The organism is Synechococcus sp. PCC 7335, from assembly GCF_000155595.1.
Lineage (GTDB): Bacteria > Cyanobacteriota > Cyanobacteriia > Phormidesmidales > Phormidesmidaceae > Phormidesmis.
In genome coordinates this window covers 4,205,658-4,321,000 of record NZ_DS989904.1, presented here as the reverse complement: position 1 = coordinate 4,321,000, position 115,343 = coordinate 4,205,658, and the positions used below count along the sequence as shown (strand labels likewise).

Here is a 115,343-nt window from a genome sequence, read left to right as displayed (position 1 = left end):
GTCAGCGGTAGGCAACAACAGCGATCGCTCTGCTGATGTAGAAGCCTCGACTGATAGCGACTTAGATAGTGGAGTAGAAGGTGGAGTAGCGCCAACCATCGAAGACAATTCGCCTGCAACGAATGACTCAGCAGTCACAGAAAACTTGATAGAAGACACAGTAGAAACTGACAGCAATACCAGCAGTAGTGCTGACGAACTCAATGGTAACCTCACTGGTGACTTAGACAGCAGTGTAAGTACAGACACTAGTCCAGAATCGGTTGATAGTCTCAACGCTGTTCCGACTACTGAGGATTCGACACTCCCTACCACTGATATAGAAAATCCGACAGTAGATAGTCCGGATACTATCGCACCAGATGCAGTCACGCCGGCACCTATCAATATCATAGACATAACGCCTGCCGCTGAAGAACCGCCGATTGAGATACTGTCACCGACAGACCAAATTGAGATTATCGTACCCGTCATGGACCCAGGTGTTCCTGTAGAGCCACCCGTTCCTGTAGAGCCGCCTGTAGAGCCGCCCGCGCCTATTGAACCACCCGTTCCTATTGAACCACCCGTTCCTATTGAACCACCGACTCCTGTAGAGCCACCTGTTGAACCACCCGCACCTGTAGAGCCACCTGTTCCTGTAGAGCCACCTGTTGAACCACCCGCACCTGTAGAGCCACCTGTTCCTGTAGAGCCACCTGTAGAGCCACCTGTTCCTGTAGAGCCACCTGTTGAACCACCTGTAGAGCCACCTGTTCCTGTTGAACCACCTGTTCCTGTTGAACCACCCGTTCCTGTTGAACCACCCGTAGAGCCACCTGGTCCTGTTGAACCACCCGTAGAGCCACCTGTTCCTGTTGAACTACCCGTAGAGCCACCTGGTCCTGTGGAGCCACCAACTCCTGTTGAACCACCTGTTGAACCACCTGGTCCTGTGGAGCCACCGACTCCTGTTGAACCACCTGTTCCTGTGGAGCCACCTGTTCCCTCGGGTCCGGGTGAGCAGATGAGCAATGGCGTGGTGAATCCGTCACCGTAAATTAGTTTGAGGTGAGCTAGCCCAAGCGTTATATCAGCGTTATATCTCGGTATCTTCTGGCTTCGTTTCAGTATTGTTGAGCCAATCTTCGGGAAGAATCTGAGTTTCGTCTAGCTCTGAGCTGAGAGCGATCGCGCCAGGTTGACTGCCCTGCCCATAAATAGACTCGGATGCTTGTCCAAAGTCGCTTTCGTTGATAACAACATCATCTACAAGCTGATCCATATTCAGCTGATTGAGGTCAGCTAGACACTGATCGCTAGATTCGTAGCGTTTGTTGAAGTCATAGCGCACCATTCGATTGATAATCCTACATACTTCTGGTGAAATGTCGTTTACAGTATGCGACCAGATGACTTCGCCATCTTCACTGCGTTTTAGCGCATTGGGGGGGTGCCCAGTTAGCGCTTCGATTGCTGTGATGCCGAGCGCATAAAGATCGCTACGGACAGTAGGCATTCCAGCTGACTGTTCGCTAGGCATATAGCCTTGAGTACCGATGCCAACAGTCGAAGTCGCACTAGTCTTATCTTCAGAAATCCTATTAGAGATCGTTTTGACCGCGCCAAAGTCAATTAAGACATAGCGTTTGTCACTATGGCGGCGGATGATATTAGACGGTTTGATATCACGATGGATGACACCTTGCGAATGTACAAAGCTAATAATAGATAAGAGATCACGTAGCATAGTAACGACGGCTCTTTGAGGGAACGGACGTCGGCTAGAGAGGAGATCGCGTAAGAGTTTGCCCTCTATCATTTCTTGAACAAGATAAAAGACCTGATTGACTTCAAAATAGGCAAGTAGCCGAGGAATTTGACTGTGTGTACCGAGACGTTCTAGAACTGAGGCTTCGGCGGCGAATAGACGGCTAGCAAGCTGATGAGCTTTGGGGTTATCACTGACAATCTTTAGCTGTTTGACAACGCAGACCGGATAGCCAGGGCGTAGGGTATCTTGAGCTAGATAAGTCTCCCCGAAGCCACCCGATCCAAGCACAGCTGAGATGCTGTAGCGATTGCACAATAAGGTACCGATTAATTCTGTATGGACATCAGCGAGTAGATCTTGAAGATCGTCCTGTTCACTAATGATCTCTTGTACCAGTGGAGACGTAGCATATCGAGCAAGCGTTGTACGCAGCTTGTTACGCTTAAATCGATCTCCGGTAAAGCCAATACCAAAGTTGACAAGGCCCATCGAAGCGATCGCCACTATGGGCGTACCCGTCATCAGTATCACCTGAGCACCTGTGAAGGCGGCATAGCTGATTCCACCCCATACAGCTATACTACCTATCGTCACTAACGCTCGCTGAGAGTGACGTTTGGTCTGATGAAAGAGCATACCCACACCCATGCCTAAAGCAAGTACTGCCAAGGCGTTCGCAGTAGAGCTTTTGACTAGTCGGGTGGGTGAGAGCGTCTGGTCTAAGGTCGCAACAGTATTTGCTAAAATCTCTACCCCAGCCATCTCAGTCGGGTATAGCAGACTTCCCGCAAAAGGGGCCTTGTGAAAGTCTCGGCGCTCAGGAGCGGTAGTTCCAATGATGACCATCTTATTTTTAAAGTAATCACCCGAGTCTAGATAGCTGCGCCAGAGATTGCTATCCAAGACATACCAAAAGGGGATCTGCTCAAATGTCTTGCCTGGACCGTAGAAGAAAATATTTTCTTGCTGTCTTTTTTTCTGCTCGCTTGCTAAGTAACTATTGGAGTGATTATCGGGCTTGCTTACTTGCGTTTGGGCGTAAGGTCTTCTAGCAGCAGCTAGCGTTGCCTGGGCAAAACTTAATGGCTGAGGTTCAAAAAAATCATCGAAGGTCGCAGAAGAAATCTCTTTAAAAGCGCTTTCAGTGTTTTCTAGGGCCTGCGCTGCCAAAAAGGCTTGACCTAACTGGTGAATTTGATCGTTGGGCTCTTTAGGAAAGTTGATAGACCCTAGACGGATACCTGCGTTTCGAAACTGCTGAAGGGGTAGCGCTGCACTATAAATAGTCCCTTGGTCAAGATAGGTCCTGCTGTAGTCAGCAGCTAGAACGATGCGATCGCCATAGCGTTTTAGCGCGTTCGTGAATACATCGTCGTCGGTCTTACCATAGCTACTTGGGGTTGTAAACAATATATCCAAAGATACGGACAAGGCCCCCGCTTCCATCAGCCGTGAAATCACCTTTGCGTAGGCCTCACGTCGCCACGGCCAAGACTCAATCACACTCAACTCTTCATACCGCTCGGGGTTAACTCGGTAGTGCTGTCCTTGAGATAGAGACTCTTTATCAATTGCTAGGATTACGATATCTTCAGGTGCCTCTATGGGGCCCCGCAGCTCAAAAAAGAGACTTTGAACCTGCCTTTCCCATAGATTGACAATGCCTAGATTCAGTCCAATTGCCCCTGCCGCGATCGCTGTAAGTAGCGCAGAAGCCCCCAGTCGCCAGTGCTTTTCCGTCAACTGATGTGGCCAGGTAATTAGCCGCTCCTGGATGGTTAAAGTAGCTGTGGGCCGATCAGTTGATAGCGATCGCCTCGCTTTCCTCGAAGACTTTTGAGCAGACTTTAAACGCTCAGAGTTTGAAACGGGTTTGGGCATAGCCGATCATATATTTCTATCGTTTCATAAGGTGTGAAGAAAAGCCCCAATCAGCATCGTTACACACTCAGTATGAGAAAGTATATGTTTGTATAAAAACGTTGATTGTTGAAGAAAACGCCTATAATAGTTAACCCTAGGGCAATATAACAACGCAACACATACTTTATAGTTTTTGACTGTCAAGATTAACGATGAGCTCTAGCCTATACTCTATCGCTTAACAAGGTTATCGCTTAAAAAGTTAATGCTTAGAAGTGCTTTTAGAGAGTATGTAAGTCAGTCTTCAGTCGTTCTATGCGAACAGGCCGTCTTTCCGAGTTATTCCTTAAACAAAGGCTTTATTGTTCTTATAGTAATCCCTATAAACAAATGGGTAGCAGTTGTGATATGACTTCGCCTTGCTACTATTCTGATCTTCTATATCCCCATGCTATCTAATTCCTATGGCTGCACGTATGCTGAACCGGCTATCTATTTTTATAGATGGAAACAACATGTTCTATGCCCAGCAAAAGAACGGCTGGTTTTTTGATCCGAAGCGAGTATTAGAATACTTCCTTAAAGAGATAGAAGGTAATGTCCTGGGAAATGCTTTTTGGTATACGGGCTTAAAAGATCCACAGGATCAAAGAGCCTTTCGAGATGCATTGATTAGCCTGGGCTACACCGTCCGGACAAAGATCTTAAAGGAATATTATGACGATGCCTCTGGCCGATATTCTCAAAAGGCAAACTTAGACATTGAGATCGTTGTCGATATGTTTAATACAGTCGATCAATATGATCGAGTCGTTTTGTTTAGCGGTGATGGTGATTTTGAAAGGGCAATTGAATTACTACGCTCCAAAAGTACACATATTACGGTTGTTTCGACAGAAGGTATGATTGCTCGCGAGCTACGGAATGTTACTGATCGCTACATCGACCTCAACTCAATTCGTCGGCGTATAGAAAAAGTAGATAGTTAGTTCAGCCTGCTAGTAAATTAGTCAGACGATAGAAGAAAAAAACTAATTGATTTGTTAGCTCGACCTTAGACTTTTCCTACTTTATTTATGAGAATCTACCTACAAATAAATGGTCTAAAAAACGCTCTGCCAGCCAAAGTTTTTAAAAAGTACAAACAATGGTAAAGAGAGCGTAAAGTGCTCGTAGATACGTACTTCTATTTTCTACAATAATAAAATCTATTAATTAGAGGTTGATGTTGATAGATAGCGGCTCGCGCCTGCTAATCTCACTCCAAACGCACCCCACTCCAAACGCAAAGGGTAGGCGAACCTGAACAGATAGGTTTAGCGTTCTATACTTAGCTCTCTTGTCGAACTGAATACTTTTAGAGAGGACATTTGCTATACAAGCTGTTGTTAGAGATGTATAGAATAAAGGATATTAGCTAGTGAAAAAGATGGGTGGTTAGAGTTAGGTTCTATACTCAGTTTGACACGATAGCTGCTCCGCTTGTAGTACAACAAATGGTACGGAATAAGTTCCAAGATGTACTGGTTGAGGGATGTAACTTTATCTATCTGTCAATCTACCTTGATGATGACTCGCCTACTGAAATTTCTACACCCAGAGCTGTACCCTGAAAGAGTGAGCTGTTATCAACATTTTTTCTTACGCTTTCTATTAATTCGTACCTATGCAATACCTGGCAAAGGTTCATTCTAATCGGTCTTCTAGTAAAACACAGCTGCAGCTCCTGGCGAGGAACTCATCTGGGAATCAGTGGGAGGTACTAGTATCTCAGAGCGTGATTTCGACTTCTAAAGACGTTCCCTTTGGCGAGCAGATGCTATTGATAGCCGAGATAGAGGGCGATGACCAAGTAGTTAACGTAGCAGACGCGACGGAATGGGTGTTGGGCTTGGTTAAGGACTATTTAAGTTTGGGTTTAACGCCAGAGGAACTAAAAAGCGAAATTGAGCGGGCAGAACAGTGGCGGCAGTCACTGACGCTACAGACTCAGGAAGTACGGCGTCGAACCCTTGAAATGGCTGCTCGACGTGACGAAATTCAGAATTTGGAAAAACGTTTAAAGCTAGCTCGCGAGACCTCAGAGCGAAAAGACTGACCCTAGAGCGAATAGACTTAATCCTTTAAAAGTTAGATTGAACCTTAGACTTAAAACAGGCCGGAGCTACACTTTCTATAGCTTTTCTGAAGTACTCCACACTCATATATAGGGAGTAAAGTCCTTTAGACATCAGGCACTCTGAGGAAGCACATCTTGTAGTAATGGTGCTAGTTCATCCTTGAGTTGTCCTGCCCGGATGAATTCAGCGTAAGTGTCAGATTCAATAGCGAGCAGCTCATCGCGGATCTGCTCGGCGGCGTAGGTAAGCAGATCCGGGTTTGATCGCTGTAGCTCTACTAAGTCATCTTTCAGTTCTTCTAACTGGCCTTCTACCAAAGCAATTTGATATTTTGCAAATTCTTCATCAACTTCCTGACGGTCAATCAGCTCTTTCAGTCGATCCAAAACCCGGTTTAGGGCAACTCTATGGGCAACCAGTTGGGTATATCTTTGCCGGGTAGGCTGATCGCCTAGTAGATTTAACCAGGACAGTAGCGGCTGCGTTGTCAACCCCTGCACTAACAGTGTAAATAGCATCACGCCAAAGACAACAGCAATGATTTCTTCTCTTTGGGCCAGCGACTCTGGCACACTTAATGCCAGTGCTACCGATACCGACCCACGTAGGCCACCCCACCATAGGATAGTTTGTCCAGACATGGAAATATTTTCGCCTTTAGTTACCCAATTACTAAAAGCACCTAGCCCAAAAACGCTGACTGCTCTAGCGATGATAATAATCAAAATAGCTACAAAAATAGTCTCTGAATAATCGATCAAGGCTTGAAAGCGCACTTGGTCACCAATCAGCAGAAATACGATGGAATTGACAAAAAAGGCTAGAAATTCCCAGAACTCAGAGACCACTAAACGAGTGCGAGGGTTCATCCCAATTCGAGAGCCAAAGTTACCTAGAATTAGCCCAGTAGTGACTACAGCGATGACGCCTGATCCACCCACTTCCTCGGCAATAATGTAGGTGCCATAGGCCGAGACTAAGGTCAAAGACTGCTCTACTAGCGGGATGTCAAATCGCTGAGTCAAGAAAGAAATTCCAAAGCCAATAAGTCCACCCAGACTGATACCAAGACCAACAAATATGCCAAACCGGGCCAGCGTTACAGAAACGTCGAACTGCTCTATCCCGATGGCAATGCCCAGTAGAAGATTGAAGGCAACAACTGCAACTCCATCGTTGAATAGACTCTCGCCTTCCATCAGTGTCGTTAGTCTTTTATCGACCCCCAACTCTCTAAACAAGGCTGTCACAGAGACAGGATCGGTTGCCGATAGACTCGCACCTACCAAAAGAGCAGTGGCTAGCGAAGCCCCAGCAAGCTGCTGAAGACCAAAGACTAAGCCCAATATGCAGATAACAACGCCCAATATGGCATAGAGCAAGATTGGAAAGAAATCGCTTTTGAGACGACTCCATTTAATATTCCAGGCAGCCTCAAACAGCAGGGGCGGTAGGAAGATGAATAAAATTAGCTCTGGCGAAAGATTGACTAAGCGAACATCGACAACAGCTAACCCTAAGCCTACAAGTAGCAGCAGTAGCGTGTAGGGAATGTTGCGAAGAACGCTGAATACACGAGATAGCGTAGCGACACCTAGTGAAACGGAAAGCACTAGTAAAAACTGACGCAGGTTTGATTCGATAGCTGGATCTTCGAGGACGGGCTTTATAGCTGCAACTATCCAAGGCATATTTTTTGAATAAATCTAACTATGTCAACAGAAATATTAGCTTTGCCAATATCCACCTCACTATAAGCGTTAGGGAAGCGTTAGGGACACGAATTACCCTGCCTTTCGGATTGTTTCGGCTTGGGCTAACAAAGAGTCGGCAAATGCGATCGCCTCACTATGAGAGCGGCCTCCGGCTAGCTGAGCTAATTCATCTCGTCGTGCTTCGGTGTTGCCAAGCGGTGTGACTCTGACAATGGTACGCTCGCCTGCATCGGTACGCGCCTTGGCTTCCTTGGTCTTGCCTTTAGTTTGATCTTGAGATCGACCTTTAGCGTGCCTTCTAGTTTGAGCGGCAATCTTCTCAAGCGCTTTGGCTTCTTCTTTGGTAGGAGCTTTGGTAGGAACAGCTTCTAGCAGCTGAGTTTGCGCGGACTTTGATTTGGGCTTCTGGCTGTGCTTAGAGGCAGGCTCTGTAGCAGAGGCAATCACATGTTTGCCAACGTGATAGTGAGCATCGGCCATAGCAGCCACTAAAGGTTGATGAGTAACACATAGCACCTGGTGCTCACGGCTAAGCTGGTGGAGTTTCTCGGCGATCGCCTGGGCCACTCGCCCCGAAACACCCACGTCAATCTCATCAAAGACCATGGTGCTGATTGGATCGACCTTAGAAAAGCAGGCTTTAAGCGCCAGTAAGAACCGGCTCATTTCTCCTCCAGAAGCAATGTCGGCTAGCGGCTGAAGCGGTTCGCCAGGATTGGGACTAAAGAGGAAGGCGATCGCATCTCCTCCGTGTATAGTCGGCACTTGAGACTGGATATCTACCTTAAACTTTACTCTCTCCATTGCTAGCGGCTTGAGCTGAGTGACAAGATCCGCCTCGAGTTTCTTAGCTGCTGCCTGGCGTAGCTTAGTGAGCCGATCGCAACTTTCTAACAGCTTTGCTTGCTTATGCTGATAGGCTTTTTCTAATTCTTCGATTGACTGCCCAGCTTCTCCCATTGAAGCTAACGAAGCTTGGATGGTCTGATAATGCTCAATCAGCTCGGGTAAGTCGCGATTGTACTTCCGACAAAGCTGCTTTAGCTGAGAGATCCTAGCTTCAATCTGATCTAGTCGCTCTGGGTCGGTTTCGATATTCTCTCCATAGGCATTGATCTGCTGTCCGGCTTCTTGCACCTGAGCTAGGGCCTCTGCCACCATCTCAATGATCGGGTTGATATCAGGATCAAAACGCAGCATATCCGTCAGGACAGTCTCAGCATCACCTAATAAATCAGAGCAAGCTGAGCCATCGTCGTTTTCGTACAGCATCTGATAGACCTGATAGCTCTGCTGCTGTAGCTCGACGCTGTGACTTAGTCGCTGATGTTCTATCTGTAAATCTTCTAGCTCATTGGGATCTTCTAATGCCGCTTCGCTAAATTCTTTATTTTGAAACTGAAGCATCTCTATTTGTTCGGCGCGTTGCCGGTCGGCTTGGCGGCGCGCATCTAATATCTTCTTAGCTGAACTAGCAGCGGCATAGTTAGCAGCAACTTGGCCCTTTTGCTCGAGCAGTTTCTGATCGCCAAATCCATCCAACCAATCTCTCTGTAAGTCATGATCGCCTAGCTGTAGCGTTTGACCCTGAGCGGTGATCTCAATTAGGAGCTGCCGCAAAGCATCCATTTGTGGTTTCTTGACCGGTATGCCGTTGAGCCTAGATTTGCTACGAACCGAATTTTTACCCGCTGTGAGATCACGTCGGCAGGTGATAATAGCGCCTCCATCCGGTATCGCTTGCTCGCTCAACCAGCCGGATAGTCGGGTATCGACTTGAAAAGTCGCTTCCACAAGTGCCTTCTCAGTACCCGTTCTAACCCATCTACCGCTAGCTTTGCCTCCTAAAACAGCATCAATCGCATCTAATATGATCGACTTACCTGCACCAGTTTCTCCGGTTAGTACATTTAGACCAGGCTTAAGTTCTAGTTCAAGCTGATCGATGAGGGCAAAATTCTCGATTTTCAAAGACACCAACATAAGGATCAGCAATTAAATGGAAAAATGACGTGAAAAGAAGGGCATCTAGCATCTATAAAGGTAGCTATTTTGATGCAATAGTCACCGCAAACAGTTTACATGGTTGTACTAGTAGTCGTACTATTTGCAATTTCAATAGAACTTATGGCCTTAGATGGAAGATGTTTCTCGACGAGTTGATACAATAGTTTACAGAACGAAATCTAGTCATTTTGAACTTTGGCTTAGTGCGTTCAGTCGAGCACAAATTGTTTGCTCTTATTCTACAGCGCCTCTTCTTCGGAACACCTCTACTTAGAGCGTCCACTTTCTCAGTGACTTCGCTCTGTAATGGCATTGGCGCTGGCAGCTAAGAGATTTTTGCCAGACGAGACACAATATTCCTAAAAATTTCTTATGAGTGCAGCCTCGCCTGAACTATTTAACGGCTTTTCTGAGTCTTCTACCCCGCCTGGGCCAGTAGCTACGCCCGCGACCAAAACAGCAGCACCACAAACCGTAACTGTCCCCGCGATGCCTGTTGCAGGCACAATGCCACCGCGATCGCTAGAAGATATCTTGACCTACGATCCTGAAGCGATCGCTGCTTACTATTCCAGGCGTCCTTTCCAGATATTGTTTCGCTTGATCAATATTTTTTGGATTGCTTCTGGCTATGTGCTTGGGCTGCTGTGGGATAAGGTTACGGGCCGTCAGAAAGTAAATGAGCAAAAGCGAGCTGAAGGGTTGCGGGTTATGCTTACCCGTCTAGGTCCTGCCTACATCAAAGTTGGGCAAGCCCTCTCGACTCGACCTGATTTGATTTCGCCAGCGGCTATGGCAGAGATGGTGAAGCTACAAGATCAGCTTCCCCCTTTCTCCAATGAAATAGCATTTAGATTTATCGAAGAGGAAATTGGTCAGCCGCCAGAAGCTGTTTATTCTTATCTATCTGATTCACCGATTGCAGCGGCTTCTCTTGGTCAAGTGTATAGAGGCAGATTGAAAACCGGGGAAGATGTTGCAGTCAAGGTTCAGCGTCCTGGACTGGCTGATCAAATCACTAAAGATATCTACGTTATTAGGATCCTAGCCACTTGGGCTACTAAATATATCAAACAAATTCGTAGCGATCTTGTCAGCATTGTCGATGAGTTCGGTGATCGCATCTTCGAAGAAATGGACTACAACCACGAAGGTGCCAACGCCCAACGCTTTGCCGATCTGTATGGCTACCTACCAGAAATTGTCGTTCCGACTATTTATACACAATATACTGGCCGTCGTGTGCTGACGATGGAGTGGATAGATGGTGTCAAACTTACAGAACTAGAGGAGCTAGATAGACGTGGTATCGATCCAACCCATGTGATCGAAGTAGGCGTTCAGTGTTCTTTGCGTCAGCTACTAGAGCATGGGTTTTTCCACGCGGACCCGCATCCTGGGAATCTACTGGTGATGGCAGATGGAAAGCTAGCCTATCTTGATTTTGGCATGATGTGTCAGGTGGAAGCTTACCAACGATATGGACTAATTGAAGCAATTGTTCATATGGTCAACCGAGACTTCGAAGGACTCGCACAGGACTATGTGAATTTAGAATTTCTGACGCCAGAAACCGACCTTAGTCCTATTGTTCCAGCGCTAGCAGGTGTGTTCAACAATGCACTAGGTGCCAGCGTTGCCGAGCTAAATTTGAAAAGCATCACCGATGAGTTCTCGGCGCTGATGTACGAGTATCCTTTCCGAGTACCTGCCTACTATGCCTTGATTATTCGTTCGCTCGTAACGCTTGATGGCATTGCTATTACAGTTGATCCGAGCTTCAAAGTACTGAGCAAAGCCTATCCTTACGTCGCCCGGCGATTGCTGACAGATCCAGCGCCGCAGCTACGAACTTCACTACAAGAGCTGCTATTTAGAGATGGCAGTTTTCGCTGGAATCGATTGGAAAATCTTCTTAGAAACGCGAAAGATAGCACCGACTACGATCTCGATAAGGTGCTAAGTCAAACACTGGAGTTTTTGTTCTCCGAGCGGGGTGAGTACCTTCGAGTGCGTATTGCTGATGAGCTAGCCAAAGAAATTGACAAAATGGGCTACAGTCTATTGCGGCAAATCACTAAAGCCTTGCGTCTACCCCTAGGGCAAGAAACACCAATGGCTGCGCAGACAACAGCCTACCAGTCTCCCCAAGCCACTTGGGAACATGCGATCAGAATCCTCAAGATTTTACGCGATACACCAGGATTTAATCCGACTACCGTAGCTACGGTTATCCCAAAACTAATTTCGGAGCCAGAAGCTAGAGGATTAGGTCGTCGGGTTGTGAGCGGTGTCGTACAAAGAGGTGTCGCTCGGCTGATTCGGGAATTCTTAGTGACAGAAAAGCGGCCTCCTGTCCCCGCATTGCCACCTGTTCGTGCCGCTTAATCTTGCGCTACTAGGTTGTATCTCTTGGAAGGTTGATCAGCCTTCTCGTAGAATACGCTCATAGAATACGAAAGAGTCTTTGATTTTTCAGGTAACTCTATGAGCGCCTTACGCAGTATTGAATGGAAAGATGACCAATTAAGACTGCTAGATCAAAGAAAGCTACCAGCCCAAACAGTTTATGAAAGTTATTCGGATTATCGGTCAGTGGCCAAGGCTATTCAGACCATGGTGGTCCGAGGAGCACCAGCGATTGGGGTGACGGCTGCTTTTGGAGTGGCGATCGCTGCTAGACAGTTTCAACTCAGTTCGACAGAAAGCTTTTTAGCGGACCTTCACAGCGCTGGTCAGTATCTAATCCAGGCTAGACCTACAGCCGTAAATTTGGCCTGGGCTGTCAATCAGCTGCTAGCGATCGCTACGACACAAGCTAATCAAGGCAGTTCACCGGCCAATATCGCTGCCAACCTACTTAAAGAAGCCCAGTTGCTCTATCAAGCCGATATCGCTGCTTGCAAGCAGCTTGGCACTTACGCTCAAGCGCTTATTCCTAATCCGGTAAGGGTGATTCACCACTGTAACACCGGATCTCTAGCCGCAGTGGACTATGGTACGGCGCTCGGCGTGATTCGCATAGCTCATGAACAGGGGAAACAAATTCACGTTTTTCTAGACGAAACCAGGCCTCGCCTTCAGGGAGCTAGCCTATCTGCTTACGAGATGAAGGCAGCTGGCATTTCGCATACGGTGATTGTCGATGGGGCATCCGGCTATGTGATGAGCACGCAGAAGATTGATGCCTGTATTGTGGGATGCGATCGCGTTGCTGCCAATGGAGATGTTGCCAACAAAATTGGTACCTATAATCTTGCACTTATTGCTCATGCTCATCAGGTTCCTTTCTACGTCGCCTGTCCCACTAGCACGCTAGATCTGAGCCTAGCTAGCGGCGCAATAATCAATATTGAAGAGCGGGTCAGTACTGAAATTACCCATATCAACGCTCAGCAAATAACTCCTGACGACACACCTGTTTTCAACCCTGCCTTTGACATTACTCCTTCTAAATACATCACAGCTCTGATCACAGAGAAGGGAATTGTGTATCCACCCTTCGAAGAAAATTTAGCCAAGCTCATGGGAAACCCATCGAAGATCAGTGATGTTGTTCATTCCCCTTAGATGACGAAATAATCTCTTAGGCTGGTGTAAAGTTCAGAGAAACACCATTCATGCAATAACGCTTTCTAGTAGGGGCAGGCCCATCGTTAAAAACGTGTCCTAAATGTCCACCACAGCGACGACAGTGTACCTCGGTGCGCTCCATTAAGAAAGAGCGATCAATGCGGGTTTCTACTGCATTGTCTAGTGATGCGTAGAAGCTAGGCCAGCCTGTACCACTGTCGAATTTAGCTTCAGAAGAGAATAGCGTCAATCCACAACCAGCACAGCTATAGGTTCCGGCAGTAGAAAGTTTATCGAGTGGACTACTGAAGGGACGTTCGGTTTTTTCTTGTCTTAGTACCGCGAACTCTTCAGGTGTAAGGATCTTTCGCCAGTCTGCTTCTGTTTTAGTGATCTCAAAATCAGTTTTCGAATCAGTTGTATCTGCATTGTTTTTTTCAGCTATCAGCGTGTTTCCTTTTGTTTTTGACTTCGCAAAAAAAGGTACATAGCGAGACAGCGTAATCGTTCCGACCCCAATAACTCCCATTTTCAAAAAATCACGCTTTCTCATCGTTTCAAGCTTCTGTTTATCCAAGAAACAGTCCTCTAATTCCTACTATCTAATAGTAAGTAAGCGGACTAGAACTTGCCTGAGTCTAGAGTAGTAGGCTACTGAATTTACGCTGAGCGCCGATCTGTAGATAGTTCTAGATAAGAATTAAATTAGAAACAAAGTAGTTTTAATTTGAAACTTCATTAGCTTGCACTTTATTTGGGTTTAGTCTGAGGCTTCTTATGGACAATGTGAGGCACTATGGAGCACCCAGATACTCATCCTGATACGCTATACAGAACAGCAGTGGCTACTATGGAGAGGAGAGATAGAGAAACGAATATGACCTTACAGCAGCCTAGGCTCGTGCTTCTATTAATTAGTCTAGCTAGTATCGTGCTTATCGTCTCAGGGCTTAGAGCGCTATCTGGGCTACTCACGCCCATCTTGCTGTCTTTGTTTTTAGTACTGGTAACCGCGCCACTTTTGAGCTGGCTTAGGAAAAAGGGACTACCTAGATGGCTCTCTTATCTAGTTATTCTACTGGGCGTTGGCATTGTTGGATTGTTCTTTACTTTTTTTCTAACAACCTCGCTCAATCAACTTCTAGATGTGCTACCTACCTATATCAACCAGATTGAATCCCAGGTAGAAGAGCTGTGGGAGTGGTTAGGAACAAGAGGTATCGATTCAGAAGATATTCAAGAATTAACTTGGTTTCAGCCAGAGAGAATTCTGCGTGTGTCAGTCACCGTAACAACGACTGTCTTGGGCTTGTTCTCTAATGTGGGGCTTACTCTAATTATCTTCATCTACATGCTGGCAACAGCACCTAGCTTCTCTGCTCGTTTACGCAAAGGGCTCAGAAAAAACCCATCTGCACTTCAAAGATTGCAAGCGTTTGCGCAAAGCACTAGTGCTTATCTGTTGATCAAAGGGTGGTTAGGCGCGCTAACGGCACTGGTTCAGATCTTCTTGATGCTAATTTTGGGTTTGGATTTTGCGGTGCTCTGGGGAGTTCTCTCTTTCTTGTTGAACTTTGTACCCAATATTGGATTCTACATCGCGTTAATTCCACCGCTGCTGCTGTCGCTCATCGAATTAGGCTGGCTAAAGGCAGTTCTGTTTGCGATCGCCTATGTTGCTATCAACAATTTCTTTGATCTAGTGATCGCTCCAAAATATCTCTCTGAAGGTCTTGATCTTTCAGCACTAGTCACGTTTTTGGCCGTTATTATCTGGACCTGGATACTTGGCCCTATTGGCGCTTTTCTAGCACTACCTTTGACTGTCATGGTTAAGAAACTATTACTAGAACCTTTCCCCCAGACTCAGCTAATTGCTGAACTATTAGGGGCTGGAGGAGAAGAAGACGAGTCAATTTGAGTAACTACGTTCTAGAGTCTGGATTCTCTTGAGCTTCAGATATTGTGGCTCTCTGTGATATCCCGTCGTTAGAAGAGACGATACTGCCGTTGCCTTGCTTTAGCTCTTCAGGTACATCTTTTAGTAGCAGTGTATAGATTTCTGTAGGCATCTCTATATCGTACTCTTGCAAGGCTTCTTTTACCTTCTGAGCTACGATCGAAGTAGTCTCTAGAAAGCCAGCACGACGGGAATCTACCCAAAAGCGCACCTCAAGGTTAACTGTACTAGCTGCCAGCTCGCTAACTAAGACTTCAGGGATAGGCTCTGGCTGTACTTTATCTAGGGTCGAGATAGCTCTGACGATAACTTCTCTAGCTTCAATGATATCGGCCTCATAATCTATGCCAACAAAAACAGAACTGCGTAGATATTTAGAGGCTGTATTGTTAGTAATGCTGGCGCTGAAAACTTCCTGATTAGGAATGTAGATCATGCGGCCATTATAGGTTTTGATAGTAGTCGACCTAAGCTGCACTTGGGTGATAGTGCCTTCATAGCCGTCAATCACGACTTGATCACCAATGTGAAAAGGACGAGCTGCTAGCAAGATCACACCTGAAATATAGTTGCTTAGAACATCCTTCAAACTAAAACCGATGGCTACACTAGTTAAGCCTAGCGCGCTTAGCATAGTGGCAAAATCGATTCCCCAGACGCCTAATGCTACAACTGCGCCTGCTACCCAAACAGCGCCATAGCCTAGCCTACCGATTAAAATCTCTGTACTGCGATCGCCCTCTGTCCGCTGCGCCCATTGGAAAGCACTAAAACGAACGCCTTTGGCAATGAGCCACGTGAAGAATATAACAATCAACACCCCAATCAGCGCTGGAATACTGTTGATAGCATCTCGACTAAGCTGACGAACCGTGGCGTTTAGCCGCTGCACAACATCAATAGCAACAGGTGGTTTATCAAAGCTGCGCTCAAGCTCATCAGTCCAGTCTTCTACAACAACATCTAGAGGCAGTCGTAAGTCTTGCGCATCCTGCTCAGTGACGGTCATCAAAATCCGACCGTTTGCTTCTATATTGATGACATCGGCAATATCAGCAGGTGCAGCAGTAACCACTACTGCACCTTGAGTTCGATCCAACAAACTAGCGATGCGGCGGCTGATTCCTGCAGCTCTTTGACTGGCAGAAACACCTTCCAAACTACCCACTTGGAAAACGCTTTGACCTCGAACCATAACGTCGGCGAAGTAAACGCCGTCATCGGGGGGGACTGCTGCTTCTGTCTGATCCGTTTCTATTTCAACAGGTAGCATTTCCTCTATGCTGCCCTCTTGTATACCTTCATCTTGCGCCCAGACTGGAGCAACCGATAAAGCAATCGTTAAAGCCGCAAGGCAAACTCCAAAGCGAACTTTTCTCACAGTCTTCTTCATTGACGAAACATTCTACTGGCCACCAATTATGAGCGGTTTCATGGTTCTTTCGTCTACTTTCAAAAGGCATAGGTCAAAAGGCATAAGAACGTAGGTAAATGTGGTAGAGCATACATGTGCATCAATGCAAGTGATGCTAGCCAACAGGTTCGCCCCAACGGGTCAGGGTTGGATCTTCAGGATCTTTTAGCGGACAAGCTTCTGTTGCCATTAGTACTTTTTTGGCAGCCACACAGCCGCAAGCGGCGCAGATTCGCTGATCGCTGCCTGCAAAGACCTGTTGGGCTACTTGATATGGAAATGAGTTGGGCGAGTCTACTAACTGATCGCAGTTTAGACAGGCAGCTCTTCGCTTCTTTGCTGTGACCGGATCTGTCTTCTTAAAGCCGGCGGCCCCCCAGCGCAATAGGGCCACACTACTCTTTTTAACGAGTGCCACTGTGGATGCAACCGGGCGAGCATTTCCTTGATCTTCGCCTGGCTGATCCATAGGCTCGAATGCTGCATTAGTTGGATCGGCGAGGATTTGGTCGCGCCACTGAGGAAACTTGCGAACTGCGACAAGCTTCTCAGCGAAGGAAGAATCAGCTAGCACACGGAGGGTAACTGATGTCGCAGCCGGACCGTCTATTTCTAAGACTTTACCGAGCCTATCTCTAGCTTCTCCAATTGTCTCTGCTGCGTACGTTGATTCGAGCAGCGTTTGAATAGATGAGTGCATGATCTGATCTACCTCTTGCACAGTGCAGTGTCTGCTTGGTTGAGACTTGAAGCTTTCGTAGCGTTGTTTAGGCCATACTCATCGGCTTAAACCGCTATAGAGCAACAGACAACTCTACCTACAAAGACTTTACCCACAAAGTAAGAATGCATCCTTCCTTTGCTATACCTATGCTTACAGCCTAGTTAGTGCTCTGTTTTAAGACGTGCTATGGCGATAAATCTTCATATGTTGTTCATATTCTGTGAAAGGATGCGAAGTACAAAGCCAAAAAAATTATTCGCTCCGATTGCGGCCAAAGGTCAAGTTATCTAAGCTTTGACCAGGGGGTAGATCGATAAAAACGCGATCGCCGACATCGAGTCCCTCGACAACCTGAATTCGATCCCCTGCTTGAGTCCCTAGAACAACGGGTACAAACTGCGTACTATCTGAGCTATCCGGCACTAGCACACCTGTTTCACCTGCTTGGGTAATGACAGCAACAGCTGGAATAACTATCGCATCATCTAACCTGTTTCCAATGAAAGAAACAGTCGTATTCATGTTTGATCGCAATTGATCTGTACCAGTGAGTATGCTGACTTTCACCTGAAAAACTGTTACGTTCCGCCTCTCAATCGCCTCTGGTGCGATGAGTTTGACTTCACCCTCAAAAATCTCTCCTAGAAAGGCATCTGCTTGAATCTCAACAGGTTGACCAACCTGAATACGGCCAATATCTGCTTCAGGCACTTCGGCAATGACTTCTAAACCGCTGGCAATGGCTACAATCGCGGTCGATGTCGCCGAAGTTACTTCTGAAGCTGTTGCTGTCGGTGTCACAAAAGCCCCTTCTGAAGCAAATCTCTGAGTGACAATGCCTGCGAACGGTGCTCGAATGTTAGTATCCGCTAGCTGAGATTGCATTCCCTGCAACTGTCCTTGTGCTCTGAGTAACCGAGCTTCAGCTTGAGCAATGGCTTCTGCGTCGCTACCATTTTGCTGATCGATTAGTCGTTGCTCGGCTTCGTTGACCCGAGCAGCCAGTTGCTCTACAGTCGCTGCCGCACTTCGGCTCTCACTGACATCTAAGTCTAGAGCACTTCTCGAAACGGCCCCTCGTTCGAACAAACTTTGAGTGCGATCGCGATCTTCTTCTGCCAATTCTAATCGCGCTTGAGCCTCTCGTAGCTGAGCCCGGGCCGACTCTAGTGCCGCTTCTGCTTGGGCAATATCGGTATCCGAGGCACCGTTGAGTGCATCTTCAAGCTGGGCTCTAGCTTCGGCTACACCAGCCTGGTTCTGAATCATCTGAGCCTCGACTTGTTCGCGATCCATTTGGGCAATTAACTGACCTGCCGTGACGCGATCGCCCTGTTCAACAAAGAGCTTTTCTACAATACCTGCCGACTTTGGACTGACGTTCACCGTTCGTATGGGCTCTACGCTACCACTAGCCGTAATCCGCACCGTGAGCTCGCTAGCTACGACTGGTACCGTCAGTGCCTCAACATCGTAGCTAGGCCCTCGCCTGGCTACAGAAAATGCCACTACGCCTGCCCCTATCAAGCCAACTAATCCTAGCCCCATTAACCAAGGCAGCGGACGTTTCATCGGACGAGAAAGGGACAGGCGCATGAATGTAGAGAAAGTAGATATCTCTAAATAGAAGTCTCTCTACAGGATAGTGAATTTTAGCGGCTAGTGAGGGTGGCCGTGCACGGTTGCTCTCCCCGCAGACGCTACTTCAGGATCGGGGTTGACGTTTTCACTGTGCGAGCCATGTTCGTGGTTATGGCTGTCATGATTGTGACTATGGTTATGTTCATTGGAACTGTGGTCATGACGTTGGTGGCTATGGTGCCCGTGGCTGTGATGTCCGTGGCTGTGGTGACTATGACCGTGATGGGTATGCTCAGCACTTTCCTGCTTGAGAGCTGGATTGACGCTTAGCGGCGCAGCTTCTAGCAGAGCCTGAATCTCTGAATCCGCCCAATCTGCGACCATCTGCAAAAACTCAGGGTGGTCATTAACTCAGTCCATCTGAACATAGGTAACCTGAGGATTTTTGCGGCGCAGGCTATGGATGATATGGTCTACATCTAGAAGCGTCTCATGGTTTTCGGTTGCAAAACCAATTGGCATCATCACTAAAGCTGTGGCACCTAAGTCAATAATGTTTTGACCTGCCGTTGCCATATTAGGTTGGGTCCAATCGATCAGGGGAGTGTCGTGGTTCATCCAACCAATTGAGATCAGAGGATACTTGCGTATTAGCTTTTCACGAACGGCCTCGTAAAGCTTTTGGCTTTCATCAATCCCAGAGGTGAAGCCCTTCGCCTTGTGAGGACAGCCGTGATTGAGCAAGATAATACCTGTTTGAGAAGGCAGGTGGGCGACTGCTAGCTCTTTCTCAATTTTTTCTTCGACCAGGTTTGCAAGCAGGTTAATGTAGCGCTCTTCGTTGTAGAAAGAGGGAATGTAGCGAGTTCCTTTTAACCAGTGCTCACCTGTTCCTGCTAGCTTAGTCAGTGCGTCGTTAACCTGTTCTACCGCAATACCACTGGTAAAGATAGAATCTACAACTAACAATGGATAGATCAGCAGTTTTGTGAAGCCTTCTGCCTTGACGGTTGCCAACACTTGCTCAGGTAAGTGAGGCGCACAGAAGTTGAACGCTTTGAAGACTTTGACGCGATCGCCCCAGCGATTTTGTAAGCAGGTTTCGATCCCGGTTCTTTGCTGTTCAAAAATAGCGTTGTGAGGAGAGACAAAGTTGCCGTGCTGATGGCTCCACTCATGCAGGTCGAAGATAGCTAATAGCTTAGCCAAAGGGGGGTAAATCCAGGTTGGAACAGGCGCAAATTTGGCCGTTAATAGGTTAAGGGCTTGTTCGTTGTAGTTAGCAAAGTCTTCGTAGCTTTCGACTTCGCCATAACCCATCAGCAGTACGGCTACTCGGTCATCGGTTTGGGTACCGTTACCAGAGAGGTACTGTTCTTGAGTGAAGGTCATATGGTTTCTAAATCCTATGGGACGATGGTCTGCTTTTTTGTCTGTTGTGATTGCTGATGGAACGCTTGTAGCAGTCACTTATAAAAAATCGTTGCTATCTTTTTGTCACATAGTTTTCTATATTCTGTCTGTCTTAAAAGCTGATCTTAAAGGCTGATGAAGCTGGATATGTAGCTCTGTATCAGCGCAAGCTTTTAGCTTCCTTTATACTAACGATTAGATCTATTTGTACCGCTTAACAAAGAGAAGAAAATCTATAGCTTACACAGACAAGCATCTCAATCTCAACAAAAGAATTCGATGGTAAAACTAACGTATCTTTTTTATCGCTTATAGTTGGCCGTATGCTAGTAGAGTCCTATCACTTGGACTATATTTTAGGCCTCTAAAAAACTCCCTCAGACAAAGAGTAGACAAAATTGTATTCTTTAATTCCGTATTCTCTAATTTCTAGTTATGAAACCTATCGTTTGCGGGTGTTTGCGGGTGTAACTAGGAACAGCAAGCAAGATAAGTAGTATTCTCCATCTATTGGGTATAAACTATCTCCTTTTGTTGTCTAAGTTTACGTAGCTCTGTTGATTTCTCATTTGTCATTCTTCCCAAAGGCGACGGCGGTGCTTTTTGGCCAGCCGCCGGTGCGTGTCTCTTAGGAGGTCGGGAATATTGAGCTGTTCTGGGCAGCGAGGCAAACAATCTCCGCAGTCTGTACAGCGATCGCCTCGTCGACCTGGAAACCAGTGACCTGCGTTTTCAAACATGCCGTACCGATATTGCCCAAAGCCTTGCATATCATAGGCCACTGCTAGGTTTCGTAGCCGCAAGGCCTCTGGAATATTGATACTTTCTGGGCAAGGCAAGCAGGCATGGCACTGAGCGCAGCGATCAGATCCTAACCTGGTCTCTAGAGCTACTTCTAACTGCTCAATTACCTGCTGCTCTCTCGTATCGAGCGGCCCGTCTAGATCTCGAACTTGCAGCGGCCAGTCTAATTCCTCTGGAACTGCAGGACCTATGCTAAGCGTAGTGATACGAGGGTCACTCAGTAGCCACCGGTAGTTGAGCAATAGGGGATCAAACGGAGCGCAAAGTGCCTTGAGTCGTTCGGGTGGGGTATAGAGCAGTCCAGCTTTGTCGGCTGGCGAAATGATGAAAATCCCCATATTCTGCCGATGGGCCTGAGCAATTGCAGCCTGATTGCGCTGAAAAAAGAAGCTGTAGTGCAAATTTATAAAGCTGAAGGCGCCAGTAGCGATCGCCTCTTGAATAATATCTAGCGGCGCATGGGTCGAAAACCCTAAGTACCGAATGAGTCCCTTCTGTTGTATGGGAGGGATCGCAGCGAGTACTTCGGCTCGTACCGCGTCTAAACGTGGCTGGGTATTGATGCCATGAATGGCGAGGCAGTCTAAGTAGTCGATGTTCAGCCGAGCTAGAGACGCTTTTACAGTAGACTCAACGTCTACTTGCTTTACGGTGGGCGCGATCTTACTGGTAATTGTGAGCTGATTGCGACTGACCACCCCTCTGGCAAAAAGACGCTTTAGGGCTTTGCCGACATAGCGTTCACTTTGGCCATAGGCTGGAGCCGTTTCTATATGGTTAATACCCTGCTTGATAGCAGCCGTGATGACTGCTTCGGCCGCATCCGCAGACTCGAACCGCATGGTACCAAGAGAGAATATCGATAGCCGACGTTGGGTCTTGCCAAAGAGGCGATCGCGCATTACCTTGACCAGACTCTATTGATCTAGTTTTATTGAATCTAAACTGCGCTCATCCGAAATCTGAGCCATATGCTCGCACCAAACTTTGAAGCATAAGCTCCGAAGCGCTAGACAGAACGGCCGCGCTCAGCAAAGTCTGCTGGACTAATATCTGAGACAAACGCTCTAAATGCCTTCGACTCAGCAGCATCAGCAGCCTGGTCAACAGGCATCGCCGCATCTAGAATGACCTCTTCCATGACCCAAATCGGTGCATTTACCCTAAGGGCAACTGCGATCGCATCACTAGGACGTGCATCAATTTCCTTTTTCTTCTTTCCCCGTCCGACCGTCATCACCGCATAGAACGTGCTATCCCTCAGCGAATGAATGACCACTCGCTGCAAATCTACCTCCCATGCATTCATCAGATTCACAATTAAATCATGAGTCATGGGTCGAGCAGTTTTTTCGCCCTCTAAAACTGAGCGAATTGTTCGAGATTGCTCAGCGGATATAAAAATCGGTAGCTGCCGTCTTTGAGACGCATCACGTAGCAAAATTACTGGATTTCGAGTGCCTCCGTCAATGGCAATCCCCGCAACCATCATCTCAATCATCGCTTAGTTCCTTAGGCTTGCCAGGTAAAACATCTTCTAAACTAAAAAGCAACTTTGTTATGTCCCTCTAGGCTAAAGCGATTTCTGTAAAAACTCAGCTAAAGATAAAAAAACTTTATCGAAGCTATTAGGAACTTGAGGCTGTGATATCGCTGTGCCACGGCGAGTGAGGCGATTGCGTTAGAGTAAATCGAACTTCCTCTAGTTTCAAGTGTTAGCCGTAGAATTATCTTCACAAGAGTTATGTTTACAGGTTTAGTCCAAAGCGTTGGTCAACTACAACACCTCAGCCAGTACCAGCTAAAAATCACCTGTCCTACGATCCAAGATCCTGTACTAGCAGGGATAGAACTAGGTGATAGCATCGCTGTTGACGGCGTTTGCCTTACCGTCGAGCAAATCCTGACTAGAGGGTTTATCGCCGCCGCTTCTCCAGAAACCCTAGCCAAATCTACCTTGGGTAAAGTGTCGGAAAATGGCAAAGTAAACTTGGAAACTTCGCTGCGAGTGGGCAGCAAAATTGGTGGTCATTTTGTTACAGGTCACGTAGATGGAACTGGTCAGCTAGAAAGCGCTGAACAAACTGGCGATGCCTGGGAAATTTGCTTTCGAGGAATTAGTCCGAAAGTGGCTCGCTATATTGTTCATAAAGGCAGCATTGCCGTCAATGGGATCAGTCTTACTGTGGCAGATTGCAGCAATACAGGCGATTGGTTTCAATCAGCCGTTATTCCGCTCACCTATGCCGAAACAAATTTGCACTGCCTTCAGCCGGGCGATCTTGTGAATTTAGAAGGCGATGTACTAGGTAAGTATGTAGAGAAGTTTACTCGATATGGCCTCAATACTGATGCTAATGCCGCGGCTGAGACTACTATGGAGATCCTTGGCAGGGAGAGAACAAATGTCAAAGATGAGGTTGATATAGACCCATCTTTGACATTCCTAGCAGAGCATGGTTACTTGTAGTGACTACCTTATGTGCTAATTCCAACGGCCCCTGGGGACGGTGGAGAAGGGAATCAAGGGCAGTATAGTGTCTCTTTCGTCTTTCTACCCGTAGTAGGGTTAGTTCCAGTCGCAATCTCACACAGTTTGTCGTTGTCTTTAGGATCTAGTAGAACATCAGTAAAGTCCGCCCCTTCTATATCGATTCCGCGAAAGTCAATATTGATGGCGTAGGCACCTTCTAAAACAGCATCCTTGAGGTTTGCTCCCACTAGACTCGCACCGTCCAAAGTAGCGCCAGTTAAATTAGCCCCTTCTAGGTTTGCTCGGTTGAGCCGAGTGGTAAATAGTCGCACCCGCTCTAGATTAGTATGGCTAAGATCCGCCTCGGTTAGATCGGCCCTGGTATAGTCATTGTCAGTAAGGTCTTGACCAGAAAAATCCTGCTGGCGAAGATTCATCCGATCAAAGTTGTCGGCATAGGCAGAGCTATTGAAAAGCATGCAGCTTAGCAGAGTAACTATGAGGACTAGTCTCAAAGTTGGCAGTATTAGCTTGCCAAACTGTATGCCTAAGTGAGGAACTAGGCGAGGAAGTCGATAGTTGGTAGGATTCCCAGTTAGGATAAGATGTTGATTTTTGGCCACTGCTAGCGTTAATCCTCTTAATGCTACGGTTGAATACCTACGCTTAGAAGCGATCGCAGCTAGAAGCTACGACTTCTTTCTATCAGCATTCGTTTCTTCAAGTTTACCTGACTAATTTACCCGACTAACGAACCTCGTCTATTTGAGCGGTAACTTTGCCATTGCTAAGGGTACGACCACTAGGTAGCTGACGCGGTCCGCTAATAGGTTGAATCTGATGAAATCGATTGAAGTCGATCTGGCGGCGACCTTGAGCATTGGTCAGGAGGATATCGGCAAAGCGGTGGTTCCAGTAGATATCTTGAGCTTGAAAAGTGTGACGAGCATGGATTGTCTGAGCTAACGTTTCGTCTAGTCCTGTGAGCGTAACAATAATTTCGGCGCGATCACGCTCCAAGCTTTCTACGGTATCGCCATCGAGCAGGCCACCGGGCAAAATTTGATGCATGGCGGTCCAAGAAAGACTGAAAATTGGAGTATGCGATCGCACTAGGGGGACATCGTGAAAGCGTCGCATAAAATCACCCTCATCGCTATACTCATCGCGTACTAGCGTTACCCACAGTTGGGCCTCTAAAATATAGTTCTTTCGTTTGTTCGCTGTCCGAAACATCAGCGTTGGTACACCGTTGAATGGAGCAATGACTGCTACAGAGCTAAATAGAATTCGCGCCGTCGGCAAAGAAAAGCGAGCGTAGACCAATCCCGTTGTCATCGCAATAAAAAATAAACCAACCAGTGACTCAATCACCACAAGCCAATGAGCATATAGGCTATTAGGGTACATAGCCCCATAGCCGATCGAAGCCATTGTCTGCACACTAAAAAAGAACAGATCAAATAGCTGCTCTGGTTCAGAATTACTGACTTTAGCTACCCCATTACCTAGGCTATAGGCGAGGGCAAACAGCGCATTAACTAACAGATATAAAATGCTAGTAAGGCCAATAAATGTTGGCCAGGGCATTGTCAATAATAGGTGATAGATGTCTCCCCAATAAGAGTGCGGATCGCCGATACGTTCAATTTCTGGGTAGGTGCTATTGCCAACAAAGAACTTCTTTGAAGCACGTCGAATTTGAGGCCGAAGCATGGTCTCTCCTATAGCAGCTGCGAACTTAAACGGATAGATGAATATGACTCTAAGCGAGGCTGACTTTGTTTCTATGTCAGAATCTATGCCCTATTTTGACTTGGGCATAGGGCTCTAAGTCAATCTACACAATAGCAACTATACTCAGTGGGTTGCAGGCTCTAGTGGGCTGCGTAAGTGCAGCCGAAGAAGTTAGGCACTACGCCATATCCTTACCAGATTACTACCGGATCACTGCCTGTATGCGTTGCTTTATGCATGAATGGGTCATAATATCTCATCAAAACCACCCTTAATACATTGTGGAGTCTTTTTTGTTGACCATGAAGCAGCTCACTATCCGCGCTATAGGCTGGGGAGTCCTGACAATGACTTTCGTTCAGTTACCCGTTTTGGCAATGACTGAGCCCGCATATCGGATCGTTAGACACTCTGCTATTACCACATTCGATGACCCGCATCTGCTGGCAGTCGGACTAACTCGCAGGGCATTGCGCCGTGGTGATATAGGAGAAGATGTTCGCGCTCTGCAGCTATATCTCAGTCAAAATGGTCTTTTCCCTTATCAAGCAGATGGAATCTATGGCCAGGAGACAGTAGATGGCGTTGTAACCTACCAGAGAATTCGCGACCTTCCGGCAACTGGCATTGCCGATGAAGAAACTCTACGCGATATGGATTTTGAGTTCTTACCAGCCGATGAGGTCTCATTACCCCCTGCGGACTTTAGTTCAGAGGAGTTTGGTTCAGAGGACTTCGGTTCAGAAGACTTTAGTTCAGAGGAGTTTGGTTCAGAGGACTTCGGTTCAGAAGACTTTAGTTCAGAGGAGTTTGGTTCAGAGGAGTTTGGTTCAGAGGAGTTTGGTTCAGAAGACTTTAATTACGACGGTTCTATGACAAGTGACACGCTAGCACCGGGTAGTACGGGTTCTAGTGTGATTGCCCTTCAGGAGCGTTTAAACAACTTCGGTATCCCGGTGTTTGTCGATGGTACTTATGGATTTGAAACCCAGCAAGGTGTTCGTACTTATCAGAGGCTGCAGCGATTACCTGTAACTGGCACTGCCGATCGCAGAACACTTTCAAGTATGGGTTTTTCAGTTTCTAGTAAACCTATCCGACCATACATATCAGCAGTGATTGCCGATGAGTCAGCGTTAGATAGCATTCGCGAACTTTTCCCAGAAGCATACGTCGATCGAGAGCGGGGCGGACGGTTTATCAATATTGGTAGCTTTGAATCTCGCTCTCCGGCTGAAGCCAGAGTCGATACCGCTGCAGCCCAGGGCTATAACGCACGGGTAATCTATCGACGCAGAGGGTTCTTCCTCTAGTGTTAGGCAGACTAGGGCTAAGCATGATAGTGCGGCACACTACCACACGCTATCTTTTCAAGTCTGGCGCTGCACTAGTTTAAGCAAAGCATCCTAAGCGCTGAAATTGACTTAAACTGTCTCAGCGCTAATCTGATGCGAGCACAGCGTTTGTATCTAGTGCTAGGGCCCAACCTAGTCTGACTAATAAGGTCCGGTGACTGGAAGTTTGATGGGTGGAGGCTGGTTGATTAGTGGCGATCACGTCACTCTCATATTGATTGAGATAGTCGTAGTAAAGCTCTTGAACCCGGTAGAGTGCTAATCCTAGATCGAGCTTTTGGCCTAGCTTAATTAATCGCTCTATTCCTTCGATTGCTGCTTCTAGCTCTATGTATTGCTCTAGGTTAGCTACTTGTAGCGTCTGCGATAGACCTTGGTAGATTAGGCGTTCAAGCACGGGTTTAGCATCTGGTATCTTCAAACGGGTACAAAAGTGATGGGCTTCTATAGCAATGCCTTCTAGCTCGGCAACTCGACCTACCGTAATTTTGAGCAGGTCGCCATTAGGTTCAGTGATGTCTTGTTCTAAGGTGCGAATGACTGCCAAAGCTCTTTGGCTAAGGGTGATATCGGCAGCGACTTGCAGCGACTGAGGAACAGCAATGCAATCACGGTGAAACGCCATTAATACGCTATAGTTCTCTCGATAAACCTGCTCGTATAGTTTATCGAGCCGCTGCAAGGTCTCTTGGTTGAGCTGCTGCATAATCTGCTGTCGCTCTTCTTGCGAAAGATCTTTGAGTGTGTAGGTCTGACTAAACTGCTTGTCGATCGCCAAAATACTTTGAGCGATACTAGCCGTACTAAATGCTTCAGTGACTACTTTTTTAGCCTGTGTGTAATGGCCTCTATTTGGAAAGGCTTGAATACCGCATTGGAAATCCCAGCCGCCCAAGTGCAGCACCGCAAATGAGAGTATCTGAGTCTCTTGAGTCATAGCTGTGGTCACCTCAACTCGGCCAACGGCTAGCGTTAGCGCTCCTAAAGGCTGCTGATAGTAATCTTGCCTTCGCAAGGTGTAGCAGTAAAGCTGTTCCTCCGGCCTGAACGAATTGAATAGAGAACTGATAGCGTAGTGTGCCACTATTCGCTCTAGGCTAGTCTGGCTAGGTTTGACTTGCTTTTGGTAGACGCCAGCACCTGTTTTAAAGTAATCGACGTTACTCGGTGCTTGTGCCAACTGCTCTACAAATTCACCTTCAAGCAGTTTGCCAGAAACTGCCTCTGCTAGCTCGATAGCCCTAGCTGCGTAGCGTAGAATCTGCGTACCTTCTGGTCGCGAAATTTCATCAAAGAACCAGCCGCAACTGGTGTACATCAGCATGGCGTGTCGCTGCATTTCTAATAAACGTAGCGCCTCTGTCCGTTCACCACGAGTAAGTGGATGAGTTTGATGCGACACAAAAAATTGTTCTAGCGCCTGCTCGGACGAACGGTTCAATACGTTGATGTAATCGTTACGAGCGGCCCAAGGGTTGCTTAACAGAGCTGTTCCCAGCTTTTCATAGATGACAATGAGATGATCGCGTAGCCAGTCTAGTGCCTGTCGCAAAGGTGCCCGCCACTGCTGCTGCCAATGCCCACCGCCACCACAGCCACACTCATGCTGCCAGCGATCAACCCCGTGAGAGCAGCTCCAGGCTGTAACCGGCTTTAGCTGCACCTCCCAAGTAGGCGGGCACAAACTTAGGTAGTGAGCATAGCTAATAATCTGCCTGTCTCTGGCAGGTAGTTCGTTGATAACGGTGTGAGCTAGCGTTTTTTCAGCGCCGCCCCGGTGATGACCAAAGGTTTCACCGTCAGTAGCGACTGAAATTAATTGCGATCGCCGCCGGAATCTTTCCGATGCGATCCAGTCTAGCGATTCATTTTCTGACTCAAAGGATCTAACTGCCTGTTCTAGTCGGTCCGCAAACTGTTGAGAAGATTGAAGCGTATCGTCAAAACCCATATCCCCGGAGATAGGCCCGTCGTAGAAGAAAATATCGATGTAGTTTCGTCCATTCGGCTGGGTAGGAATGAAACAGCGATAGGGCTGAGTGGGATCAATATCTCCTGCTTCTACGCTTTGCCACTCGTCATAGCCATGGGGTAAGCCGAAACGCCGACAGCGGGAGGCTTGCGACGGGGCTAGAATAATAAACCGAATTCCTTCATTGACTAAGACCGCTAGCGTATCGTTATCGACAGCAGTTTCAGCCAGCCACATTCCTTCGGGATCGCGCCTAAACCGATGCTGAAAGTCGGCAATACCCCAGCGAATCTGTGTGACCTTGTCACGGTAGTTCGCCAGCGGCAAAATGATGTGATTGTAGGCCTGAGCGATCGCATTACCATGGCCTTGATTGCGATCACAGCTGATCTTGTCTGCAGCTAAGATTCGTCGATATGTCTCTAAATCATGACGCTCTAGCCAGCTCATCAGAGTCGGGCCAATGTTGAAGCTAATGTACTCATAGTTGTTAACAATGCGCACCACCTCACCTGCGCCATTCAAGATCCGCGCAAAGGCATTCGGTCGATAAGACTCGTACAGAATTCGCTCATTCCAGTCGTGAAAAGGAGCTGCACTGGGCTGCTTACTCACTACGCCACGGGAAGGATCTTCACGGGGCGGCTGATAGAAATGTCCGTGAATGCAGACGTATACCCCATCCGCGATCTCAGGTGAATTTTGAGAAGACCTGTAGAGATTTTGGGGATCAAACGAAGAGATCCTCTCTCCAGCAGAAATTGGTTGAGGCTGGCTCATAGATTTTAGAAATATAATGCAAGCAGTGGAATTCGAGAAACGAAATTCGAAAGTGTTCCGGTAACTTGTTCTTCTGATAAAACGCCAGTTTTAAGGCGGCGGCGTTTCTACCACAAAGCTAAATATCTTTCAGTGAGGCGTTCCCTCTTGAAACGCTAGTGTATCTTCATCTTGAGAGGGTTGAACAAAAGATTCACACAAATTTTGTTCTTAGTACTTCTATTCTCGGTACTTTTTTCTGGGTACTTCTATCTCTAATCACACTGGTCACCAGGTTGGGGCTGCGATAGGTGCAAGTGAAGCGTTCGAGCAAGTGATTAGTGATCGCTAAATGTGTCTAGCGATTGCTATATCCACTGTCATGTGGGGATCAGTGGTGAACGCTCTAATGACCAAGAGACTAAAACTAACTCTCTTCAAGACACTGCGACTTTAGAACGTTTGCTACCTCATTTCTGAAAGGGGATCACCTGTAACAGTAAGGTCATCCGCTCAGCTTCTGCTGGCGAACTTATAATGAAGGAAGTCCCCTCTTTTGCCTCGACCTATGTCTCAGTTTGAGTTACCTATGATCTCGCAGCTTGAACTTGATACTCTCTCTGCGCGGCTAGAAGCAGATAGTTTAGTTGAACGTAAGCTGGCATTGGCAGCGCTTCGCAATGTCCCAGCCGAGCAAGCAGTTCCTTTGATCAAAAAGGTGCTAGACGATCAAAATGATCAGGTTCGCTCTATGGCAATTTTTGCTCTTGGACTAAAGCCGACCAAGGAGTGCTACGCCTTGCTAGTTGATATTCTTGAAGGCGATCCCGACTATGGAATTCGAGCAGATGCGGCAGGCGCCTTGGGCTATCTAGAAGATCCACGAGCATTTGATCCCCTCGTTCGTGCTTTTTATGAAGATGTAGATTGGCTAGTTCGTTTCAGCGCAGCCGTTTCTTTGGGCAATCTGAAAAACCCTAAAGCGCACGATGTGTTAGTCGCTGCTTTGGACAGTCCAGAAGTTGTGATTCAGCAAGCTGCGATCGCCGCTCTAGGCGAAATCCGCGATACCGAGGCCGTTGATAACATTCTCAACTTCGCTCAGGCCGAAGACTGGTTAGTGCGTCAACGCCTCGCCGAAGCGCTTGGTAATCTTCCTACGCCAAAGAGTATTTCTGCTCTTCGTTATCTTGTCAAAGACGACCATTCTCAAGTTTCAGAAGCCGCTCTGATCTCTCTTAAGCGACTAGAATCCGCGCTTCCGGTGAGCTAGTGATGAGCTAATTGATTTATCCTTCTCAAGCCCAAAAGATCTCATAGAACTAGTCACTATCGTTGTATAGAAGCTGTCAATCTATATGTAGCAAGACATAGCAAGTAACCTAATGCATCAGGTCGCTTGCTATGTCTCTACCGCCATCTCTACCGCTACGGAGCAGTCAGGAAAGAGAGCTTTAGCCCTATGTAGCTGATTCAGGCCACTCAGTGTGGAAGATACCCTCTTTATCTGTGCGCTGATAGGTATGTGCGCCAAAGTAGTCGCGCTGTGCCTGGGTTAGGTTTTGAGGCAGACGGCCACGACGATAGCTATCGAAATAGTCTAGCGACGCGCTAAAAGCGGGTACAGGAATACCAACTTTGGCCGCGGTAGCGACGACTTCTCGCCACGCGTCTTGCCGATCTAAAATGGTCTGTTTGAATTCTGGAGCGAGCAATAGGTTAGGAAGCTTAGCATCTTGGTCATAAGCAGCTTTGATCTTGTTCAAGAAGGCAGCGCGGATGATACAGCCTCCTTTCCAGATACGGGCAGTTTCACCTAAGTCCAAGTTGTAGTCGTTGAGCGCTGAGGCTTTGCTGAGCAGATCCATTCCTTGAGCATAAGAGCAGATTTTGGAGCAGTACAGCGCATCACGAATCTTGTTGACAAAAGCTTTTTTATCACCCTCAAAGCTAGCGGTTGGACCCGTTAGCTGTTCTGCTGCGATCATTCGCTCTTCTTTGATAGCGGACATGATTCGAGCATTCACAGCGGCGGTAATTGTAGGAATGCTGACGCCGATCTCTAAAGCGCTCATGACAGTCCAGCGACCAGTTCCTTTTTGCCCTGCTTTGTCCATAATGAGCTCGACAAGGGGCTTACCCGTTTCTTCATCCATTTTGGTGAAGATATCGGCGGTAATTTCAATGAGAAAAGAATCTAGCTCTTCTGTTTTATTCCACTCAGCAAAAATCTCATGAAGCTCTTTGTGACCCAGACCTAGCGTATTTTTTAGCAGGTCGTAGGCTTCTGCAATCAGCTGCATGTCGCCGTATTCAATGCCGTTGTGTACCATCTTGACGAAGTGACCAGAGCCACCTTGGCCAATGTAGGTAACGCAAGGGCCATCGTCTACTTGAGCTGCAATCTTGGTAACGATCGGCTCAATCGAATCATAGGCAGCTTTACTACCTCCAGGCATTAGGCTAGGACCATTAAGTGCGCCTTCTTCACCGCCGCTAACGCCCATGCCAATAAAGTTAAACCCAGCCGATTCAAGGTCTTTGACGCGGCGTTCGGTATCTTCGTAGAGGGAGTTGCCACCGTCGATGATCATATCCTCTGGATCGAGTAGGGGCTTGAGGCTCTCAATGACCATATCGACTGGCTTACCCGCTTGAACCATCAGCAGAATGCGACGAGGACGCTCTAAAGCGCCGACGAATTCTTCTAGAGAGAAGGTAGGGACAACGTTTTTTCCTCCTGCTCGGTTCTCCATAAAGGCGTCAGTTTTCGACCGAGAACGGTTATAAACCGCAATTGGAAAACCGTTGCGTTCTACGTTGAGGGCAATATTCTCACCCATGACCGCTAGGCCAATCACACCAAAACTCTGTGCCATAAAATTTTCCTTGGTTATCCCTTGTTGCAGCGTACAGCTATAAGACTTTAAACAACGCTGTTGACTTTTTCCATTAAGGAGAGGGGAAATTTTCGTGAGAACACGGGATCTTCTCTCCTTTGATTGATTTTAGATGAGTATTTCTACCTAGCAACCGGATGGATGGCCTGATTTGGAAAGAGTTCTGTCAGGGCTTGCTGACGCTGTGAGGGCGTGCCTTCGTTGCTGAGGTTCCACAGTGTTTCATAGAAAAAGAAGGAGACACCTGCAAAACCGCGATCGCGCACTGCTTCCACCTGTTCCTCGATCAAAGGCATCGGCACCGAACGCCCCTTGAGCCCGCTCAGCACCCCCACGGCTGTCGGAATATGCTCTCGAGCATACTCAGCCGCCTCCTGTCCCATCTCCCAAACAAACCGTCCGAGATCCGTTCGATAAAGCTGAATAATTAGCTCTTCAACGTACCCTCGCTTTACCCACGTATCCCAGTCTTGCAGGTAGTATTCGTAGGCAAAGATATGCGGGTTTGGCGATACGGACATTATCGCTTGCGGGCGCTGCGCTTTAACAGTGGTGAAGACTTGATCCATAAAGTCAGTGATCTTATCAGCTCGCCAGCGAGTCCATTCGGGATCTTTGGGATCAGCAGGCGGACTTTTGCCATCGTGTTCTTGCTGGTAGAGGTTAATCGTGTAGGGATCGTAGCCGTAGGCGAAGGGCAAGCCCATATGGTCGTCCACCTGAAAGCCGTCGATGTCGTAATTTGCTGACAGTTCGGAGATTAGCTGCAATAAAAAGGTCTGAACTTCTAGGTGGAATGGATTGAGCCAAACGCGCTCGTGCTCTCCTTCAAGCGTAGTGAGCGTACCGTCTGCTTTTTGAGTGAGCCAGTCAGGATGGCGGCGGGCTAGCTCAGAGTCAGCCGGGGCCATGAAGCCGAACTCAAACCACGGCATTACTTTGAGATTGCGGCTGTGAGCAAGTTCAATGATTTCTTGAAGCATGTCGCGATCGCCCTGAGCTGCTTCTAGTTCGACTTTCCGTCCAGTTCTATCTAGATCGGGGTACAGCCCTTGCTTGTAGCCAATTGTCCTTTCTGCCACAGCGCTAGGATAGAGCGTCGTTCCCCAATTCCAGACAGTGGGATAGACAACGTTGAAATTAAGCTTCGACAATGTCTCTAGTGCCTGTTCGAGAGCCGATCGAGAGAATAAAACGTCGCTGTCAATATTGGTCATCCAGACACCCCGTAGCTCCGTCGTGGGCGTGGCGACAGTTGGCAGACTAGGTGGGAAAACAATGCGATCGCTGGGGACTGTCGCCACGGTATTAGGGCTTAGACTGGCTCTACAGATGATTGCTGCACTGTCAGCAACGGTTGTGCGAAGGCGGGGAAACAGTAGCGTTCGATCATTGTTAGCGTCCCCTCTACTCTGAAAGCCTGATAGTTCCTTTTTGACGAGATAGCCAGCAGCTAACGCAGCAGCCGTACCTTCTCTAGCACTCCCTTGAATCGATTTAGCATCTAGAAACGTTGCTGCTAGAAGCTGGTTCGCTCTAGATTGATGGGGCGTTGCCGAGCCTGAGGTCAAAATGGCTAATGCTTCGTCACGGGCGACAAACCGTTGCGAACGAGCGTCTGCGCCCAGGGCTGAGATCAGTAAGGCTTCCGCTTCGGAATCCGCTTCAAAGGTAAGTCCTAAATACTCGTTATTAGCTGCGAAGACACCGGGAAACGCCTTCAGAACCGCGGTGGCAAATTCTATTTGGGTAATCGCATCGAGAGGATAGCGATTTTCTAGCACACTGGGCTCAAAGATACCTTGAAGTGTCAGCGAAGTCATACAGGGCACGGCCCAGTGGCCTGACCAATAATCAGCCACGTTAATCGGAGCAGAAGCGTACGCCTGGTTGAGTCTAGCTTGCCCGGTGATACCTAGCAGCGCCGAGCACAAAAGGCTGATAATGAAAGCCAAGCTGAGCTGTCTAAACCGGGAAAGTTGCTTGGGTCTATCATGCGATCGCGTTCTGTAATCCCTATCGCGGCTCATGTTCTAGCTACCTCCGCTAATCTTGGCTTTATAGCCTTTTTCTGTTAGTAAGGAGAGTAGTTTGGGTGCATGTTCTCCTTGAATTTCGATCGTGTCTGCTTTGACTGTACCGCCTGAGCCACAGCTAGCCTTTAGGCTTTTGGCCAGAGTGCCAAGTGTCTTAGCATCGTGAACAAAGCCGCTGGCAATAGTGACACTTTTACCTTTACGGCCTTTACGAGAGACCTGGACACGAATGTTCTGCTGATCGGGCGGTAGATCTAGTTCAGGGCGAGCGATGGCTTCGGGTGCACCAAACTCTGAATAAACTTTTCGATCGGTCGCTTTGTTTTGATTGCCTTTTCGGTTTGCCATCCGGGTTGCTATGAAGTGAGCGTAGTTGGTCTGCCTCTCAAAAGAGAGAGAGTCAATGGAATGGAATCTAGTAAATTTACATGAAAAGAGCCCTCCTTTGCGGACTTGCTCACTGGTCTATCCTTGGTTCCGTTAGGCTGTCTGCAAGGCCGTCCATATATTAGCCGCCCATTCGCTGGAGATATTTATTGTGGTTCCTATCCGTGACGATAATCCAATCACCACGACGCCCTACGTTACGTACGGACTGATTGCCCTCAACCTGCTGGTGTTTTTATACGAAGCCTCGCTCAGCGGACCTAATCTAGAGGCTTTGTTCAATACATTTGCGGTGGTGCCGCGAGATTTGAGCACAAGTTTTAACACGGGACTTGGCTATCCCCATGTGAGCGAGTGGGGAACGCTACTAAGCGCGGAGTTCTTGCATGCTGGGTTTTTCCACGTAGGAGGCAATATGCTCTACCTATGGATCTTTGGGAATAACGTTGAAGATCAGCTAGGCCATCTAAAGTTTCTGTGCTTCTACCTGGTGTGTGGCGTACTGGCGTCTTTGTGTCAGTGGTATGTTGCGCCTGAATCGACGGTGCCTTCGTTGGGGGCAAGCGGCGCGATCGCAGGCGTGATGGGCGCCTATATCTTTCGCTTTCCAGAGGTTCGAGTCCTGACATTTGTTCCTATTTTCTTTACTGCTTTTCGGGTACCCGCCTTACTTTTCCTCGGTTTTTGGTTTGTCGAGCAGGCGCTCTATGGCTTTGCTAGCTTAGGTGCGTCAGCGGATGTTGGGATGGGCGGTGGCGTAGCGTACTGGGCACATGCAGGGGGATTTGTCTTCGGAGCTTTGTTGGGCTATTGGCTAGGACTATTCAACAATACTGATAAGGACGCGGCTGATTCGGCAGAAGAGATCGCCGAGGTTATCTCCGGCGATGACCGCTAGAGGCATTCGCAGGCATTCGCACTCGCGCCTGGTTGAGCTGACCCATCGGAAAATTCGGAGAAGGGATTAACAATTTAAGACAGCCAAAATCCTAGAAAACTCACTGGCGCTGGAAGCATTTCACCGCGAAAATCGAGCATCTGTACAAGCACTAGATAGGCGATCGCCAACAAAATGGACACAACGCCAGTGACGATAGCAACAGTCTTTGAGCGGTCCATATGTTTCTCTCAGCTTGGATTAGTGTGTGTTCTAGCGTTTAGTTTACTAGAGGTTCTTTTGATAGAGCCTTTATTGTAGGAATGTCTATTATGAGCGTGACCTCTATTCCCCCATCTTCGATTTTACCTGCTACTAGAGGCGCTTTTGAGCCGGCCCACCCGCCAATTATCATTCAGACCGAGCTGCTAAGAAAAGTCTACCGAACGGGCTTTTGGTTGAAGGCAGCACCGCCTTCTTTGAAGCACTGCTCATTAGATATATACAGGGGCGAAACGTTTGGCCTGCTTGGTCCTAACGGTGCGGGTAAGACCACGCTGCTGAAACTGTTGTTGGGCATTATCAGACCGAGCGCCGGGGGGGCGACTTTAATGGGACAGCCTGCTGGCCATCGTCAGACCAAGGCCAAAATTGGCTACCTCCCAGAAAATCCGTATTTTTATGACTATCTAACCGGCTGGGAGTTCTTGAGCTATACAGCAGGCCTGTTTGGCATCAAGGGCAACGTTCAAAAGCGACGGATTGTACAGCTATTGGACTTGGTACAGCTAGATATCCACTCAGCCAAAAAGAAACAAATGCGGCGCTATTCCAAAGGGATGTTGCAGCGAGTGGGTATGGCTCAAGCGCTAATGAATGACCCTGAGATTATCTTTTTGGATGAGCCCATGTCAGGACTAGACCCGACTGGACGCTATCAGGTGCGGGAGATTATTCTCTCGTTAAAACAGCAAGGAAAAACGCTGTTCTTTAATTCTCATGTGCTGTCGGATGTGGAGAGGATTTGCGATCGCATCGCCATTCTCGATCAAGGAGAAATTGTTTGTATTGGGGCCATTAAAGAGCTACTGGGCAACCCAGACTATTACAAAGTTCAAGGCCGTGGCGGTAGCTTGGATGTCCTTAGGCGCTGGCTAAAGAATATCTCTTTTCAAAATGGCTGTTGGTATGGCACGATGCACGGTGATCCGTTTGAGTTTATGTCTACAGCGCGGCAGATGAATGCTCAGATTACTCAGTTAGCAGTCGCCAAACCCACATTAGAAGAGTTCTTTATAGAACAGATTCAGCAAAGCCGCACGATTACAGCCATTGAACAAGAAAGACTCGCCAGAAGCAAAGCGAAAAAGCAGCCAGGAAGAGGAAAGGCAATCGCACAGTAGAGATTTTGATAGAGATTTTGGTAAGCGCAAATTGCTGTAGATCACGCTGTCATTGGATTTCGGATGGCTTCGAGTAGAGTGTAGAAAGGCTGCCAGTTATCTTCTTCAGTGATAAGTTCCCACACAGCTTCTATCTTTGGGCGATGTAAAACTATCTCAGGATTTGCTGCTTTTAGGCATTGTTGCACGCTAGTCATTGTGTCTTTAGGTAGCCTGATCAGGGCGTGCTGATAGAGACTTCGCCACTGACTAAGCTGTTCGGCGGCTTGGGGGTCGGATCGCTCTAGGGTAGTTTGTAGGATATGAGTCGAGTCGGTTTGCCAATCAAAGGTGAATTGTTGGGTCAAGGTAGAAAAGAAGTCGTGGTAGCCGACGTGAGTTCTTTCAAGGAGTGTAAGCGTTTGACTGATTAGCTCGCGGACTTCGCCTGAGCCGAGCTGACGAGCAGCGTCGGTGGTAAAACCTAGCTGTTTGAGGAAGCGATCGCAATAAACTTCGGCATATTTGGGTTGATACTGTGCTAGCCCGGGTTCTAGAACAGCTGCCTCGACGACACCGTCTAAAGCGACCGCCAGCTTTTCTAGATTCCAATAGCAGGCGCTGGGCTGATTACCATAGCAGTAGAGGCCCGAATAGTCGAAGTAAGCAGCGGTAAACCTAGGATCGTATTCTTCTATAAAGGCGAAAGGTCCGTAGTCGAAGCTTTCACCCGTAATTGACATATTATCTGTATTGAGAACGGCATGGCAGAACCCAGCCGTCATCCACTGGGCAACGAGCGTGGCCAATCGCTTGGATAGTTCGATGAACCACTGGCCATAGCGTTCTTGTTCGGTTTCGATGCTGAGTAGATGGGGATAGTAAATTTCGATGACGTGATCTAATAAACTTTTGGCTAGATCTGGACGTTTGATGTAGTGCAATCGCTCGAAGGTGCCAAAGCGAATATGCGAGAGGCTAAAGCGCACCATCACCGACGAGCGCGTAGGCGAGGGTTCGTCGCCCCGGTGAAGCGCTTCGCCAGTTTCAATCAGGCTGAGGGTACGAGAGGTATTAACGCCTAGTGAATTTAGCGCCTCAGAGGCTAGAACCTCGCGCACACCGCCTTTAAGCGTAAGTTTGCCATCGCCGCCGCGAGAGTAGGGCGTAGGGCCAGATCCTTTAGTACCAAAGTCATAGAGCTTGCCGTCGTCGCCGCGAACCTGACCGTGAAGAAAGCCGCGCCCATCACCTAGGAAAGGATTATAGCTGTGGAACTGGTAGCCGTGATAGCGAAGCGCTAGAAAGGGACTGTAGTGATCGGCTTGCTTACTTTGGAACTGGCCAAATGCTTCGATGAAGTTGCGATCGCTCACCGCTTCAGCAGAAAGGCCTATTTTAGGCAATAGTGCATCGTTACGGAAGCGCAAAATATGTTTGGGAAAGCTCGCAGGCGTCACTTCGTCGTAGTAATCTACGCCAAGATCAGCAAAGGCGGACTCGTAGGGGAGAGTCAGTAAAGGATTGGAATCCAAAAGATACTTGAAGTTTTAAAGTGTAGAGCGGCTCAGTAGGGGGTTAAATAGGCAATTAAATCAATCGACAGCGGTGACACGTTTTAGGTTTAGCACATCAGAGAGTTTTCGAATGTGCGCGAAGGTCTGATTGAGGTGAGCATGATCGCGAATGTCGATACCCAGATCGATCTCGGCAATTTGGTCAGGATGGGTTTTGACACCGGCTTTATGGACATTGATCTTCAGATCGGACAAGCGGGTGAGGATATCTTTGAGAACGCCAACCCGGTCAATGACTTCGATGCGAAGCTGAACAGGGTAGGTGTCTGGCTGGCCGGCAGTGCTCTCGGCATTGTTCCAACGTAAGGGAATCAATCGCTCGCCTGGAATACTTTTGACGTTGGGGCAGTCTTGTCTATGGACAGCGATGCCTCTACCGCCGGTTGAGACTACTCCGAGGATGGACTCACCAGGGATTGGATGACAGCAACCTGCAATGTAGTGTAGCAGGCCTTCTAAGCCAGCAATAGGCGCATGATCTAAGGCCGTACGACGGTTGGCAGGTGGTTTGACGGCTGGGATTTCGTCTTCTAAAGAAGCAGGCTCTTCGACTGTGGCTGGCTGTGCTTCTTTAATGGCTTCTTGAAGTCGATTGACAACTGCGTTGAGAGTGATCTCGCCGTGGCCTAGACCTGCGAGCAAGTCATTGACCGAAGAATAGTTGCAGCGTTCAGCGACAGCCCGGGCTGGCTCAGTTTTGAGCATGGCGTCAAGGCCACTTTTGCCCATGACTTTTTCGAGCATTGCATGTCCGCGATCGCGATTCTCATCTTTGTGGAATTTCTTGTACCACTGGCGGATTCGGTTCTTTGCCCCCGTACTGACGACAAAATTCAGCCAGTCTAAGCTAGGGTGGCTATTCTTCTGCGTAATGATTTCGACAATATCGCCATTTTGCAGTTCAGTGTTGAGAGGCACGATGCGGCCGCTGACCTTAGCCCCTGCACAGTGATTACCCACTTCGGTATGAATTCGATAGGCAAAATCCACAGGCGTAGCCCCTCGGCTAAGCGGCACCACATCACCATTGGGCGTGAAAGCGTAGACTTCTTCGTCAAACAGATTGTTTTTGACGTCTGAAAGATATTCCTGCGCATCTTTGAGTTCGTTTTGCCAGTCGAGTAGCTGACGCAGCCAAGTGAATTTTTCGTCGTCTTGAGTGATAGTCGTGTGGCTGTTACCAGATTCTTTGTATTTCCAGTGAGCTGCGATGCCGTACTCAGCGATATGATGCATCTCCACGGTGCGAATTTGCACTTCGATCGGGCGACCGTGAGGACCCATTACGACCGTGTGCAGCGACTGGTAGCGGTTCGGCTTGGGCAGGCCAATGTAGTCTTTGAATCTGCCAGGAATTGGGCGATAGAGATCGTGAGCCACCGCCAAGGCGCGATAGCATTCGTCTTTGGTGTTGACAAGCAGGCGGATGGCGGCGATGTCGTAGATCTCTTGAAACTCTTTCTGCTGGCGCTGCATTTTTTTGTAAATGCTGTAGAGATGTTTGGGCCGACTGCTCACATCTTTGCATTTGATTCCAAGCTTGCTGATACCTTCTTTCAAGACATGACTAACTTGCTGCAAACGCGCTTCTCTATCAGTGCGCTTGTCGACGATTAGCTGAGTTAGCTCTTTGTAAGCCTCAGGCTCTAAGTACTTGAAACAGAGATCTTCGAGCTCCCATTTGAATCGACCAATTCCTAAGCGGTTGGCTAACGGGGCAAATATTTCTAGAGTCTCGCGCGCAATTCTGACCTGTTTGTCTGGGCGCAGATGTTGAAGCGTGCGCATATTATGCAAACGATCGGCCAGCTTAACCACAATGACGCGGATATCTTTGGCCATCGCTAGGAACATGCGACGAAAATTTTCGGCCTGCTGCTCGGTCTTGCTATCAAACTCGAATTTGGAGAGTTTGGTCACACCTTCAACCAAATGGCGAACCTCAGCGCCGAAAATGGCTCCAATCTCGTCGGCAGTGACCTCGGTATCTTCAACCACATCATGTAAAAACCCTGCGGCAATCATGGCGCTATCTCCGCCTAAACTGCGGAGCAAGCCCGCCACAGCTACAGGATGAGCAATGTATGGTTCACCGGATGCGCGCATCTGCCCTTTGTGAAGCTGATAGGCATATTCGAACGCCTGGCAAACAAGCCGATTGCCACTAGCTGGTGTAGGAGAAAGTTCTGCTGGCTGCCCTGAGACCCTTTCAGGTGCGATCGCCTGCCTCTCAGCCGAAGCTACTTCGCCAGCACTGTCCTCTAACAGACAAGAGGACAACCAGGCTGGTAATGAACAGTCTTTAGGTAAGTCGGTGGTTGAGGTTACGCTCATAGTGTCACACGCTCGTCTCAGGTAGAGGTTTACAGGAGGGCTAAGTAAAGTATTGACTATGGGAAGAGGGTTAACTTAATTGAAGCAGGATTCACTACGGAGAAATAAAAACCACAATGTGGTAGCTAGTAACTGAACTGTGTTTAAAGAATAAAACTGCTAACTCTTGGTTTTTGTTTCCTATCTGGCGTGCGTTCTTTAATGAAGGCTACTAGTAGAGGTATCTACGGCGAATATCTTCTAGTTAAAGGTCTGTTAGAGGTTTGCTGTAGACCGTGCTAAGCCCTAAAGCTAAGACCGTATGTGATTGGATATTCTGAAGGTACTTCGTGAGCCTTTCACGAGTCCATAGGAGATACGCCTCCAAGGATGAGCAGAGGGTGAGCAGAATAAAGTGAGAGCGTGATAGAGAAGTGGATAATTATCTTAAATTTTATTCTTTAATACAGAATGTATGCGCAGGTCTTATATAGGCCTGAGTACGAGTACAGAGATAATCAATCATAAACAAAACTGTCCCCTTTAGTCTTAAGAACATCGGTGAAAATACAGTTTTAGTCGTTTGCTCTATACAGGTTTTCTATGGGGGATCTCGGGGATCAGCTAGACGAATGGGTGCAATCAGTTGGTCAACTTCAGCAGCTAATTGCTAACGAAGCTGAGAGTGCGACGATGATTTCGCAGCAAACTGATTTGATGCAGCCTCAGCTTCAGGCCATTATTAAAGCTGTTGAGGTAGCCGATCTTTCTTCGGCAGTCGAGAAAAAGCTGAGAACTTATTTAACAGAAGCATACCGACGGCTACGATTGATGAAAGTCGAAGGGATGAAGTTGAGAGCAGCTAGAACGCCAGCAACTATCACTCAAATACGAGAGCAGTTAAAGGCTCATCTCAATCAGCTTCAGCAGTTTGCGATCGCCATGGCGGATGAAGTCTAAGTATTGCGCCGCGCCGCGCTTATTGACGTATATTGCGCAATCATGTGACGCAATGACAGGTGCGCTGAGAGCGTAGGTGATTGTCTATAGTGAGGGTTGCCAGATACTATCGAGCTTTGCCAGATACTATCGAGCGTGCCCTCAACTTGCCAGGTTGCTTACTGGCTATGTTATTCACCGGCTAAGTCACTCACTGTCTAATCTTATGATTAATCCTTCCCCTTCTTTAGATAGCGCTGTGCAGATTGAGCCTCCTTTATTAGAAGTAAAGGACTTCAAAGTTTCTTACCCTGGACCTTTATCCTGGGCGGTGGATGGCGTTTCACTTTCACTACAGCCAGGAGAGAAGCTAGGACTTGTCGGTGAATCGGGCTGTGGGAAAAGTACGCTGGGGCGGGCGGCTATGCGGCTACTGCCAAATGGCTCACGGGTAGAAGGAAAGGCCCTATTCGAGGGGCGTTCGGTGATTGACTTTTCAGCTGCGGACCTGCGCAAATTTCGCGGAGAGGCAGTGTCTTTAGTCTTTCAAGACCCGATGACGCGACTAGACCCGCTGATGACCATTGGAGAGCATTGCCTCGAAACCCTACTAGCTCATCAACCTCAATTAGATAGAAAGCAAGCAAAAGATATTGCAGTAGCAACGCTAGCGTCGGTGAATATTCCTGCAGAACGATGGAGCCAGTATCCACACGAGTTTAGCGGGGGAATGCGACAGCGAGTAGCGATCGCACTGGCACTCATCCTTAATCCTAAGCTGATCGTAGCCGATGAGCCGACCACAAGCTTGGATGTGACTGTCTCAGCTCAGATTCTCGATATGCTGACGGCGCTCTGTTCAAAGCGGAATATGGGACTGATTTTGATTTCACACGACCTAGCGCTCGTAGGAGAGTATTGCGATCGCATTGCGGTGATGTATGAAGGCAAACTGGTAGAAAGCGGACCGAAAGCAGACGTCTTTTACAATCCGCAGGCGCCGTACACCCAAATGTTGCTGGCAGCGGCACATCAGCTACAGTCCGCAGGCGCGCAGAATTCGGCAGCGGCCACCACCAAGGTCAAGCCGATTTTGAGTTTGAGAAAGCTCACGAAGCACTACACTCTAGAGCAAGGACTGCTAGGTAGAATTCTACGTCAAGAGCCACCGGAGCCGATTAGAGCAGTAGATTGCATTTCATTAGATCTCTATCCTGGAGAAATTCTAGGATTAGTTGGAGAGTCAGGCTGTGGCAAAAGCACCTTATCAAGAACGCTGCTGAGGATTGTAGAGCCTACTGCTGGCAAAATCATATTTCAGGGAAAGGATTTTGCCAAACTGTCGCGTTCGGATCTACAGGCAAAGCGACGCGACATCCAGATGATCTTTCAAGATCCACATGCCTGTCTCAACCCGATGATGACGATCGGCCGAGGGATTGCGGACCCGCTGCTAATTCACGGCCTTTCGAGTGCAGCAGATGCTAAGCAGAAGGTGCATGAAATGATGAAGCGGGTCGGATTGACGCCTGTAGAAGACTACTATGACCGCTATCCAGGAGATATCTCGGGCGGACAGCAGCAAAGGGTAGCGATCGCCCGCGCCTTAATCACACGGCCTAAGCTAGTGGTCTGCGATGAGCCTGTCAGTATGCTTGATGCGAGCGTGCAGGCCCAAGTGCTAGAGCTGATGCTAGCGCTTAAAGACGAGTTAGCACTGACTTATTTATTTATCACCCACGATCTGTGGGTCGCAAAATATTTGTGCGATCGCATTGCTGTGATGAGCAGCGGTAAGATCGTAGAGATTGGTTCGACAGAACAGATATTTAGCGCGCCGGCTCACCCCTACACAAAGACGTTGCTCAAGGCGGCGCCAATGTTAGCTAAAGCGTAGAACTATCTACAAGACACAAGATAGATAGAGTTTAGGACAAAGTTTTACTTAAAGTTTTGCTTCAGGAGTCGAAGAAGATTTCTATGGATTAATAGCCATCTATAGATAGAGGTGCGGCCATATAGAAACCTGCTAGTTTTTGGTGCAGATCGCTTTGATGAGTCGCTCTGTTTGTAGGCGTTTTGCTGGCGATCGCTCATCCTATGAACTAGCAACTCCCATGACGCACCCCATCGAATTTAAGCTCTGGGCTCCTTACAACCCAAAGGCATCTCTTGTTGGTGATTTCTTAGAGGACTCAGTCGCTGAGATGGAAAAGGGAGAGGATGGCTACTTTCGAACGAAGGTTGAGCTAGCAGATGGTCAGTATGCTTATAAGTTTCGTGTAAAATCGCAGAGCCCTTTTCTAGATACAGACGAATGGACGTACGTGATTGATCCTTACGCGACTGAAGTAGATGAATCTAATCAGCAGGGCGTCATTCGTATCAAAGATGGCGAGATTATCATTGATGACTATGTCTGGCAGCATCACGATGTAGAACTGCCTCAGCCAGATGAACTGGTGATCTACGAAATGTTGGTTCAAGATTTTACTGAGACGGAAGGTGAAGGATCATTTCACACTATTCTCGATAGGCTCGACTATCTCCAGGATCTCGGCGTGAATGCTCTAGAGCTGATGCCTGTGCAGTCTTGTCCAATGGAAATTGGCTGGGGCTACAACCTGCGCCACTACTTTGCCCTGCGCTCAAGCTATGGTAAGCCTGCCGATCTAAAGCGACTAGTCGATGAGTGTCATGCGCGCGGTATTATGCTAATCCTCGATGTCGTTCTCAACCATTCCGAAGCCGAGGCTCCGCTCACCCAAATCGACTACAACTATTGGTATCGAAAAGATCCTAAAGATCCTGATCAGAGCTGGGGTCCAGAGTTTGACTATGACCACTATGACGAGAATTACGAACGGTTCCCCGCTCGGGATTTCATGCGGGACATGGTCAACTTTTGGATCACGGAATATCAGTTTGACGGTCTACGATTTGATGCGGTCAAGCAGTTAGACAATCCAGAAGTACTCGGCCAGATTGTGGATGAGGCAGGGTTAGCAGCAAAGCCAAAGCCACTATTTACGTGCGCTGAACATATTCCAGAAAAACCTGACATCTGTGGACTAGAAGGTCCTGTAGATAGTAGCTGGAGAGTTAGCTTTCACTACAACTTCCTAGATATTTTGAAGGGAGAGGGCACCGCGATTGAGAAAGTGAAAGAGCTGATTGATCCAAAGAGAATGGGCTTTCTTAGTGCCCAAAATGTGATCAACTATCTCACTAGCCACGACCAAAACCGTTTGATGGCAAATCTAGCGGATATGGAGATTTTCGAACAAGGAGCGTTCAAGCGGGCCAAACTTGGCGCTGCCCTAGTGATGACAGCGATGGGCGTGCCGATGATCTGGATGGGTGAGGAGTTTGGCGCCTATAAGCACAAGACGCTCGACCCAGCGCCGTTGGATTGGTCCTTGCTAGATAGTGAACCCAATGTTGGACTGCTCAAGTATTACAAAGGACTGATTGCACTGAGAAAGGAGAATGCGGCGATACGTTCCGACAATGTCTCTATCTTCCACGAAAATGCTGATACGCAGGTCATAGGATACATGCGCTGGCATGAGATGGGAGCAAGAGTCGCGGTCATTGTGAACTGTTCTGACAACTTTCTAGCAGGCTATCAAGTGGAGAACTTGCCTGAAGATGGAATCTGGCACGAGTGGACAAAGAACTTTGATGTGACGGTTGAGGGCGGTCGACTCATGATGGATTTGCCAGAGTATGAGGCACAGGTCCTGGTTTGGTCGTCTTAGCCTGCTGCGCTGAATCAAAACTCAAGCCTGAATGCTGGATAAAAGAATCTGAATGTTGGATAAAAGAGAAAGTAATGATCGAGGCCATCAAGGAAATCCTTCAAAAGAACAAAGATACGCTGCGTGGCATATTGGCGGTCTGTATGCTGGTAGCAGGGGTTTTGCACTTTGCTACGCCAGATCCTTTTATCAAGATTGTTCCAGGATTCATGCCGTATCCAGCAGCGTTGGTATATATCAGCGGCGTTTTTGAGATTATTTTTGGCATAGGCCTGATTGTTCCAGCGACGCGATCGCTCTCCGGTCTGGGTCTAGTTGCTCTCTTTATAGCGGTATATCCGGCCAACCTGAATATGGCTTTCAACCATATCAAGATTGAGAATATTCCAGATAGCTGGTGGCTACATGGCTTTCGGCTGCCGTTTCAGTTTGTACTGATTGCTTGGGCTGCTTGGTACACAGATTTTTTCGACAAAGTATTCAACAAAGAGAGTCGATCTTCACTCTAGCTTGTGAGTATAGGAGAAGTTGCGAGTTTAGCTTGCGACTGATCTAACTTGCAACTGGAGAAAAAGCCAGCGAAGGTCTAATTCTCAAAACGAATGCGATCGCCTGTCTGATCAGTTCGATAGGTGAATTGAATAAGTCCACCTGGTAAATTGGCTGCGACCTTTACTCGCCAGCCAGGGACAAGTGCCAGCGTACACACTTCATCCGGCTGCGGCAAATCAAGACAGCCGTTAGACCAAGTTTCTTCCTCGACAGAAACAATTTCAAACACAGCGGATTCCGCTTCTGTATTAGCAGCGGCAAGCTCTAGAACTGCAGTTTGGACGGCTTCGGGGAGCTGGCGAAGGCCTGAATCAGGAACGGTCGGGGCAAAGGAATCTGCAATCGCCTGAGCCACTGGTTCAAACTCTCGCTGCAGCGCTTGATCGAACTCAATCTCTAACACTTTAAAGATGTTGTCTTCTAATAGCGTTTTTCGATAGACTACTTTGTCATTATCTACACCAGAAACAACAAAGAAGTTATCGCTGATCGCTCGGTAGGTCACCCGCTGAGCTACCTGCGCCTGTTCGTATCGCTGGGCAAGCGTCTCTGATTGGCTACTTTCACCATAGACACGCACCAAAACATCACCTGCAGCACTCAAGAATGTCTGGCCTGACCCATCAGCTAACTCACCTTGTGGGATCAGAACATCGCTAGGATAGAGTAGGCTGTAGCCAAAGCGTTGATTGCGATAGCGTTCATAGCTATCGGTGTCTCTAGAAAGTTCGATATCAAGCTGGGCGTGTTCTTGGCAAACGTGCTGGATGGCATTGTAGCGCTGCGAGGCAAAAGGGCTAGTCTGATCGACGGGAACGGCTTTATCAACTAGTTCTAACTCCTGAAGATCGCCGTCTTGATCGTAGTAGCGCGATCGCAGCACTTGAACGCTCTCTAAGCTTTGACAGTCCACCTGATATTCGGTCTCACTGAGACGATTAGGTCTACCGATAAGCGTGGTGTAGCGATAGGTGCTAGAGGCGATAGGCTCGATACTACTAAAATCAAGATAGATAGGCTGGCCATAATACTCAGAAGTACCAACTTCTCTTAAATTGTCAAAGTCTGGTGCGACGCTGACAATACTGCTTGGCCGAGTTGGACAGGTTGTAGGCGGTGAGACGCTACCTGCATTGTATTGATAGAAGTTGTTCAGATTAAGTAAGGCGCTGCGATACAAGATGGCATCGCGCCGGTCAAGTCGATCTACGTACAAACCATTGCCTACTTTCAAGAAATCTACATCCCAGTTAGATAGCTGCGGACGAGAGAAGTCTGCTGGAGGTGATTCTCCTGTTGAAAACCGCTCAATTGCCTGACCGCTAAAAGTGTTGTTATTGATCTGTCCTCTTAAACAAATACTCGATCCTGTATTGGGGTAGTAGTAGGTGCCAACAATGTTTTCTGCCTCCTTTCTAAACCGGAAGCAAGCACCCATCGCTTGGCCTACTTCATCTGGCTTTTTGCTACAGAATCGATAGTTGCCGCTAGGTAGTTGATTGAGCGTAAACTGGGTTCCGGTTGGGCCGGCCACTACTTCAGCAGAGTGCGCTGACATAGCAGCACTTAGTAGAGTCACCATTGTCAGCGGCAGATAGCGAAGAGTGTGCTCAACCAAGAAGGCTTTCATGTTTATATTCAACTGTCTTTTGTACTTATGTCTTTTGTATTTAGCTGTCACAGACTATAGAACGACGTGGCTCGCCCCTCTTATTACTTTTGGGATAGATATCGTGTTACTTAGCTGTCCACGTCTAAAAGATGTAACATCTTAGCAATGTACCTAGCAAAGGAATTAGCAAGTGACTAGAGCTGTAGTGCCTGTTCGCCTGGCCTATTACTTACCTTCCTCGAAGTCTTCTAAGTAGTTCTAGCGCCGCCTCTCGACTCATTCCCTGACGGTTCTCACTGTGCTGCCAAAATTCTTCCCACCAATCTTCGGGTTGTTCGTGATTCCCTTCGTATTCGGTCGGGCGACCTGTACGGCTGTCAGTGACTAAGCTGCCTACGTAGTCAGCATCAGCATAGATTCGCTGAATTTGTTCGTCGATCTCAGCTAGATCGGCTTCAGAAACAACCCCATTATCAGTGGCTTTGTAAAACTGGATGGTGGCGCGAATGGGAAAGTTAGGATCACGCTCTATAGCAAGGTTGTCGATCTCGGTGAACGGCCCTTCGACCTCGCCATGACTGATGACGGCAGCTTCTACATTGCTTCGGCTAGAGCTTTGAAGCGTAGATGATAAGGGCGCGGCAGATTCCATCATCACGTCGTTTTGAGCGCCCAAGAAGTTACCAAAAGGTTCTTTTTGTTTAAGGGGAACTTGGATCAACATGACCATATTCAGTCCAGCTTCTTCAGAATTGAGAGGCGACAGTTCGAGCGTTTCAGCTGACTCTGTGCGATAGTCACTCATACGTTTGCCAGTAAGCGAAGCGCGATCGCCATTTTGATTAAAGAACAATCTTTGACCCCAGGTGCGCCCAGCGTCAAACCCATCTCTTTGATTGTCGATGACAGTCACACTAGTGCCTTCACGGGTCGCTAGAATGGTTAGAACAGCCGGATCGCCAGGGTAAGACTGATAGTTGAATAGAACAGGATTGAAGGTTGCTTCGCCTTCTGAAGGAATTGGCAAAAAGGCTGCTTGAGCACTCACTAGAACGTGAGAGTCTTGCTCGGCAAGTAGGGAATTTTTTCGTCCTGCCCAAGACTCTGGATTGCTCAGGTATGTGCGCAGATTTTCTAGAACATCGGCAAGGAGAGTAGGTTCTACGTCTTGGCCTTTCTCATTACCAGTAAGCACAGAGAGGTTTTGTAAAGGAATATCGGCAGTGCGATCAGCAAAGTTGGGATAGCGAATAACAGGCATGAGGTGAAGCTGAGACTGATCAGATCGAGGGTCGCGGTGCTCGACTTGAATGGTCATATCGCTGATGTTGGGGCCGACAGATGAGTTGTCGTAGCGGCCAGTGTCTTCCCAGGTAATATCCATGATCTGCAGCCCTTTTTCATCCGCAAGCTGCTGAGCCTGTGAATCGTAGATCATGGACTTGGTGAGGTCGATGACTTCACCGTATCGTTCGTAGCTGGCATCTGCCGCTATAGGAGAAGAGTCGGCCTCTACGGTCGAAGAGGCTTCGCTATCGGCTTCACCATTCGCCGGTGCAGGCGTAATTCCCCAAGATTGGGCCAAGACTACACTGGCTGAACTAGCAAGCCCGAGTAGACTCCCTAAAAGAAGAGGCAGGACGATCAGCTTATTGGATACGGGCTTGTTCATAGCGCTATTTTCATCGATGGTATCTCTGACTACTAAAATAAGAGACGGTCAATGAAGCGCTAAGACAGTTTCAAAAAGTGAAACAAAGCCAAGCCCATCATTTCAAAGGACTCATTGACATCTACTGAAAAGCTGATGGTTTTCAAACAGGCTTCAAGAAGATGATAGCTACGGTTTAGCTGAAGTGGCTAAGCATTAGATGGTTGTGGAATCGATCGATAGTAGGGACGGCTATCTAGCAGTCATCTAGAGGTGAATCATCGCTTGGACTTGGAAGCTAAGGGATAGTGAGCGACAATGATAGAGACGTTGGGATGTGATCGCACAACCTCTTCAGGAATTTGACCAATCGCAGGCCTGCCCGCTATTTGCTTCTTGCTCGTATTCACCTCTAGAACTAACAAATCGTTGGGCTGTAGTCGCTTTGAGATCCTTCTAAACAAAGAGCCTTTGGTTTGTTCTACCGGAATTTCGGGGCTAATATCACACAGTTCTGTACTACTTAGGCGAGGCTGCCTGCGACCCGAGACAATCAGTACCTGCGGCGTAGACTTTAGCTCATTTGCAATGGTTTGAACAATCTCTAGGGTTGGTGCAAAATTCTCAGAAAGCGCCTGCTGCCTGTTGACCGCTAGGAGGATGCGCCCCGTATTCGAAATAGGATAGACAAACCGGGTGACCAGCACAGGCACTTGCGCCCGAGAAGCAACGTTATCTAATACGTCCCCAAAAAAGTTGTCCTTGTAGCTGGAATAGCCTTTCCAACCGCAGACAATCAGGCTTGCGTCTTGCTCTACAGCCGTACGCAAGATTCCTTTATCAATGGCATCGTCGACTCGGCCAATTGGCTCTACTTTAGTCACCGTCGCATGGGCAACGTCTTCAGCTATCTCTAGTAGCTTTATTTGCTTTCGCTTGTCGGCTGCTGATACGGCCCGCTTGCGATCGCAAATCACATTCAAAGGCAACAGCGTACCCTCCCCCGCCCTTGCTAGAATAATGGCCAGATTTAGCAAAGTATCTTCAGTATCAGGATTGGCAACTGTTACCAAAACGCGCCGCATCAGCGCTTGAGGTGCGCCTTCAGATTTGGGTGCTACTACAGAAACTTTGCGTCCCCAGCGCTGCACGATCCAAGGCGACACGATCGAGGTGGCCAAAATCATAGCCACCACGCCGTTGACAGTGAGCTGATCGACTAGCTCAATGTTGAACGCTACTGTAATAGCAGCCAGCGTTGATGCCGCCTGAGCAATAGATAGCCCAAACATGACCATCACATCTGGCGAGCGGAACCCAAATAGCTTGCCTGCTATCCAAGCTGCCGCATACTTTCCTACTATCTCCGCGACGATCATCACCCCAGCAATCAAGAGCACCCGAGGCTGACGAATTAGCGCTACCGGATCGATCAGCATACCGACCGAAATTAGGAAGAAGGGCACAAACAGCGCGTTGCCAATGAACTGAATTCGGTTCATCAGCGGACTGACTTGCGGAATTAGTGGCGTCAGGGCAATGCCGGCTAGAAACGCACCGATAATCGGCTCGATTTCAATGACGCTCGCAACGTATGAGGCAACAAACAGCGTTGCTAGAACAAAGGTGAACTCAGCGTTTTCATCGTGACCAAATTTGTGGAAGAACCAGCGACCCAAGATAGGTACGCCCCATAGACAGGCCACGGTATATATCGTCAGCGCCGGAATCAGAAACAACCAAAAGGAAAGGGTGAGGCTGCCTTGATAGGCTTTAATAATGACGGCTAGGGTCAGGAGCGCTAGAACATTCGTAATCAAAGTCGCGCCCAGTGTAACCGAAACGGCAGACGCTCGCATAATCCCCAGCTTGTTCAATACCGGTAGCGCCAGTAGCGTATGTGAAGAAAAGCAAGAAGCTACTAGAATCGCCGCTAGCCAGCCGTAGCCCAACGCTAGCATCGCTCCTGTTCCGATCACTAGCGGAATCACAAAAGTGACAATGCCAAACAGAGTCGCCTTGTCACCGTCGTCTTTGAAGTCATCTAGGCTGGTTTCTAGCCCAGCCATAAACATCAAAAACAGTAGGCCCACCGTACCTAGCAGCACAATTGTGCCATCGCGCTCTAGCAGTCCTAACCCATCAGGGCCGACCACTACCCCTGCCAGGATTAGCCCAACAATGCCTGGTAGCTGAAATCGTTCGAATAACAGGGGCGCGACCAGCATAATTGCCAAGATCGTCAAAAAGATCGCGACTGGGTCGGTGATTGGATTAGAAAGGAAATTAGCAACTACAAAGGAGTTGATTGTAAGAATGTTGGCTAGCAAAATATCAACTCACGAGATGTCAGTTTACACAGTGGTAATTACACAGTGGTAATTCGCTATGAAGAGGGCTTAGTCTGGCGGCTAACCATGGGCTTGAAGTCTCGAATCATGCAAGCGACCCCAACGAACACCGTAAAGAACTCCAAGCGGCCTAGAAACATGCCAACTATCTGGGCCCAAAGCATACCAACCGGCGCGTCGGCAGCAGTGGGACCGACGGATAGCCCAACCGTTCCCATGGTGCTGGCATATTCAAAAAGGCTATCCTGTAGAGAGTAGCCGTAGCCCATCATAATAGCGCTACCAATAAAGAAGAGCGCCATATACAAGAAGACAAACAGCGAGACCTGGCGAATCTGCTTTGCCTGCAGAAAACGGCGTTGCTCTCCTTGCCAAATTTGAGTTTCGTTGATAGCCCCTTTGGGTAGCAGCATCTGCCGAGATTCTGAGATCAAAGCGCGATAGAGGATGTAGATTCTAAGCTGCTTAATGCCACCTGCGGTAGAACCGGCTCCGCCGCCGATCAGCATGAGAACAATCATCCCTATCCAGGGTAGGCTGTTCCAGTCTCCGTAACCGACGGTAGAGAACCCGGTAGTCGTCAAGGCGGTCACCGATTCAAAGATAGAAACCCGAACGGCTTTGCCGAGCGTAGGATACAGGCTAACCGCAGAGCCAAAGAAGATGATGACAGCGACTAAAGGAATCATCAGTGCCTGCAAGCGTACCTGACCGTTACGAACCACCGATTTAATACTGCCGGTTAGTAACAGATAGATGGTGACAAAGTTGAGACCGCCAAACAGCATCAGGACGATGGTGACCGCTTCTACAAAGGGGCTGTCCCAATAGCCAATCGAATCGGGACGGGTAGAAAATCCACCCGTTGAAAGCGCAGCGAAAGAGTGATTGACGGCATCGAACCAGCCGACACCAGCGATGCGAAGTGCAACAACACCGATCGCACACAGACTGCTGTAGATAATCACTACTAGTTTGGACGAGCGCCGAACGTTGGGAGCAAGCTGTTCGCTACGGCCCTCTGCACTGCTAAGGCTAGCCCCCACTGGCCCGGCGATCGCACTGAGGGTAATAATCGCCAATCCTGCCCCACCAAACAGCTCCATAATGCTGCGATACAGCAAAATCAGATTAGATGTCGCGGTGACATCGACCACTGAGAGTCCTGTGGTCGTCCAGCCGCTAGTCGATTCAAAAGCAGCCTGAGTAAAGTTCAGCCCGCCCACGGTTAAAAAGGGCACCGTGCCAAATAGCACCGCCAAGAACCATGAAAGTACAACAATCACTGATCCTTCTTGTAAAGTAAGCGTCGCTCCAGATTTTGGCGCAAGCGATCGCCATAGAATGACACCTAGTCCGCTTAATGCCAGTCCCGGTAGCAAAAACCCCCAAGCTAGATTTGCCTCCTCAGGGTAGGCAAACAGCGCCAAAAGCGGTGCCAAAATACAAAGACCCGCGATCGCACAAGTCAGTCCGGTATAGCCCAAGATAGCTTGATACCGCTGTCTTAAGAAACTTTGATGACGCATGTTCTAGGCCCCCTCCCCAGTTAAGGTTTTTTGAGCCTGGCCGTAGGTGTCGTTTTCGCTGATGAGTAGAACGCGATCGCCCGCATGCAGATGACTGCGCCGCTGCGCCAGGAGCACCCGTCCTCGTCTGACTACGCAGGCGACAACAGCCCCCTGTAGCTTTAGATCTTTAATGGCTGAGCCCACAGCCGGACTGTTTTCTGCTAGCACGACCTCGGTAATCGTAACGCCACTGTCGGTGACAGGTACTAGATTGCGAATATCTGCGCTAGCTGTCTGTTGCTCAATCATCGAACCAAGTACCTCAGTCGCTGAGAATGCAACACTCACCCCTAGCTCTTCAAAAACCTCTCTATTTTCCGGGTCGTTGACTAGCGCAACTGTCTTTGGAACGCCATAGCGGTCTTGGGCGATCTGGCAGGCAATCAGGTTGTCTTGGTCTCTAGGTGTCAGCGATAACAAGACATCTGCTTGGTAGGCACCTGCTTCCTGAAGCATCGCTGGATCGCTGCCGTTGCCTGTAAGCACGGTTGCTTTGAGCTTGCGAGAAAGAGAAACGGCGTTATCTTCGTCTGGAGTGATAATCGTTAGAAAATATCCTTTGCTAGAAAATCGCCGACCTAAAAAGTAGGTAAGCTTATCGGTTCCAATTAAAATAATTCTCATTTAGCTGCCTACTTAGCACTCCTCTGATTTTGGCTCTCAAAACGCTCGCCTAGCTTTTGCAAGAATAGGTCAGCAGAAAGCTGGGTTGGACTAATCGTATCGATCTCTAGCTCTTGATAGATAGCCTCGCGATCCGGATCAAAAACGCGAGCTAAGACGGTTGGAATTTCAAAAACAGTTCTGGCAATTTGCGCCACCATCAGATTGATGTTGTCTTCGCTGGTGACAGCTAGTAGACAGTCAGCCTTGTCAACTTTTGCTTGACGCAGAGTTGCTAGTTCTGCGGCATCGCCTACCACGCTAAACCCACTAAATTCACTAGAGAGATTGCTAAGACAAGCCTCGTACTGTTCTATAACAACAACGCTATGGCCTTGAGAGCTAAGCTGACCAGCTAGCAAAGAACCTAATCGCCCACAGCCGACAATAACGATGTACTGAGACTTTTGGGCACTACCACCAAACAGGTTAGAAACCATATGCAGGAGTTCTCACTCATAAAAAACAGTTAAACAAACAGGTGCGAAAGCGACCCTTTCAACCTACCTACCCCGAATTCTCCTGAAGGTACCTAAGAGGTATTTAGAAGGAAGGTTTTGAAGTGGGATTGGTAGCTGCCCTATCAAGATTGTTACTAGCTGCTTTGTAAGTTGGATCAAGATCTAGCGCCACCCGATAGTTCTTAAGTGCTTCTGAGCGATCGCCCCCCGCTTCTAGTAATTCGCCTAGTAAATTAAATCCAGCCGCGTCTTGAGGATGGTTCCCGATGCACTGCTTTGCTGCGGCGATCGCCTCTTCGTACTTCCCTTCACCTGCGAGCTTGCGAGCATTAGCAACCTCCGCATCACAGTCACCGCTATCATTGGTTTCACGCTCTAAGACACGATTGACTAGCTCACGCAGCTCACTAGGCGTAAATGGCTTTTGTAGATAGTCCACCGCGCCCAGCTTCATCGCCTCAACAGCGTTATCAACCGAACCATGTGCCGAAACCATCACAACCTTCAGTGACGGCTGCTGGGTTATCGCTTTTTGGAGTACTTCAATGCCAGTCATTCCTGGCATCTGAATATCTAGCAGCAGCAGATCGGTAGGCGTTTCCTTTAGCTGTTCTAGTGCGGTACTGCCATCGATAGCAGTTGCTACCTCATAACCTTGGGAGGAAAGGGCCTGGGCGACGGTCAAGCGGATACTCTTCTCATCGTCGGCAACTAAGATACTAGCATTGGGCATTGGTTGTGTCCTCATGCGGGAGTGGAGGCAGTGACAGGCAAGGTAAACGTAAACGTACTGCCATGACCAGGGGTTGAATCAACCCAAATTGTACCGCCATGCGCCTTAATAATCTCCTTACAAATAGCAAGTCCTAACCCACTACCCCCTACATCTTTTTCAGTTTTGACCTGCACAAACTTATCGAAAATCTTGGTTTGATAGGCAGGATCAATGCCAGGACCATCATCAGCAACGGCAATTGATATCCAAGTACCGTGACGTTTAGCGATCACCTCAATGGTTTCTTTGGCATAGCGCAGCGCATTGGCAATCAGGTTGGTCATCACCCATGTAATCTTGTTGACATCTACTTCCACTTTCGGCAGATTGCTAGCCGTCTGACTACTGACCTCAATCTGTTTATCCTCTGACTGGATCTTTAATAGCTCAATTGCTTTCTCGACAAGCTGTCTAGGATCTACAGTTGTTTTGTCCACCTCTAGCTTGCCTGATTCGATTTTAGAAAGATCTAGCAAGTCGTTAACCAAATCTCGCAGACGCTCTACGTCTTCTTGCGCGGTCTGCAAAAGTTCTTGTTCGTTGTTAGATAGTTTTGTTTTCGCAGTTTCTGTAAGCAGATCAATGCTCATAGCCATTCCGGTTAGCGGCGTTCGCAGTTCGTGGGAGGCTGTCATGACAAATTCACTTTTGAGCTGATCTAGCTGCTTGAGATTGGTGACATTTTGCAACAGCAGCACGACACCCAGTCGACGGTTGTCTTCTGTGGTAACGGGTGTAGCGATGTACTGATAGTGCTCTATGCTGCCTCGTTCAATTGTTAACTCGAAGGACTGAGCATCACTACCTTGGGAGCTAGGACCTGCAGGTAGAGCAGGCGTTTGCGACTCTGCTACAGACTGAAGCTGGTCATAAAGGGTACGATCTTCGATGATCTCTAAGCAGTGGCGACCTTGAGCAAGCTTCGGTTTGGTACCAAATATAGTGGCAGCGACCGGATTAATAGCGACAATATGAAGCTGATCATCAACAACAACAATGCCATCGCTCAGACTGTAAATAATGGCCTCACTTCGCTGCTTTTCTGCAACTAGCTTGTCTAAATTTAGCGCTTTGAATGCCTGTAGCCGCTGACTCATAATGTTGATTTCGTCGGCGAGTTGACCGAGTTCATCTTCAGAGGCGATCGTCAGCTGAACATCATAATTCCCACTCGCGATCTGTTCGGTAGCCCCTCGAATAGCTTTGATAGGTTGAACTAGATTACGTGAAAGAATCCAGCTGATAATAAAACCCGCAGTAGCGGCGCTAAGGCCAGCAATAGCTACCGACGCGATCGCCTGCTGAGAAGTATTAGCGGCTCGCTCTGAGGCCTCAGTCATTGCACTCTGATTGACATCTCTAAGTTCAACGGCTGTATCTCGCACGGATTGGAAGGTAGGCTGTACGCCCTGTTTGTACTCTTCTGTGCGCTCCTCAGTTGCCGTAATTAGCTGATCGACGCTGATCAAATATGCCTGGTAGGTCGATTCTAGTTCTGTGAGAATTTCTGCTTCACCCGGCAGTGTGACGTTGTCTTTGGCCCGACTCAGCCACTGCAAGAACTGCACTTGGTACTCACGAAAAAGCGATCGCCCTGCTGCTGCATCGCCCAGTAGTAGGATCAACGTCGCGCTATCTTGCCGTTCTAGAGCATCAATCATACTATCGGCAGCGCGAATGCTGCGATAGTTTTCCTCTAAGATATCTCCGCTAGCTTGGCCTAATCGCCAGAGATTAAAAACGCCCCACAGTCCAACTAGCACAACTAGCGACAGGCTAGCTGCATACCCTGATAGAACCTTTGCCTGTAATTTCATAGATGATATTGCGCGGCGGACAAACGCATGTGTTGTGATTGATTGTAGTTGATTACTCTTTATCACCGACGCTGAAGTCTGTACAAAGTCAAAATAGGATTTCACGCCAGAGGTCTTAGATGTTCAGCGTCAATTGGTGGTAGGGCTGGGGCGCTATTAAGTTAGATACCGTGATGCCTAGAAGTCTGACGGGGCGATCGCGTTCCACATGCAGAGACAACAATCTTGTAGCTATTTGAAGTATTTGTTTTTCTTCAATTGGTGTTTCCAACGTTCGACTACGGGTAATCGTGTCGTAGTTATCGTATTTAATCTTAAGCGTTAGGGTATGGCCTTGGCGTTTGTTCTTCTGCAATCTTTGAGATACTTCTGTTGCAATATTAGCCAGCGCCGTTTCCATATCTTCTATCTGAGAAAGATCTCTAAAAAAGCTGCGTTCGGCTCCAATAGATTTACGGATGCGGTTTGGATTGACGGGTCGGTTATCCTCGGCCCTAGCGACGCGGTAGTAGTAGCTGCCAACTTTACCAAAGGTTTGAGTTAGCTCAGCTTGTGTCCAAGTTTTTAGATCTGCGCCAGTATGGATACCTAGCGATTTCATCTTTGTGGCGGTCGCTGGCCCTACACCATAAAAATCTTCTATTCGTAGCTGCTCGATGAAAGTCTTCGCTTCTTCTGGACTAATAAAAGAGAGTCCATCAGGTTTGTTGAGATCAGAAGCAATCTTGGCGAGGAATTTGTTGATTGAAACGCCCGCAGAAGCAGTGAGCTGCAGATCTGTGCGAATGCGATCGCGAATTTGTTTAGCGATCGCCACTGCCGAGCCAATCCCTTGCTTGTCCACGCTCACATCTAGATATGCCTCATCAAGCGACAGCGGCTCAACCAACTCTGTGTAGTCAAAAAATATCGCTCGAATCTCTGCTGAAACCGCTCGGTAGTGCTCAAATCGAGGTTTGACGAATATTAGATGCTGACACCGGGTGATCGCACTACGAGAAGGCATAGCTGAATGGATTCCATATTTTCTCGCTTCATAGCTAGCCGCACAGACTGCTCCTCGCTGAGAAGGCAAGCCGCCGACCGCCACCGGTTTTCCTCGCAGCTCAGGATTGTCTCTCTGTTCGATTGAAGCGTAGAAAGCATCCATATCTATATGGATGATCTTACGAACCTGATTAGCTCGAAGTTCTCCAGCTGCAGGCGATGGGGTCTGTTCAGGTCGGAACATATCGCCTGCCGATCACCACCGCAATGCCAATACAAAACGCCATCAACAGAGCAAACGCGATCGCCCAAATCCAAATAGAGTTTTGTTGCGATCCATGTACTTGCGGGTACAGCATATACTTCACCGGGCGATTCCCTAGCAAATGCTGTTTTACAATCACCGCCACCTCTTTAGCGCGGACCTTGCTATACCAGGTTTTGTCAGGAGTAACCAAAACCATCGGTCCATTACCGCACTGTCCCAAACAGCCCGAAGCTTCAATTTCAACATTGTCAGCTTCCTCGGCAGGCAAGCACTGTTCAAAAGCAGCCAGTACTTTGTCTGAGCCCTGCTGTTTGCAAGTTGTATTCTGGCAAACTAAGACTTTTCTGGGCACGGGTATAGGCTACAAGGCAGCTCTAGAGAACACTTAGATTTTAGCGAAAGATAGCTCGTCTCAGAATTTTGGAAGACAGACAGCTCGGCCCAATCGAGCGTAAATTAATAGAGTAAGGACTCTACAGGCAGGAATTATGAACATTGAGCAACTGAACCAGGAATTTGGTATCGCGCCTCAGCTCAGCATTGTTGAAGGTAAAGGCGGATTTCCGGTGATTGCTATCGACAATGAACATGCCAAGGCAAAAATTTCTGTCTACGCAGCGCAGGTGCTTTCCTTTCAGCCGGTTGGAGCTACCGCCGATCTAATGTTTGTCAGCGAAAATGCCTACTACCAGCCAGGCAAAGCCACCAAAGGCGGCATTCCCATCTGCTGGCCCTGGTTTGGCCCTGACCCAGAAGGGAAGGGACGCGCTAGTCACGGATTTGTTCGTAACCGGATGTGGACCCTACTAAGTACTGAAACCACCGAGACAGGGGAAACTAAAGTCCGGCTTGGCGTGAGCGCAGATGAAGAAACCCAGGAAATCTGGCCCCATAGCTTTGAGCTAGTGATTGAGATTCTGATCAGTCAAACGCTAACAGTAGCCCTCATCACTAGCAATACCGGAGAGAGTACGTTCCAGGTTACTCAAGCGTTCCACAGCTACTTCACAGTGGGCGATATTAACCAGGTCAAGGTGCTGGGCCTTGAAGAAACGACTTATTTAGACAAGGTAGATGACGGCAAAGAGAAAAAGCAGTCCGGTGCCATCGCCTTCTCCTCAGAAACCGATCGCATCTACACCGATGTAAAGCCTGAATTGATTGTCGAAGATAGCGCCCTAAATCGCCGTATTCGCATTTCCACAACTGGTAACAAGACTGCTATTGTCTGGAACCCAGGAGAAGAAATATCAGTCAAAATGGCTGATCTAGCAGCCCAGGACTATCTTAAGTTTGTTTGTGTAGAGACAGCCAATGCCGCCGATGACGTGGTTGAGGTTGCACCAAATAGCCCCTACAAACTACAGGCTGTCTACGCGATCGAGTCTATAGCTAGCTAATTGCATCACTCGGTTGGCCATAGACCTTGCCTAGCTCACGGCTATCTTTAGTATCCAAGAGATATTATGAAACGCACCCAATCATGAGTGAGAATTCAAACATCACTCCCGTTCAAGATTGTTCAGTTTTGTTGAGGACCGTCAGTTGGTCTTTGTGCAGGTCGTGCTTATTTTTTGCATCGTCGAGCCCAGACTATTAGAGCAGACGAAGTGATGGGTTTTAGGACGGGAATTTTCTGGTACGTTACTTGGTTGCAGTTCACTTAGTGTTAGATATTTTCGCTGCCGTTCGCAGAATCTGACCTGCTAAGATAGCCGCGCCAAATCCATTGTCGATATTGACCACACCAATTCCGGTGGCGCAAGAATTTAGCATGGTCAACAGCGGAGCCAAGCCTTGAAAGCTAGCCCCATAGCCAATACTGGTCGGCACGGCAATTACTGGGCAATCCGCCAGCCCGGCTACAACACTAGGTAAAGCACCTTCCATTCCGGCTGCCACAATCAGCACGTCAGATTCGTCAATCACATGCTGATTGCTCAGTAGCCGGTGAATTCCAGCTACGCCCACATCCCACAGCCGCGTCACCCCAAAGCCGCACAGCTCAGCAGTCACAGCCGCTTCTTCAGCAACGGGTAAGTCAGCCGTTCCGGCTGTCAATATGCTTAATCTTCCAGGTCTTTGAGGAATTGGTTCTGAAGGTAAAATTGCACAGATTCTGGCCATTTCAAAGTAGGTTACCTGAGAAAGCTGCGTTTGAATGGCCTGGTATTTCTTAGCCTCTACTCGCGTAGCCATCACGACTGGGTGCCGACCCTCCATCACCTGCATAATCTCAACAATTTGCTCAGCGGTTTTATCCTGGCCCCATATCACTTCGGGAAAGCCAGTACGGCTGGTCCTAGCATGGTCAATCTTGGCAAAGTTGCCCACACTCTCATACGACTTTGGAGACTGATTCAATTCTGGCTGGTTGATTAAACGATTCACAGGCTGATTCACAAGCTAACTTACTGGGCGCGCATCGAAGAAACACAACTGTAATAGGCTAACGTAGCAAAGTGGTTTTTATTGCTTTTCTAACGCTTCTCCCATGCTCAGCCCTACTGATCTTCATCAGACCAGCTCGATGTCTGATCCGCCATCTGAGCCTGTTGATGTCGTGATCTTGTCTAATGGACCTGGCGAGGTGGCAACTTGGGTGAAGCCTGTGGTGCGATCGCTCCGTCAAAAAGCGCCCAACTACCGCATCTCGGTTGTCCTTTCTCCTTGCCCCCATGCTTCTGGCAAAGAGCCCACTATTCTCTCGAAATATCCAGAGGTAGACCGCGTTCAAAGCGCCTCTCATTTCTTCAAATTTCTGCTAACAGGCAAGACTGCTGATAGCTGGGACTGGTTCGCCAAAGGCATTGTCGTCTTTCTCGGTGGCGATCAGCTATACACCGTCATGGTTGCCAGGCGGCTAGGCTACCGCACGCTTACCTACGCCGAATGGGATGCGCGCTGGACTGGCTTGGTCAATAGATTCGGCATCATGCAGCCCAAGATCCTAGATAAAGTCCCTAGAGCTAGACAGCACAAATTTACCGTTGTTGGCGATCTGATGGGAGATGTACAGGCGATCGCCGATCGCACCGAAATTACCAACATTTTGGGCTGCGACCCCGCTGCCGACATTATTGGGTTCCTACCAGGATCCAAGCCGATCAAGCTGGAGATGGGGGTTCCTATGCTGCTGGGCATTGCCCAAATTCTCCATAATCAAAGGCCCTTTGAGCAGTCACTACAGTATGTCGTCGGCGTTGCCCCCAACCTCAAGCTAGCCGATCTAATGGCCTACGCAGATCCTGCACTCAATGACGCCATGGCGCTATTGAAAGCACCTAGCATCACTTTGCACGAGCCCAAACAAGGACTTCCCTATTGGCAGCTCAAAGACGGTCCGAAAATCTATTTATGGCAGCGTTTCCCCGCTTTAGATCTGTTCTCACAGTGCCAGCTATGTTTCACTACGGTAGGTGCGAATACTGCCCAGCTAGCCGCCCTAGCGACTCCAATGATCGTGCTTCTACCCACCCAAAAGCTAGACGCGATGAAGATAGCCGAAGGTTGGCCCAGACTAGTTTCTCAACTGCCAGGGCTACGGGCGATCGCCCGCACGATCATTGGCCCTATGCTGCTAAAAGGTCTGCAAAAATCCCATAAATACTTCTCCTGGCCGAACATCACCGCCAAGGCCCAAGTTGTCCCTGAACTCTTTGGTACGATCACGCCTCAACAAGCTGCCGACGTCGCCTTGGACTATCTAAGATATCCTGAAAAACTAAACCAGGTTCGCCAAGCCCTTAGAAACCTACGTGGACCCGCCGGAGCTGCCGACCGAATGGCCGAACTCATACTAGAGACCATCAACTATCCTGAATAAAGCCGGAATAAGGACCGTGTAATGATGACGTCCATGCTCTCCTACCCCACCACTCGCCAAGTCTCTCAAACCGACACCTACCACGGTATTACCGTCGCCGATCCGTACCGTTGGCTAGAAGATCCCAATACCGAAGAGACTGCCCAATGGATCGAAGCCCAAAACAAGGTCACTTTTGATTATCTCAATCAATTGCCGGGACGCGATCACTTAGGCGATCGCCTGACGGAGCTTTGGAACTACGAACGTTACGGCATTCCTTTCAAGAAAGGCAATAGCGATAACGCTAACCACCTGCGCTACTTCTACTTCAAGAACAACGGTCTCCAAAACCAGTCTGTTCTCTACACCTTACCTACGCTTGAGGCCGAGCCAACCATTCTACTAGACCCCAACACCTTATCTGAGGATGGTACCGTTGCCCTCTCTGGTATCTCCATCAGTGAGAACGCTCAATATATCGCCTACGGACTTTCTACTGCAGGGTCTGACTGGATGGAATGGCACGTTCGTGATATCGCAACGGGTAAAGACACCGAGGATCTGATCAAGTGGGTTAAGTTCTCTGGCGCAGCTTGGACTCACGATCACCAAGGCTTTTTCTATAGCCGCTATGACGAGCCCAAAGAGGAAACTAAACTAGAAGACGTCAATCGCTTCCAAAAGCTCTATTACCACCGGCTAGGTAGCAATCAGTCTGAAGATACGCTTGTATACGAACGGAAAGACCAGCCAGATTGGGGATTTAGCAGCCAGGTTACAGAAGATGGTCGCTATCTAATCATTTCTGTTTGGCTGGGCACCGATCCAAAGAATCTTGTTTTCTACAAAGACTTACAGGATCTAGACGCTGAAGTTGTTGAGCTGATTTCAGATTTTGAAGCGCAATATAGCCTAATTGATAACGAAGGCAGTATCTTTTGGTTCCGCACTGATTTAGAGGCTCCGAAGGGTAAAGTAATTGCGGTCGATATTTCTAATCCTGATAAGACAAGCTGGCAAACGCTGATTCCTGAATCTAGAGAAACCCTAGAATCTGTAGGTGTGCTCAACAATCAGTTTGTAGCAGACTACTTGAAAGATGCTTACACCCAAATCAAAATCTTCAATCTAAAAGGTGAGCCAGTCCGAGAGGTATCGCTTCCTGGGATTGGTTCGGTCGGCGGGTTCGATGGCAAACGTAATGATACAGAAACGTTCTACAGCTTTACTAGCTATACAATTCCTAGCCGGATCTATCACTACGACTTTTCCACAGGGGAAAGTACGCTTTTTCGTGAACCGACCATTCCCTTCAATCCCGAGGATTACGAGACTCGCCAGGTCTTCTACCCTAGCAAAGACGGTACCAATATTCCGATGTTTATTACCGCCAAAAAAGACTTAGATCTCAATGGCGATACCCCAACGCTGCTCTATGGCTATGGTGGCTTTAATATTTCTCTATCACCTAGCTTTTCAGTCAGTAACTTGGTTTGGCTAGAGCTAGGCGGTGTCTATGCGGTTGCTAATCTTCGCGGCGGTGGTGAGTATGGCGAAGCCTGGCATCAGCAGGGCACCAAAACCAGCAAACAAAACGTTTTTGACGACTTTATTAGCGCAGGTGAGTGGCTCATAGAACAAAACTATACGAAACCAGAGAAGCTAGCGATCGCAGGTGGCAGCAATGGGGGCCTTTTAGTTGGCGCCTGCATCACTCAGCGCCCTGATCTTTTTGGCGCCGCCCTACCTGCTGTAGGCGTCTTAGACATGCTGCGCTTCAATCAGTTCACAATCGGCTGGGCCTGGGAATCGGACTACGGATCGCCCCAAAACGAAGCAGAGTTCAAAGCACTCTATGCCTACTCTCCTCTGCACAATCTCAAGCCTGGTACCGCCTACCCGTCAACAATGATCACAACTGCTGACCACGATGATCGCGTTGTCCCAGCCCATAGCTTTAAATTCGCCGCTGCTCTCCAAGCCGCCCATGCTGGAGATAATCCTGTCCTTATCCGCATCGAAACGAAAGCTGGCCACGGCGCTGGTAAACCTACTACCAAACAAATTGAGGAAGCTACTGACAAATGGGCGTTTTTAGCCCATGAGCTAGGTGTCAATCTTTCGTAGGATCTGATGAGTAGCCATGTTGCCTGTGAGTCTTTTGTACTTAGATGAAACAATAGATGCAACAATTTGTCCGTTAAAGCCTATCTGAGAAAAACCTGTTCCAATTAAAATTCCTGATAATCAATGACAAACGCTAATTCAAACCTGTCCGAAACCAACGTAGAAGTCCTGGCTCAACGTCTTGCAGACGAGACAAAGACAGTTCAACTCATCGATGTGCGCGAACCTAGCGAGCTAGAAATAGCCAGCATTCCAGACTTCGTAAATTTGCCTTTAAGTCAGTTTCCGATCTGGTCTAAGACCATTCATAGCCAGTTTGACTCTGAGACCGAAACGATTGTCATGTGTCATTTGGGTATGCGCTCAGCTCAAATGTGTCAGTGGCTAATCAGTCAGGGGTTCACGAACGTCAAGAATCTCTCGGGTGGTATAGATGCTTACAGTCGACGAATCGACCAGAGCGTAGCGCTTTATTAGCATTTGATTAAGGTACGACGGCGCTTTTTCGCAATCAATCGGTAGTATCAGAAATCGCGCGAGGTAGGTGCACAATGACGAGAAATAGCTTGGTATCTAGATAGCTTTGTATTCATCAAATCTTTCAGATTATCGGTTGCTGGGCATTGTTGGGCAAGGTCAGTTTGCTCAAGTTTACTGCGCGGTCTATCGACGGACGGGGCGGCTAGTTGCGATTAAACAAGTGCGTCATGCCAAAGAGAAATTCTCTCAAGAAGCTGCTATCCATAAGCGACTCGATCATCCCAACATCGTGAAATGTCATACGGCGTCGAGTCAGCGACTGATTCTAGACTATAGCGAGTCTGGGACTTTGCGATCGCAACTTGCAACCACCTTCTCTCCTCTACTTACTCCCGGCTATCTTTCCTTCTCCATTATCAAAACCATCATCGCAGATATCCTCCAAGGGCTTGACTATCTTCATCACCACGGCATCGTTCACAGCGATCTAAAACCTGAGAATATTCTTCTAACTAGAGCTTCACCCAGCAGGTTAGTCGCTACAATCAGCGATTTTGGCTGTGCTCATTTTCTCGATCAGCCCAATCAATCAACAACAGATATCGGCTCTCCTTTCTACGCAGCGCCAGAGCGATTTGACGGTCACTCCTCTATCGCCTCAGATCTATATTCTGTTGGTGTCATGCTTTATGAGCTATTAGTAGGTGATCGACCTTTTTCTGGAACACCTCAACAGCTTTATCAAGCTCATCATGCCCACTCTCTTTCTTTCCCGGCAACGCTCTCAGCGTCCGCCCAGCAGCTTCTATTAACTGCACTCCACAAAGAACCTAAGCATCGATTTTCCAGCGCGATAGAAATGCTCAGCGCCTTTCAGGCATTAGAATTTAGTTCGATCAAGGCAACTGTTGCAAGCTCTTCTAACGTTGCCACGATCACTTTCTGCCAGCGCCCCAAACCTCTCACTGTCGATGGAATTACTGCTCCTGTAGACGCTCTGATCCCACTCCCCCAGGGATGTGGAATTGTGAGTGCTAATTCTCTTCATATACTCACCAGAAAAGAAAAATTAATATCAATCGCTCGATTTAGACAGTCTTGCTGGATTTCAGTTTCGCCAACGGGAAGATGGTTTGTCGCACTGCCTAAGACAAATAAGCGGAAAGTGCGGGGCATGATCGGCAAACTATATCAATCTGGACATAAATGGAGTCGTGCTATTACGCCGACAGGGCGACTAATGACGTCCCTCTTGTCTAACCTTATTCAGGTCATTGCGATTGACGCTCGATACTTTCTACAAATCCGTACGGCCGAAGAAGCTACTAGAACCTATATAGAATGCTTTACCCGGCGGGGGCAGTTTATTGGCGAACTGCGTATCAACCAGACTATCAGCCAAATTGTGCCGACAGCTATGCCTTATCAGCTATTAGCACTTGGTACTACCTCCACGGATACACCTGTAGCGCTGCTGATTAATCTCAAGCCTTTCCAAGTTAGAACACTTTATCTGCCTTTTACCCCCCTCAGGATACACCCATTAGCCTGGGGCTATCTCATTGTAGGAAGTGAAAAGATTTTACTACTCGATCACACCTTGCAACCAGTTACATGGTTGAAAGGACTACCCAATTCGCGGGTAATTGCATCATTAGACAACCGCCGGCTCTTGTTAGCCAATCATGCTACCCGGCCATCTCTATCAGTTTCTGACACCAGCACACTGAATCTAGGACTCATCTTTTGAAAGTTGTTGTTAATTTTGTTCCTTTATGTAAGTCCGTTTATGTAAGTTCCCTATCTTCTAACGGATGTATTCAACAAGTGCGTCATAGTTGTTCTCTTCTAATAATCTGCGCCTAGCCTCCGCTTCTTCTTCTGTTGGGAAAGCTCCTACTTGCATCATGGCTCGACCTTCAAACCGGGTGCGAAAGGCATCAGGAACGACAGAGCGAATATCATCTTGTACGAACGGGTCGCTTGTCTCAACAAACACTCGATAGTATAGACCTAAACTCTGAGCCCTAGACGGTGGCGCTGGCGGCCCACCCGTACCACTAGTAGGCGGAGAAAAGATAACATTAGAATTACCGCTGCCGATTGGGATAGAATTATCAGGAACAGCTAAACGATTATTGTTAGCCGATGCACTGACATCAGTGACAGGTTTATTGACTGTTATTCTTGGTCTAGCAATTGCTGAAGACTCTGTTGGTTCAATCACTGGTAGCGGAATTGAACTACGGTTTTCTCCATCTTGCTGTTCAGTAGCCTGCTGTTCAGTAGCCTGCTCGGCCTCAGATTCTGAAGTGAGAGGTGGCAGCGGTATTGGTTGGCGAATGCTAGTCTCAACTTCAACAACATCATCGCGACGATTGCCTGAGATTTGATTGTCTCGCATAGTTGGCCGCGCGCTACCAACAATAACCAGCCCAGCTTCATTATTAGTAATCTGGTTGGCCACGATATCTGGAGTAGCACCGTCTAATACCCGAATGGCATCTCCCGTATCGTCAAAAGTATTCTGGTGAATCAGCGCGCTCGAATACCCAAGAACAATCACACCTGCTACTCGATTGCCAGAAAAATAGCTATCTTGCACTCTAGGTGAACCGCTGGCGATGTATAGTCCAGTTTGTTGATTGTCAATGAAGACACTTTCTAAAATAGTTGGATTAGTAGATTCAACCCATACGCCGTAGCCTTTAGGGTTAGTGATCGCAACTTGAGCAATGCCAGCTCGATCAGCGGCGATAATAGCCGTGTTTTGGTGCGATCGCATCGGGCTGGTAAATTGACCGCCCCCTTCGATGATGGCGGTGTGCTCACCTGAATTGGGTGCACCCTGAATCGTCACGCCTGGCTTTAGCTGAAGGGGAAATACCTCTCCAGAGGCTTCGCTATAGCGTCCAGGGGCCAGCACAATGACAGTATTAGGCTGAGCAATTTCTAGTGCCCTAGTTACTGTCTTCAAGGGCTGCGCTTCTGTGCCAACTGCTTGGTCGCTACCAGTCTCGCCATCGACATGCAATGTCTGAAAGCTATTATTTGTTGGGTTTGCTGTTACTCTTTGTGCCTGGGCGGCTAGCCGTGCTGATGATGGCTGTCTATCCCAGCGTTTGCCAGCGGTTCTAGACTCCGTAGCGGCGACTTTATTTATAGCCTCGCTAGTTTCGGTCCTAGTAGCTCTAGTAGCTATTACTTCAGAGGAAGCTGGGGTTAAGAGCAAAGCTTGGGCAGCTGATCCTTCAGTGCTTGTGCCTATCGCCAATAGGCTTAAAGCCAATGTGAGCGCTCGTAATCGATAGATGGACCAAGACTTTCTGAGTTGGTTTGAATGCGATCTGCCAGAAGATCTAACCGAAGCATAAGAATACCTGCCTAACAACATAGCTACCCCGCTGTTATCGTGACCTATAGCTCAACGCCGAAGTATGCTGTTCTATGCACTTAGGCGTGGAAACATCAACTGAAAGTATGGAATCACTTCAAGCCGTTTTCCGAGATCAAATCAAGAAAAGCTGGCAAGACGGCTGCAACTGAAAATATGAAGTTCTAAGATACTTTTGTCAAGCTATTCGCAACTCTATTTACTTCTGCATTCCTGTCTTTTGTCTTTTATGATGCTTCATCCCGCCAACCTTGCTTTGTTCAGTCCTGGCAAAGTACTCGGCAAAGTATCGGCGAAGTAGCCCGACAAAGTAACAGTGTTGTCGCTTGATGTAGTAGATATATCACTATCAGACGTATCAACCCCGTCTTATACGAAGCAATCTTCCCGCTCGATTTTACAAACTCCTACCTACGTTTAAAGAAAGCTCAGTGCCACAACAAACAGTGTCAAAGACTAACGCTCTATTACGCATCCTAGATGCCAACCTTGACCGTGCCAGGGAAGGGATGCGCATCATCGAAGAATGGTGTCGGTTTGGTCTTAACGATGAGGCGACTACTGCTCAACTAAAGAATTTACGTCAAACCATTGCCCAATGGCATACCCCAGAGATTCGCGCTGCTAGAGATACGCCGGGTGATATGGGAACTGCGCTGACTCACACTCAAGAATCCTTACGAGATAGCTTAGGCGACGTGCTACAAGTCAACCTTGCTCGCACACAAGAAGCTCTACGGGTACTTGAAGAATACGGAAAACTCTACAGCCAAGAGATGGCCGCAGCCTGCAAGCAGATGCGCTATCAGCTTTACACGCTTGATAGTCAGCTAATGGCGAAATTCCCAGACACTACGGATCAAGGAACAAGACGAATGCAGCAATTGGCGCGATCGCGAACCTATCTTGTCACTTCTCCTGTTCCAGACTTACTAGGCGTGGTTGAATCGGCCCTAAAAGGAGGTATTGCTATCGTGCAATATCGCGAGAAGCAAGCGGATGATAATACTCGCCTCCAAACGGCTCATCAGATGAAGAAGCTATGTCACCAGTATGGCGCTCTATTTGTTGTGAATGATCGCGTTGATATCGCTGCTGCCTCGGATGCAGACGGGGTACATTTGGGACAACAGGATTTACCGATGGAGGCAGCTCGAAAGGTTCTAGGACCTAGCAAGATTGTGGGCCGCTCTACGACGAACCCCCAAGAACTACAGCGCGCGTTAGACGAAGGTGCTGACTATATTGGAGTTGGCCCCGTACATGAAACGCCGACAAAGCCAGGGAAAGCGGCTTCTGGTAACGACTATGTCCGCTATGCAGCGGCGTATGCCACAATGCCCTGGTTTACGATTGGAGGGCTAAACGCAGATAATCTTGGCCCGACGTTAGCAGCGGGCGCGACGAGGGTAGCCGTTGTCAGAGCGTTGATGGAGGCAAGCGACCCGAGCGCTGTCGCCCGTTCTTTGGTCGAGCAAACTCAACAGCAGCCTATTGGAACGTGACTAGTTTATGATTTCACAAACAAGCCCTTCAGAAGATATCGCGCTCCAGGTCAATGGAGAAACAAAGTTCTGCCTAGCCAGCACAAGTTTGTCAGATTTTCTAGTGCAGATTGGTTTAAACCCTCGGCTAATTGCCATCGAATACAACGGTGAAATTCTGACTAGGGCGCTGTGGTCAGAAACTACGCTACAGCCAGGAGATCAGCTAGAAATCGTCACTATCGTCGGCGGGGGTGCAAGCGATGTTTAGGTACGGCAATCCCTTCCTTTTGGTAGGTATGGAGTCCGCTTTGTCACTATAGAAACGCGTTAAAGTAGGGAGAACAGCCGTTTCAACAGCCGCTCAAACCTTAAGATTCATGATTGACAACATCAAATCCTGGGCTCGCGTTTTTCTATCGCGTTCGCTCAAGACCTTCTTCAAGTCCTTTCTCGTTATCGGGCTCGTTGCCGTTCTCGTCTTCTCTCAGGCAGATGGAGCCTTCGCTGCTCGCTCCGGCGGACGCATTGGCGGTGGTAGCTTTCGTGCGCCCAGCCGCTCTTATTCCACACCTAGCCGTACGCGCGGACCCTCTAGCTACAGCGGTGGTTATCGAGGGGGTTACGGTGGTGGCTATTACCCGGGTGGTGGCTTTGGTTTTCCCTTCCTGCTGCCGTTTGTTGGCTTTGGGGGGATGGGGGGTCTGTTTGGCATTTTTATCACGATTGCGATCGCCAACTTTATCATCCGTAGCTTTCGCGAAGCAGGCGTAGGCGGAGATAGCGCTGAGACCTACAGCAGCAACCCTACCGTTTCAGTCGCTCGCCTACAAGTTGGCTTGTTAGCCGAAGCGCGTAGCCTGCAAACCGATCTAACTCGACTAGCTGAAACCGCTGATACCAGTACTTCAGCCGGCCTTACCAAGATCCTACAAGAGACGACACTTTCTTTGCTGCGTCACCCAGAATATTGGGTCTACGCTGACATCGACTCAGACCAGACTCGTTTGCTATCGGCAGAGCAAGCCTTCAATCAACTTGCGATCGCCGAACGCAGTAAATTTACCCGTGAGAGCCTCTCCAACGTCAATGCTCAAATCTCGCAAGCGAAGTCAAAAGCTGCCCTTAATAGTAGCGGTGAGTTAGCTACGGCTGAAGATCCGGGTGAATACATCGTTGCTACCATTCTGGTTGCTAGTCAGGGCAAACTTAATTTGCCAAAGAATACGACGTCTACAGATGATGTTCGTCAAGCTATTAACAGAATTGGTTCTATCTCTAGCGAGCAGCTCATGGCGGTGGAGGTGCTTTGGACTCCCCAGGTTCCAGGTGAGACCCTTAGCGCAGACGAACTGATCGCTGAGTATCCAAACCTTCAGCTTGTGTAGTTCTGTTCACATGCTGTTTTACTATGTAGCTCTAACACTTCTACTCTGCGTTTCATAGTCTGTGCTTCATAGTCTGAACTCTAACTCTTGTAAAAAGCGGATGTCGTCTATGGCATCTGCTTTTTACGCTGAAATTGACTGAGTATGTTTAACTTTTCTATAGCTTTGCCCACTTTGCTTGCTATATCACGAAAGGCTACAACTCCTGTTCTATAACGCATCCTATAACGCACTTCATAACGCAAAATGCTATAGCAAGCTCGTTGGCTTTGCCTTCTCGAAGAGTATGCATCCACGCTTTGCTATACATTTACCTTTTCTACAAAAGTGGTTAAATTAAACCCGACTGTCGTGATCGGTCCATGAGTCGAACCTAGGCTATGAGTCCGCTTAAGAGAAACACAGATGCTGCTGGTACTGCTTACTCAAATACTGGTATTCGCTGCAATTGCGCTAGTAGTTCGGTATGTTTTCACGAAAGCTAGTTCCCAAAAGTATCTAGTCTGGTTCGTCGGAGTACTACTTTTTACCCTACTAGCTACCTCTTTTACTCTTTCTGATAACGGCACTATTGAAGGTCTCTGGGAGCTATTTTCATTCCCACTGACCCCTCTAGGAGCCTCACTTATCCTAATTGGCATTTCTCTGGGTAAAGGGGGTAGCATGAGACCTCAAGCAGGCGCGCTTGCACTTGCTATTTTGCTCTTTTCAAGCACTCCCCTATCTGCTGGGTTACTGGTTAACCGATCCGAACAATCAACTCGTGCGGCAGACATTCTGGGTACCAGGAATCTTGCAACGGCTGTTGCGATTGTGGTTTTCGGCGACAGAAATGATATAAACAGAGCCATATCTCCAACATCAGATATGGCAGCGTCTTATGCACCTGCCTATACAGCGCTAGCACCTCGCATTACCTACGCGGCAGACCTCTATGCTGAAGCCAGGCGACGTGGCGCAGCGCCCATGGTGATGGTAACAGCGGGCTCTGTTGCAGAAGACACCAATCAAAGGGCAATTATTCGTGAGATGCTGGCAGACAATGGCATAGCTAGCCGGGATATTCTAATCAGAAGTACTGGCCTAGACGTCAGGGGCACCGCTGAAGCTGTCGAAGGTTTTCTAGAGAGTCAGCGATTAATTGCCCGAAGAGAGCAACGACTAGAGCCAGATGCAATCAGAGATGTTCCTTGGGTAGTTCTGGTCGCACCAGCGATAATCATGTCACGAGCAGAGCTAACCTTTGAGCAGATAGGACTACGAACTATTCCTAGACCTACTAGCTTTAGCACCTTATCTGTTGATACTGATGGCCCAAGCGATCAAATAGCAAATATGCTGCTTAATCTGATTCCCAGCGTCGATACGCTTCGGCTTACCTCAGAGTACTGGGATGAACGACTTACCTATCTATACTATTTCGCTAGAGGCTGGCTACCCAACTTAAACTTTAGCTGGGATTCGAACGCTGAGCCGTAGTAGATAGCCCGGCTTCAATTGTGCCCTCAGCTGTATGGGCGATCGCTCGCAACTCGTCCACCATTTTCTCATCGGCTCCTTTCCATAGCCCTCGCTGACTGGCCTCTAATAATCGTTCTGCCATATCTCGCAGCGCCCAAGGATTAGATTTCCTAACAAAGTCACCCACTGCCAAATCGAGCACATACGCTTCGGCAACGCCTTTGTACATGTGATCGGATACGCAGCCTGTGGTGGCGTCGTAGGCAAATAGATAATCGACAGTAGCCGCTAGCTCAAACGCACCTTTGTAGCCGTGGCGCATGACACCTTTAATCCACTTTGGATTGATCACCCGAGAGCGATACACGCGGGCAATTTCTGACTGAAGTGAGCGCACCTTCGGGTTCTCTGGTACCGCATTATCGCCAAAATAAGTGAGTGGCGATTCTCCTCGCTTTGCTTTCACCGCCGCTGTCAGCCCGCCTTGGAATTGATAGTAGTCATCCGAATCGAGCAGATCATGCTCTCGGTTGTCCTGATTTTGCAGCACGATTTGCATATTCTCTAGGCGCTGACTAAACGCTTCTAGAGCGCTGTGTCCGTCGGCATTGCCTGTGTAGGCATAGCCACTCCAATTGATATAAGCGCGGGCTAGATCGGCGTCACTTTCCCAGTTTTGCGCTTCAATTAGACCTTGAAGGCCAGCGCCGTAAGCACCGGGTTTTGAGCCAAAGATCCGATAGCGCGATCGCTCTAGACTTTGAGCGTGATCAAGTCCCTTGGCTTGCCACTGCTCATACTCTTTTTTAGCTTGGGCCGCTAGCGGATTTTGCTCAGCCGATTCATCGAGCTTCGAGACAGCAATCACGGCTTGATCAAATAAAGAGATTAAGTTGGGAAACGCATCTCGAAAAAAACCAGAAATCCGTAGCGTCACGTCAACTCTAGGCCGACCTAGCGAGGCCAACGGCAGAATTTCAAAGTCTACTACGCGCCGACTAGGGCCATCCCATACAGGCCGAACACCTAATAAAGCCAGCGCTTCTGCTATATCGTCGCCCCCTGTTCTCATCGCGGCGGTACCCCACATCGAAAGGCCTAGTGTGCGAGGATATTCGCCCTGTTCTTGAGTATAGTTTTCGACGAGGATCTCAGCTGCTTTACGACCGACATCCCAAGCGCTCTCGGTTGGGATAGCACGAATATCTACTGAATAGAAATTACGACCGGTCGGCAAAACCTCTGGTCGATTGCGCGTGGGTGCCCCAGCAGGTCCACTGGGAACATAGCCGCCTTCAAGTCCATGAAGCAGATGGGTGAGTTCTTGGGTAGTTTGGCGAAGGTTGGGGAGTAGAGTATCTGCAATCCAGCAGAGGCTAGCTTTGAGCGGCGGAGCAAAATCAGAAAAACTACGATCAGAGTCGAGCAGCTGACCGACTAGATCAGCTGCGTAGATTTCTATCTGTTCAACCACATCGCCGATGGTACGGCAGCTTCTAGTCTGAGGCAGGGTTGAATGGTGGGCAGTGCCAAGATCCTCAGTTAGCGGATCGAGATCAAGGCCCCAGCTTTGGGCGATCGCCCGACTAAGTCCTAAGTGTTCTGCGTTTGGATGGCGGGCGATCGCCACAATCAAATCTCGAAGCTGATTGCCGGTTGGGCATTGGCCCAAGATATGTAGCCCATCACGAATCTGAGCCTCTTTAAGTTCACAAAGATAGCCATCAATTTGGGGTAGCCATGTCTGTAAATCAGGTGATTGATCTAAGGGTTGACTATCTATTGGCGGCTCTGATGTTTGGATCATAGACAACTTCAGATCTTGCTGAAGCTGAGTATCGAGCAGCAGATCGACAATCTTGGGACCGATGATCTTTAACCGAGTCGGGTCTAGGTTTTGAGCTTCGTAATATTCGTCGACCAAACTTTCTAATTGCTGTAAGGGGCCATATAGCTCAGCGCGTGTCATTGGCGGCGTTAGATGATCTAAAATCACAGCGCTAGCTCGTCGTTTTGCCTGGGCGCCTTCTCCAGGGTCATTCACGATGAAGGGATAGAAATGGGGTACGGGTCCGAAGGCCGCTTCTGGATAGCAATCGGATGAAAGGGCGATTCCCTTACCGGGTAGCCATTCTAAATTGCCATGTTTGCCGACATGCACTATCGCCTGCGCACTAAAGTGAGCCCGTAGCCAGTGATAAAACCCTAGATAGGCATGAGTAGGCGCTAAGTCTGGCGCATGATAGTTCAGCGTTGGATCAATGTCATAGCCTCGACTAGGCTGGATGCCAACAAAAATATTGCCAAACTGAATACCTGAAATCGGCAAACAGTCGATTTCTTCTACTTGAGCGTGATTGAAGCGCTGCCACTCTATGCGAGGCTCGCCCCATCGGCTAGTGATGCCCGCTTGCACCGCTGAAGATAAGGTCTGAAAAAAACTCTGATAGCTCTCTAATGAGAGTGACTGGTCAATCGGTACTAATCCAAATCCTTCTGGGTCATTCGTAACACCTGCTGCCAACCTGGCCATCAGGTCGTCTCCCGTTTTGGGCAGATCGGTGACGGTATAGCCTGCTTGCTGAAGCGATCGCAATATTTCTAGACAGCTCGCGGGCGTATCTAGCCCTACTCCGTTCGCCATCCGTCCATCTCGGTTAGGATAGTTGGCCAATATCAGTGCAACTTTGCGATCTTGAACCGGCACGCGGCGTAGCTGAACCCATTTGAGCGCTAAGTCTGCAACAAAATCAATGCGATCATGCTTTGCTTGATAAGCGACCACATCCGTCTGCAACTGGTTTCTAAGTGCTTTGCATCCTTCTGGTCTCTCTTCTTGCTCAGCTCCTTTGAAGGAAACTGCTCGGGTAATTACCCGTCCATCTACCTCCGGCAGGGCCACATTCATCGCAATATCTCGAGGCGTAAGCCCTTGAGTGTGGCTCTGCCAATAGTCATGCGAGCTACCACTACAAATTACCTGAAGAACCGGAATATCTAGCTGCTGCCAGAGGGAGGGTACGCTCAATGATGATGTGCTTGAGGTGGACGGCTTTAAAGCAGCACTTGCAAAGCTAGTTTGTTGGAAGCTGGTGATTGCAAAGCTAGTTGTGTTCAAGACTAAATCGATTGACTGATGTCCATCTTTGGATTGACAACAGCGAAGGATCGCCTGTTGAACCTCCAATTCTTTGAGTGAGGAGACATAGATAGGAACAGGGACTAGGTTACGCTTGGCAAGCGCAGCGGCGATCATGTCGATCGTTTTAGTATCCCCTGATAGATAGTGGGCCCTGTAGAAAATAACTCCAACCAAGGCAGTTAGTTTAGATTTTCTTGAATCCGCTTCTAGTGAAGGTAAGAGAATTCGATCATTGCTTTTAAAGGGTGAAAAATCCTCACTTTTATTAAATAACTTTGTATCGCTCAGTGACGAGAAGCTACTTTCATCTGTCAAATTAGAGATGCTTTGAAACAAGTTAGAGATGTTCTCAAAAGTTAATTTAGAAGTTGTTTTTTGCGATGATTGTAAAGAGTTTAGAGACTTTAACTTTACTTGTATGTCTGTATATAGATCTGACTTTTTGTATCCCTTTGTATCGGTCTTTTTTTTGGTCTCTTGGACGATAGTAGGGGTATATATACCTACCTTAGCTACTGCTTGGGGAGAGGAAGGGTTGTAGTTAGTTGATAGGGTGCAATCGCTAGCGTACATTAACCCATAGCATAGGTTGTCGATACCACCTTCAGTAAAGTACTGCCACAAGCGGTTGACAACCGATAAGGCAACTGTAGAATGACTCATCAAATCTAGATCTGGCTTATCATCCCCTGGCATCACAATCAGGCTAGCGCCTGTAAGGGATACTGTTTCTTTTAGTACTTCTAAGCCATACGACCAATAGGAACGTCCGCCTAAAATTCTGACAATGATCACACGTGCGTGTCTTAGGACCGTCTCTGCATAAGTATCGATAGTAAGCTGCTGCTGAAGCTGAAGTAAGTTGAGTGCACGAATTTCTTCAAATCCTTTAGGCAGCCTATCTAGAACCTGATTTAATGTAGAAATATCTGTGTCAGCTGCTGTCAATAAAACAATTGGGGCAGGTGCCTGTTCAATATAAATGACACCCTCTTTTGTGTTGTCCCAACCGCCTGGCGTAGCTGCTAATCGATGCATAGAAATCTGAAATGTTAAAGAACTAGGAAATAACACAGATTATAGATAAACTCGCGTTATTCTTCTGGCAAGTACCAAGCTAAGGCTCTAATAAAAGTTCAAACTAATAAAAATTCAAACTAATAAAAGTCTCTAGCTAACAGGCGTCTACAGCTAAACTGTTGAATAGGTCTACTCAAACACCATCTTTATCACTTCATTTTGGTTGGCTTTTGTACTTTAATCTTTTTTATTTTAGGAATATAAAGCAAAACTTTTTTCGTACTTCAGAACACGCTTCATACTTGCATACAACATTTGAATGCTGTTAGGAAAAGATTTTATCGATCAAAAGGCTTTTGACTGCACAGCAGTACTCCTGTCTACTGGCGACTGTCCGGCTATTTGCGTCCATATACTAAGCTGACGATAAATTCCAGTTCTTTTGAGGCTCACCTCTTATAGCTATCAGTCTGCGGTTCTCTATTGGTCTCGGTTCGATCACAGTCTTGATACCGCTTCCTCCCATCTTTACATTGTGCTTATTTCGTTTTGCACATGCTCTCTGGTTGCTCCTTAAGTAATGCAAACTCCCTACTCTTCCATTGCTAATCAGAAGTTTTCTGTCAGGGCCTATCTGCGCCTGAGAGAATCTTTGATTAACCAAGGACATTTCTTTGAGTCGGTGACAACGCCTGAGTCGGTGACACCGACCCAGGTTGCTAAGCATATTGTCGTCAATTCACATGAGCAGGCTTCGCGGTCAGGTCAAGCGCAGGCAGGCAAGACAGACAACAGTAGTTTTGTCGCTGATCTTCAACGTACAGACTTTGTTCTGATGCGATCGCCGACTCTAAACGTGCTGCTAACTGCTACGCCGCTGGTTTCTTCAGCCCCAAATAATAATAGTGACGCAAATGCCTCTATTCATCACCTAGCAGATGGCAACGCCTCTAGTAGTGTATCTAATGCCGCTATAGAGCAAGCTCATCTTCCAAATGATGCTTATCACGCTTCGTTAAATTCACTACCCTTGTCGCAACGGCAGTCTAATATTCACCATGCTCCGTATGATGATCATACCCTGTTGTTTCAAGCGTCTTTTTCAAACCCTAAGGCCGAAAGCGAACAGTTAGAACCCGCAGCCAAACTTCATAATTCGAACTTTCATACTGCAAAAGATAGCTCGCCAAAGGCTAACCGATACCTTGTCAATCTCACCCTCGACAGCACCATAATTGAGGAACTTATGACGAAACTACAGCCTGGCTCCACAGCTAAAATTGCTCAGTCTCAAACCGTTCAACATAAAACCGCTCAACATAAAATCAGCTTCCAACATACGGACAATTCTCATCTTCTCGAAGAGAAAAACTCCAAACGTCCATTGCAAGAAACCTTTTTCCTATCATGGGCAAAGGATCTTGCGACTTCACCAGAAGGTGATCGTCAAACAGAACGACCCACTACCCTCAAAAATGAGATTGAGCAAAGTTTGCTGCTCAATCAGGTAATCAATCACATTCGCCACAGTCTAGATTTATCGTCCATTCTAGAAACGACGGTAGCTCAGGTTCGTGAGTTTTTGTCTGCCGATAGGTTAGTGCTCTACCAGTTCAATTCTACAGATGACTCTAAAGCCGCCGTACAACCTAGATCTAGTCATCAGCCTATAGCTAAGACCATCCCAAGACTGGCTGAATTGGACAGCCTAAACCCTCTAGCTAGTCGCCTGATCAAATCCACAGACGAATATGCTTCTCAGCGTTCGGAGCCTACTAACCAGGTAGGTAGTGGTCAAACTAGCGACGATGTTATTGGCCAGCAGTCGCACATGGGACAAGTAACCTACGAGTCTAGGCGCTCAGAAGAAATCTCTTCTGTCTTAAATTTTGCCGAAGAAAGCTGCTTTTACTCTACTCCACCTAACTATTTACGCTATTTGGCGGGTCAGCCTATTGCTGTCGATAATGTGGATGAAAAGTATGCAAACGAAAGCTGTTTACTCGATTTCTTGCATCAGGCGCACGTTAAGTCCAAGATTATTGTCCCCATTCTTGTTAAAGAGCAGCTATGGGGACTGCTGATTGTCCATCAGTGTAGAGACTATCGCCACTGGCAAGAAACAGAAACTGTCTTTTTGCAGCATATTGCTGAGCACCTAGCAGTTGCAATCGAGCAAGCCTCTTTATATGAACAGCTACAACAGCAAAAAGTAAGTTTAGAAAGCTGTGTCATAGAGCGTACCCAGAGCTTGCGGGATGCATTATCTGCCGCTACCGCCGCTGATCGCACTAAAGTAGAGTTTCTCTCGACCATGAGCCACGAGCTCCGTACTCCTTTGACCTATATCATCGGTATGTCAGCAACGTTATTACGATGGTCCTTTGGGGAGCTGAGCGAACGTCAGCGTAGCTATCTAGAGACAATCAATCGCAGCGGTGAGCACCTCCTAACGGTTATCAACGATATCTTGGAATTTGCCAAGGTAGAGTCGGGGCGATCGCTACTTAACGTCAGCAACTTCCCTCTATCTAATCTAGTGCGCTCAGTGGCTACTCGATATCAAGAGGATGCGAAAAATCATGATGTGTCTTTGAGTGTCGACTGTGTTCTCAGTCCTGAGGTTGAAAACTTTCGTGCTGATTCCAAGCGAATAGAGCAGATCCTTTCCAACTTAGTTAACAACGCCATTAAGTTCACGCCTGCTGGCGGAGAGATAACTCTGCGGGTACAAAAAGAGTTAGATAGTATTCTGCTTCAGGTAGAAGATACGGGCATTGGGATTCCTGAGTCACAACAAAAGTTCATGTTTGAGAAGTTTAAGCAGCTAGAATCTCCCTTCCAGCGCCAGTATGCAGGAACAGGACTAGGATTAGCGATGACCAAGCACTTGGTTGAACTGCACAATGGCACCATTCAGGTGATATCGACGGTTGGCAAAGGATCTACTTTTATAGTGAGCTTGCCAATACAGTCACAGCCAACCTCGGATAGTCGCTACCATGTGCCTTCTACTCTAGATCGAATTACCAAGCCAGTCGTACTTTTGCTAGAGACTGAAGAAAACAGCGCTGTTATTATCTGCGAGCTATTAACAGCAGATGGCTATGAAGTGATTTGGCTAACGCCCGTTGACGGTATCGCGACTCAAATAGCACTTTTGAAACCTGCACTGCTAATTGCTGATCTGTCGCTCTTCAGCCATCAACAAGCCAAGATTAAAGAGATAGAACAATCGATTATGGCCGCAGGCACTAGAGTATTAGCTCTGCTGAGTCAATCAGCATCTCAGTCTTCGCACATCGCTCATCACGACACTTTAGATAAACCGATCGATCCTAAACAGCTAATCAAAAAAACTAGACAGCTGACATCCACTGCTGTGTAGGTGGACACGTGTAGATCTAGACACTGGTTCTACTGACTAAAAATAGCACTGTATCTAATCCTACCATCTGATTAGATGACTCATCAGCTTTTCTTAATCAGTATGCAAAAGTTGCATTGATAATACTTATGTAGATGGTAGCATTTCCTATTACGCCGAATGTTTCGGGTACATTAACATTAGAAGCTAAGCCCGATGAACCCTATAACTTCAGTCTTTTGACAGAGTGATTGCAGTGTTGGAAGTATGATTTCTTTCAGTGTAAATACATAGGTTCTATGTCCCGTACAACCCATTGTTCTTTGTATGAAGCGACACTTCCTTGCCTCTCTATGCTCAAACTGGAGACCGTTTTCCGGTAGATGGCTTTCTGTGCAGCGATTTTCTCGCCGACGAAAAGCTATCTTAAGTAGTTTGCTACTAGCTATTGGAGTGTTACTAGCTGGTGCAGGTGAACTAGTACCCCAGACTTTAAGGCAAGCAGCCGTAGCTGTTCCGGATGCTCAAATCGCTAGAGCGAGTGAGCCCTGGCAAATTGCGTCTTTTCCAGTTGAAAACTTTCAGGCCTACACTTCTCCCTACGGCTATAGGGATTCTGGTTTTCACTACGGTATCGATATCGCCGCCCCAACTGGAAGCTATATTCGCAACTGGTGGGAAGGCCATGTAGTAGAAGTGTCCGACGATAGCGCTTGTGGAACATCAGTTGTGATCAGTTCGGGCGATTGGACTCATATATATTGTCATATGCAAGGCTATGTGAAAAAAGAACGAGGGCGCAAAGTCTTTTTAGACGGTCCAGGAGGTGTGCGGCTAGTAGAAGGGCAGCAACTATACACAGGCGATCGCATCGGTAGAGTAGGTATGACCGGTCGAACTACGGGGCCACACCTTCACTGGGGAATGCGCTATCAAGATGATTGGGTAGACCCGGGTTTAGTCTTGCAAGCAATGGCTGATGGTCAACGGTAGGGATTCATCAGCTCGCTACTCGCTAAGTTGTCCAAGTTGTCTCTATGACATCTTTGTTAAGCGTCACCTAATGACTTTGCTAAGCAAGCCCTACACTTTCAACCAGAGTTCTTATAGCAGGACCGATAATAGATCTCTAATACCAGACCTCTACAGGACTAACCTCTGCAGAGGTCTTATTCAGTGCTAGCCAATCTTAACTTCCTCCTTTTGAGGAAGCGTAATGTATTCGCTGACGATGTCTCGAAACTCATCGCCCTCTAGCGTTTCCTTCTCAATTAGGATATCCACTAGCCGATCGACTAATACTCGGTTATCACTGATGATCTTTCTAGCCTTATCTAGGCATTCTTGAGAAATCTCTCTCATCCTATCGTCGATTTCAGCAGCTAACTCGTCAGAATATTCTTCGCCACCACCCATAATGTCGGTGCGCACTGCTGCTTTTGAGTCATCTTTAGGTGATAGAGCTGCCATTCCATAGTTAGTTACCATATCTTTGACTAGCTTGCTGACATAGCGAATGTCACTAGAGGCTCCAGAAGTGACTTCTGCTTCCCCGAAGATAACTTCTTCAGCAGCCCGGCCTCCAAGTGACATCACCAGATCATCAATAATCTCACCGTAGGATCTTAGAAACTCGCTATCTAATCGATCTTCTTGAACAGCGAAGCTGGCAAAACCACCAATACCCCCAGAGCGTGGAATGATGGTTACTTTGTTGAGCAATCCACCGTACTTGCTAAGAGAGCCGATAAGGGCATGGCCGACCTCGTGATAAGCCAGTAGTCTTTTTTTCTTACTGTCCATCAGCGGATTAAGGCTTAGTCCAATGGTAAGTCGGTCAATTGCATCATTGACTTCGAGCATCGTGACGGCATCTTTGCGCCGCCTAGCCGTAAGAATCGCAGCTTCGTTGAGAAGATTTGCCAGCTGAGCACCCGAAAATCCAGTGGTTCGGCGGGCGATCGCATCCATCTCTACGTCTTCAGCAATTTTCTTATCGCGCGCATGTACTTCCAATATGCCCAGTCGGCCTTTAAGTCCTGGCAAATCGACGGCTACTTGCCGATCAAAACGACCTGGACGCAGTAGAGCAGAGTCCAAAACATCAGGCCGGTTAGTCGCCGCAATCACAATGATGCCACTATTGCCTTCAAAGCCATCCATTTCGGTGAGCAACTGGTTCAGCGTTTGCTCTCGCTCGTCATTGCCGCCACCGATGCCAGTTCCTCTTTGACGGCCTACCGCATCAATTTCATCAATAAAGACAATACAGGGCGCATTCTCTTTAGCCTTTTTAAACAGATCACGTACCCGAGAAGCACCTACGCCCACAAACATTTCAACAAATTCTGATCCAGAGATGCTGAAAAAAGGTGTCCCCGCTTCGCCCGCGATCGCCTTGGCAAGGAGCGTCTTACCTGTCCCTGGTGGACCCACTAGCAAAACACCTTTGGGGATGCGAGCACCAATCGCTGTAAATCGCTCAGGATTTTTCAGAAACGTCACCACTTCCTGTAACTCTTCTTTCGCCTCATTGATGCCAGCAACGTCTTCAAAGGTCACACCAGTTTTTGCTTCCATCTGAAATCTAGCTTTTGAGCGGCCAAAGCTCATAGCCCCCCCGCCAGAGCTAGCAGAGCGTCTCAGCAGCATAAGCATGGCAAACACTACCAACATCGCTACGATACCCGTAGTTACCAGGCTGGTCACTGCACTACTGTCGGTGTTGCGAGTAACCTCCCAGGCAACGTCATTCGCGTTCAACCTGTCTTGCAGATCCAGGTTACGATCATTCCTAAAGACCTTGACTTCTAAAGGTTCTGCTTCTGCTTCTGCGGCTTTTAGCTGAACTCTAGCAATCCCATTAATCTGATCAAGTTCAACTGATTCCACTTCGCCATTGTCAATCTTGTTGAGAAGCTCTCCGTACTCTAGCGTCTCTTCCTCTTCCTCCTCGGACCTTACAGAAGGCAGCTGCGCCATCAGCTCACTGGGCATATCAGTGGTTCGGGGAAGCGCTTGTGCAACCGCAGGCGTTTGGCTAGAAGTACCTCCGATCAGCATGGCCGCTGCCAGTAGACTAGCTGAGAATGAGCCTATTGCCCGCTTCGTAGCTTTTTTACAGCCAACTTTTCTAGTGATGACAATCTGAGAGGAAGTCTTAAGGCGAAGGAAATTTTGCTGCATAGGGGCTGCACTAGAACGATAAAAACGCTAAGGACAAACGCTAGGTAGAACCATAGGCATAACTGCGCCCTAGTCTAACCTTTTAAACTAGGAACTGACCGCAAAAAAGACTTTACATAAAGGGTCCACTGACTGTAATTACTTGATTAACTGGTTTCTTTACAGCATTTTTCAGGTATAGTGAGAGATCTGCAAACATACTTTTGGAGACAAGATGTCCCGATATAGAGGTCCTCGCCTAAGAGTGGTACGCCGCTTAGGCGACCTGCCGGGTTTAACCCGCAAATCGGCTCGGAAAGCGTATCCCCCTGGACAACATGGCCAAGCTCGGAAAAAGAAATCTGAGTATGCCATTCGTCTAGAAGAGAAGCAAAAGCTTCGTTTCAACTATGGTGTTACCGAGCGCCAGCTTCTTCGCTATGTGAAGAAGGCCCGTAGAGCAGGAGGCTCCACCGGACAAGTTATCCTACAGCAGCTAGAGATGCGTTTAGATAACACTATCTTTCGTTTGGGTATGGGACCTACCATTCCCGCTGCTCGTCAGGTTGTCAATCATGGTCATATTACGGTCAATGGCCGTGTGGTTAGTATTCCCAGTTATCAGTGCCGTCCTGGTGATGTTATCGGGGTGCGGGGTAAGGAAGCTTCTAAAAAGTTAGTAACCGCTAACCTAGAGTTTCCTGGTTTAGCTAATATCCCAACTCATTTAGATTTTGATAAGGGCAAGCTAGAAGCAAAGGTCACTGGTGTGATCGAACGCGAATGGATTGCTTTGAACATTAATGAGCTGCTAGTGGTCGAGTACTATTCTCGTCAGGCCTAGACAGCTCGCTGGAACGGAAGTTTTTCCGTTGTCTATTGCAAAGCTCTTGGGTTGTTTAACCCAGGAGCTCTTTTGTTTAATAGGTTTGTTTAGTAGGGAAGTAGACTACTACCCACCGATTTGAGACATGGTGCGGCTGTAGGCTCCGGTGACGCCAGATTCACGCATTTTGAAGTTGATCTCTGGTTTTTGATTGACTAGTACCGCTACTTGCTCGCGTATCTCGGCAAGCGAGATGCCATTGCGTAAGCGAGTACGCAGATCGATTTGGCCATTCTCGTTGAGTAAGCAAGGGCGCAAGAGACCATCGGCGGAAAGGCGCATACGGTTACATCTATCGCAAAAGCATTCTGACATTTGACTGATAAACCCGATGGTTCCTTTCGCACCCGGAATCTGAAATACGTCTGCTGGGCCGTTTCCTTTGACACTGCTGGTCTCAATTCCCCAGCGATCGCGTATCTGGAGGCGAATCGATTCACTATCAATCCAACCTTTGCTGCCAAACAAAGTGTCGTTGCCAATAGGCATAAATTCAATGAAGCGAACGTGCCATTCTTGCTCGATAGAGAGCGCAGCTAACTCTAGCACTTCGTGATCGTTAATCCCAGGAATGACAACGACGTTGAGTTTGAGCGGCGAGAAGCCAACTTGATGGGCGGTTTGGATACCTTGCCAGACATCGTGCCAACGCGATCGCCCTTTTCCTCCGATTATCTGCTCAAAGGTTTGGGCATTGAGCGAATCGAGGCTAATGTTGATGCGCCGTAAGCCTGCCTCATAGAGCGGTTGGGCGAGCTTGCTGAGCAAGAAACCATTCGTGGTGATAGCGAGATCTTCGGTCTGAGGAAGCTGAGTGATTGCTCGTACTAGGTCCACAATTTCAGGCCGTAGCAGGGGCTCTCCTCCGGTCAGCCGAAACCGAGTAAAGCCTAATGGAATAAACACGCCACGCAAGAGCTGTAAGATCTCATCTTGGCTTAGCCAATGCTCTTTGAGAGCGTACTGCAAATCAACGCCTTCAGGCATACAGTAGACACACTGAAAATTGCATCGGTCGACTAGGCTGATGCGTAGATAGTCAATCGCATTTGGTGGATTAGGTAAGCTCATTAGAAGAAGTCATCACAACGGGGCTAATCACAACGGGGCTAATCACGATGGGGCTAATCACGATGGGGCTAATCACAACGGAGTTAAGAGCAGGGCAAAGAGAACAGCGCTTGCTTTCTATACTCCACTATCTATTAGGTAGTTAGTAGGTAGAGGGGACTATCTAGGTAAACTTAACAAGATAGATGACACGATAGAACGACTGATATAGATAGAGAAGAGTCGTGACGACAAAAAGTACCCAAGCTAGAAGCGGCTATACGTTGCCAGTGTTTGCTTGTGCAGGCGCGATCGCCTCCCTCCATCAGCTTATCTACGCTAGCGCATTACCCACTGCTTCTTTCAACCTACTCAATCCCAACGAAACGGTTGAGATACCTATTGAGCAGTCAGCCTTGCTCTCTAAAACTGCTGCCCTCGCTATCACACGTAGCGATCCTGGCGATAATTTAGATCTGACTCGTCATACACCTGTCTGGTCTGTGGTAAGTTGGGCCGAACGGGATCAGACAGAACAAATTCTGTTGGAAGGTGGAGAGGGTATCGGCTACCATGCCCAGGGCGATGCAATCTACGCCTACGCTCGTAAGCTAATTCATACGCATCTATCGGCGAAGCTAAAGAGTACTCAAAAAATTAGGGTGACAATCATTCTGCCTGAAGGTCGCCGGTTAGCCTTACGAACTTCTAATGCAGCCTTTGGCGTAGTTGATGGTTTGTCGCTTCTGGGAACTGGCGGGATCGCTCAGCCCTTGAGCGCACCAGAGCAGCTAACGGCCTATAGAAAGAGACTTCGACAAAAAGCAGCCGTCTATCAAGACCTAGTCTTTTGTTTGGGTGAAAACGGTCTAGACCTAGCGCTGAGGCACGGTGTCGATGCGCAAAGGCGATTAAAGACGGCAAATTGGCTAGGACCGCTGCTCGTCGAAGCTGGTGAATTAGGGGTGCGTTCCATTTTGCTGTTCGGCTATCACGGCAAGCTCATAAAACTAGCAGGCGGAATTTTTCATACGCATCACCATATTGCTGATGCTCGTCAAGAGATTATGGCCGCTTGTTGTATTCAAGCAAGACTCAATACTTCTGTGATACAGCAGGTGCTGGCTAGCTCAACAGTGGAGGCAGCGCTACAAATCTTGAGAGAATTGGATCACGTAGATAAAGAGAATCGAGTAGAGAAGGTGTATGAGCAAATGGCAGAACGGATTGATACGAGATCGACCGCTTACATTCAAACCCATACAGAACGGACTGTTCAAGTCGGCAGCATACTTTTTGATCGGCAAAGACAGATTATCGTTAAAAGCAAGATCGCTCAGTTTTTGTTAGCTAACTAGCCCTTTTAGGGGGCTATTAGTTTGTTACTCTAAATTAGGAAGTAGAATACTATATCCGTATCCTTTCAACGTCAGTCGCCTATTGCCTTCAGAATTAGGATAATTATCAAGTTTGCTAGTAAAACCACTGAGTTTGCCAGCAAAACCACTAATTAGCAAGCTGGTACGCAAAGCGACTGCCAACCTGACCGACACACTGAACAGGTTTTATAAGTTCGATTATTTTGATGATAGTCGCCAACTCAATCTCAGCTTAGCCCCTCTAATCACTCTCTAGTACCTTCAGAAGTTTGAGATAAAAATTTGCGTTCGTGTTTTGGTGTAGTTGACCTACTGATGCTTAGCATTATTAGTAAGTAGAACCCGTAACTTCGACTTCATAACCGTCGATGTCATAACCATTGATTTCATAACCAAAGTGTCTTAGTTCTTTGGTTTGTCTTTACAATCTTTTTTCAAAGAGCAAGTGGTGGATTCCCACCAGCGCCGTCAGGCATACAAACTAAACCCGAAGGATTGATTGTGACTTCTCAAACTCCAGTCTCATTAGCCCACACTACCGACTCTTTAGTCACTGTTGAATCCTCTAAGCTCAATCGTCAGATGCTAGCGATTCTAGATTTCGGCTCACAATACTCTGAGCTGATTGCTCGCCGCATTCGCGAAACAGAAGTGTATTCAGAAGTGCTCTCTTATCGCACCAGTGCTGAGCAGCTTCGTCAGCTAAACCCTAAAGGAATCATTCTCTCGGGTGGACCTAATTCGGTCTACGATAAAGGTGCTCCGGCCTGCGATCCTGAAATTTGGAATTTGGGAATTCCAGTACTAGGGGTGTGCTACGGAATGCAGTTGATGGTGCAGCAGCTTGGCGGACAGGTCGAGCGGGTGGAGCGTGGCGAGTACGGCAAGGCCTCACTGTTAGTTGATGCAGGTACTGACATTCTGAAGAACGTGGCCGACGCTTCAACGATGTGGATGAGTCATGCTGACTCAGTCACGCGGCTACCAGAAGGATTTGAGGTACTTGCTCATACGGTGAATACGCCTCAAGCGGCGATCGCCAACCACCAAAAGAAATTCTATGGCGTCCAGTTTCATCCAGAGGTCGTTCACTCTACCGAAGGCAGCACCCTGATTCGTAATTTTGTCTACGATATCTGTCAGTGCGAACCCACCTGGACTACCGAAGCTTTTGTCGAAGAGGCTATCCGAGAGGTGCGCGCAAAAGTGGGAGATCAGCGAGTCCTATTGGCCCTATCTGGAGGGGTGGACTCTTCTACGTTAGCCTTTCTGCTGCACAAAGCGATTGGTGAACAGCTGACCTGCATGTTTATCGATCAAGGTTTCATGCGTAAGCGTGAGCCTGAGCGCTTGATCGAAATTTTTAATAATAGATTTCATATCAACGTGGAGTATATCGACGCTAGGGACAGATTTCTAGCCAAGATCAAGGGAGTCACTGACCCAGAAGAAAAGCGTAAAATTATTGGCCACGAGTTCATTCAAGTCTTTGAAGAAGAATCGACTCGGCTTGGACCTTTTGACTATCTAGCGCAAGGAACGCTCTATCCTGACGTAATTGAATCTGCTGATACCAATGTCGATCCGAGTACGGGAGAGCGAGTTGCCGTCAAGATCAAAAGTCATCACAACGTCGGTGGGTTGCCAGAAGATCTAAGATTCAAGCTGATCGAACCACTGCGAAAACTCTTTAAAGATGAAGTGCGCAAAGTTGGAACTGCGGTGAACCTACCCGAAGACATCGTTCGACGACATCCCTTTCCTGGCCCCGGTTTAGCAATTCGTATCCTGGGCGAAGTGACAGCTGAGCGTCTTCATATCCTCAGAGAAGCTGACTATATCATCCGACAAGAGATTCGTCGTAGCGATAGCTATCATGATTTCTGGCAGGCATTCGGCGTTTTATTACCGGTGCGTAGCGTTGGGGTTATGGGCGATCAGCGTACCTATGCTTACCCAATTGTGCTGCGCTTAGTCAGTAGTGAAGATGGGATGACAGCCGATTGGTCACGAGCACCTTATGAGCTACTAGAAAATATTTCCAACCGGGTAGTCAATGAAGTGGAGGGCGTTAATCGAGTGGTTTACGATATTACGTCCAAGCCACCTGGCACGATTGAATGGGAGTAAGAACGGACCTTTAAAGAACTGACCTCTAGAGGGTAACCAGACTATTATGTACTCGGCTGTGTACCATGGACTACGCCTGTGGTGGGATCTCTTTGGAGTGCATAGTCAGGGACTAAGGTTTGCGGCACAATGAATTATACAGAGATGAATTTATAGCGCTATGAATACTGATACATTGACTGAGCTGTTACAAAAAGGGTACCGGGTAACGCTTGGTGCTGCATCTTCAGCAGTAGAAGCTATTCAAGATCCTCAGCGAGCGGCGGCTGATTTTTCAGCGATTGGCACAGACTGGGAGCGATTAGCAGATAAGCTTGAAGTCCGGGGTGCGCTTACCGAAAAGGAAGCACGTGATTTTGTTGAAGGCGTTACTAGCCAAATGCCAGAGCCTTTTAGAAGCGCCTCTTCTCCCTTTACTCAGAGTGCTCCTCCCGAGCCAAAAACAGTGACAACTGTAGCGACCCCCGTTGTAGATACTGAGCTAAAAAACGAAGTCGAGTCTTTGACTGCAGAACTAATTGCTATGCGCCAAGAGATTGAAGCTTTAAAGCAAAGTAACGGCTAGCGCTATCTACTCCGCTCAATCGTAGAAACTCAGTTCTGTGGACTAAATCACATGACCTAGGCGATCGCAGAAGTTCCTAAGTCCGGTGGCACATCTTGCCAGCGTCCTGGGCCAACTGCTCTAATCGCGTCTTTGAGCACGACATCGCCTGTGTATAGTGCTTTCCCAACGATTACACCGGAGACACCTGCAGGCACCAGTCCTAGCAAACTCATCAAATCTGAAGTAGAGCTAACACCGCCCGAGGCAATCACAGGCGTTTTGATAGCCGTTGCGAGTTCTCTAAGGGCCGCTAAGTTTGGGCCTTTCATTGTGCCATCACGCTTGATATCTGTATAGACAATAGCGGCGGTGCCTTGCTCTTCCATACGCTTGGCTAGATCAACAGCCATGACTTCAGAAGTCTCTAGCCAGCCTCGAGTTGCAACTTTACCTTCACGCGCGTCAATACCGACGATGATCCGTTCAGGAAACTGGCTGCTTAACTGTCCCACGAGTTCTGGATTTTCGACAGCGGCGGTACCTAGAATCGCATACTGCACACCTAGATCAAACAGAGCGCTCACTCTGTCAGCATCGCGCAGTCCACCCCCCACCTGAACAGGCAGATCAACGGCCGCTACAATAGCTTTAATCGCCTGCCAGTTTTCCGGCTTGCCTGCCTTAGCACCGTCTAAGTCAACTAGATGCAGACGAGTCGCGCCCTCGGCTTCCCACTGCTTCGCGACCTCTACGGGGTTATCGTTAAAGACCTGCGACTTTTCATAGTCGCCTTGAAATAGTCGTACGCAGCGCCCTTCTAGCAGATCGATAGCCGGGATGACATCCATTTACTTTTTATCTATAGAACTCGTTCCAAATTGTACCAAGGAAGATCGGTGCTAGCGACGGTAGCCTCCTAGCTACGGTTGAGACCAGCGAGAATCTGTTGGATTTTGAGACTATCAGGAGGGGTAGGGTGCGATCGCAAGTAGCTCTCTAGATCCTGCTTAGCCAGCCGATCGTTTTGCAGCTGATGGTGCAACAGGCCACGATCGCGTAATTGCAGCGTATCTAGAGGTCGAAGCAGCAGCAGTTTATCTAGCACACTAATCGCTTGTTTGTATGCCTCAAGCTGTATGTAGATGCTCTTTAGATTCATCAGCATTCTCGCTAGAAATGATTTAGGCATGACCCCGTTTAGAAAATCTGACTGCCACTGCGCCTGGGGAAACAGCTGCCTGAATCGTTCCTGACAGTCAGCGACGAACAACACTTCCCCCTGATGAAAGGGATCAACAAATACCTCCATCTCTTCAATCACAGGGCGGATCAAAAAGTGTCCGGGCATTCCCACACCTACCATCGGAAACCTTACTCGGTGGGCAACCTCCAAGTACACTAGCGACAGCGAAATTGGAATGCCCAGCCGCCGGTCCAACACACAGTTTAAGTAACTATTATCTGGATCGTAATAGTCGACTTGGTTACCTGAGAACTTAAGTTCCTCAAACAAATACTCATTAATAACTTGAATCACCTTCAGAGGATATCGGCCCCTTGGCAAGCGCGATCGCACAGTTGAGGCCATCTGATCGAGTTTCTCTAGATAAACCCCTGGGTCCATATCCCAGTACTCTTCTTGAGCTATATAAAGCGCTGCAGCGGCTAAGCTAATTCGGCCGTTAGATTTTTGGACTTCCTGATAGAAGCGTTGCCCAGCGGGAGAAAGTCTCATAGGCTCCAAGCAAAGAGGTAGATAGATTCGTTTTATTGTTCGTTTTATTGTAAGGCACGCTTTCTTTTGCTCTGGTGTCTGATTACTCAGATAGGAGAGATAGCGATCGCTATCATTACTCAGCCGAGGAATTACTCAGCTGGGGGAAGAGACCCCTTTACACCGTTACCGTTCTCGTTACTACTACTACTATTTGAGTCGCTATTGAGACCGTTGATTGCAGCCGCTAAGTCAATGCCTGCGGTTTGCTTGAGCTGAGCCATGAACGCCGCTGCTTGAGTCGCTAGGTTGCCAGATTGAGTGTCAATGACCGTAACGTTTTGTACAGCAACCTCAGGAACGGTAGCCGTCAGCGTCTTGAGCAGAACTTCTAGCTTTTGTAGCAAGAAGATATCGCGAGCTCGATCACCTGCTGCTATCCAAGATTCGGCTAGGCTACGGGTACCTTCGGCCTGAGCTTTTCCTTCTTCGATAATGGTAGAGGCATTTCCTTTTGCCTGAGCGATTGCGCGTTTGCAATCGGCCTCTGCTGGTGCAATCACATCCGCCTTGAGCTGCTCTAACACCTGTTTAATTCTTTCTTGCTGTACGGGCACATCTGCTTGAATACGCGCTAGCTCAGAAGCAATCTCTGATTCGGCTTCTGCAATCACAGCCGCTCGCATCGTTAAAGCATCTTGGGTTCGCTGTTCAGCCGCTGCTTGAGCGATGCCGGTATCGCGCTCTAGCCGACGCACCTGAGTAATCTTCTCATTCTCAGCTGTTTGAATTTCTGATTCCGCCTTAGCCTCTGCTTCTGCAATCCGTGCATCTCGTTGTAGGTCGGCCTGCTGTTTGCGGCCAATCGAATCAAGATAGCGCACCTCATCAGAGATGTTCTGAATCTGCAAAGTATCTAGCACTAAGCCCAGCTTTTCAAGATCTTCTTCGGCTTCGTTCAGTAGGCTTTTGGCAAACGCGATCTTGTCTTCATTCACTTGCTCAGGGGTCAGGCTGGCCAGCACACCTCGAAGATTACCTTCTAGTGTTTCCTTAGCTATCTTTTCAATTTCTTTGCGAGGCTTACCTAATAGCCGCTCAATTGCATTATGAATAGTTGGCTCTTCGCCTGCGATTTTGATATTAGCTACCCCCGAGACATGTAGCGGAATGCCTCCTTTTGAATAGGCGTTAGAAACCTTTAGCTCAATGATCATATTGTTGAGGTTCATTCGCATCACTTTTTCAAGTAGGGGAGTGCGAATGCTGCTACCGCCTTTGACTAGCCGATAACCTACCTTGGTATTACCCATTTTGCGACTGCTGCCCGCAAAGATCAGCACTTCGTTCGGCTGACAGATGTAGTACAGATTCTTGATAGTGAAAGAACCTAGCCCAGCGGCGGCCAGCAAGATGATAATGAGTCCTCCCATCAGTTCGTGCTCCTAGTTAAGTGGATAAAGGCGTTGAGTAAATAAAGACTGTTGTTGAACGGTAAAGGTCTCATGATTTAAGCGATTCTGTAGGTATGTCGGGGCTAGCTATGCTGTGCGAGTTTAGCGTTCCAATCACATCAATTCCCAGGGTCTGTTTGACCTGGTCTAAAAACTGTCTGACCACTTCGGGATAGACATTCGCTAAGCTCGCGATCGCCTTGCCATCTCCGTTGTCAACCACGTTGATGTTTTGCAGCTGCATCCGATCAGGAATCGCTGCCGCTTCTTTCAAGATCATTTCAATTTGCTGCAGCAAGAAGATTTGATTAGAACTTGCGCCCGTCTCCTGCCACACTTGAGCGAGCATTTCATTCACAGCAGCGGCGGCTTTAGCATTTTCTGCGGTCTCAGCGGCAGCGCCTTTAGCGTGTAATGCCTGCGCTTCTCGGCGGGCTTCGGCGGGTAAGACTTCGTCAGCTTGCAAACGTAATCGCTCTAATTTGGCTCTAACTGTCTGCAGTTGCTGCTCGGCCCTAGCTCTAGCCTCCTTCGCCGCTGCCGCCGTGCGCTCTTCTTCTGATTTCGAGCGCTGGTCTAGCTCGGCTTTAATCTTACGCAGCTCATTTTGCTTTTGCTGTGTAATCGTTAAGGCTTGAGACTTAAACATCTCGGCTCGCTTCTGGCAGTCTGCCTCGATTCGTTCAGCCTGGCCTAGTGCTTCTGCCTCTGCAATTTCGGCATCGCGGACAATCTTCGCAATCTGTCGGCGACCAATAGAGCTGAGATAGCCCATATCATCCGTAACGCTTTGAACTTTGAGCGTATCGAGCTGTAGACCTAGCTTATTAAGATCGCGGGCCACATCTTCAGCAATCCGCTCGGCGAAGTTGAGGCGATCTTCGTTGACCTGTTCAGGCGTAAGATTAGCCACGACACCCCGCAAGTTCCCCTCTAGGGTTTCACGAACGACCCGGCGAATCTCAGAGCGATTGCGGCCCAAGAAGCGCTCAATCGCATTGCCGACGATGTTGCGTTTGCTAGAGACTTTAACGTTTGCGATCGCCTGGATATTCAATGGCGTTCCACCTTTCGCATAAGAATTGCTCACCTCCACCGGAATCGGCATCGTAGTCATATCCATTCTTTCGACTTGCTCGATAATCGGAATCACCAGAGCCCGCCCACCAAATACCACTCGATAGCCGACTTCTCGACCATCTGGTTGTTTGTACTTACGACCGGAGATAATCAGAATCTCATTGGGCTTACATATTCTCAAACAGGCTTTTAGGAATGCAATCACTGCGGTAATTACAATCAACGTCAGAAAAATCGAACCACCTAGTGCTACTTGACTGGTGTTGATAGCTTGTTGAGTTTCGGCAGGCTGTAGGCTTAGCTGAGCGAACTCGCCAAGCTCCTTGTTGAGTTCTGCGGAGCGGCTAGAATTCGTCTGGGTCAGCGGATAGTTTGGCTGATCACTCACATCAAAGCTACCTTTGTTCGACAAGAGGTTGGGCTGAGAGATTGGTTCGCTCATGGGTTGTAGCTCCGCGCGTTAGAGAAATTAAATTAATGGTTAGAAGGATTGTTTAGCTTTCTATAGGACGCTGCATTTTCCGCCGATACGACCCATAGGCGATCGCTTGTACGACCGACGACCAAAACCGAATCGCCAACGTTAAATGCTCGCTCTTCATCTGTTTGCGCCACTAGGTGCAAGGTAGCATCTCCTACTTCTAGGGTGACTTTGCCCTTGCTTTTAGAATCAAATGGAATTTCGACAACGCCTACAAGGCCGGCGAAATCTTCGTTGCGCAGCAGACTATCAACCTGGCGATGTTTGAGCTGGCGCAAGATACCAACTAGAGTGCCGCCGCAGAATACACCCATAATGAGTGCGATCGCAAAGATTAGCCCTACACCTAGCTCTGGTTCTAGCGCCCCCATCACCAGCCCAGTTAGCCCAAAGAAAAAGCCGCCAAACGTCCAGAACTTGAAACTCGTTAGCGTAGACAAGCTGAAGAAGCTTCTCTTTTGCTTTCGAGCGTAAGAGCGCAGCAGATCAGGGTCCGTATCAACCTGAAGGTCTGTATCGGCGTCCGGATCGATGTCTCCGTCGAAGTCACCATCAAAATCCGCATCTGCGTCAAAATCGGCGTCAAGATCAGCCTCTAGATCAACATCGAAGTCCGCGTCCGCATCTGCATCAAGATCATCTAAGAGATCGCCACCGACTAGGGAGAGCGCGACAAAGACACCGCCAATAATTAAACAAAACCAATAGACAGACTGCACAGCTTAGTAACTCTCAAGCTAGCGATAAATAGACTTCCTATATACGTCTTTCTGGGATAGAAACGTTTATACAGTCTACGATTCCCAAATATACCAAGAAGGTCTGTTTCATCGTGTCTATAGATACCGCTGACGTCACTGTCATTCCTGAAAATCTTTACAGATCGTGATTTCTCAAGAGCTGACAGCCAGCTAGTGAGCATACACAGCCAGCTAGTGAGCATACGCTGTTGCGGCATTCTTTGAACGGTTACGCTTTTTCTAGTAAAAACTGGCCATTGCCGTTGTACTCACCATCACAAGTGCCAAAGATTGTCCCGAGCATCAGTAGATAAAGCCTCCACATGCGCCGAAACTTAGGATAGTCCATTCCATAGTCAAGATCTTTCACAGTGTCATGACTGGCATCAAAGCGATCTAGCCAGACCGTCAGCGTTTTGTGATAGTTCATTCCATTCATGTACCAGCGCTGAACCGTTTTAAGATCGTGGTTACAGTTCGGCACCGCGTCATAGTTCCAATATCGCCCATGGGGAAAGATATACTTGTGCGTAAACCCAGAAGACATATTGTTAGGCGTTCGCACCGTGATGATATGAATAAAGATTTTCCCATTATCTTTGATTAGTGAAGCCAGGTTTTCAAAAGCTAGCGTCAGATTCCCTACGTGCTCGAACAAGCCAAGCGTCAGAACCTTATCAAACTTCTCTTTAAACTCAGCCTTGTTTAAGTCGCCCTCACAAAGCGTGAATCGCCCTGAACTCAGATAGCTCTTAGCGTCTTTCATCTTATTTCGCATGAACTCGCACTGCTCATGGCTTAAGTTCAGGCCAGTAAAGCGAACATTTGGGAATTTAGACAAGATATAGTTGGGAACGCAGCCCCAACCACAGCCGCAATCAAGAATATGATCGCCATCTTGGATATCAAGTCGCTCGATGACTTGATCGATCATATGCATTTGGCTCTCTTTAAGGTCTTTTGCACCGCGTTCCCAAAGACCAGCACTATATTTGGGGTAGATGACCTCCCAGTTACCTAACATCTGATTGAGCATGGGCTGGGGCAGATCGTACTGCAACTTCATCAGGTCTTGCGAGCCTTCAGCCATTCGATCGGTTTCGGTGAGTACCCATTCGTAAGGCGCTAGTAAGCCTGGGAAGTATCGGAAAAATATAGGCATCGATGCCTGGATTGTCGAGCGGATCACGCTGTCTGGAACTTCTAGCCCATTGATATAGGCTTCAGCAAATCCCATCTGTGCCGCGTTGAAAATTCGACTGACTGCGCGAGTGGTTCGGTACGAAATCGACCGTTTCACGGGTGCTTGTTTTGTAGAAAAGTTTGTTGTATCGAGACGCTTCGATTCTTTTGCCAAAGCCATTACTATACCTTCCCATGTTTTAAAAGTAGTCTTTAAATCAAGGCTGATATCCTAGTCAAGCTTGGGCTTTTAGCTCGAAAGATCAAAATAGGTTGATGAACAATTGAAAACTTAACTGGGACAATTTGGACACAATCTAGCTTGCCTATAGCAGCTATCTTTATAAATTGTAGTCATGCTCTGTAGAAGCGAAAGTTTAGAATTTTGAAGCGATTACTTTCACTTAGCTCAGAACAAATTAGCTCAGAACAAATTGGCTCAGAATAAAACTGTGTTTCTGTGAAAGGCTTCGTAATAGTAAGCGCACAGCGATTCACCGGATTTACCCAATGAATCGCTGTGGATGAGATGAATCACTGTGGACAAGAACTAGCTAGGTTTCTTTTCTGGCATTAGGCATTTGTCAGAATCACAGCCTGCAGGACCGGCCTCAACCAGTTCACCCGCGTCATGCCTTTCTAAAGCGGCGTGAAAGTCTTCGGTCTGGCGACGCGATCGCACTTCCAACAGCATCTCTTCGTACCGCTCTTTGCTGATGGGCTCAAACGGCAGTCGAGGGAACGTTTGCAAATCATCAAACCTGGCTAGCAACGCCGCCGATACATAGCCTTCGTCGTTTTGAATTGCTTCAGTGATTCGCTGCGCTAGAGGTTCAACCTCGTTCTCACGGAGCTCAATCGTGGCAGATGTATTGTGCGCCGTGTAGTGTTTTTGCACCTGCATGTAGAAATCAAACTGTGCCAGTGCAGAAAACTGTTCAATCGATACTTCATCAGCGCCCGGTAGATTGGCCCAGCCGACTTCTACAGGTAGCTCCACTAGCCACTCGGTACAGCGTGGATCAAAAGGATCGTCTAGTAGATTGCCCTTCTCATCTTTGTCAGACTGAGATGGAATGACTGAATAGCCATAGTCCATGCAGGCTAGCGCCACCGGATCGTCTTTGCGGAAGGTGATTCGGCGAATAAAGCGCTGCGCTTTTGGCGGATGCCAGCCAGAGGATGCACCCGTAAGCAGGCTCTTTGTGCCGGCGGGTTGAACAGTGGTGCAGCGATTAGGGCGGCGGATGTGGTGGCGATCACAATACTCCCAAACCGTCTCATGCACTATCTGCTTCCAACGGCTCAAATACGCTTTCTCTTTCTCCTTAAATTCCACTCCCTGCATAGTGTCCGGGCGACCTGCAGCGAACCACTCTAGCCACTCTACGCCGAACGCCTTCACGCAGAAGTCGAAGAAGCCTGTGAATGAAACGCCTACGATCGGATCTTCTTCGCGTGATTTCTGATAGCGCTCTTCTACAAACCTGTGATTTAGCAGCGCCGCAACCGCAATTCCACCTGCTCTAAACGCATCATTTTGAGCCTGTTCATCATTCGGACTAATCTGGTTAAGATGAATCTCAGCTAAGTTGCAGTGAAAATCTTGACCTAAAATTTCTCCACAAGGATTCAGACCGTAGCGTCCCTTGCCTTGCGCTCGCCTTTCAGCCTCTCCTGCCCACTGAATCGCTCCCTCTCCAGAATAAAACTGCTTCCGTACCGCCGTTTCAATTTCTTGAGGTGATGGCTTTTCATGAAACACGCGAGTGTGGTTCGCCATCCGCAGCGCGTCTTTAGTCGGGTCGATGCTCCAGTTCCCATCCGCATCTTGTCGCCAAAGATTCTCTTTCGCACCCGTCGCAACGTCATCGTTGCTGTCGAACTGACGCATACCCGCACTGTTATGAGTAAGGTAGCCGTCACAATAGAAGCAATGGGCTTCTTCAACTTCTATATCATAGGTCTGTACATGGTCGTAGCTGCCTAACCCGCTGACAGTCACCGGGATATCTAAGTCGAGATCGGCTTCGGCAACATAGCGCTCATAGTTAGAGCCAACGCTGTAGCTACCTTGAAATCCCGTGTCTCGCATTTCGCTATAGGAATAGGCTTCGCGCATCATCGCACCGCTTAAAGTGAAGCCGTATGTCTTAAGCCCTACACGGACAGGGCCTTTTGCAGAATGTGGTGCAATCAATGCATTGTATTGCCCCTTTAGCGCCGGTAGCTTGAGGTTGTACTTGACTTGCCAGTTTGTATTGGTCGGGACGGTTGTCGAAAGACGCCCTGCAATTCCCAAACTAGAAAGAACAGCTGCTACCTGACGAACAAAATTGCGGTAAACGCTAGTCACCAAATGGGGAGGACGGCTGTTCGCCGCGCCATCGCTATCCATTAGTCCAGCTAAGTATGAGGCTCGTACATCTATAGAGCCTTGCAAAATATAGTTAGGGACCTCAAGTGGTCGGTTAGGCTGCTTGATATGCGTATGAAAGTACTCGGCCAAGCGAATGCTAGAACAAACTGACTTGGCGGTATTTTCGCCTCGAACGCTGCCATGAGCCGCAGTTAGTCCAAACTCGGCTAGCCCAGCTTCGATTTTAGACCGTAGCTGCGAAAGCAATCTCTGGTCATTGTCACGCGCGTTCATAGCCCATTCCACGCGACCATAGGGCTTACTATGCTTGTTTCGTCCCAATGCAACGTATCCGTCACCGTGCGTAAAGCCAATTAGCCATGCTACGGCAGCAGTCAGCTTAGGAATACGAATATCCTTAGCGGTGCGGCTTTGCTCCGGTCGTTGAGTCGTTGTATCAGCCGGTAGGGAAGTCGATGTTCCAGTGAGTATCTGATTACTGTGCATGAGGCGATCACCCTCACTTAGCTCAGATAGCCGCTTCCACTTAACTTGACCCTTCGCATCACCAAAAACAGCTATCTGGTGGTTCAACGTTGCCCTTGGCACAGGCCCATTTGTCTCGATCTCGTGAACATTCTGCTGCCCCTGATCGAACTTGTTCACGACCTTGCGGTAGCCTAGCGGCGTCTGAACTTGCTCGCCAATTTGAACATCCTTAATCGGTACGAGTCCCCTTGCCGTATGGACAAGCGCATCCTCCGGCAGGCAACGCCTAATATTGCCAGCTACAACACAAGCTGCTGCTTCATCAATCAGCAGACAGCACTCAATAGAATTGAGCTGACGACCTAGCGCATTATTCAGAATTTTGGCACAGCGCTCATACAATTCCGGTAGCTTCACCGGATTAGCCATTCCGCCAAAACCCTCTAGCCTCTCCCCCGCTGGGCGAATATCACTGAGATCGATGATCGCCTCTACTTCTCCGTCAAAGCGCTCATCAGTCGATAGCTCCAGCAGGGTTTGGTAAGACTTCACCCAACCTTGCCGGCTGTCGCCTGCAATAATCTCAACGCGACTATTGGCTTCATCTACCTTAATTTCAGCCTCTTCTCGGCGCTGACTAGCGACTGTCGTGCCGATATCACCCCGCATCGTCACCTTAATCTTGTTTCGAATAAGCGGCAGCTGATTAATGTACTTTGGCTCTAGGACGGCTCCCGTGCCGCAGCCCATCATTGCCAAATCCATCATCAGGCCAAACGCACGCCAGTCGACAACGTTGGTGCTCGTACAGTTGTAAGCACCGGAGAAATTCTGAGGATTTTTGCTCCACTCCGTACCACCTACCCATAGCCAGCGACCAGAGGGCATCGCCTTAAGCTCACGCTGCATTCTAGAGACAAGATCCCGCTCTTGATCAGTGAGGGTACCTAGTTCCACCAGTCCGGCTAGCGTGCGATCGCAAACATCTTGCCAAGTTTCCCGTTTGCCATCACTAGAGCGGCGGCTGTAGGTGCGATAGAAGACGGGATAGGCAGCGGGTGCGCCTTCTGGGAAAGGACTTTTTGTGTGCGATCGCTTAAGTTCTTGAACCATGGTGATTGCTAGGGATATGAAAGTGGTGAGTGCTGAAAGAGGAAAGAAAGTACGGGAGCCTTACTTTGTATGTTCTATAGGTAGCGCCCCCGTATGTAGCGTCTCTTAGAAAAGAAAACCACTACATATAGCTAATAAGCATAGACATTAGCACAGTTTTTGGATTTAGCGACACACTATGTATCTGAGCGTTAACCTAGCAGCAAGGACTGTCATCGGTAGGACGTAGGTAGGGAAACCCGCACTCTCCTATCACAGCCACCGCCCTTGTCAGCCTCGCGAAAGTCAGCAACATTAAGGAGTAGCTATTTACCACACCGATTTACAGGGGCAGAGTCTTATCATGACAACGGTTTTGGAACAGGGAAATATTAGTATCCATACCGAAAATATTTTCCCCATCATTAAGAAATGGTTGTATTCCGACCACGAAATCTTTCTAAGAGAGCTAGTTTCCAACGGCGTTGACGCCATCAGTAAGCTGAATATGCTCTCTCGCTCTGGTGATTATAAAGGTGAAACCACTTCAGAGATCACCATTGCTGTTGATAAAGAAGCCAAAACCCTCAGCATCAGTGATAGTGGTATTGGCATGACTGGTGATGAGATCAAGAAGTATATCAATCAAGTTGCTTTCTCTAGTGCTGAAGAGTTTATCAGTAAGTATAAAGATGAGTCTGATCAGCAGATCATTGGCCACTTTGGTCTAGGCTTCTATTCCTCTTTCATGGTCGCTGACCGAGTAGATATCGATACCCTATCTTGGCAGGACGATGCCCAGCCTGTTCACTGGTCTTGCGATGGGAGTACGTCTTTTGAGCTGAGCCAGAGCGATCGCACCACCCGCGGTACCACGATCACGCTCTATCTTAACGACGACGAGCAGGAATACTTAGAAGACGCTCGTATCAAACAGCTCGTCAAAACTTACTGTGACTTCCTACCCGTTCCTATTAGCTTCAATGGCGAAGTCATCAACAAGCAAGAAGCGCCTTGGAAAAAATCTCCAAGCGATCTGACTGACGAAGACTATCTCAATCTCTACCGCTACCTCTATCCCTACGAAGAAGAGCCTTTGCTCTGGGTTCATCTCAACACGGACTATCCCTTTGTCGTGAATGGGATTCTTTACTTCCCTAAGCTCAAGCCAGATGTTGAGCTAAACCAGGGACAGATTAAGCTTTTCTGCAATCAGGTTTTCGTCAGTGATAACTGCGAAGAAGTGATTCCTAAGTTTCTAACGCCGTTACGTGGTGTGATTGATAGCACGGATATTCCGCTGAATGTGTCTCGCAGCTTCTTGCAAGCTGATCGGACCGTGCGGCGAATCTCAGACTATGTTGCTAAGAAGGTGGGTGATCGCCTCAAGGAGCAGTATAGAGACGATATTGAGAAGTACATCAGCATTTGGCAAGACCTAGGCACCTTCGTTAAATTTGGCTCGCTTAATGACGACAAATTCAAAAAGCAAGTTGAGAAGTACGTCATCTTCCGCTCAACTGCAGATCTAGCTAAGGCCGATGAACCGAAAGTCTCTGTAGAAGTAGATACTCAAGCTGAAGGCGATGATGCTTGGTCGGATGTTAGTGAGAAAAAAGCAGTTGATGCTAACGGTAACTCCTATACCACTATCCAGGAATATCTAGATCGCAATAAGGAAAAGCACGAAAATAGAGTCTATTACGCAACTGATGAAGTCTCGCAGGCTACTTATATCAGCCTTTTGAAGAATCAGGGCATAGAAGTGCTGTTTATGGATTCGTTCATTGACACCCACTTTGTCTCTTTTCTAGAGCGAGAGTACTCGGACGTCAAATTCTCTAGAGTAGACGCTGATCTAGACGACACCTTGATTGATGGTGACAAGTCAGATGACATCATTGATGGTTCAACGAATAAAACTCGTGGTGAACAAATCAAGTCGGTTTTCGAAAAGGCGCTAAACCGTCCTCAGGTAACTATTCGCACCGAAGCGCTTAAGGGTGATGAGAGTGCTCCTCCGGCGATGGTCTTGCTTCCTGAAGAGCTTCGTCGTATGCAGGAAATGAGCGCCTTCATCCAGCAGCAAAGCGTCCAGTTCCCGGAGGCTCACACGCTTTTGGTAAATACTGCTCATCCCTTGATCAAAAATGTAGCTAATTTAGACCAAGGCATTGTCCAAGCAGACGGCAGTCCATCGCCCTCTAGTCAGCTCGCTAATTTGATCTGTGAGCAGGTTTACGACCTAGCGCTTATGGCTCAAAAAGGCTTTGACGCGGACGGAATGAAAACCTTTACAGAGCGTTCGACCAACTTATTGACAAAGCTGACCGAGCGATAAAACCAGGCCATAGCATCTATCGAATCCGCTTAGCTCCCTCAGCTAGGCGGATTTGTTTTTTTGTCTGCTGTCAGTCGTCACGACCTATGGTGGTTGAGCGGAGTCAATGCCAAACTTGCAGATCGGATTTCACTTTTGTACTAATTGCCATAGCTGTCTATAATAAGTAACTCTGTTAGCGTAGAAAACCCATGTCAAAGAAGTGCGACCTCACTGGCAAGAAAGCCAATAACGCCTTTTCCGTCTCTCACTCTCATCGTCGTACCAAGCGCCTTCAAGAAGCAAACCTTCAAGACAAGCGCATTTGGTGGCCTCAGGGTAATAGATTCGTTCGTCTGCGCGTATCCACCAAAGCACTTAAAACCCTACAGAAAAAAGGTCTAGATGCAATGGCTCGTGAGGCTGGAATCGACTTGAATAAGTACTAGAAAGATAGTCGAAAAACCCCTTTGTCTAACGTGTATTGACTTTTAACCATTCAGAAAGCACTCCTCTCAAATCAAGAAACCTCTCTGTAATCGCAGAGGGGTTTTTCATGTGCGTGCGTTTGGCCTTGCTCTTTCTATATTTTCCTTATCAAGATTTTTTCCCTATTCAAAACGATTTATACAACGCTTTAGCCAAGTAGCAAGCGAGGTTGTTGCCAGAACCCGCTGATGTTAATGGTTTCAGATAGGTAGCCTTACTGATCATCTTAATTATGAAGGTTGGGTAATCTGAGCGGGTAGCAGTGTAGAAGTGGCTAAAAATTATTTTTCCACTTGTGCATCTCCCCATCAGTTAGGAAGCCTGACATGTCCGCCAAGAAGCAGACTCGAAATAGAACTCGCCCTCTGCACAGCTCAGACTTTCAGCGGCTTTCTCGTCGATTTATGAGCGGATTCTTGAGAAGTCTCTTTCTTTTCAACAAGTCTGCTCGCTATAGCCGCGCTGGGTTTGTACTCCCGACGACAGTGCTGTTGCTGCTGATAATGACACTAACGGTAGGAGCACTCAGCTATCGAACGGCTAGCCGCACACAATCAGCGTACTTAACGCGAGAGCAGCAGGTCATCGATAATGTTGCTACCCCTGCGATTGATCGGGCAAAAGCAAAACTAGAATATCTGTTTGGCCGGGATACGCGCTTTCCTAGTTCTTCAACGCCCTCTAGCGATCTGTTAGTCGCACTGATGGCAAACGTAACTGATTCGTCTTTAGGCGTCACCGCACTTGTCGATGATCCTTACGAATTGCCTGGAGAAGAAAGAATTGACATCAACGGGGACGATACTGTTGATAACGCCTGGATGTTTACCTTTGACCTCAACGGTGATGGCATTGAAGACCAAAACGAGATTGTAGCCTATTCCATTTTGATGGACGATGCTGTCGACGTAAATAGTACTCCTAATGATCGCGAAGACGATATCAAAATCGAAGACGTGTTGAGCCCGGCCAAGGCAAATGCTCTAGTCACTCGTAATGGCCCGCTCAATGCTGAACAAGCCCCAGAAACTTGCGGTGGTTCAAGGGTTGCGAATCAAGGATGGTATCAAGTTAGTTCAGCATTGCTGGAGAAAAACTTTCAGGTTACTGCCTATGTGAGTAATGGAAAGGACCTTGGCCGGGCGAACAGTGCTTTGGAGCTACAGCAGGTGCGACGAGCCAGTAAAGGGAATCGATGGGGAGCTTGGTTTAAATACGATCTAGAGATATTCCCAGGTCCCGAATTTAACCTCAATGGGGCCATGCATACCGACGGCAATCTGATGGTTGATGGCAGAGCCCGGTTGCACATGGTCAGTTCTCACAATTCATGCCTGTACACCCAAGATGCCTCTGCTATTACTTTGGCAGAAGTAGATAACGACGGGGATGGTATTGTCGAGCCAACTTCGGGAGACTTTGAAGGGCAGCTCATTGTTGGAAATTCAACTTCAAACAGAATCCGTAGGAGAAACAACCCAAGAATTCATATCTACGATGGCGTTGGCAACTCTCCCTTGACTAGGGGTGAGGATGCGAATTTAACAGTAAATACAGACTCTGTAGACGCAGGGAGGAATGTGTCTCCTTTGAACATTGCACTAAACCCGTTAGCGCTATTCACAAGGAATGTTTCTGAGCATCGTAATACCGATACATGGACGAGAGATCCAGACTGGGAAAGGCGAAAATTCTTTACAAGAGGACGAATTACTAACGAAAATCAAAATCCTCCATACCTAGATGATTTCTATCGTGCTGATAATCGCTATGGTCCTCGTCCTTCTTATTCCGATGTGAATTGGGTAAACGACACTGACGATGGCACTATTACAACAACTCGCACCAGTCCAAGCTATGACAAGAAGCTGGGTGAAACGATTCTAGCGAGTGATCCGAACGGTGAAAATCTGATCGACGAAACATCTGGACTAGATGGCTATTGGGAAAGGCAAGCTGGAGTACATGGACTGCGTTTGGTGGTAGGGCAGCGACTGGAGCTAGGTAATCACTATGGCTGGCAGAGTAATAGCGATCCGTTGTATCCGCCGAATAGTACAACTATTTCTAACCTACAGCGCCAGAGACGAACGTTGCGAGACAATTTAGCTGCGGTGCAAGGCATGGTGGTCTATCACTATGAGAGTGATAGTGGAAGTTATCCGTTAGCTTGCTATGCAGCAACCTCTCACCCAGGCACCTTTGAAACCCTTCAAAACAGCCGAGACTTTCAAGAAGTAACATTCAAAGATTCCAGTAATAACGACGTTTCTTTTATTAGTAACTTCTTGATCGGTAAAGGAACAAATGGCTGGGAATACGACTTTCCATTGCAATTTAGAGCCAGCGGGGGAACGAACGATTCTTTTGGTGCTGCACTAGCAGACAACAAGCCACTAGGAATAGCTCTACGTAATCTAGCGTATCTCGCAGGCGATCCTAAGGGTGGTTCTCCTTCATTTCCACCTGTACAGGACAGTACTGTTCACCCTTTTCCGCAGATGGCCATGTGGGGTGACTACTCGATGCTACGCCGTATATTTACCGACTTTTTAGATAATAAAACGAACTGGAAAAGCTCACTATCAGCGATGTCTGATAGATATGATGCGCTAAGCCCTGCAGACAAGTCTTCTTTGCATTCTGCTGCTTGTACGATGGGCTTACTAGCTAATAGTCTTACGAGCCTAAATCAACTGGATTGGGATGCTACTGTCAACGCTGGAACTTTCTCTGGAATTTCCAATCAGGGGCAGGTCATGACAAAAGTAGGAAAACCTGTTTGGAACGCTTTCGGCATCACCAATTCTGGCCCTGGATCAGGTTCCTTTGCGGAAAAATACTGCAAACCGATCTCTGGTGTCTTCGCTAATAGCGTGTCCAATAGCGGTCGCGGTAATGGCAACGGTAACGGTCGCGGCAATGGCAACGGCAATGGTAACGGTAACGGTCGCGGTAATGGCAACAACGGTGGCGGTGGTAATGGCAACAATGGTGGCGGCGGTAACGGTAACGGCAACAATGGTGGCGGCGGTAACGGCAACGGCGGTGGCGGCGGCGGTGGTAATAAAAACAATTATGACTGTACAGGTGCAAACCTGAGCCCAGAAGAAATTATTGCTAGGGCAGCACTAAGTCCAGGTGCAATAGAATTCATTGAGAACCTTTCAAGCTTTACCCAGATAGATAGAGACCGTACTTATGGATTTCAAGGTTCACCATCATCAACGTCATTCTCGTCGTTTGAAGTCTCAATAGGAAACGATAATTACACCTTTAATTTCCCCGATGATTGCCATCCTGATAATGCGGCTGGCAGTATTGCTTCTTTGTTTAGCGGCAGAGGAAACGGGCTCAACGACGAAAAGGCTGGCGTTGCTTTGGTTTGTGCTACAACTCCCAAATATCCTGCGCTTCACTATCTATTTCCAATAGAAAATCACGATCAAAACGATGACCAACCCGCTGCAGAAGAATATATAGCATCTACATACATATTTGATGACAGGGACGATAATAGCCCAGGAAATGATACAGGGGTTAACCGGGAAGTAACCTATCGCGTAGTTGGAGATGATGATTTAGACGGATTAGAAGAATCAAGTGAACAAGGGATGAGTGCGATCGCATTCGACCATCGGTCTGCAAACTCTTGGAAGCTTCCTCGCAACGATACCGGCACATCATCAGGCGGAGGGGTAAATCCTGAGACAATGCAGATCGTCGACACCGACGGCACCTTAGTTGACGTATCACTACTTGAGAAAGGTATGTACAACGGTCGAGAAGAGATGACCGTTCGAGTATTAGATATTGATTTGGGTCGCCTCACGCAAGCGACGAATCCTGATGGTTCTGACTATTGGGTCTCGGATGGTGAAGATTCTTATAGCGGAATTATCTATGCAGCCCGCGAAGATGCAGCTCGCGAGGATTCTATCGTGCGGCCAGCCGCAGGCAACTGGGAAGATTGTGATGAACTATCTAACATCGCAAATTTTACCAGGAACTCGATGTCTGCTAGCTGTAGGATGGATGTCAGCAGCGCTACGCCAACCGATCCGCCGTTGACTAAGCGAGACGATGGCAGCGATGTCGGCATCAGCATCAAACCAATTAACTATGCTACCGATCCTGATCGGCGTCCCTATGGCTTTCGGTTGAATGCAGATCTAAACAATAATAAAGGAGATATCAGCGACAACAAAAAGCGTAAAAAGGGAGTGTCTTTTGTTACGGATAATGCAGCCTATATCAAGGGTAACTTCAATCCGCATTCTACAGATGGTGACGATTCTATCGAAGAGTTTACGCAGACCCTTTTTGTCCCTAACTCCAGAGTCGATTTTTATGACGGGCGAACAGTTGCTGGACGTAATCTAGACAAGTTTGCAGTCGCTAGCATAGATCGCTGGCGAGTAGCAGAGGTTCTTGCAGATGCGGTGACAATCTTGTCCGATAGCTTTGTCGATGGCTCAATAGAAGAAGGCTTCATCAACGACCGGGACGAGAGATCTTCAAATTTCAACAACTCCAGAACGTCTTTTCATAATCAGCAGCGCCCGCTACGAAGCAACAACAGAGATAAGTGGGCCGGAGCAGATGGCTGGGTTAGAGAGGATTCTAATACGCCTCATGACACTGGTGCGCCTGTCTGGGTTGGCAGAAATGGAGAGTCTAGGACAGCCGATAATCTAATTGAAGAAGCTACTGACAACAACGACTTCGTGATACGCAAAAACGCATCAGGACTCAACAGCATGCTGATTGACGAAAACACTCCCCATAGAGTCAACGCAACCATGATCTCTGGGCTTGTCCCTTCTAGAGAGGGGCAGAGCTACGGAGGATTGCATAACTTTCCTCGTTTCATACAAGATTGGAATACAAATCTATTTATACAGGGCGCCTTTCTACAGCTAAATTTCAGTACAGCTTCAACAGCGCCTTTTAGCATCAGCGCGTGGGAACCCGGTGAATATAGCAATAGCACCAGGGATATCATTCCATATTATGGTCCTCCGGAGCGCTCATGGGGTTACGATGTAGCGCTGCAGTACGCACCAGCAGGCCCAATTGCTCAGCGTTTTGTCACTATTGAAAGACCTCGAAGTGAGCACTATCGGGAGCTACCTATAGACGATCCCTATGTCGAGGGATTGCGCTGTGCAAAGATGCCAGATGGAACAACGCTAGTCTTCTCTGATGAGACAACAAATTGCCCTCCATAGACCGTAGGCTCTTTGTTTAGTTGATTTTGTTTAGTTGATGGTGCATAGTCCCAATCCCGCATAGCTCTGAGCATGATTAGAGAATTTAATTCGAGAACAAAAATCCTATATGACAAGTCAAGGTTGAACCGGCAAAAGGGCAATAGGCTAGCAGCCAATCAGCCAGAACTAACAATGTCCGGGTTGACTTTGATCGAGTGCTTAGTAGCGATCGCAGTCATTGGGATGACTACCGCCGCAATCGGACCGATGATGGTCTTCTCAGTGGCCACTAGGATCCAAAATCAAAGAACAGAGCAGGCGTTGCAGCTTGCACAAGCAGAGATTGATAGAGTCCGCCTAGTTGTAGAGCTAGGCGGAGACTACCAAAACGATCTTGCCGCAATTCCTCTACCCGTCACCACAGAGACAAGCATTATTCGCGAGGTCTCAGCGCCGACCACTTTTGAAGCTTCAACGAGTGACATCACGGATGTGACGGATGCTCGTTTAGTAGATATTGATGGAGATGGGGATGATGACTATGCTATTCAGCTATTTCGCACCGAGGGCGTCAGCGTTGACAGTACGCCCGTAATATTCGATGTAGGCGCTAGAGTATACGATGCAAGACGCGCTGCGGCTAATTTGTCAGAAGGGTTAGCTACAGATACCGCTGGTTTGACATTTACGAGTGGAGAGGGCCAAACCGGAACTCGACCTTTGGCGGTGATATATAGCCAGATCTCTCAAGGCGATAGAGAAGCCTCTTTATGTCAACAGTGGGAATTGCTAAGCGCTGCTGGTTCCGCGCCTTCTAGCATGGTATGCCCTGACTGATATTTCAAAGCCATACTATCTGTCTTGTCTATCACCAATTCTTTATCCAAAAAGACCGTCGTACATTCGCCTACAAGCTGTTTTATCTGCAAAGGATATGCAACACTGCAAACGCATACTTTCACGATGGCTGTCTCCTAAGAAACGCAAATTGTCGTTAGGTTTCACCCTAATGGAATTGCTAATAACAATGGTCGTATCAAGTATTATCACCTCTGGACTGTTGTACTTAGTGATGGAGATCATGCAGGTAGATCGGCGCGAGGCCTCTCTAGACCAGGTGCAGCAAGACATGCAAAGAGCTATTGACTATATAAGAGATGACTTACAACAAGCTCTATATGTCTATTCTGATCCAGCGGACGTAGAGCGCATAGAAACTTCGCTACAAGACGATCGTAATTTTCCTGATAGAGCAGAAGATACTACAGTCCTGGTTTTTTGGCGAGTTGATCCGATTGAAGATAATCTCCCTACTGTTTGTGTTGATGGGCACAGAAATTTTGATGATAGCGATCCCAACTTTGCACAGTGTCAGAGTTTGAGAGTTCGACAAGCCTCCTACACTCTGGTTGCATACGTTCAGCGTACTAATGATGGTAATCGCAATTGGCCAGGTCAGTCGCGCTTAATCCGATACGAGCTTTCAAAATATAGAGGCAATACAGCCAATATGGTGATCAGAGAAGGCTATCGCGATCCTGCCAATTTGGGTGATAGCGAGTCCTCTTTTGAGGATTGGACGCCCGATCTTACTCGTGGAAATCCCTCTGGCAGCTCAGCGGCGCTAGTTGATTTTGTGGACAATCCAACCGCAACTTTAAATCGCTCACCGCTGTCTGATCCGACTGAACCCTGTAGCACCTACGGCACAGACGCTTCAGGAAATTCTCTATACCAGGTGATGCCCAGCGCAGCAACGACAACAGACCATACCAGTTTCTTTGCCTGCGTGCGAAGCCCCGACACAGATAGTGAAGAACGTACTAATCAGGATGTTTATGTCTTCTTGAGAGGAAATGCCTACGACGCACAACCTGGGGCTATCAATATGGCCAATAGTGAAAGTGCATTGCCAATTCTAGAAACTAGGGTGCTGGTAAGAGGGGTCGTTGATAAAAGAATTTGATCACCTTACACCGTTCAAGGACTACTCAACCAAGACGTAGTCAGAAAGGGTTCAAAGGTAGCGGTTTGAAAAGATAGCAGGTTAAGAGACAAAGATGAAACATCAACAGATAGATACTGCTGATAGTACGGCTGGCTTTACGCTGATTGAAGTTTTTGTTGTGGTTGCTATTGTTGGAATATTAAGCACGATTGCAGCCCCTAGCTGGTTCAGCTTTTTGGAGGGAAATCGGCTAACTACTAGCAGAGACCAAATACACTCAGCTATTCGACAGGCTCAAATAATTGCCCAAAGTCGAGGGCTTACCTGGCAGTTTAGTATACGAGAACGAAATGATTTTGTAGAATGGGCTGTGCATCAACCTGTTGCGATAGACGAAGCACAGTGGGAAGTCTCAGACTCTGCGTCTGTACAAATAGATGATGAAACAAGCTTTGCAAGCTCAGGCGACGTGCGCTACGTTCGCTTTGATGAAGATGGTAATGTAGAGAGATTAGGACGTATCACACTTTCAAGTGAACAAGCGCCAACTATCAAACGCTGTGTGATTGTATCCACTCTGATCGGGGCCATGCGCAAATCTAAAGAGCAATCGGTTCCAAATACGGGTGGGAATACATGCTACTAAGGTTATTCTCTGTCAGTCACCGCTACCATTGATGCCATCAAAAAGAAGGAAAAGACCGCCAAGGAAGATAGCGATCGCGCTAGCAGCCAATATCCAGTCGAGTGAAGCGGTACTTTCCATGGTTTTACCTTTTTATAGAGGTTAGCTTGATGAGCTGGCCTATGTAAGCTGATGAGCTGACTTGTGTGCGCTGATTGCTGACTTGTGTGCGCTGATTATAGAGCTTTGCGAGCAGAGACAAATCTGTCTATCCCGGAGAGGTCTTGGTGGATGGTGACATCAGTGTATGCACCCTGCTGACTCAGGAGATCGGCTACTGTTGTTGCTTGCCCCATCATCAGTTCAGTTAGCCAAAGACCACCAGGCTGTAGATAGGTAGCCCCCTCAGAGATAAGATGGCGGATACAGCTTAGTCCGTCTAACCCGCCGTCTAGCGCTAGGTGTGGTTCGTGGTTAGCCACTTCAGGCTGAAGGGTAAGCACAAGCTGACTAGGAATATAGGGTGGATTTGAGACGATGCCGGTGAGCTGTCCCTGAAGATGTCCAAGGGGCGATAGCCAACTGCCTTGAAAGAAGGTAATACGGTGGGCGAGAGAATGTTTTTCGGCGTTGAGCCGAGCTATTTTGACCGCCGCATCGCTAATATCGACAGCGTGAACCCGAGCATTTGGCAAGGTATATGCTAAACCGAGTGCGATCGCCCCGCTGCCTGTACCCAGATCAGCCCAGTTACCTACGTGTTCCTGCTTTGCGTTCGGACGATTGGCGACTAGCTCAGCGGCAATATCGATCATTAGCTCAGTTTCTGGACGTGGAATCAGCACATCTGGTGTCACGGTAAGCAAAAAGTTCCGCCAGGGGGTTTCACCAACCAGATATTGAACAGGCACATTTTGATCTATGCGACGTTGCCATCTTTCGGTTAATTCACGTAGCGGTACGCTTAGTAGAACGCCAGGCTGGTTTTGGTAGTCGCCTAGCTGCAGAGACAGACCTGTAAGCTGGCTGAGCCCTTGCAAAAACCAATCGACTTCGCCTAGATCGATATTGCTTTTTTTAGCAAGCTGGATAGCCCACTGCCGCCATTGATACAAAGCTTGCCCAGGTACAGCAGTAGACATCTAAAGGACATGCAGCAAGCTAGGAATATCTGTTACTTCAGGAAATTGACGAATTTCTTCAAGTGCCTGCTGAAAGGCTCCTTCTGATACTTCATGAGTAACAACGACAAGCTCAACTAGGCGATTTTGAATACCGATCTGAACAATCGATTCTAAGCTGACGTCATAGCGCCCAAAGCAAGTCCCTAGTTTACCAATCACACCGGGAGTGTCTTTTACCAAAAGACGAACGTAGAGACGAGTGACGACTTCGGTGCTAGGAACGATATCGAGCGAGTAAGTATGCGAGCAGGCAAGCAGAGGGTTTAGAGCGTGATCACAGGTAGGATTAGCAGCGATCGCCATCAAATCAGCCACGACAGCACTAGCCGTTGGACCTTCTCCAGCACCCGGACCGTAGAGCATGACTTGGCCAATCGGCTCACCCTCAACTAGAACCGCATTATTGACATCATTAACACTGGCCAGCGGATGATCGATTGGGACCAGGGTTGGATGCACGCGGGCCTGAATTCGCCTAGCACTGTCAGCGTTTATTTTTTGAGGTAGCTGCTTAGGTAGCTGTGCGATCGCCAGTAGTTTGATCACAAACCCTAGCTTTTCAGCGTATGAAATATCGGCTGCACTGACATTGCGAATGCCTTCACAGTAGATGTCTTCTCGCTTAATCCGTCCGCCAAAAGCGAGTGCCGCTAGAATCGAAATCTTATCAGCCGCATCTAGTCCATCAACATCAGCAGTAGGATCAGCTTCGGCGTAGCCTAATGATTGAGCGTCGGTAAGAATCGATTCAAAATCGCCCCCTTCATTCTGCATCCGAGTGAGAATGTAGTTAGTCGTGCCGTTGATGATGCCCATAACCGCCTGAATGCGATTCACGCAAAGAGCTTGCTTAAGCGGGGCAATAATTGGAATGCCGCCACCCACTGCTGCTTCGATCATGACGTAGACGCCGGCTGTAGTAGCAGCTGCATAAATTTCTTCGCCATAGCGGGAAACCACGGCTTTATTAGCACTTACAACGTGCTTGCCGTTTTCGATAGCCTTGAGAATGAGCGATCGCGCAGGCTCTAGTCCGCCAATCACTTCAACAATGATGTCGATACTAGGATCGCTGACGATGCTATCGAGATCTGTTGTGTAGAGGGTCTCGGGGAGATCAATGCTACGAGGTTTAAGCGATCGCACGCCCACTTTCTCAATTTCCAAGGTGTTTAGCAGCGCATGTCGGCCCTTGGTTTCTAATAGAATTTTGGCCACCCCTGTGCCCACGGTGCCCAGTCCTAATATTCCGACTTTTAGTACCGCTTTAGAGTTCAACGCCTGGTAATCTCACGAAATGATCCTCCCAATTGTACAAGGAGGGCCGCTCTCTTTCGAAAACGGCCCTCCCAATCTTGTTCATTCAGATGTCTTTTGAGAGCACCTTACTCAAGCAATTGGCTACTTAGTAAGTCTCTACATTCCACCGATGAGCTTTCTTAAGCGTACGGCGATACTCAGACCAGTCAACACCGGCCTTTTCAGCTTCTACTGCCATCGCTTCGTCGATTCCGTCTTCCATCCCTTTCAGACCGCAAATGTAGACATAAGTATTGTCATTTTGAACCATCTCCCAGATACGCTCCGCATTTTCAGCCACACGGTGCTGAATATACATACGGCCACCTTCAGAGTTCTTTTGCTCACGGCTAATCGCATAGGTCAGCTCAAAGTTATCAGGATACTTCTCCTGAATCTCTTCTAATTCCTCTTTGTAAAGGATGTTCTCAGTCTTAGGAATACCAAAGATGAGCCACGCTTTTCCATCGAACTGATAGTCAGGGTTTGCCTCGCGCTCTTTATCTTTGAACATCCGCCATAGATAAGCGCGGAAAGGAGCGATCCCCGTGCCCGTGCCCATCATGATGATATTGGCCTTGGGATCGTCAGCTAGCAGCATCTCTTTGCCGACTGGGCCTGTGATCTTAACTTTTTGACCAACGTCTAGGCCACAGAGAAAAGAGGAACAAACTCCCTTGACCTGCTCACCAGTCTCAGGATCTTTGTACTCTAGCTGACGTACGCACAAAGAGACGGTCTTATCATCTACATCATCACCATGTTGGGTAGAAGCGATGGAATAAAGTCGAATCTTATGGGGTTTGCCATTCTCATCTTCACCATCAGGAATAATTCCGATACTCTGACCTTCTAGATAGTGCAGATCGCCTTCTGAAAGGTCAAATTTGAGGTGTTTGACTGTACCGATCCCACCTTCTGCAACTAGCTCGTCATTAGAGAGGCACTCGCCGAGATAAGGTGCCTTTGGACGATAGATATTAACCGGAACCTTTTTCTTTTCTTTGGCTTGAGTCATTGATTTCTTCTTAGATTCTGAAGGAGTTGCAGATTGCTTAGCTGGTCCACTACCGTTACTAGACGCACCGTTGCTAGATGAGTCAGACGCTGTCTGACTCGCTGCTTCATTCATGGGTCGGACACTGACAATCTTGCCGCCTAACTGCATGATGCGTTTGGTTTCTTGCTGCATGCGACCGTAGGGCACGACAAAAGAAGTGGTCCCACTACGACGAACGGGAGCGCCTATATCGTCGGCCTGACCGCTTTGGCCTAGACCTTCCACTTCGTACACATAAAGTCGGTTGTCTGCGCTGGTAACGATGCTGCTGGAGTTATACATCCTTGATAATCGCCTCTGGTGGCTTCATATAGCTATATAAAACCTAGACTATCATTGCGAGTTGATGGATTTCACCTACTGCTGTTGAATATCTGCCAGGCGGTTAGAGAATTGGAGTAGCTGCGCTCTGCGGAAATTGTAGTGTGCCTACCTGTGATTGAGGTCATCATTTGTTGAATTTTTGAGCAATCACTGAGCGATCGCAAAGCTTTCCGGCAAAATTCAATCTAAATGACCTTACCGAATGAATCAGGTTACTTGGCCTACGCATCTGAAATACAGAGGCACTATGCCTTTTGGCACTATGTCTTTTGGGGTAGGTCTAAAAGGAATGCGCTATGACCATTGGGGATCGGCCCTTCGAGATTGCTTGTTGTGAAGACGTAGTGTCTGATAATATTCAATATACGTAATCAAAAGTTTCAAATCATTAAAAAGTGTGATTTGTCTAGGTTCATGCTTGAGCTGGCGGTAGGTGGTTTACAGCTGCCGTTGGAATAGGAGAGCCTTTTCTTTTTGGGCAATCGTGACTGGCTTTTTTTGTCATGCGAAAGATTGTCTGTCTTTGATTCTTTAAAATGATTTTGTTGTAGAGGACCCTATGACCAGTAAAGACAGCCAGGTAGTTTTAATCGGTGTTGCCGGAGACTCGGGATGCGGCAAATCGACTTTTTTACGTCGGTTGGCGGACCTCTTTGGTGAAGAGTTTATGACAGTCATCTGTTTGGATGATTACCATAGTTTGGATCGAAAGCAGCGTAAGGAAAAGAAGGTTACGGCACTCAATCCAAAGGCAAACAACTTTGATCTGATGTATGAGCAGATTAAGGCGCTAAAAGAAGGCAATACGATCGATAAGCCGATCTACAACCATGAGACAGGCGAACTCGATCCGCCAGAAAAGGTTGAACCTAACAAAATTATTGTGATAGAAGGCTTGCACCCTTTGTATGATGAGCGGGTGCGTAATCTTTTGGACTTTAGCGTTTACCTCGATATCAGTGACGAGGTAAAAATTAACTGGAAGATTCAGCGAGACATGGCTGAGCGCGGTCATACCTATGAGGACGTGCTAGCGGCAATCAACGCACGTAAGCCCGACTTTGAAGCCTATATCGACGTGCAAAAACAATACGCCGACGTAGTCATCCAAATTCTACCGACGAACCTAATTCCTAACGATAAGGAAAACAAGATCTTGCGGGTTCGCCTAATTCAGCGTGAGGGAATTGAGGGCTTTGAGCCGGTCTATCTGTTTGATGAGGGATCGACAATCAACTGGATTCCTTGCGGTCGCAAGCTGACTTGTTCTTACCCAGGGCTACGGATGCAATACGGTCCCGATAGCTACTTTGGCAATGAGGTTTCAGTATTAGAACTCGATGGTGAGTTTGATCGCTT

The 115,343-nt window shown here is 47.9% G+C and carries 82 protein-coding genes (2 of these 82 cut by a window edge); 37 read left to right on the top strand and 45 right to left on the bottom strand.

The annotated features are described in order from the left end of the window. A protein-coding gene (locus S7335_RS26185; protein ID WP_006456634.1) for a FecR domain-containing protein crosses the window boundary here: on the top strand, positions 1-1,039 show its final stretch. The gene continues 1,250 nt to the left of window position 1, outside the view; only the last 1,039 of its 2,289 coding nucleotides appear in the window; its start codon lies beyond the left edge, outside the window; the stop codon is at positions 1,037-1,039. Positions 1,040-1,078: 39 nt separating this feature from the next. Here S7335_RS26185 and S7335_RS18065 read toward each other — a convergent pair whose 3' ends face one another. After that, entirely contained in the window at positions 1,079-3,634 is a 2,556-nt protein-coding gene (locus S7335_RS18065; RefSeq protein WP_006457356.1) for a serine/threonine-protein kinase, read from the bottom strand. Positions 3,635-4,080: 446 nt separating this feature from the next. Between S7335_RS18065 and S7335_RS18060 the strand changes: the two genes are divergently transcribed. Together S7335_RS18060 and S7335_RS18055 are read left to right on the top strand one after the other, a co-directional pair. After that, entirely contained in the window at positions 4,081-4,605 is a 525-nt protein-coding gene (locus tag S7335_RS18060) for an NYN domain-containing protein (protein ID WP_198011393.1), read from the top strand. A 677-nt stretch (positions 4,606-5,282) separates the two neighbouring features. Then, on the top strand, positions 5,283-5,714 hold the full coding sequence (locus S7335_RS18055) for a hypothetical protein (RefSeq protein WP_038016480.1): 432 nt from the start codon (positions 5,283-5,285) through the stop codon (positions 5,712-5,714). 132 nt (positions 5,715-5,846) lie between these two features. Here S7335_RS18055 and S7335_RS18050 read toward each other — a convergent pair whose 3' ends face one another. After that, complete coding sequence (locus tag S7335_RS18050) at positions 5,847-7,427, bottom strand: sodium:proton antiporter (protein WP_006457462.1); 1,581 nt, start codon at positions 7,425-7,427, stop codon at positions 5,847-5,849. Between the two features lie 93 nt (positions 7,428-7,520). Beyond that, positions 7,521-9,434, bottom strand: a complete 1,914-nt coding sequence (recN, locus tag S7335_RS18045) for a DNA repair protein RecN (RefSeq protein WP_006455709.1) — start codon at positions 9,432-9,434, stop codon at positions 7,521-7,523. Positions 9,435-9,830: 396 nt separating this feature from the next. On the opposite strand from recN, the gene S7335_RS18040 reads away from it, so the two are divergent. Together S7335_RS18040 and mtnA are read left to right on the top strand one after the other, a co-directional pair. Then, complete coding sequence (locus S7335_RS18040) at positions 9,831-11,846, top strand: AarF/ABC1/UbiB kinase family protein (protein ID WP_083785106.1); 2,016 nt, start codon at positions 9,831-9,833, stop codon at positions 11,844-11,846. A 99-nt stretch (positions 11,847-11,945) separates the two neighbouring features. Continuing rightward, positions 11,946-13,028: an S-methyl-5-thioribose-1-phosphate isomerase gene (gene mtnA, locus S7335_RS18035; RefSeq protein WP_006455152.1), complete on the top strand. Its 1,083-nt coding sequence runs from the start codon at positions 11,946-11,948 to the stop codon at positions 13,026-13,028. Positions 13,029-13,044: 16 nt separating this feature from the next. On the opposite strand, the gene msrB is transcribed toward mtnA, so the two are convergent. Further along, the gene (msrB, locus tag S7335_RS18030; protein ID WP_038016479.1) at positions 13,045-13,584 is read right to left on the bottom strand and encodes a peptide-methionine (R)-S-oxide reductase MsrB; all 540 of its coding nucleotides are present in this window, start codon (positions 13,582-13,584) and stop codon (positions 13,045-13,047) included. A 243-nt stretch (positions 13,585-13,827) separates the two neighbouring features. Here msrB and S7335_RS18025 point away from each other — a divergent pair, with 243 nt between their 5' ends. Continuing rightward, positions 13,828-14,952 (top strand): AI-2E family transporter, encoded by a 1,125-nt coding sequence (locus S7335_RS18025; protein ID WP_006455680.1) that lies wholly within the window; start codon positions 13,828-13,830, stop codon positions 14,950-14,952. A gap of 4 nt (positions 14,953-14,956) precedes the next feature. Here the strand turns inward: S7335_RS18025 and S7335_RS18020 are convergent, their stop codons facing one another. From S7335_RS18020 to S7335_RS17995, 7 genes are all read right to left on the bottom strand, one after another. After that, positions 14,957-16,384 (bottom strand): mechanosensitive ion channel family protein, encoded by a 1,428-nt coding sequence (locus S7335_RS18020; protein ID WP_006455194.1) that lies wholly within the window; start codon positions 16,382-16,384, stop codon positions 14,957-14,959. Positions 16,385-16,520: 136 nt separating this feature from the next. After that, on the bottom strand, positions 16,521-17,105 hold the full coding sequence (locus tag S7335_RS18015) for a hypothetical protein (protein WP_157620311.1): 585 nt from the start codon (positions 17,103-17,105) through the stop codon (positions 16,521-16,523). Positions 17,106-17,381: 276 nt separating this feature from the next. Then, entirely contained in the window at positions 17,382-18,725 is a 1,344-nt protein-coding gene (locus S7335_RS18010) for an efflux RND transporter periplasmic adaptor subunit (protein WP_038016478.1), read from the bottom strand. A 63-nt stretch (positions 18,726-18,788) separates the two neighbouring features. Beyond that, entirely contained in the window at positions 18,789-19,094 is a 306-nt protein-coding gene (locus S7335_RS28505) for a hypothetical protein (RefSeq protein ID WP_198011392.1), read from the bottom strand. A 27-nt stretch (positions 19,095-19,121) separates the two neighbouring features. Continuing rightward, positions 19,122-20,102 (bottom strand): ferrochelatase, encoded by a 981-nt coding sequence (locus S7335_RS18005; protein WP_006454055.1) that lies wholly within the window; start codon positions 20,100-20,102, stop codon positions 19,122-19,124. Between the two features lie 593 nt (positions 20,103-20,695). Beyond that, positions 20,696-21,829: an aldo/keto reductase gene (locus S7335_RS18000; RefSeq protein ID WP_006454530.1), complete on the bottom strand. Its 1,134-nt coding sequence runs from the start codon at positions 21,827-21,829 to the stop codon at positions 20,696-20,698. 107 nt (positions 21,830-21,936) lie between these two features. After that, a complete protein-coding gene (locus S7335_RS17995) occupies positions 21,937-22,428 on the bottom strand; it encodes a bifunctional nuclease family protein (protein ID WP_006456588.1) in 492 nt (163 codons plus the stop codon). 243 nt (positions 22,429-22,671) lie between these two features. On the opposite strand from S7335_RS17995, the gene S7335_RS17990 reads away from it, so the two are divergent. Beyond that, the gene (locus S7335_RS17990) at positions 22,672-23,397 is read left to right on the top strand and encodes a riboflavin synthase (protein ID WP_006454980.1); all 726 of its coding nucleotides are present in this window, start codon (positions 22,672-22,674) and stop codon (positions 23,395-23,397) included. Positions 23,398-23,450: 53 nt separating this feature from the next. On the opposite strand, the gene S7335_RS17985 is transcribed toward S7335_RS17990, so the two are convergent. Together S7335_RS17985 and S7335_RS17980 are read right to left on the bottom strand one after the other, a co-directional pair. Next, positions 23,451-24,023, bottom strand: a complete 573-nt coding sequence (locus S7335_RS17985) for a pentapeptide repeat-containing protein (RefSeq protein ID WP_006455885.1) — start codon at positions 24,021-24,023, stop codon at positions 23,451-23,453. 124 nt (positions 24,024-24,147) lie between these two features. Then, positions 24,148-25,116, bottom strand: coding sequence for an ion channel (locus tag S7335_RS17980; protein WP_006456467.1), 969 nt, complete (start codon positions 25,114-25,116; stop codon positions 24,148-24,150). A 368-nt stretch (positions 25,117-25,484) separates the two neighbouring features. Between S7335_RS17980 and S7335_RS17975 the strand changes: the two genes are divergently transcribed. Beyond that, positions 25,485-26,450, top strand: coding sequence for a peptidoglycan-binding protein (locus S7335_RS17975; protein WP_198011391.1), 966 nt, complete (start codon positions 25,485-25,487; stop codon positions 26,448-26,450). A gap of 127 nt (positions 26,451-26,577) precedes the next feature. Here the strand turns inward: S7335_RS17975 and S7335_RS17970 are convergent, their stop codons facing one another. After that, complete coding sequence (locus S7335_RS17970; RefSeq protein ID WP_006457661.1) at positions 26,578-29,244, bottom strand: DUF3536 domain-containing protein; 2,667 nt, start codon at positions 29,242-29,244, stop codon at positions 26,578-26,580. Positions 29,245-29,812: 568 nt separating this feature from the next. Here S7335_RS17970 and S7335_RS17965 point away from each other — a divergent pair. Beyond that, positions 29,813-30,496, top strand: coding sequence for a HEAT repeat domain-containing protein (locus tag S7335_RS17965; RefSeq protein ID WP_006455903.1), 684 nt, complete (start codon positions 29,813-29,815; stop codon positions 30,494-30,496). 187 nt (positions 30,497-30,683) lie between these two features. On the opposite strand, the gene gndA is transcribed toward S7335_RS17965, so the two are convergent. The 3 genes from gndA to S7335_RS17950 all read right to left on the bottom strand — a co-directional run bounded on the left by gndA (position 30,684) and on the right by S7335_RS17950 (position 34,507). Continuing rightward, positions 30,684-32,102 carry an NADP-dependent phosphogluconate dehydrogenase gene (gndA, locus tag S7335_RS17960; RefSeq protein ID WP_006456675.1) on the bottom strand — a complete coding sequence of 473 codons (1,419 nt, stop codon included), beginning with the start codon at positions 32,100-32,102 and terminating at the stop codon, positions 30,684-30,686. A gap of 143 nt (positions 32,103-32,245) precedes the next feature. Continuing rightward, positions 32,246-34,153: a glycoside hydrolase family 10 protein gene (locus tag S7335_RS17955; RefSeq protein WP_006454184.1), complete on the bottom strand. Its 1,908-nt coding sequence runs from the start codon at positions 34,151-34,153 to the stop codon at positions 32,246-32,248. Between the two features lie 3 nt (positions 34,154-34,156). Next, entirely contained in the window at positions 34,157-34,507 is a 351-nt protein-coding gene (locus tag S7335_RS17950) for a translation initiation factor (RefSeq protein ID WP_006453896.1), read from the bottom strand. Between the two features lie 190 nt (positions 34,508-34,697). Between S7335_RS17950 and S7335_RS17945 the strand changes: the two genes are divergently transcribed. Further along, complete coding sequence (locus tag S7335_RS17945; RefSeq protein ID WP_006457198.1) at positions 34,698-35,444, top strand: rhomboid family intramembrane serine protease; 747 nt, start codon at positions 34,698-34,700, stop codon at positions 35,442-35,444. A 74-nt stretch (positions 35,445-35,518) separates the two neighbouring features. Here S7335_RS17945 and S7335_RS28500 read toward each other — a convergent pair whose 3' ends face one another. After that, positions 35,519-35,665, bottom strand: coding sequence for a hypothetical protein (locus S7335_RS28500; RefSeq protein WP_006455472.1), 147 nt, complete (start codon positions 35,663-35,665; stop codon positions 35,519-35,521). Between the two features lie 90 nt (positions 35,666-35,755). Here S7335_RS28500 and S7335_RS17940 point away from each other — a divergent pair, with 90 nt between their 5' ends. Continuing rightward, positions 35,756-36,826: an ABC transporter ATP-binding protein gene (locus S7335_RS17940; RefSeq protein WP_006454256.1), complete on the top strand. Its 1,071-nt coding sequence runs from the start codon at positions 35,756-35,758 to the stop codon at positions 36,824-36,826. A gap of 41 nt (positions 36,827-36,867) precedes the next feature. On the opposite strand, the gene S7335_RS17935 is transcribed toward S7335_RS17940, so the two are convergent. Continuing rightward, positions 36,868-38,340, bottom strand: coding sequence for a YdiU family protein (locus S7335_RS17935; RefSeq protein WP_006455484.1), 1,473 nt, complete (start codon positions 38,338-38,340; stop codon positions 36,868-36,870). A 60-nt stretch (positions 38,341-38,400) separates the two neighbouring features. Further along, positions 38,401-40,716 (bottom strand): bifunctional (p)ppGpp synthetase/guanosine-3',5'-bis(diphosphate) 3'-pyrophosphohydrolase, encoded by a 2,316-nt coding sequence (locus S7335_RS17930; RefSeq protein ID WP_006456571.1) that lies wholly within the window; start codon positions 40,714-40,716, stop codon positions 38,401-38,403. A gap of 582 nt (positions 40,717-41,298) precedes the next feature. Here S7335_RS17930 and S7335_RS17925 point away from each other — a divergent pair. From S7335_RS17925 to S7335_RS17910, 4 genes are all read left to right on the top strand, one after another. Further along, positions 41,299-41,655: a hypothetical protein gene (locus tag S7335_RS17925; RefSeq protein WP_006453705.1), complete on the top strand. Its 357-nt coding sequence runs from the start codon at positions 41,299-41,301 to the stop codon at positions 41,653-41,655. A gap of 205 nt (positions 41,656-41,860) precedes the next feature. Then, on the top strand, positions 41,861-43,531 hold the full coding sequence (locus S7335_RS17920) for an ABC transporter ATP-binding protein (protein WP_050765916.1): 1,671 nt from the start codon (positions 41,861-41,863) through the stop codon (positions 43,529-43,531). Positions 43,532-43,688: 157 nt separating this feature from the next. Then, positions 43,689-45,395, top strand: a complete 1,707-nt coding sequence (locus S7335_RS17915) for an alpha-amylase family glycosyl hydrolase (protein WP_227500026.1) — start codon at positions 43,689-43,691, stop codon at positions 45,393-45,395. A gap of 74 nt (positions 45,396-45,469) precedes the next feature. Further along, entirely contained in the window at positions 45,470-45,904 is a 435-nt protein-coding gene (locus S7335_RS17910) for a DoxX family protein (protein WP_006456213.1), read from the top strand. A 77-nt stretch (positions 45,905-45,981) separates the two neighbouring features. Here S7335_RS17910 and S7335_RS27395 read toward each other — a convergent pair whose 3' ends face one another. The 10 genes from S7335_RS27395 to S7335_RS17860 all read right to left on the bottom strand — a co-directional run bounded on the left by S7335_RS27395 (position 45,982) and on the right by S7335_RS17860 (position 58,455). After that, complete coding sequence (locus S7335_RS27395; RefSeq protein WP_006456917.1) at positions 45,982-47,577, bottom strand: hypothetical protein; 1,596 nt, start codon at positions 47,575-47,577, stop codon at positions 45,982-45,984. 211 nt (positions 47,578-47,788) lie between these two features. Beyond that, positions 47,789-49,144, bottom strand: coding sequence for a hypothetical protein (locus S7335_RS17900; RefSeq protein WP_227500025.1), 1,356 nt, complete (start codon positions 49,142-49,144; stop codon positions 47,789-47,791). 344 nt (positions 49,145-49,488) lie between these two features. Next, positions 49,489-51,540: a cation:proton antiporter gene (locus S7335_RS17895; protein ID WP_006453952.1), complete on the bottom strand. Its 2,052-nt coding sequence runs from the start codon at positions 51,538-51,540 to the stop codon at positions 49,489-49,491. Between the two features lie 56 nt (positions 51,541-51,596). After that, positions 51,597-53,090, bottom strand: a complete 1,494-nt coding sequence (locus S7335_RS17890) for a TrkH family potassium uptake protein (RefSeq protein WP_006456075.1) — start codon at positions 53,088-53,090, stop codon at positions 51,597-51,599. 3 nt (positions 53,091-53,093) lie between these two features. Then, a complete protein-coding gene (locus tag S7335_RS17885) occupies positions 53,094-53,756 on the bottom strand; it encodes a TrkA family potassium uptake protein (protein WP_006457193.1) in 663 nt (220 codons plus the stop codon). 8 nt (positions 53,757-53,764) lie between these two features. Next, complete coding sequence (locus S7335_RS17880) at positions 53,765-54,235, bottom strand: TrkA family potassium uptake protein (protein ID WP_006456639.1); 471 nt, start codon at positions 54,233-54,235, stop codon at positions 53,765-53,767. A gap of 103 nt (positions 54,236-54,338) precedes the next feature. Continuing rightward, the gene (locus tag S7335_RS17875; RefSeq protein ID WP_006457204.1) at positions 54,339-54,989 is read right to left on the bottom strand and encodes a sigma-54 dependent transcriptional regulator; all 651 of its coding nucleotides are present in this window, start codon (positions 54,987-54,989) and stop codon (positions 54,339-54,341) included. An 11-nt stretch (positions 54,990-55,000) separates the two neighbouring features. Continuing rightward, positions 55,001-56,848 (bottom strand): ATP-binding protein, encoded by a 1,848-nt coding sequence (locus S7335_RS17870; RefSeq protein ID WP_006456802.1) that lies wholly within the window; start codon positions 56,846-56,848, stop codon positions 55,001-55,003. A 115-nt stretch (positions 56,849-56,963) separates the two neighbouring features. Further along, the gene (gene dinB / locus S7335_RS17865; RefSeq protein ID WP_006454666.1) at positions 56,964-58,079 is read right to left on the bottom strand and encodes a DNA polymerase IV; all 1,116 of its coding nucleotides are present in this window, start codon (positions 58,077-58,079) and stop codon (positions 56,964-56,966) included. Further along, positions 58,066-58,455 (bottom strand): ferredoxin, encoded by a 390-nt coding sequence (locus tag S7335_RS17860; protein WP_071776937.1) that lies wholly within the window; start codon positions 58,453-58,455, stop codon positions 58,066-58,068. The genes dinB and S7335_RS17860 overlap by 14 nt, the downstream gene beginning before the upstream one ends. Positions 58,456-58,591: 136 nt before the next feature. On the opposite strand from S7335_RS17860, the gene S7335_RS17855 reads away from it, so the two are divergent. Next, the gene (locus S7335_RS17855) at positions 58,592-59,503 is read left to right on the top strand and encodes a D-hexose-6-phosphate mutarotase (RefSeq protein ID WP_006454887.1); all 912 of its coding nucleotides are present in this window, start codon (positions 58,592-58,594) and stop codon (positions 59,501-59,503) included. Positions 59,504-59,762: 259 nt separating this feature from the next. Here S7335_RS17855 and larB read toward each other — a convergent pair whose 3' ends face one another. Then, positions 59,763-60,494: a nickel pincer cofactor biosynthesis protein LarB gene (larB, locus tag S7335_RS17850; RefSeq protein ID WP_227500024.1), complete on the bottom strand. Its 732-nt coding sequence runs from the start codon at positions 60,492-60,494 to the stop codon at positions 59,763-59,765. 103 nt (positions 60,495-60,597) lie between these two features. On the opposite strand from larB, the gene S7335_RS17845 reads away from it, so the two are divergent. The 4 genes from S7335_RS17845 to S7335_RS26175 all read left to right on the top strand — a co-directional run bounded on the left by S7335_RS17845 (position 60,598) and on the right by S7335_RS26175 (position 66,268). Beyond that, positions 60,598-61,929, top strand: coding sequence for a lipid-A-disaccharide synthase (locus S7335_RS17845; RefSeq protein WP_227500023.1), 1,332 nt, complete (start codon positions 60,598-60,600; stop codon positions 61,927-61,929). Positions 61,930-61,953: 24 nt separating this feature from the next. Further along, the gene (locus tag S7335_RS17840) at positions 61,954-64,038 is read left to right on the top strand and encodes a prolyl oligopeptidase family protein (RefSeq protein ID WP_227500022.1); all 2,085 of its coding nucleotides are present in this window, start codon (positions 61,954-61,956) and stop codon (positions 64,036-64,038) included. A gap of 123 nt (positions 64,039-64,161) precedes the next feature. Next, positions 64,162-64,515: a rhodanese-like domain-containing protein gene (locus S7335_RS17835; protein WP_006453721.1), complete on the top strand. Its 354-nt coding sequence runs from the start codon at positions 64,162-64,164 to the stop codon at positions 64,513-64,515. Between the two features lie 106 nt (positions 64,516-64,621). Then, complete coding sequence (locus S7335_RS26175) at positions 64,622-66,268, top strand: serine/threonine-protein kinase (protein ID WP_198011390.1); 1,647 nt, start codon at positions 64,622-64,624, stop codon at positions 66,266-66,268. Positions 66,269-66,325: 57 nt separating this feature from the next. On the opposite strand, the gene S7335_RS26170 is transcribed toward S7335_RS26175, so the two are convergent. Further along, positions 66,326-67,807: a DUF1565 domain-containing protein gene (locus tag S7335_RS26170; protein ID WP_227500021.1), complete on the bottom strand. Its 1,482-nt coding sequence runs from the start codon at positions 67,805-67,807 to the stop codon at positions 66,326-66,328. A gap of 551 nt (positions 67,808-68,358) precedes the next feature. On the opposite strand from S7335_RS26170, the gene S7335_RS17820 reads away from it, so the two are divergent. From S7335_RS17820 to S7335_RS17805, 4 genes are all read left to right on the top strand, one after another. Next, the gene (locus S7335_RS17820; RefSeq protein ID WP_227500020.1) at positions 68,359-69,417 is read left to right on the top strand and encodes a thiamine phosphate synthase; all 1,059 of its coding nucleotides are present in this window, start codon (positions 68,359-68,361) and stop codon (positions 69,415-69,417) included. A gap of 7 nt (positions 69,418-69,424) precedes the next feature. Next, positions 69,425-69,667, top strand: coding sequence for a sulfur carrier protein ThiS (gene thiS, locus S7335_RS17815; RefSeq protein ID WP_006454341.1), 243 nt, complete (start codon positions 69,425-69,427; stop codon positions 69,665-69,667). A gap of 109 nt (positions 69,668-69,776) precedes the next feature. Further along, positions 69,777-70,784: a DUF1517 domain-containing protein gene (locus tag S7335_RS17810; protein ID WP_006454954.1), complete on the top strand. Its 1,008-nt coding sequence runs from the start codon at positions 69,777-69,779 to the stop codon at positions 70,782-70,784. A gap of 405 nt (positions 70,785-71,189) precedes the next feature. Further along, positions 71,190-72,263: a YdcF family protein gene (locus tag S7335_RS17805; RefSeq protein ID WP_006456257.1), complete on the top strand. Its 1,074-nt coding sequence runs from the start codon at positions 71,190-71,192 to the stop codon at positions 72,261-72,263. On the opposite strand, the gene cobN is transcribed toward S7335_RS17805, so the two are convergent. Beyond that, complete coding sequence (gene cobN, locus S7335_RS17800; protein WP_006454883.1) at positions 72,235-76,425, bottom strand: cobaltochelatase subunit CobN; 4,191 nt, start codon at positions 76,423-76,425, stop codon at positions 72,235-72,237. The two genes, S7335_RS17805 and cobN, sit on opposite strands and share 29 nt — an antisense overlap. A gap of 562 nt (positions 76,426-76,987) precedes the next feature. On the opposite strand from cobN, the gene S7335_RS17795 reads away from it, so the two are divergent. Together S7335_RS17795 and S7335_RS17790 are read left to right on the top strand one after the other, a co-directional pair. Next, complete coding sequence (locus S7335_RS17795; protein WP_006456164.1) at positions 76,988-79,795, top strand: GAF domain-containing hybrid sensor histidine kinase/response regulator; 2,808 nt, start codon at positions 76,988-76,990, stop codon at positions 79,793-79,795. Between the two features lie 306 nt (positions 79,796-80,101). Beyond that, on the top strand, positions 80,102-80,767 hold the full coding sequence (locus S7335_RS17790) for a M23 family metallopeptidase (protein ID WP_083785103.1): 666 nt from the start codon (positions 80,102-80,104) through the stop codon (positions 80,765-80,767). Between the two features lie 186 nt (positions 80,768-80,953). Here S7335_RS17790 and ftsH read toward each other — a convergent pair whose 3' ends face one another. After that, a complete protein-coding gene (gene ftsH / locus S7335_RS17785; RefSeq protein WP_006453460.1) occupies positions 80,954-82,960 on the bottom strand; it encodes an ATP-dependent zinc metalloprotease FtsH in 2,007 nt (668 codons plus the stop codon). Between the two features lie 214 nt (positions 82,961-83,174). Between ftsH and rpsD the strand changes: the two genes are divergently transcribed. Next, a complete protein-coding gene (gene rpsD / locus S7335_RS17780) occupies positions 83,175-83,783 on the top strand; it encodes a 30S ribosomal protein S4 (RefSeq protein ID WP_006454078.1) in 609 nt (202 codons plus the stop codon). A 108-nt stretch (positions 83,784-83,891) separates the two neighbouring features. Here rpsD and moaA read toward each other — a convergent pair whose 3' ends face one another. Next, the gene (gene moaA / locus S7335_RS17775; RefSeq protein ID WP_006455028.1) at positions 83,892-84,896 is read right to left on the bottom strand and encodes a GTP 3',8-cyclase MoaA; all 1,005 of its coding nucleotides are present in this window, start codon (positions 84,894-84,896) and stop codon (positions 83,892-83,894) included. Between the two features lie 224 nt (positions 84,897-85,120). On the opposite strand from moaA, the gene cbiD reads away from it, so the two are divergent. The 3 genes from cbiD (at position 85,121) to S7335_RS17760 (ending at position 88,949) form a co-directional block, all read left to right on the top strand. Continuing rightward, on the top strand, positions 85,121-86,233 hold the full coding sequence (cbiD, locus tag S7335_RS17770) for a cobalt-precorrin-5B (C(1))-methyltransferase CbiD (RefSeq protein WP_006455780.1): 1,113 nt from the start codon (positions 85,121-85,123) through the stop codon (positions 86,231-86,233). A gap of 522 nt (positions 86,234-86,755) precedes the next feature. Next, positions 86,756-88,384 (top strand): glutamine-hydrolyzing GMP synthase, encoded by a 1,629-nt coding sequence (guaA, locus tag S7335_RS17765; RefSeq protein WP_006453935.1) that lies wholly within the window; start codon positions 86,756-86,758, stop codon positions 88,382-88,384. Positions 88,385-88,544: 160 nt separating this feature from the next. After that, positions 88,545-88,949 (top strand): hypothetical protein, encoded by a 405-nt coding sequence (locus S7335_RS17760; protein WP_006455957.1) that lies wholly within the window; start codon positions 88,545-88,547, stop codon positions 88,947-88,949. 56 nt (positions 88,950-89,005) lie between these two features. Here the strand turns inward: S7335_RS17760 and hisA are convergent, their stop codons facing one another. From hisA to nrdJ, 7 genes are all read right to left on the bottom strand, one after another. Further along, a complete protein-coding gene (gene hisA / locus S7335_RS17755; protein ID WP_006454228.1) occupies positions 89,006-89,779 on the bottom strand; it encodes a 1-(5-phosphoribosyl)-5-[(5-phosphoribosylamino)methylideneamino]imidazole-4-carboxamide isomerase in 774 nt (257 codons plus the stop codon). Between the two features lie 68 nt (positions 89,780-89,847). Next, entirely contained in the window at positions 89,848-90,666 is an 819-nt protein-coding gene (locus S7335_RS17750; RefSeq protein WP_006453624.1) for a SirB1 family protein, read from the bottom strand. 131 nt (positions 90,667-90,797) lie between these two features. Continuing rightward, on the bottom strand, positions 90,798-92,078 hold the full coding sequence (locus S7335_RS17745; RefSeq protein ID WP_006456450.1) for a flotillin family protein: 1,281 nt from the start codon (positions 92,076-92,078) through the stop codon (positions 90,798-90,800). Between the two features lie 70 nt (positions 92,079-92,148). Then, positions 92,149-93,621: a flotillin family protein gene (locus S7335_RS17740; protein ID WP_006454991.1), complete on the bottom strand. Its 1,473-nt coding sequence runs from the start codon at positions 93,619-93,621 to the stop codon at positions 92,149-92,151. 32 nt (positions 93,622-93,653) lie between these two features. Continuing rightward, positions 93,654-94,379, bottom strand: coding sequence for a hypothetical protein (locus S7335_RS17735; protein ID WP_006454536.1), 726 nt, complete (start codon positions 94,377-94,379; stop codon positions 93,654-93,656). 250 nt (positions 94,380-94,629) lie between these two features. Then, entirely contained in the window at positions 94,630-95,763 is a 1,134-nt protein-coding gene (locus S7335_RS17730) for a cyclopropane-fatty-acyl-phospholipid synthase family protein (protein WP_006457345.1), read from the bottom strand. Positions 95,764-96,132: 369 nt separating this feature from the next. Beyond that, entirely contained in the window at positions 96,133-99,543 is a 3,411-nt protein-coding gene (gene nrdJ / locus S7335_RS17725; protein WP_006455733.1) for a ribonucleoside-triphosphate reductase, adenosylcobalamin-dependent, read from the bottom strand. A gap of 343 nt (positions 99,544-99,886) precedes the next feature. On the opposite strand from nrdJ, the gene htpG reads away from it, so the two are divergent. The 6 genes from htpG (at position 99,887) to S7335_RS17695 (ending at position 110,138) form a co-directional block, all read left to right on the top strand. Beyond that, entirely contained in the window at positions 99,887-101,863 is a 1,977-nt protein-coding gene (gene htpG, locus S7335_RS17720) for a molecular chaperone HtpG (protein ID WP_006457688.1), read from the top strand. Positions 101,864-102,054: 191 nt separating this feature from the next. Further along, positions 102,055-102,291, top strand: coding sequence for a 50S ribosomal protein L28 (gene rpmB, locus S7335_RS17715; RefSeq protein WP_006457519.1), 237 nt, complete (start codon positions 102,055-102,057; stop codon positions 102,289-102,291). Positions 102,292-102,657: 366 nt separating this feature from the next. Next, complete coding sequence (hpsA, locus tag S7335_RS27930; RefSeq protein WP_006455155.1) at positions 102,658-107,562, top strand: hormogonium polysaccharide biosynthesis protein HpsA; 4,905 nt, start codon at positions 102,658-102,660, stop codon at positions 107,560-107,562. A gap of 174 nt (positions 107,563-107,736) precedes the next feature. Further along, on the top strand, positions 107,737-108,381 hold the full coding sequence (locus S7335_RS17705) for a prepilin-type N-terminal cleavage/methylation domain-containing protein (protein ID WP_198011388.1): 645 nt from the start codon (positions 107,737-107,739) through the stop codon (positions 108,379-108,381). 97 nt (positions 108,382-108,478) lie between these two features. Continuing rightward, positions 108,479-109,510, top strand: coding sequence for a PilW family protein (locus S7335_RS17700; protein WP_083785102.1), 1,032 nt, complete (start codon positions 108,479-108,481; stop codon positions 109,508-109,510). Positions 109,511-109,604: 94 nt separating this feature from the next. Next, positions 109,605-110,138: a prepilin-type N-terminal cleavage/methylation domain-containing protein gene (locus tag S7335_RS17695; RefSeq protein WP_006456481.1), complete on the top strand. Its 534-nt coding sequence runs from the start codon at positions 109,605-109,607 to the stop codon at positions 110,136-110,138. Between the two features lie 215 nt (positions 110,139-110,353). Here the strand turns inward: S7335_RS17695 and prmC are convergent, their stop codons facing one another. From prmC to petH, 3 genes are all read right to left on the bottom strand, one after another. Further along, a complete protein-coding gene (gene prmC / locus S7335_RS17690; protein ID WP_038016472.1) occupies positions 110,354-111,259 on the bottom strand; it encodes a peptide chain release factor N(5)-glutamine methyltransferase in 906 nt (301 codons plus the stop codon). Continuing rightward, entirely contained in the window at positions 111,260-112,579 is a 1,320-nt protein-coding gene (locus S7335_RS17685) for a homoserine dehydrogenase (RefSeq protein ID WP_006455446.1), read from the bottom strand. 127 nt (positions 112,580-112,706) lie between these two features. Further along, on the bottom strand, positions 112,707-113,942 hold the full coding sequence (gene petH, locus S7335_RS17680) for a ferredoxin--NADP reductase (RefSeq protein WP_006453519.1): 1,236 nt from the start codon (positions 113,940-113,942) through the stop codon (positions 112,707-112,709). A 601-nt stretch (positions 113,943-114,543) separates the two neighbouring features. On the opposite strand from petH, the gene S7335_RS17675 reads away from it, so the two are divergent. After that, positions 114,544-115,343, top strand: the 5' portion of a protein-coding gene (locus S7335_RS17675; RefSeq protein ID WP_006455960.1) for a phosphoribulokinase. 208 nt of this gene lie beyond the right edge of the window; 800 of the gene's 1,008 nt are visible here — the first part of the coding sequence; it begins with the start codon at positions 114,544-114,546; the stop codon falls past the right edge of the window.

Excerpts from the sequence above, each read along its gene's own strand:
- S7335_RS18065 (WP_006457356.1), bottom strand. The coding sequence starts at position 3,634 with ATGCCCAAACCCGTTTCAAACTCTGAGCGTTTAAAGTCTGCTCAAAAG.
- S7335_RS18060 (WP_198011393.1), top strand. The coding sequence starts at position 4,081 with ATGGCTGCACGTATGCTGAACCGGCTATCTATTTTTATAGATGGAAAC.
- S7335_RS18055 (WP_038016480.1), top strand. The coding sequence starts at position 5,283 with ATGCAATACCTGGCAAAGGTTCATTCTAATCGGTCTTCTAGTAAAACA.
- S7335_RS18050 (WP_006457462.1), bottom strand. The coding sequence starts at position 7,427 with ATGCCTTGGATAGTTGCAGCTATAAAGCCCGTCCTCGAAGATCCAGCT.
- recN (WP_006455709.1), bottom strand. The coding sequence starts at position 9,434 with ATGTTGGTGTCTTTGAAAATCGAGAATTTTGCCCTCATCGATCAGCTT.
- S7335_RS18040 (WP_083785106.1), top strand. The coding sequence starts at position 9,831 with ATGAGTGCAGCCTCGCCTGAACTATTTAACGGCTTTTCTGAGTCTTCT.
- mtnA (WP_006455152.1), top strand. The coding sequence starts at position 11,946 with ATGAGCGCCTTACGCAGTATTGAATGGAAAGATGACCAATTAAGACTG.
- msrB (WP_038016479.1), bottom strand. The coding sequence starts at position 13,584 with ATGAGAAAGCGTGATTTTTTGAAAATGGGAGTTATTGGGGTCGGAACG.
- S7335_RS18025 (WP_006455680.1), top strand. The coding sequence starts at position 13,828 with ATGGAGCACCCAGATACTCATCCTGATACGCTATACAGAACAGCAGTG.
- S7335_RS18020 (WP_006455194.1), bottom strand. The coding sequence starts at position 16,384 with ATGAAGAAGACTGTGAGAAAAGTTCGCTTTGGAGTTTGCCTTGCGGCT.
- S7335_RS18015 (WP_157620311.1), bottom strand. The coding sequence starts at position 17,105 with ATGCACTCATCTATTCAAACGCTGCTCGAATCAACGTACGCAGCAGAG.
- S7335_RS18010 (WP_038016478.1), bottom strand. The coding sequence starts at position 18,725 with ATGCGCCTGTCCCTTTCTCGTCCGATGAAACGTCCGCTGCCTTGGTTA.
- S7335_RS28505 (WP_198011392.1), bottom strand. The coding sequence starts at position 19,094 with ATGGTCGCAGATTGGGCGGATTCAGAGATTCAGGCTCTGCTAGAAGCT.
- S7335_RS18005 (WP_006454055.1), bottom strand. The coding sequence starts at position 20,102 with ATGACCTTCACTCAAGAACAGTACCTCTCTGGTAACGGTACCCAAACC.
- S7335_RS18000 (WP_006454530.1), bottom strand. The coding sequence starts at position 21,829 with ATGCGCGATCGCCTCTTTGGCAAGACCCAACGTCGGCTATCGATATTC.
- S7335_RS17995 (WP_006456588.1), bottom strand. The coding sequence starts at position 22,428 with ATGATTGAGATGATGGTTGCGGGGATTGCCATTGACGGAGGCACTCGA.
- S7335_RS17990 (WP_006454980.1), top strand. The coding sequence starts at position 22,672 with ATGTTTACAGGTTTAGTCCAAAGCGTTGGTCAACTACAACACCTCAGC.
- S7335_RS17980 (WP_006456467.1), bottom strand. The coding sequence starts at position 25,116 with ATGCTTCGGCCTCAAATTCGACGTGCTTCAAAGAAGTTCTTTGTTGGC.
- S7335_RS17975 (WP_198011391.1), top strand. The coding sequence starts at position 25,485 with ATGACTTTCGTTCAGTTACCCGTTTTGGCAATGACTGAGCCCGCATAT.
- S7335_RS17970 (WP_006457661.1), bottom strand. The coding sequence starts at position 29,244 with ATGAGCCAGCCTCAACCAATTTCTGCTGGAGAGAGGATCTCTTCGTTT.
- S7335_RS17965 (WP_006455903.1), top strand. The coding sequence starts at position 29,813 with ATGATCTCGCAGCTTGAACTTGATACTCTCTCTGCGCGGCTAGAAGCA.
- gndA (WP_006456675.1), bottom strand. The coding sequence starts at position 32,102 with ATGGCACAGAGTTTTGGTGTGATTGGCCTAGCGGTCATGGGTGAGAAT.
- S7335_RS17955 (WP_006454184.1), bottom strand. The coding sequence starts at position 34,153 with ATGAGCCGCGATAGGGATTACAGAACGCGATCGCATGATAGACCCAAG.
- S7335_RS17950 (WP_006453896.1), bottom strand. The coding sequence starts at position 34,507 with ATGGCAAACCGAAAAGGCAATCAAAACAAAGCGACCGATCGAAAAGTT.
- S7335_RS28500 (WP_006455472.1), bottom strand. The coding sequence starts at position 35,665 with ATGGACCGCTCAAAGACTGTTGCTATCGTCACTGGCGTTGTGTCCATT.
- S7335_RS17940 (WP_006454256.1), top strand. The coding sequence starts at position 35,756 with ATGAGCGTGACCTCTATTCCCCCATCTTCGATTTTACCTGCTACTAGA.
- S7335_RS17930 (WP_006456571.1), bottom strand. The coding sequence starts at position 40,716 with ATGAGCGTAACCTCAACCACCGACTTACCTAAAGACTGTTCATTACCA.
- S7335_RS17925 (WP_006453705.1), top strand. The coding sequence starts at position 41,299 with ATGGGGGATCTCGGGGATCAGCTAGACGAATGGGTGCAATCAGTTGGT.
- S7335_RS17920 (WP_050765916.1), top strand. The coding sequence starts at position 41,861 with ATGATTAATCCTTCCCCTTCTTTAGATAGCGCTGTGCAGATTGAGCCT.
- S7335_RS17915 (WP_227500026.1), top strand. The coding sequence starts at position 43,689 with ATGAGTCGCTCTGTTTGTAGGCGTTTTGCTGGCGATCGCTCATCCTAT.
- S7335_RS17910 (WP_006456213.1), top strand. The coding sequence starts at position 45,470 with ATGATCGAGGCCATCAAGGAAATCCTTCAAAAGAACAAAGATACGCTG.
- S7335_RS27395 (WP_006456917.1), bottom strand. The coding sequence starts at position 47,577 with ATGAAAGCCTTCTTGGTTGAGCACACTCTTCGCTATCTGCCGCTGACA.
- S7335_RS17890 (WP_006456075.1), bottom strand. The coding sequence starts at position 53,090 with ATGCGTCATCAAAGTTTCTTAAGACAGCGGTATCAAGCTATCTTGGGC.
- S7335_RS17885 (WP_006457193.1), bottom strand. The coding sequence starts at position 53,756 with ATGAGAATTATTTTAATTGGAACCGATAAGCTTACCTACTTTTTAGGT.
- S7335_RS17880 (WP_006456639.1), bottom strand. The coding sequence starts at position 54,235 with ATGGTTTCTAACCTGTTTGGTGGTAGTGCCCAAAAGTCTCAGTACATC.
- S7335_RS17875 (WP_006457204.1), bottom strand. The coding sequence starts at position 54,989 with ATGCCCAATGCTAGTATCTTAGTTGCCGACGATGAGAAGAGTATCCGC.
- S7335_RS17870 (WP_006456802.1), bottom strand. The coding sequence starts at position 56,848 with ATGAAATTACAGGCAAAGGTTCTATCAGGGTATGCAGCTAGCCTGTCG.
- dinB (WP_006454666.1), bottom strand. The coding sequence starts at position 58,079 with ATGTTCCGACCTGAACAGACCCCATCGCCTGCAGCTGGAGAACTTCGA.
- S7335_RS17855 (WP_006454887.1), top strand. The coding sequence starts at position 58,592 with ATGAACATTGAGCAACTGAACCAGGAATTTGGTATCGCGCCTCAGCTC.
- S7335_RS17845 (WP_227500023.1), top strand. The coding sequence starts at position 60,598 with ATGCTCAGCCCTACTGATCTTCATCAGACCAGCTCGATGTCTGATCCG.
- S7335_RS17840 (WP_227500022.1), top strand. The coding sequence starts at position 61,954 with ATGACGTCCATGCTCTCCTACCCCACCACTCGCCAAGTCTCTCAAACC.
- S7335_RS17835 (WP_006453721.1), top strand. The coding sequence starts at position 64,162 with ATGACAAACGCTAATTCAAACCTGTCCGAAACCAACGTAGAAGTCCTG.
- thiS (WP_006454341.1), top strand. The coding sequence starts at position 69,425 with ATGATTTCACAAACAAGCCCTTCAGAAGATATCGCGCTCCAGGTCAAT.
- S7335_RS17810 (WP_006454954.1), top strand. The coding sequence starts at position 69,777 with ATGATTGACAACATCAAATCCTGGGCTCGCGTTTTTCTATCGCGTTCG.
- S7335_RS17805 (WP_006456257.1), top strand. The coding sequence starts at position 71,190 with ATGCTGCTGGTACTGCTTACTCAAATACTGGTATTCGCTGCAATTGCG.
- cobN (WP_006454883.1), bottom strand. The coding sequence starts at position 76,425 with ATGCATCGATTAGCAGCTACGCCAGGCGGTTGGGACAACACAAAAGAG.
- S7335_RS17795 (WP_006456164.1), top strand. The coding sequence starts at position 76,988 with ATGCAAACTCCCTACTCTTCCATTGCTAATCAGAAGTTTTCTGTCAGG.
- S7335_RS17790 (WP_083785103.1), top strand. The coding sequence starts at position 80,102 with ATGAAGCGACACTTCCTTGCCTCTCTATGCTCAAACTGGAGACCGTTT.
- ftsH (WP_006453460.1), bottom strand. The coding sequence starts at position 82,960 with ATGCAGCAAAATTTCCTTCGCCTTAAGACTTCCTCTCAGATTGTCATC.
- rpsD (WP_006454078.1), top strand. The coding sequence starts at position 83,175 with ATGTCCCGATATAGAGGTCCTCGCCTAAGAGTGGTACGCCGCTTAGGC.
- moaA (WP_006455028.1), bottom strand. The coding sequence starts at position 84,896 with ATGAGCTTACCTAATCCACCAAATGCGATTGACTATCTACGCATCAGC.
- S7335_RS17760 (WP_006455957.1), top strand. The coding sequence starts at position 88,545 with ATGAATACTGATACATTGACTGAGCTGTTACAAAAAGGGTACCGGGTA.
- hisA (WP_006454228.1), bottom strand. The coding sequence starts at position 89,779 with ATGGATGTCATCCCGGCTATCGATCTGCTAGAAGGGCGCTGCGTACGA.
- S7335_RS17750 (WP_006453624.1), bottom strand. The coding sequence starts at position 90,666 with ATGAGACTTTCTCCCGCTGGGCAACGCTTCTATCAGGAAGTCCAAAAA.
- S7335_RS17745 (WP_006456450.1), bottom strand. The coding sequence starts at position 92,078 with ATGGGAGGACTCATTATCATCTTGCTGGCCGCCGCTGGGCTAGGTTCT.
- S7335_RS17740 (WP_006454991.1), bottom strand. The coding sequence starts at position 93,621 with ATGAGCGAACCAATCTCTCAGCCCAACCTCTTGTCGAACAAAGGTAGC.
- S7335_RS17730 (WP_006457345.1), bottom strand. The coding sequence starts at position 95,763 with ATGGCTTTGGCAAAAGAATCGAAGCGTCTCGATACAACAAACTTTTCT.
- nrdJ (WP_006455733.1), bottom strand. The coding sequence starts at position 99,543 with ATGGTTCAAGAACTTAAGCGATCGCACACAAAAAGTCCTTTCCCAGAA.
- htpG (WP_006457688.1), top strand. The coding sequence starts at position 99,887 with ATGACAACGGTTTTGGAACAGGGAAATATTAGTATCCATACCGAAAAT.
- rpmB (WP_006457519.1), top strand. The coding sequence starts at position 102,055 with ATGTCAAAGAAGTGCGACCTCACTGGCAAGAAAGCCAATAACGCCTTT.
- hpsA (WP_006455155.1), top strand. The coding sequence starts at position 102,658 with ATGTCCGCCAAGAAGCAGACTCGAAATAGAACTCGCCCTCTGCACAGC.
- S7335_RS17705 (WP_198011388.1), top strand. The coding sequence starts at position 107,737 with ATGTCCGGGTTGACTTTGATCGAGTGCTTAGTAGCGATCGCAGTCATT.
- S7335_RS17700 (WP_083785102.1), top strand. The coding sequence starts at position 108,479 with ATGCAACACTGCAAACGCATACTTTCACGATGGCTGTCTCCTAAGAAA.
- S7335_RS17695 (WP_006456481.1), top strand. The coding sequence starts at position 109,605 with ATGAAACATCAACAGATAGATACTGCTGATAGTACGGCTGGCTTTACG.
- prmC (WP_038016472.1), bottom strand. The coding sequence starts at position 111,259 with ATGTCTACTGCTGTACCTGGGCAAGCTTTGTATCAATGGCGGCAGTGG.
- petH (WP_006453519.1), bottom strand. The coding sequence starts at position 113,942 with ATGTATAACTCCAGCAGCATCGTTACCAGCGCAGACAACCGACTTTAT.